The organism is Photobacterium japonica (assembly GCF_050337005.1).
Lineage (GTDB): Bacteria > Pseudomonadota > Gammaproteobacteria > Enterobacterales > Vibrionaceae > Photobacterium > Photobacterium japonica.
In genome coordinates this window covers 1-115,343 of sequence record NZ_JAKJSN010000013.1, presented here as the reverse complement: position 1 = coordinate 115,343, position 115,343 = coordinate 1, and the positions used below count along the sequence as shown (strand labels likewise).

General features: G+C 49.7%; 103 protein-coding genes. 43 read left to right on the top strand and 60 right to left on the bottom strand.

The annotated features are described in order from the left end of the window. Positions 1–71: 71 nt before the first annotated feature. Positions 72–1,226 carry a membrane-bound lytic murein transglycosylase MltC gene (gene mltC, locus L4C36_RS05580; protein ID WP_428476799.1) on the top strand — a complete coding sequence of 385 codons (1,155 nt, stop codon included), beginning with the start codon at positions 72–74 and terminating at the stop codon, positions 1,224–1,226. Positions 1,227–1,343: 117 nt separating this feature from the next. Here mltC and L4C36_RS05575 read toward each other — a convergent pair whose 3' ends face one another. Then, positions 1,344–1,799 carry a DUF6559 family protein gene (locus L4C36_RS05575; protein ID WP_428476798.1) on the bottom strand — a complete coding sequence of 152 codons (456 nt, stop codon included), beginning with the start codon at positions 1,797–1,799 and terminating at the stop codon, positions 1,344–1,346. Positions 1,800–2,046: 247 nt separating this feature from the next. On the opposite strand from L4C36_RS05575, the gene L4C36_RS05570 reads away from it, so the two are divergent. Further along, positions 2,047–2,688 carry a LysE family translocator gene (locus tag L4C36_RS05570; RefSeq protein WP_428476797.1) on the top strand — a complete coding sequence of 214 codons (642 nt, stop codon included), beginning with the start codon at positions 2,047–2,049 and terminating at the stop codon, positions 2,686–2,688. A gap of 112 nt (positions 2,689–2,800) precedes the next feature. Here the strand turns inward: L4C36_RS05570 and L4C36_RS05565 are convergent, their stop codons facing one another. The 4 genes from L4C36_RS05565 to L4C36_RS05550 all read right to left on the bottom strand — a co-directional run bounded on the left by L4C36_RS05565 (position 2,801) and on the right by L4C36_RS05550 (position 6,968). Further along, positions 2,801–3,547, bottom strand: a complete 747-nt coding sequence (locus tag L4C36_RS05565; RefSeq protein ID WP_428476796.1) for a hypothetical protein — start codon at positions 3,545–3,547, stop codon at positions 2,801–2,803. 302 nt (positions 3,548–3,849) lie between these two features. Then, a complete protein-coding gene (gene speG, locus L4C36_RS05560; RefSeq protein WP_428476795.1) occupies positions 3,850–4,380 on the bottom strand; it encodes a spermidine N1-acetyltransferase in 531 nt (176 codons plus the stop codon). 228 nt (positions 4,381–4,608) lie between these two features. Continuing rightward, positions 4,609–5,478 (bottom strand): biotin/lipoyl-containing protein, encoded by an 870-nt coding sequence (locus L4C36_RS05555; protein ID WP_428476794.1) that lies wholly within the window; start codon positions 5,476–5,478, stop codon positions 4,609–4,611. Positions 5,479–5,552: 74 nt separating this feature from the next. Then, positions 5,553–6,968, bottom strand: coding sequence for a hypothetical protein (locus L4C36_RS05550; protein WP_428476793.1), 1,416 nt, complete (start codon positions 6,966–6,968; stop codon positions 5,553–5,555). A 552-nt stretch (positions 6,969–7,520) separates the two neighbouring features. Between L4C36_RS05550 and L4C36_RS05545 the strand changes: the two genes are divergently transcribed. Further along, positions 7,521–8,696 (top strand): Card1-like endonuclease domain-containing protein, encoded by a 1,176-nt coding sequence (locus L4C36_RS05545; protein WP_428476792.1) that lies wholly within the window; start codon positions 7,521–7,523, stop codon positions 8,694–8,696. Positions 8,697–8,819: 123 nt separating this feature from the next. Here L4C36_RS05545 and udp read toward each other — a convergent pair whose 3' ends face one another. Further along, positions 8,820–9,581: a uridine phosphorylase gene (udp, locus tag L4C36_RS05540; RefSeq protein WP_428476791.1), complete on the bottom strand. Its 762-nt coding sequence runs from the start codon at positions 9,579–9,581 to the stop codon at positions 8,820–8,822. A 360-nt stretch (positions 9,582–9,941) separates the two neighbouring features. Here udp and L4C36_RS05535 point away from each other — a divergent pair, with 360 nt between their 5' ends. The 7 genes from L4C36_RS05535 (at position 9,942) to L4C36_RS05505 (ending at position 16,656) form a co-directional block, all read left to right on the top strand. After that, positions 9,942–10,562: a LysE family translocator gene (locus L4C36_RS05535; protein WP_428476829.1), complete on the top strand. Its 621-nt coding sequence runs from the start codon at positions 9,942–9,944 to the stop codon at positions 10,560–10,562. Between the two features lie 358 nt (positions 10,563–10,920). Continuing rightward, a complete protein-coding gene (locus L4C36_RS05530) occupies positions 10,921–12,468 on the top strand; it encodes a 4Fe-4S dicluster domain-containing protein (RefSeq protein ID WP_428476790.1) in 1,548 nt (515 codons plus the stop codon). After that, on the top strand, positions 12,468–12,788 hold the full coding sequence (locus tag L4C36_RS05525; RefSeq protein ID WP_428476789.1) for a hypothetical protein: 321 nt from the start codon (positions 12,468–12,470) through the stop codon (positions 12,786–12,788). The genes L4C36_RS05530 and L4C36_RS05525 overlap by 1 nt, the downstream gene beginning before the upstream one ends. Positions 12,789–12,877: 89 nt before the next feature. Continuing rightward, complete coding sequence (locus L4C36_RS05520) at positions 12,878–14,155, top strand: tetratricopeptide repeat protein (protein ID WP_428476788.1); 1,278 nt, start codon at positions 12,878–12,880, stop codon at positions 14,153–14,155. Beyond that, positions 14,146–15,378: a 4Fe-4S binding protein gene (locus L4C36_RS05515; RefSeq protein ID WP_428476787.1), complete on the top strand. Its 1,233-nt coding sequence runs from the start codon at positions 14,146–14,148 to the stop codon at positions 15,376–15,378. The genes L4C36_RS05520 and L4C36_RS05515 overlap by 10 nt, the downstream gene beginning before the upstream one ends. Then, on the top strand, positions 15,368–15,592 hold the full coding sequence (locus L4C36_RS05510) for a hypothetical protein (protein WP_428476786.1): 225 nt from the start codon (positions 15,368–15,370) through the stop codon (positions 15,590–15,592). The genes L4C36_RS05515 and L4C36_RS05510 overlap by 11 nt, the downstream gene beginning before the upstream one ends. Before the next feature lie 167 nt (positions 15,593–15,759). Beyond that, positions 15,760–16,656 carry an AraC family transcriptional regulator gene (locus L4C36_RS05505; RefSeq protein WP_428476785.1) on the top strand — a complete coding sequence of 299 codons (897 nt, stop codon included), beginning with the start codon at positions 15,760–15,762 and terminating at the stop codon, positions 16,654–16,656. A 24-nt stretch (positions 16,657–16,680) separates the two neighbouring features. On the opposite strand, the gene L4C36_RS05500 is transcribed toward L4C36_RS05505, so the two are convergent. The 4 genes from L4C36_RS05500 to L4C36_RS05485 all read right to left on the bottom strand — a co-directional run bounded on the left by L4C36_RS05500 (position 16,681) and on the right by L4C36_RS05485 (position 20,623). Then, entirely contained in the window at positions 16,681–17,025 is a 345-nt protein-coding gene (locus L4C36_RS05500) for a hypothetical protein (RefSeq protein WP_428476784.1), read from the bottom strand. A gap of 109 nt (positions 17,026–17,134) precedes the next feature. After that, positions 17,135–17,461, bottom strand: a complete 327-nt coding sequence (locus L4C36_RS05495; RefSeq protein ID WP_428476783.1) for a heavy metal-binding domain-containing protein — start codon at positions 17,459–17,461, stop codon at positions 17,135–17,137. Between the two features lie 272 nt (positions 17,462–17,733). Further along, positions 17,734–20,175, bottom strand: coding sequence for a zinc/cadmium/mercury/lead-transporting ATPase (locus L4C36_RS05490; protein ID WP_428476782.1), 2,442 nt, complete (start codon positions 20,173–20,175; stop codon positions 17,734–17,736). A 109-nt stretch (positions 20,176–20,284) separates the two neighbouring features. Continuing rightward, the gene (locus L4C36_RS05485) at positions 20,285–20,623 is read right to left on the bottom strand and encodes a hypothetical protein (RefSeq protein WP_428476781.1); all 339 of its coding nucleotides are present in this window, start codon (positions 20,621–20,623) and stop codon (positions 20,285–20,287) included. Between the two features lie 158 nt (positions 20,624–20,781). Between L4C36_RS05485 and L4C36_RS05480 the strand changes: the two genes are divergently transcribed. Beyond that, positions 20,782–21,396 (top strand): hypothetical protein, encoded by a 615-nt coding sequence (locus tag L4C36_RS05480; protein ID WP_428476780.1) that lies wholly within the window; start codon positions 20,782–20,784, stop codon positions 21,394–21,396. Positions 21,397–21,488: 92 nt separating this feature from the next. Here the strand turns inward: L4C36_RS05480 and L4C36_RS05475 are convergent, their stop codons facing one another. After that, positions 21,489–22,298 carry a hypothetical protein gene (locus L4C36_RS05475; protein ID WP_428476779.1) on the bottom strand — a complete coding sequence of 270 codons (810 nt, stop codon included), beginning with the start codon at positions 22,296–22,298 and terminating at the stop codon, positions 21,489–21,491. Positions 22,299–22,591: 293 nt separating this feature from the next. Between L4C36_RS05475 and L4C36_RS05470 the strand changes: the two genes are divergently transcribed. Then, the gene (locus L4C36_RS05470) at positions 22,592–22,873 is read left to right on the top strand and encodes a hypothetical protein (RefSeq protein WP_428476778.1); all 282 of its coding nucleotides are present in this window, start codon (positions 22,592–22,594) and stop codon (positions 22,871–22,873) included. Between the two features lie 94 nt (positions 22,874–22,967). Here the strand turns inward: L4C36_RS05470 and L4C36_RS05465 are convergent, their stop codons facing one another. The 5 genes from L4C36_RS05465 to L4C36_RS05445 all read right to left on the bottom strand — a co-directional run bounded on the left by L4C36_RS05465 (position 22,968) and on the right by L4C36_RS05445 (position 28,555). After that, positions 22,968–23,441, bottom strand: a complete 474-nt coding sequence (locus L4C36_RS05465) for a response regulator (protein WP_428476777.1) — start codon at positions 23,439–23,441, stop codon at positions 22,968–22,970. Positions 23,442–23,455: 14 nt separating this feature from the next. After that, the gene (locus L4C36_RS05460; RefSeq protein ID WP_428476776.1) at positions 23,456–24,784 is read right to left on the bottom strand and encodes an ATP-binding protein; all 1,329 of its coding nucleotides are present in this window, start codon (positions 24,782–24,784) and stop codon (positions 23,456–23,458) included. Positions 24,785–24,794: 10 nt separating this feature from the next. After that, on the bottom strand, positions 24,795–26,210 hold the full coding sequence (locus tag L4C36_RS05455) for an SLC13 family permease (RefSeq protein ID WP_428476775.1): 1,416 nt from the start codon (positions 26,208–26,210) through the stop codon (positions 24,795–24,797). 275 nt (positions 26,211–26,485) lie between these two features. Continuing rightward, positions 26,486–27,910 carry an MATE family efflux transporter gene (locus L4C36_RS05450; protein WP_428476828.1) on the bottom strand — a complete coding sequence of 475 codons (1,425 nt, stop codon included), beginning with the start codon at positions 27,908–27,910 and terminating at the stop codon, positions 26,486–26,488. A 228-nt stretch (positions 27,911–28,138) separates the two neighbouring features. Beyond that, positions 28,139–28,555, bottom strand: a complete 417-nt coding sequence (locus tag L4C36_RS05445) for a CBS domain-containing protein (RefSeq protein ID WP_428476774.1) — start codon at positions 28,553–28,555, stop codon at positions 28,139–28,141. Positions 28,556–28,916: 361 nt separating this feature from the next. Here L4C36_RS05445 and L4C36_RS05440 point away from each other — a divergent pair, with 361 nt between their 5' ends. Together L4C36_RS05440 and L4C36_RS05435 are read left to right on the top strand one after the other, a co-directional pair. Then, positions 28,917–29,564, top strand: coding sequence for an AcfA family outer membrane beta-barrel protein (locus L4C36_RS05440; protein ID WP_428476773.1), 648 nt, complete (start codon positions 28,917–28,919; stop codon positions 29,562–29,564). Between the two features lie 18 nt (positions 29,565–29,582). Further along, positions 29,583–29,921, top strand: coding sequence for a YgiW/YdeI family stress tolerance OB fold protein (locus tag L4C36_RS05435; protein ID WP_428476772.1), 339 nt, complete (start codon positions 29,583–29,585; stop codon positions 29,919–29,921). 96 nt (positions 29,922–30,017) lie between these two features. On the opposite strand, the gene L4C36_RS05430 is transcribed toward L4C36_RS05435, so the two are convergent. Next, complete coding sequence (locus L4C36_RS05430) at positions 30,018–31,319, bottom strand: DUF945 family protein (protein ID WP_428476771.1); 1,302 nt, start codon at positions 31,317–31,319, stop codon at positions 30,018–30,020. 218 nt (positions 31,320–31,537) lie between these two features. On the opposite strand from L4C36_RS05430, the gene L4C36_RS05425 reads away from it, so the two are divergent. The 4 genes from L4C36_RS05425 to L4C36_RS05410 all read left to right on the top strand — a co-directional run bounded on the left by L4C36_RS05425 (position 31,538) and on the right by L4C36_RS05410 (position 35,860). Further along, a complete protein-coding gene (locus tag L4C36_RS05425) occupies positions 31,538–33,478 on the top strand; it encodes an ATP-binding protein (RefSeq protein ID WP_428476770.1) in 1,941 nt (646 codons plus the stop codon). A gap of 10 nt (positions 33,479–33,488) precedes the next feature. Continuing rightward, a complete protein-coding gene (locus tag L4C36_RS05420) occupies positions 33,489–33,989 on the top strand; it encodes a response regulator (RefSeq protein WP_428476769.1) in 501 nt (166 codons plus the stop codon). 145 nt (positions 33,990–34,134) lie between these two features. After that, a complete protein-coding gene (locus L4C36_RS05415; RefSeq protein ID WP_428476768.1) occupies positions 34,135–35,127 on the top strand; it encodes a 2-hydroxyacid dehydrogenase in 993 nt (330 codons plus the stop codon). Positions 35,128–35,317: 190 nt separating this feature from the next. Further along, positions 35,318–35,860, top strand: a complete 543-nt coding sequence (locus L4C36_RS05410) for a hypothetical protein (RefSeq protein ID WP_428476767.1) — start codon at positions 35,318–35,320, stop codon at positions 35,858–35,860. A 119-nt stretch (positions 35,861–35,979) separates the two neighbouring features. On the opposite strand, the gene dsdC is transcribed toward L4C36_RS05410, so the two are convergent. Together dsdC and L4C36_RS05400 are read right to left on the bottom strand one after the other, a co-directional pair. Continuing rightward, complete coding sequence (gene dsdC, locus L4C36_RS05405) at positions 35,980–36,882, bottom strand: DNA-binding transcriptional regulator DsdC (protein WP_428476766.1); 903 nt, start codon at positions 36,880–36,882, stop codon at positions 35,980–35,982. A 96-nt stretch (positions 36,883–36,978) separates the two neighbouring features. Next, the gene (locus L4C36_RS05400; RefSeq protein ID WP_428476765.1) at positions 36,979–37,566 is read right to left on the bottom strand and encodes a TfoX/Sxy family DNA transformation protein; all 588 of its coding nucleotides are present in this window, start codon (positions 37,564–37,566) and stop codon (positions 36,979–36,981) included. Between the two features lie 292 nt (positions 37,567–37,858). Here L4C36_RS05400 and L4C36_RS05395 point away from each other — a divergent pair, with 292 nt between their 5' ends. The 3 genes from L4C36_RS05395 to L4C36_RS05385 all read left to right on the top strand — a co-directional run bounded on the left by L4C36_RS05395 (position 37,859) and on the right by L4C36_RS05385 (position 40,503). Beyond that, positions 37,859–38,434 (top strand): LON peptidase substrate-binding domain-containing protein, encoded by a 576-nt coding sequence (locus L4C36_RS05395; RefSeq protein ID WP_428476764.1) that lies wholly within the window; start codon positions 37,859–37,861, stop codon positions 38,432–38,434. Positions 38,435–38,539: 105 nt separating this feature from the next. Then, on the top strand, positions 38,540–39,463 hold the full coding sequence (locus L4C36_RS05390) for an HDOD domain-containing protein (RefSeq protein ID WP_428476763.1): 924 nt from the start codon (positions 38,540–38,542) through the stop codon (positions 39,461–39,463). A gap of 140 nt (positions 39,464–39,603) precedes the next feature. Continuing rightward, positions 39,604–40,503, top strand: a complete 900-nt coding sequence (locus L4C36_RS05385; RefSeq protein ID WP_428476762.1) for a LysO family transporter — start codon at positions 39,604–39,606, stop codon at positions 40,501–40,503. A gap of 85 nt (positions 40,504–40,588) precedes the next feature. Here the strand turns inward: L4C36_RS05385 and L4C36_RS05380 are convergent, their stop codons facing one another. The 17 genes from L4C36_RS05380 to yceD all read right to left on the bottom strand — a co-directional run bounded on the left by L4C36_RS05380 (position 40,589) and on the right by yceD (position 56,998). Then, on the bottom strand, positions 40,589–41,206 hold the full coding sequence (locus tag L4C36_RS05380) for a LysE family translocator (RefSeq protein WP_428476761.1): 618 nt from the start codon (positions 41,204–41,206) through the stop codon (positions 40,589–40,591). Positions 41,207–41,391: 185 nt separating this feature from the next. Next, entirely contained in the window at positions 41,392–43,248 is a 1,857-nt protein-coding gene (locus L4C36_RS05375) for a hypothetical protein (protein WP_428476760.1), read from the bottom strand. Between the two features lie 186 nt (positions 43,249–43,434). After that, positions 43,435–44,124 carry a pseudouridine synthase gene (locus tag L4C36_RS05370; RefSeq protein ID WP_428476759.1) on the bottom strand — a complete coding sequence of 230 codons (690 nt, stop codon included), beginning with the start codon at positions 44,122–44,124 and terminating at the stop codon, positions 43,435–43,437. A 231-nt stretch (positions 44,125–44,355) separates the two neighbouring features. Further along, positions 44,356–45,786, bottom strand: coding sequence for a PTS glucose transporter subunit IIBC (gene ptsG / locus L4C36_RS05365; RefSeq protein WP_428476758.1), 1,431 nt, complete (start codon positions 45,784–45,786; stop codon positions 44,356–44,358). Between the two features lie 453 nt (positions 45,787–46,239). Then, a complete protein-coding gene (locus L4C36_RS05360) occupies positions 46,240–47,019 on the bottom strand; it encodes a TatD family hydrolase (RefSeq protein WP_428476757.1) in 780 nt (259 codons plus the stop codon). A 93-nt stretch (positions 47,020–47,112) separates the two neighbouring features. Next, positions 47,113–48,081 carry a DNA polymerase III subunit delta' gene (holB, locus tag L4C36_RS05355; protein ID WP_428476756.1) on the bottom strand — a complete coding sequence of 323 codons (969 nt, stop codon included), beginning with the start codon at positions 48,079–48,081 and terminating at the stop codon, positions 47,113–47,115. A gap of 1 nt (position 48,082) precedes the next feature. Beyond that, entirely contained in the window at positions 48,083–48,712 is a 630-nt protein-coding gene (gene tmk / locus L4C36_RS05350) for a dTMP kinase (protein ID WP_428476755.1), read from the bottom strand. Beyond that, positions 48,712–49,725 carry an endolytic transglycosylase MltG gene (mltG, locus tag L4C36_RS05345; RefSeq protein WP_428476754.1) on the bottom strand — a complete coding sequence of 338 codons (1,014 nt, stop codon included), beginning with the start codon at positions 49,723–49,725 and terminating at the stop codon, positions 48,712–48,714. The genes tmk and mltG overlap by 1 nt, the downstream gene beginning before the upstream one ends. Next, the gene (gene pabC, locus L4C36_RS05340; RefSeq protein ID WP_428476753.1) at positions 49,719–50,558 is read right to left on the bottom strand and encodes an aminodeoxychorismate lyase; all 840 of its coding nucleotides are present in this window, start codon (positions 50,556–50,558) and stop codon (positions 49,719–49,721) included. The genes mltG and pabC overlap by 7 nt, the downstream gene beginning before the upstream one ends. A 164-nt stretch (positions 50,559–50,722) precedes the next feature. Then, positions 50,723–51,961, bottom strand: a complete 1,239-nt coding sequence (gene fabF / locus L4C36_RS05335; protein WP_428476752.1) for a beta-ketoacyl-ACP synthase II — start codon at positions 51,959–51,961, stop codon at positions 50,723–50,725. 97 nt (positions 51,962–52,058) lie between these two features. Beyond that, the gene (gene acpP / locus L4C36_RS05330) at positions 52,059–52,295 is read right to left on the bottom strand and encodes an acyl carrier protein (RefSeq protein ID WP_016961388.1); all 237 of its coding nucleotides are present in this window, start codon (positions 52,293–52,295) and stop codon (positions 52,059–52,061) included. A gap of 157 nt (positions 52,296–52,452) precedes the next feature. After that, a complete protein-coding gene (gene fabG / locus L4C36_RS05325) occupies positions 52,453–53,187 on the bottom strand; it encodes a 3-oxoacyl-ACP reductase FabG (protein WP_428476751.1) in 735 nt (244 codons plus the stop codon). A gap of 30 nt (positions 53,188–53,217) precedes the next feature. Beyond that, the gene (gene fabD / locus L4C36_RS05320; RefSeq protein WP_428476750.1) at positions 53,218–54,141 is read right to left on the bottom strand and encodes an ACP S-malonyltransferase; all 924 of its coding nucleotides are present in this window, start codon (positions 54,139–54,141) and stop codon (positions 53,218–53,220) included. Positions 54,142–54,293: 152 nt separating this feature from the next. After that, complete coding sequence (locus L4C36_RS05315) at positions 54,294–55,250, bottom strand: beta-ketoacyl-ACP synthase III (RefSeq protein ID WP_428476749.1); 957 nt, start codon at positions 55,248–55,250, stop codon at positions 54,294–54,296. A gap of 5 nt (positions 55,251–55,255) precedes the next feature. Further along, a complete protein-coding gene (plsX, locus tag L4C36_RS05310; RefSeq protein ID WP_428476748.1) occupies positions 55,256–56,281 on the bottom strand; it encodes a phosphate acyltransferase PlsX in 1,026 nt (341 codons plus the stop codon). A gap of 9 nt (positions 56,282–56,290) precedes the next feature. Further along, complete coding sequence (gene rpmF / locus L4C36_RS05305) at positions 56,291–56,461, bottom strand: 50S ribosomal protein L32 (RefSeq protein ID WP_428476747.1); 171 nt, start codon at positions 56,459–56,461, stop codon at positions 56,291–56,293. A gap of 24 nt (positions 56,462–56,485) precedes the next feature. Further along, entirely contained in the window at positions 56,486–56,998 is a 513-nt protein-coding gene (gene yceD, locus L4C36_RS05300; RefSeq protein ID WP_428476746.1) for a 23S rRNA accumulation protein YceD, read from the bottom strand. Positions 56,999–57,322: 324 nt separating this feature from the next. Between yceD and L4C36_RS05295 the strand changes: the two genes are divergently transcribed. After that, complete coding sequence (locus L4C36_RS05295) at positions 57,323–57,904, top strand: Maf family protein (RefSeq protein WP_428476745.1); 582 nt, start codon at positions 57,323–57,325, stop codon at positions 57,902–57,904. Between the two features lie 195 nt (positions 57,905–58,099). On the opposite strand, the gene rluC is transcribed toward L4C36_RS05295, so the two are convergent. Next, positions 58,100–59,044, bottom strand: a complete 945-nt coding sequence (gene rluC / locus L4C36_RS05290; protein ID WP_428476744.1) for a 23S rRNA pseudouridine(955/2504/2580) synthase RluC — start codon at positions 59,042–59,044, stop codon at positions 58,100–58,102. Positions 59,045–59,490: 446 nt separating this feature from the next. On the opposite strand from rluC, the gene rne reads away from it, so the two are divergent. Then, entirely contained in the window at positions 59,491–62,817 is a 3,327-nt protein-coding gene (gene rne, locus L4C36_RS05285) for a ribonuclease E (RefSeq protein ID WP_428476827.1), read from the top strand. A gap of 334 nt (positions 62,818–63,151) precedes the next feature. Beyond that, positions 63,152–64,711: a SulP family inorganic anion transporter gene (locus tag L4C36_RS05280; protein ID WP_428476743.1), complete on the top strand. Its 1,560-nt coding sequence runs from the start codon at positions 63,152–63,154 to the stop codon at positions 64,709–64,711. 132 nt (positions 64,712–64,843) lie between these two features. On the opposite strand, the gene L4C36_RS05275 is transcribed toward L4C36_RS05280, so the two are convergent. Beyond that, complete coding sequence (locus tag L4C36_RS05275; protein ID WP_428476742.1) at positions 64,844–65,335, bottom strand: low molecular weight protein-tyrosine-phosphatase; 492 nt, start codon at positions 65,333–65,335, stop codon at positions 64,844–64,846. Positions 65,336–65,372: 37 nt separating this feature from the next. Beyond that, complete coding sequence (locus tag L4C36_RS05270) at positions 65,373–66,068, bottom strand: SDR family oxidoreductase (protein ID WP_428476741.1); 696 nt, start codon at positions 66,066–66,068, stop codon at positions 65,373–65,375. Positions 66,069–66,198: 130 nt separating this feature from the next. Between L4C36_RS05270 and L4C36_RS05265 the strand changes: the two genes are divergently transcribed. Continuing rightward, on the top strand, positions 66,199–66,921 hold the full coding sequence (locus L4C36_RS05265) for an SDR family NAD(P)-dependent oxidoreductase (RefSeq protein ID WP_428476740.1): 723 nt from the start codon (positions 66,199–66,201) through the stop codon (positions 66,919–66,921). A gap of 52 nt (positions 66,922–66,973) precedes the next feature. Here L4C36_RS05265 and L4C36_RS05260 read toward each other — a convergent pair whose 3' ends face one another. Beyond that, the gene (locus tag L4C36_RS05260; RefSeq protein ID WP_428476739.1) at positions 66,974–67,678 is read right to left on the bottom strand and encodes a DUF3313 domain-containing protein; all 705 of its coding nucleotides are present in this window, start codon (positions 67,676–67,678) and stop codon (positions 66,974–66,976) included. A 209-nt stretch (positions 67,679–67,887) separates the two neighbouring features. Here L4C36_RS05260 and L4C36_RS05255 point away from each other — a divergent pair, with 209 nt between their 5' ends. The 3 genes from L4C36_RS05255 (at position 67,888) to L4C36_RS05245 (ending at position 70,023) form a co-directional block, all read left to right on the top strand. After that, on the top strand, positions 67,888–68,655 hold the full coding sequence (locus tag L4C36_RS05255; protein WP_428476738.1) for an adenosylcobinamide-GDP ribazoletransferase: 768 nt from the start codon (positions 67,888–67,890) through the stop codon (positions 68,653–68,655). Between the two features lie 38 nt (positions 68,656–68,693). Beyond that, entirely contained in the window at positions 68,694–69,341 is a 648-nt protein-coding gene (gene cobO / locus L4C36_RS05250; protein WP_428476826.1) for a cob(I)yrinic acid a,c-diamide adenosyltransferase, read from the top strand. 247 nt (positions 69,342–69,588) lie between these two features. Beyond that, positions 69,589–70,023, top strand: coding sequence for a phosphate-starvation-inducible protein PsiE (locus L4C36_RS05245; RefSeq protein ID WP_428476737.1), 435 nt, complete (start codon positions 69,589–69,591; stop codon positions 70,021–70,023). Positions 70,024–70,480: 457 nt separating this feature from the next. On the opposite strand, the gene L4C36_RS05240 is transcribed toward L4C36_RS05245, so the two are convergent. Further along, positions 70,481–71,497, bottom strand: coding sequence for a metal-dependent hydrolase (locus L4C36_RS05240; RefSeq protein ID WP_428476736.1), 1,017 nt, complete (start codon positions 71,495–71,497; stop codon positions 70,481–70,483). Positions 71,498–71,753: 256 nt separating this feature from the next. Between L4C36_RS05240 and L4C36_RS05235 the strand changes: the two genes are divergently transcribed. Next, the gene (locus L4C36_RS05235; protein WP_428476735.1) at positions 71,754–72,209 is read left to right on the top strand and encodes a CBS domain-containing protein; all 456 of its coding nucleotides are present in this window, start codon (positions 71,754–71,756) and stop codon (positions 72,207–72,209) included. Between the two features lie 124 nt (positions 72,210–72,333). Here the strand turns inward: L4C36_RS05235 and L4C36_RS05230 are convergent, their stop codons facing one another. The 3 genes from L4C36_RS05230 to apbC form a co-directional block, all read right to left on the bottom strand. Next, entirely contained in the window at positions 72,334–74,463 is a 2,130-nt protein-coding gene (locus L4C36_RS05230) for an AsmA family protein (protein ID WP_428476734.1), read from the bottom strand. Between the two features lie 219 nt (positions 74,464–74,682). Next, complete coding sequence (udk, locus tag L4C36_RS05225) at positions 74,683–75,327, bottom strand: uridine kinase (protein WP_428476733.1); 645 nt, start codon at positions 75,325–75,327, stop codon at positions 74,683–74,685. Positions 75,328–75,531: 204 nt separating this feature from the next. Beyond that, positions 75,532–76,623: an iron-sulfur cluster carrier protein ApbC gene (gene apbC, locus L4C36_RS05220; RefSeq protein ID WP_428476732.1), complete on the bottom strand. Its 1,092-nt coding sequence runs from the start codon at positions 76,621–76,623 to the stop codon at positions 75,532–75,534. 167 nt (positions 76,624–76,790) lie between these two features. Between apbC and metG the strand changes: the two genes are divergently transcribed. Next, positions 76,791–78,842: a methionine--tRNA ligase gene (gene metG, locus L4C36_RS05215; protein ID WP_428476731.1), complete on the top strand. Its 2,052-nt coding sequence runs from the start codon at positions 76,791–76,793 to the stop codon at positions 78,840–78,842. Positions 78,843–79,212: 370 nt separating this feature from the next. Here the strand turns inward: metG and L4C36_RS05210 are convergent, their stop codons facing one another. The 6 genes from L4C36_RS05210 to lrp all read right to left on the bottom strand — a co-directional run bounded on the left by L4C36_RS05210 (position 79,213) and on the right by lrp (position 88,957). After that, entirely contained in the window at positions 79,213–80,586 is a 1,374-nt protein-coding gene (locus L4C36_RS05210) for a YjiH family protein (protein WP_428476730.1), read from the bottom strand. A 397-nt stretch (positions 80,587–80,983) separates the two neighbouring features. Beyond that, entirely contained in the window at positions 80,984–82,291 is a 1,308-nt protein-coding gene (gene serS, locus L4C36_RS05205) for a serine--tRNA ligase (RefSeq protein WP_428476729.1), read from the bottom strand. A gap of 127 nt (positions 82,292–82,418) precedes the next feature. Then, entirely contained in the window at positions 82,419–83,759 is a 1,341-nt protein-coding gene (locus tag L4C36_RS05200) for a replication-associated recombination protein A (RefSeq protein ID WP_428476728.1), read from the bottom strand. Positions 83,760–83,839: 80 nt separating this feature from the next. Beyond that, the gene (gene lolA / locus L4C36_RS05195; protein WP_428476825.1) at positions 83,840–84,454 is read right to left on the bottom strand and encodes an outer membrane lipoprotein periplasmic chaperone LolA; all 615 of its coding nucleotides are present in this window, start codon (positions 84,452–84,454) and stop codon (positions 83,840–83,842) included. 116 nt (positions 84,455–84,570) lie between these two features. Beyond that, complete coding sequence (locus tag L4C36_RS05190; RefSeq protein WP_428476727.1) at positions 84,571–88,176, bottom strand: DNA translocase FtsK 4TM domain-containing protein; 3,606 nt, start codon at positions 88,174–88,176, stop codon at positions 84,571–84,573. Between the two features lie 286 nt (positions 88,177–88,462). Then, the gene (gene lrp / locus L4C36_RS05185; RefSeq protein ID WP_036832575.1) at positions 88,463–88,957 is read right to left on the bottom strand and encodes a leucine-responsive transcriptional regulator Lrp; all 495 of its coding nucleotides are present in this window, start codon (positions 88,955–88,957) and stop codon (positions 88,463–88,465) included. A 155-nt stretch (positions 88,958–89,112) separates the two neighbouring features. Here lrp and ald point away from each other — a divergent pair, with 155 nt between their 5' ends. The 4 genes from ald to cydC all read left to right on the top strand — a co-directional run bounded on the left by ald (position 89,113) and on the right by cydC (position 94,977). Beyond that, positions 89,113–90,234: an alanine dehydrogenase gene (ald, locus tag L4C36_RS05180; RefSeq protein ID WP_428476726.1), complete on the top strand. Its 1,122-nt coding sequence runs from the start codon at positions 89,113–89,115 to the stop codon at positions 90,232–90,234. 209 nt (positions 90,235–90,443) lie between these two features. Then, entirely contained in the window at positions 90,444–91,406 is a 963-nt protein-coding gene (gene trxB, locus L4C36_RS05175; RefSeq protein WP_428476725.1) for a thioredoxin-disulfide reductase, read from the top strand. Positions 91,407–91,490: 84 nt separating this feature from the next. Next, positions 91,491–93,263: a heme ABC transporter permease/ATP-binding protein CydD gene (gene cydD / locus L4C36_RS05170; RefSeq protein ID WP_428476724.1), complete on the top strand. Its 1,773-nt coding sequence runs from the start codon at positions 91,491–91,493 to the stop codon at positions 93,261–93,263. After that, positions 93,256–94,977 carry a heme ABC transporter ATP-binding protein/permease CydC gene (gene cydC, locus L4C36_RS05165; protein WP_428476723.1) on the top strand — a complete coding sequence of 574 codons (1,722 nt, stop codon included), beginning with the start codon at positions 93,256–93,258 and terminating at the stop codon, positions 94,975–94,977. The genes cydD and cydC overlap by 8 nt, the downstream gene beginning before the upstream one ends. A 134-nt stretch (positions 94,978–95,111) precedes the next feature. Here the strand turns inward: cydC and rimJ are convergent, their stop codons facing one another. After that, positions 95,112–95,696 (bottom strand): ribosomal protein S5-alanine N-acetyltransferase, encoded by a 585-nt coding sequence (gene rimJ / locus L4C36_RS05160; RefSeq protein ID WP_428476824.1) that lies wholly within the window; start codon positions 95,694–95,696, stop codon positions 95,112–95,114. A gap of 160 nt (positions 95,697–95,856) precedes the next feature. Between rimJ and L4C36_RS05155 the strand changes: the two genes are divergently transcribed. Continuing rightward, positions 95,857–96,333 carry a methylated-DNA--[protein]-cysteine S-methyltransferase gene (locus L4C36_RS05155; RefSeq protein WP_428476722.1) on the top strand — a complete coding sequence of 159 codons (477 nt, stop codon included), beginning with the start codon at positions 95,857–95,859 and terminating at the stop codon, positions 96,331–96,333. A gap of 70 nt (positions 96,334–96,403) precedes the next feature. Here L4C36_RS05155 and tyrR read toward each other — a convergent pair whose 3' ends face one another. The 7 genes from tyrR to pspA form a co-directional block, all read right to left on the bottom strand. Further along, positions 96,404–97,939, bottom strand: a complete 1,536-nt coding sequence (tyrR, locus tag L4C36_RS05150) for a transcriptional regulator TyrR (protein ID WP_428476721.1) — start codon at positions 97,937–97,939, stop codon at positions 96,404–96,406. Positions 97,940–98,087: 148 nt separating this feature from the next. Then, entirely contained in the window at positions 98,088–99,641 is a 1,554-nt protein-coding gene (locus tag L4C36_RS05145) for a DUF1254 domain-containing protein (protein ID WP_428476720.1), read from the bottom strand. Positions 99,642–99,838: 197 nt separating this feature from the next. After that, a complete protein-coding gene (locus L4C36_RS05140) occupies positions 99,839–100,870 on the bottom strand; it encodes a YcjF family protein (protein WP_428476719.1) in 1,032 nt (343 codons plus the stop codon). Next, a complete protein-coding gene (locus L4C36_RS05135; RefSeq protein ID WP_428476718.1) occupies positions 100,867–102,264 on the bottom strand; it encodes a YcjX family GTP-binding protein in 1,398 nt (465 codons plus the stop codon). Before L4C36_RS05135 ends, L4C36_RS05140 begins: the two co-directional genes overlap by 4 nt. Before the next feature lie 202 nt (positions 102,265–102,466). Beyond that, positions 102,467–102,853, bottom strand: coding sequence for an envelope stress response membrane protein PspC (gene pspC / locus L4C36_RS05130; protein ID WP_428476717.1), 387 nt, complete (start codon positions 102,851–102,853; stop codon positions 102,467–102,469). Further along, positions 102,850–103,080: an envelope stress response membrane protein PspB gene (gene pspB, locus L4C36_RS05125; RefSeq protein ID WP_428476716.1), complete on the bottom strand. Its 231-nt coding sequence runs from the start codon at positions 103,078–103,080 to the stop codon at positions 102,850–102,852. The genes pspC and pspB overlap by 4 nt, the downstream gene beginning before the upstream one ends. Before the next feature lie 77 nt (positions 103,081–103,157). Beyond that, a complete protein-coding gene (gene pspA / locus L4C36_RS05120; protein ID WP_428476715.1) occupies positions 103,158–103,823 on the bottom strand; it encodes a phage shock protein PspA in 666 nt (221 codons plus the stop codon). A 195-nt stretch (positions 103,824–104,018) separates the two neighbouring features. Between pspA and pspF the strand changes: the two genes are divergently transcribed. From pspF to L4C36_RS05090, 6 genes are all read left to right on the top strand, one after another. Next, entirely contained in the window at positions 104,019–105,089 is a 1,071-nt protein-coding gene (gene pspF / locus L4C36_RS05115) for a phage shock protein operon transcriptional activator (RefSeq protein WP_428476714.1), read from the top strand. Between the two features lie 140 nt (positions 105,090–105,229). Continuing rightward, positions 105,230–106,852, top strand: coding sequence for an ABC transporter substrate-binding protein SapA (gene sapA / locus L4C36_RS05110; RefSeq protein WP_428476713.1), 1,623 nt, complete (start codon positions 105,230–105,232; stop codon positions 106,850–106,852). 1 nt (position 106,853) lies between these two features. Next, the gene (locus L4C36_RS05105) at positions 106,854–107,816 is read left to right on the top strand and encodes an ABC transporter permease (protein ID WP_428476712.1); all 963 of its coding nucleotides are present in this window, start codon (positions 106,854–106,856) and stop codon (positions 107,814–107,816) included. Continuing rightward, positions 107,803–108,690: a putrescine export ABC transporter permease SapC gene (gene sapC, locus L4C36_RS05100; RefSeq protein ID WP_428476711.1), complete on the top strand. Its 888-nt coding sequence runs from the start codon at positions 107,803–107,805 to the stop codon at positions 108,688–108,690. Before L4C36_RS05105 ends, sapC begins: the two co-directional genes overlap by 14 nt. Beyond that, the gene (locus L4C36_RS05095; RefSeq protein ID WP_428476710.1) at positions 108,690–109,691 is read left to right on the top strand and encodes a peptide ABC transporter ATP-binding protein; all 1,002 of its coding nucleotides are present in this window, start codon (positions 108,690–108,692) and stop codon (positions 109,689–109,691) included. The genes sapC and L4C36_RS05095 overlap by 1 nt, the downstream gene beginning before the upstream one ends. Then, the gene (locus L4C36_RS05090; RefSeq protein ID WP_428476709.1) at positions 109,688–110,512 is read left to right on the top strand and encodes a peptide ABC transporter ATP-binding protein; all 825 of its coding nucleotides are present in this window, start codon (positions 109,688–109,690) and stop codon (positions 110,510–110,512) included. Before L4C36_RS05095 ends, L4C36_RS05090 begins: the two co-directional genes overlap by 4 nt. A 155-nt stretch (positions 110,513–110,667) precedes the next feature. On the opposite strand, the gene L4C36_RS05085 is transcribed toward L4C36_RS05090, so the two are convergent. Further along, positions 110,668–111,666, bottom strand: a complete 999-nt coding sequence (locus L4C36_RS05085) for a DMT family transporter (protein WP_428476708.1) — start codon at positions 111,664–111,666, stop codon at positions 110,668–110,670. Between the two features lie 87 nt (positions 111,667–111,753). On the opposite strand from L4C36_RS05085, the gene L4C36_RS05080 reads away from it, so the two are divergent. Next, entirely contained in the window at positions 111,754–112,710 is a 957-nt protein-coding gene (locus tag L4C36_RS05080) for a LysR family transcriptional regulator (protein WP_428476823.1), read from the top strand. Between the two features lie 94 nt (positions 112,711–112,804). Further along, positions 112,805–113,407: a nitroreductase family protein gene (locus tag L4C36_RS05075; protein ID WP_428476707.1), complete on the top strand. Its 603-nt coding sequence runs from the start codon at positions 112,805–112,807 to the stop codon at positions 113,405–113,407. 46 nt (positions 113,408–113,453) lie between these two features. On the opposite strand, the gene L4C36_RS05070 is transcribed toward L4C36_RS05075, so the two are convergent. Further along, on the bottom strand, positions 113,454–114,761 hold the full coding sequence (locus L4C36_RS05070) for an MgtC/SapB family protein (RefSeq protein ID WP_428476706.1): 1,308 nt from the start codon (positions 114,759–114,761) through the stop codon (positions 113,454–113,456). Positions 114,762–115,343 lie beyond the last annotated feature (582 nt).

The following is a 115,343-nucleotide window of genomic DNA, read 5'->3' as shown; positions in this document are numbered from 1 at the left end:
TAGCCTGTTTATGCCATCACTTATGATGCCTTTTCCTGTCAATCTTCTTGGCAATTCATCTTTCCGGCGATATGAAAAAATTAACCCTATTACTGTCCACCTTGCTGTTGTCCGCGTGTGTTCAACAACCGCCGCAACCTACCGCGCCACCGTGTGTTTGTGCAGAACCCCCGGTGTATGAAAAGCCCTATGAGCCTACCGTGCCGACTGAACCCGAGACCGATAAACCGTCGGTGGATCAGCAAGCAATGGAAAAACTGTTCGCCTATTTGGCGCTACAGGTGAAAAAGCAATGGGGGGATGATGAGTACCTCGAAGCCGGTAAACACCGTTATGTAAAATACATTGATGGTTACCGCACCCGCGCACACATCGATTTTGAAGCCGGAAAAATCTACGTTTCGACCATTTCCCAACAACAGCCGATGGAAAAGCTACAAAAAGCCATTGTCCAAACGTTGTTAATGCCGGCGGATCCCAAACACGCGGAGCTATTTACCGATAAAGATGTCACTTTAACCGGCAAGCCTTTCTTGCTTGGGCAAGTTGTCGACCAAGATGGTAAACCGATTGAATGGCAATGGCGCGCCAGCCGTTTTTCTGACTATTTGCTGGAAAATAAATTGCAGCAAAAAACCATTAAACACGGTAAAGCCTATTACGTTGAAATTGATATGGTCGATGACCACCTTAGTCAGCGTGAATACCAATATGCCCATTTCATTCGTGATGCCGCTAAGCGTTATGGTTTGACGGAAGATCTGATCTATTCCGTGATCAAAACCGAAAGTAGCTTTAACCCGTACGCTGTGAGCCACGCTGGCGCGTATGGTTTAATGCAGGTGATCCCGAAAACTGCAGGTGCTGACGTGTTTAACCTGGTGAAGAAAAAACCGGGCATTCCGACCAAGGAATACCTGTTTGACCCAGCCAATAATATTGATACCGGTGCGGCGTATTTCTATATCCTGAAAACCCGCTATTTGCGTGATGTGAAGAACCCGACCTCTCGCCATTTCAGTATGATTTCGGCGTACAACGGCGGCACAGGCGGTGTACTGGCGACCTTCGATAAAGACCGTAAGGTAGCGATGAACAAGCTCAACAGTTTGCAGCCCAAACAGGTCTATAACGCACTGACGACGCAACACCCGAAAGGCGAAGCCCGCCGCTACGTGCAGAAAGTGTTGTATTTCCAGAAAGATTTCAACGAAGGCAAGCTGTAAGTCCTCTCTTTAATAAACTGATGTTTATTTCGTCTGAAAACACAACGCCCCGGCCAATTTAGCCGGGGCGTTTTTTATCTGTATGCGTCAATAGTGATGATAACGATGAGCGACAGACTAATCTCCGCCGCCACCACCTCCACCGCCATCAGAACCGCCGCCGTCACTGTCGCTCCCGCCCCAAAAACTCTCACTGCGTCCAAGGGACGACGAGGAAGACGACGATGACGACGACGGCGAAGCATAATTCGTTAACGTGGCGGTAGTAAAATCTTGCTGACCATCAAGCACACACTCAGCAATATCAACCCGCATGCGATCATAGTTGCAGGCATCACACGTACCCTTGGCATGAATACGATCAAACTCGTTGGGCGAGCAGTACATCGCATAGGCATAATGATCCCGCACCATTGGCGATGCATCGGTTTTCACGAGACGCGTTTTCTTTAACGCCGCATCCACCTGTGCTTGGGTGTAATACTTACGGTATCCCACCGTTTGTTTGAGCTCTACCGTGAGCAATTTTGCATAACGACGAAGTTTCCTTTTTTTCAGATACGCACTTAGCATATTGTCTCCTTTTCGATTCGCCTTGCTGCTGCTCACGTTAGCCTAAGCCCCTCCCTATTGGCGCTATGCCTTTGCGCAGCTTTCGAGGCACCTCACACAAACAACACGCAACCACAGAAAAGATACATTCACTTAGGTTTGTTTACATTGCAGGTATATATACCAGCCAAAACCACAAAACAGTTTAATTCAGCCACATCAGCCGCTAGAATCCAGCACCTTATTCATCCACCAGCCAAGTTTTAGCATGATCGATCTCTCCATTTTACCTGTTTACCTGACGGCCGTTTTTGCCCTGCTATTAATCCCTGGGCCAGATATGTTGCTTATCGCCAGCTCAAGTTTGAGCTATGGCAAAAAAGTCGGCGTGTTTGCCAGCTTAGGCAATGCTACGTCAGGCTTGATCTTAACGCTATTGGCGGCAATGGGTGTCTCTGCCCTGATCGCGATGAACCCGATTGCGCTGCAAGTGTTGCGCGTACTGGGTGGCGCATACCTGCTAAAAATGGGCTGGGATTGCATGCGCACGAACCCGTCTGACGCACCAGAACTTGAGCAAAGCAACAGCCTTGCCACGACCTTGTACCGTCGCGCGGTGATCAGCAACTTGCTGAACCCGAAAGCGTTGATTTTCTTTGTGCTGTTCTTGCCACAGTTTGTATCAACGCAAGTAACCGCCACCTCTGGCGAGCAAATGCTGGTACTTGGCTTGCTACTGAACGTATTGGGCCTGCTCTTTAACCTGTTCTTGGTGACCATGGTGGGCAGCTTGGGCCAACCGTTGCTAAAAAACGAGAAATTCCGTACCAATCAGCACAAGTTCATGGGTTTGATTTTCTTTGTGCTCGCCATTTGGCTGTTGGCATCACAAGTGCCAAGCGTCGCTTAACGGCTTGATGCTTAATGCGGGATTTGCGATACGCAGATTGATGTGAATGAACGCAGAAAAAAGCGCGCCCTGAAGTGATTATCAGGGCGCGCTTTTTTAAAATAAACGGTGCTTAAATCGCATTACCGTTAATGGTGGCAGACACAAGTTCTTCCGATAAAGTAATGGCTTCTCCGGTACTCAATGTGCTCACCACGGTTTCTTTGATGATAAGCGAGTTACCCACGCCAAAGTGTTGTGTGAAAACAGCCTCGGCGGTCGTACCGTCGGCATTAACGACATCCATCGTCAGCGAAAACAGGCACGTGTCAAAGGTACCGGCAGGCACCGTAACGGTTTCATTCTTCAAATAAGTCATCGACGCCTCGATTGTGCCGACATCCACCCCATCTTCTAGCACCGTCACGGGTGAGTACTCACGCGTTTCACCCATATCAAGGTTGTACTCTAGCAATAGCCCACTCGGTTTATATTTGATATCAACGCCTTCAGCTGTCAATGAACCCAGCGTGCGAATTGATTTCGCCGCATCATCAACGACAACAAAGGCACTCCCGCTGCCATCAAGACTATCGCTGTTTTCGATTTCTAGCACATTGTTATAACCTTCATAACTCAGTGTTCTCGCAACAACTTCGCGCGAGGTATACGTCCCGATATCAATACCATTGGTCATCAATGCATATTCTTCGACCACTTCCGTACCGATTTGGTACACATCCGAATTGAAACACGCTGATGAGTTTTCGCCAGTGGTCGGGGTCGTCGTCCCTGAACCATTCGCGCTGCTATCACCATCTCCGCCGCCGCATCCGAGTAAAAATAACGTCGACACTAATCCTATTGAATATGCTTTCATTTGTTCTCTTTCATCCTTGTGATCATTTCATCGCTATTGGATTCACTGTTCTCGTTTTATAAATCCAACATGGCACCCATGCCATCAAGGAGACTACACAACTCCCCCATCACTATCGAAAAAGAAGGATGCAAACATGAATCTGCTCGCAATTGCTGCAAATAGAGTGTGCCACAAGATACAAACTTGTCCGGAACGCGGCGCTCTCGCATGACAATAATAAAAAAGCGCGCTCTGAGGGTAGCCTCAGGGCGCGCTTTTTTGTGTCTGTACTTTAGCTTAACGAATGGGAACCGTTAATCTCACTGTGCTTTCTTGCGAGACGCTAAATAGTCTTCTTGCAGAATGTACATACGCTTGATGTCGCAATATTCGCCGTTAACGAAGATCTCTTTCACCAAATGGCCTTCTTCAATAAAGCCACAGTCTTCATACAAATGAACGGCTTTTTCATTACTTACCGTCACGTGCAAGTACACCTTGTGCAGGTTCAAGATAGTAAAGGCATAGTTCAACGCTTTGTTGATCAACACACGCGCATAGCCGCAACCTTGGTAGTCAGGGGCGATGATGATTTGGAATTCCGCATTGCGGTGAATCGTATTGATTTCTACCAATTCCACCAAACCAATCGGCTGGTTGTCGATATTTTCTGCAATAAATCGGCGCTCATTGCTATCGTGAATGTGCTTGCGGAACAACTCTTCCAGTTCATAGAAGGATTCATACGGCTCTTCAAACCAGTAGGCCATGATCGAACGGTTGTTGTTCAGCTGGTGAATAAAACGAAGGTCAGTTTGCTCAAGCGCACGTAGTCGGATTGCATTATCCATGTTACTTTCCATTAACAAATAAAAATAATGTAAACAGCATAAAATTCAGCCCCTTATGCTGCGATTGAGAAGATATCACCATTGCGTGTAGTGAGAAACATTTATTTTACGTAAACGTCACAATAATCGACCACAGTTAATACGATTGGTTTCAGAGAGCATGCAAAAGCGTACCTTGATGTACGCTTTTGTGTTTAGCTCTTTATTTATAAACGACAATTTCACGCTTTATCCCAATGAATACAGCAACGCGTTATCTTCGATTTCATCCCCTACATTCACAAAAATTTTGCCTATCAATCCTGACTGTTGAGCTTTGATTTCAAACTCTACCGCCACTTTATTTGTCTCTATATCCATAATCATGATGACGTCGTTGACATTGACTCTAGAGTGACTTTTTTTAACAACCTCAGAGACTGTACACGTGAGGATTTGATCTACATGCAAGTTGGACTCTTTTTTCAGAGATGCTTGATCGAAAAACACCTCTTTTACCGCTGGCTTCACATCAACTAATTTTAAAAGATGCTCACTCTTCCCATTTACAAAATCAGACAGTGCTACCCACGGAACATCAGGCTGACTCAATAATGTCTGCTTTAGCTGATTAAGAATTTCTAACCTTAACACTTTTTCTTCTCGTGCTAATACCAACCTAACTCTCTCTGAATCGGCACTCAGCGTCAGAGCAACCAAACAGATTGAACTCGATTGTATCCAAGGCAAAAACCATTGCTGTTTTTTTTCATTCAATCTCGTCAGCGCATACTTGGATAATGGCAACAAGCTGGCTAATGTTGTTTCAATAAGCGCTTTATTTTCTAGCTCAATGGCTAATTTCATCACTTCGATGGTTGAACTGATTCTTTCTAATTGTTCAACTTCAATTTTATCAATAACCCTATCGGTTTGGCCTTCTATATGCTCAACTAAGAGCGCTGAAGACGTTTTAATTGCAGTGATGAGATTCGCCTGTGCCATCATGGCATCTTCATGATGGCGTTCATTGATCTCTCTGTTCTTGTCATCACTTTCACGCATATACGAAAGTATATCTGAAGCTAAATCCAACCCTTTTGTTATCGTATCTAACAATGTCTTTCTCTCTATATTTCGATGTTCTATACCCAAGTTCTCTGACTCGCCCCTGCACAACATTAATGCGCAAATTACCCTTTTTCAGGGTACGTCTGCAGCATCATCACACTCAATTGGTCGGTTTTCTTTTGCGTCTGTTCACCGTTTTCGAGGTTCAGGTAATACTCGGTAAATTGCCCGTTTTCATCACGCATAGAATAGAACATCACTTCGTGATCACTCACCACGACAAAACGCTCGGTGGCATCTAACGTGGTGCCTGCGTCTGCGGTGACTGGACTATCAAACTGCTTGGTTTCGGTATCAAAACGGAAAATTTGAGGATGTGCTTCCGGATCATTTCCTGCGTAAGCGGAGTTAATACAAAATAGGGCGTTTTCCCCCGCCATCACTGAAAAAGCATGATCGACACGGTGCTCCTTCACTACCTCTTCAAATTCTTTGGCTTCATTATTGAATGCCGTAACCTGACAATAGCTGTTCATGGTGTAGTTATCACGCTTAACCGCCCAGCCGTTAATGTCTGGCATAAACTCTGTACCCGCAGTATCTTTCCATGCGGATTCCGTTAACGTAACGTTGCCATCTACCAGCGTGACGACAAAGGTTTTGCCATGGTTGATCTGTTTAATAAAAAACGTATCTTGATGTTCAAACAGCGTGGTGAATGCCCACTCGCCACCTTCCAGAGGCAACACAGACTGCTGCTGCGTAGTTTTATCCACCCAGACCAAACGCGGATTAATAATACTGCCCCCTGTGCCAATATCATCACGCAGAGCCAAAATATCCCCGTGGCTGTTTGCCATGCTGTAACCCGAATCCCCCTCTAAGGTGATACCGCGCAATACCATCGCATCGCCTTCTACCTCTGCGGTCAGCAATTGATACGGTGAACCATGTTTAGGTTTCAAGTAAATACGTTCGGGATCCGCAGCCATCGCGGTGTGGGAAGTATGGGTGTACCACACTTCTTTTTCTGCTTGCATATCAACGTAGGTCGGTTTGCCGTTTTCAAGCAGCGAATACAAAGTTCCAGTGCGTTTATCTAGGATCAGGGTGTATTTCCCTGTTGCGGTGGCATCACCATACGCCACGCTGACTTGATCAAAGTTAATGGCAGAAAAGTTAGGATTGATATCGACAATGCGTTCAATCATCAAGGTTGGCATGGTCACGACATCATCGGTACTCGCCTCTTCCCCCGTGAAATGCACCGATCCCACTTCATTCGTCGTTGCATTACGGTAGACGTAGCGGCTGGCCTGATCATCCGGCAATACTGCACTGTTCGCGCTCATGGCACGGCTTGCCACTGAATGCGAGCGATCTTGCAGGGTCTGAAACCCCGCGACGGGAACCGTCATGGATTTCACAGTAACAGCCCCTGTGGCTGACGAATCATTACCGCCACCGCCGCACCCCGTCAATCCCATCACACTGATTACCCCCAAAGAGACGGACAATGCCAATGCAGACTTTTTCATCAAACAACCTTCTTCATTTTATCGCTACCACTGATTAAGGTTGCTTAATAACGGAATTTTGCCGCGACAACATAGAGGGATATCAAATTATTGATTACTCAATGAAATGAATAAAACCATATTGATACCTTTATCACATTAACCACAATGCAAACGACCTGTTAACCTGAAAATCAATACACAATCTCCACCCTGATACCCCGCCCACTTTTTCACCATTCTGACCCACTTCTGCCGCCTATCTGGCTCTCAACGGTGATTTCCACCAAGAAAATTGAACTAAATCACAGTTTGGGTTACTCATTGATATACGGTGCATTTTACACAAGCGGATTTCAACGTGTTCGATGCACAAGCCTGACATGCGGCAGACATTCAGCGCATAAAAATCAATTACATTGAAGACGTGCTTGAAAACTGGACATGCAATCCATATATATTAATGAAGATGAATAATAGCGAACATTGCCGCCCTACGTGCACGCGCCCCCAACTTTATATACCATCCTATTGAGAGCCGGCACGCGTTGCATTGAACGCTGAAGGATAATTATGATTACTCACGTTGGCATTATCGATCAGGATCCTGTAAGACTGATCACCCCCCTTCTTGATCACGGCATTCCTGCCGACAAGATGATTTTCATTGGTACGGAATCACAACGCGATCAATACGAACGCTTAGCCTCCATTCTGACACCACGTAACATCGCGGCAGAATTTTGCATTATTCCTGACTCTATCAACATTACCGGCATCCGCGCTCGCATTGTCGAACTCGCTGAAACCTTAAAAGCTGAAGGCACCGAAGTATGGTTTAACGCCAGTTGCGGCCTGCGTCACCGTCTGCTTTCTGCCTATGAAGTGTTCCGCACCTATCACTGGCCTATTTATGTCATTGAACCTTTCAGTGATGAGATGTGCTGGTTATACCCTGCTGGTCGCCCACAACAGCAAGTGGAAGATCGCATTCAATTGACCGACTACCTGACCATTTTTGGGGCCCGCAGCGAGCTACCTGAAAACTTGGTCCCTGAAGCCCTCAATGATCAACTGTGGGAACTGGGCCAACGCTGGGCGGGTTCCGCATTAGAGCTAGGCCCTGGCCTTGCCACCTTAAACTATCTGGCAACCACCTGTCGTAAAGAGCAGCGTTTGGATGTCGAGCTAAGTGAAAAGCAGCAAGGCTATAAAGAGCTGAACACCCTGCTGACTGATTTGGAAGAAACCGGTCTGGCGACCTACCACGATGGCATTTTGACCTTTAAGCATGAAGAAGCGCGCCGTTTTGCCAACGGGGAATGGTTAGAGAACTTAGTACACAGTACGGTGCGTGCGATTCAGAACGATTTACCGACCATTCAAGACCACTCACTGGGCGTGCAGGTTTACCGTAAAATTGGTGAGCGTGAAGTGCGTAACGAGCTGGATGTGGCAACCGTGGTGAATAACAAGCTGCACATCATTGAATGTAAGACCAAAGGCATGCGTGATGACGGCGATGACACGCTGTACAAGCTGGAATCACTGCGCGATCTATTGGGTGGCCTGCAAGCCCGTGCGATGCTGGTGAGCTTCCGTCCGTTGCGTCATCATGATTTGGTGCGTGCACAAGATTTGGGCTTGGCGATCATCGGTCCTGAGCAATTAGGTGATTTGCAAACACACCTGCACAGCTGGTTCAAAGATGCAGGCGGCCAAGCGCACAAAATCATGAGTGATTGCTAGTCGTCAGTAACCTGACGCATTCATCTAGTAGACATACAAAAGCAGTAAAAACACAAAAGCCAGCGTATTTACGCTGGCTTTTTTATCATTCATTCACATCACACGGATGTGCTAAGTGTTCATTTATACGAGGCGACGTGCCGCTTCAACAACAATCTTGATTGAGCGGGTTTCCGCTTGCTTCAATGTCTCGTGATCTGGGGTTTCTTTTTGCGTACGGTTGATGATCACACCCGCCACACAACCCGCGCGCAAACCTGAGCTTGCACACATGGTCAACAAGGTCGCTGATTCCATTTCAAAGTTCAGTACGCCCATGTCCTGCCACTCTTTCATCGAGCCTTGGAAGCGGCGAACCACACGGCCAGAGAATGTGTCGTAACGCTCTTGACCTGGGTAGAAGGTGTCGCTTGATGCCGTTACACCTGTGTGTACGGTCGCGCCTTCTGCATCACACGCAGCTTTCATCGCAGTGGCAACGGTAAAGTCAGCCACGGCTGGGAATTCCATTGGGGCAAAGTGCAAGCTAGCACCGTCAAGGCGCACAGAACCCGTGGTCACAATCATTTCACCCACATTGATATTTGGCTGAATCGCGCCTGTGGTACCAACACGCAAGAAAGTATGTACGCCTAACTGTGCTAATTCTTCTACCGCGATAGACGTTGATGGGCCACCGATACCGGTTGAACACACAACCACAGATTTCCCATCCAGTTTGGCACGATAAACGGTGTACTCTCGTGAGCTCGAAAGGAACTCAGGGTTATCCATCAAGTTCGCGATTTTCTCTACGCGAGCGGGATCGCCCGGAATAATCGCTAATTCAGCACCATTCAGATCAGCTTTATTTACGCCAAGGTGGAAAACTGCGTTGTCAGACATACTGGTATCCTTTTTCTTATTATTGCCGTCAATAGGGTGAATGAGGGTAACGGCTTCACAAAATCTCCCGATAACGATAGCCCATCACGCGCCCCCTTTGAGTGATTGTGATCACAGTTAGTGAAAATCATTGATTTTCATTTTTCATAATTAAGTGATTTACATCACAGCAAATCGATTGCTCTTGCCCTTTATCACAGATTTTTCGCCATTTTGATGATTTTTCACCCAGCAGCAAGAGGCCTTAATATCGGGTTTCTTATGCGCCACAATTGCCACATTTTTCTTGACTCCAACGCTATTCTCGCCAATTCTTCCGGCTCTTTTCTTCCTCTTCTTTTGGAGTGTGTACCCAACATGTTGGATTTTGCCTTACTGGCCGTTTTTATTCCGACCTTCTTCTTTGTTTCCGTCACACCAGGCATGTGTATGACCTTGGCGATGACCCTCGGCATGACCATTGGGGTACGACGTAGCTTACCGATGATGTGGGGTGAGTTGATTGGGGTGGGATTGGTCGCCATTTCCGCCGTGATTGGCGTAGCCGCTATCATGCTGAACTACCCTGCTATCTTCTTCTTCCTGAAATATGCAGGTGGCGCATACTTGTTCTGGCTGGGCATTCAAATGTGGCGCTCGCGCGGTAAACTGGCTATTCCCGATGACTTGGATGCCGAAGTCGACACCGCGCCAAGTGCATTAGCACTGCAGGGCTTTGTCACGGCGATTGCCAACCCGAAAGGCTGGGCGTTTATGATCTCGCTGCTGCCGCCTTTCATTAATACCCAAAAAGACATGGCCCCGCAGTTGGCGGTATTGGTGTCGATCATTTTGGTGACCGAGTTCCTTTGTTTGATCCTGTACGCCAGCGGTGGTCGCACCCTGCGTAAGTTTTTGCAGCAACGTGGCAATGTACAGCTACTGAACCGCATTGCGGGCTCCATGATGATGGGTGTGGGCGTATGGTTGGCGGCAGGTTAATCTTCTAACCACGCCAAATCGCCTCTCTGAGCTTTTTACGCTTAATTAAAAACATATATGGCCCTCTCGTTTGATTGGGCCATATTTCCCTCTCGTTTATTCCTCTCTCTGCTCTTCTTTTGGTTCTTCTTTCCTTTTTCTCCATGTCGCCCTCTCCACTAATCTCCCTAAAAAACCGTCCATCGACAGACCGTTCGTCTACAAAACCAGCAATAAGTAACATTCGCTCAACAAAAATGGCTTTTTTTATCGCTTTAAGGCGGAAATCTACCTTTTGACCACTAGGCGCATCGTTGACAATTTACTCATCACTGATTTTTGCTCTGTCCGAGCATAATGTTAACCATGGATGAGCGTGATGACCCACGAAAAACATGCGGCAACGCAAGACGTTGCAAATCCGTCACGACGGAATTTCCTGAAAATTGGCGGCGCGACCGCAGTGGCGGCGTCTGTTGCCGGTGCCATTGGTGCAGGCTTCCAACTAGGCCGCGATCCTGACAGCTATGTAGGCTGGGGACGCACCGAAGAAGGCAAAGACATGTTCTTTGACCGTGATTCGTTCCGCGTCGATTACCCGCCAACATTCCGTAAGGTGGCCGAGATTGAACGTCCAGAATGGGCGTCTCACTTGTTTAACCGTACCGGTAGCTTCCGTAATGCGTTTAACGAAGGTTGGACGCCGGACATGGGGCTAGAAACCTTCCCTGACGAACGTATCCGCGTTTACTACCGGGATATGCCGGATCGCTTCGAAGAGATGCTACGTGCCTTCCGTGAAAACGAATCCCGTAAAGCCAATATTGAACGTTTACGCGATCAGTTCGCCATTGGTTGGGCATACGACTGCGCCCACGAAAAAGCGGCGTACGGCACTCACGACCACCCGATTAAATTCCCTAAGCCACCAGAAGGGCCGCCGGAAGTCGCTGACTACTATTTTGTCGATCCAACGCGTAAAAAACTGGACTTCAAATCGCCACAGCATGCGTCTGAATTAGTGAAAACCATGGCGCACCAATTTGGCGCGAGCTTGGTGGGCATTACCGGCATACACAAAGAGTTCATCTTTAAAAACATGATGCGCGGTGTTGAGAGTTGGGGCGACGAAGTGCCAGCACACTGGAAATCAATCATCGTGATCGGCATTCCAATGAACTGGGACCCGATGTATTCAGCGATCGGCTATTCCACCTCGTACGATGCGTACCACAAGTGCCGTTTAGCGATCGGTAAGCTGCAAATCTTCCTTGGTGAACTGGGTTACGGCTCTCGCTGTCAGGTACCGGGCAACGATTATGAAATGACAATTCCGCCATTAGGCGTACTGGCCGGTTTAGGTGAAGCCAGCCGTAACGGTACGCTGATGACGCCGGAATTGGGCACCAATATTCGTTTGGCGGCATTGGTGACAGACATCGATCTTGAGCATGACAAGCCGGTTGATCTGGGCATGCAGCACTTCTGTCAGGACTGTAAGATCTGTGCGACTAGCTGCCCGTCAGGCTCTATCTCTCTGTCTGACAAGCCAGATACCGTGATCCGTGGTTTCAAGCGTTACGACTTCAACCAAGATAGCTGCTACCGCATGTGGCAGAGTGGCCCAACGGCCATGGGGATGGGCTGTCGCGCCTGTATTGCGGTGTGTCCTTACACCCGTAAGAACAACTGGATCCACACCATTGTGCGTGAAGCCGATCCGCGCGATAAAACGGGCTTAACCCGCACCGCGCTGTTAGCGATGCAGCACAACATGTTCTATTACCCAGAAGCAGAAGCCTACCACGGCGATTGGAACGGCGGCCACATGGCGGGCTACCACCAACCACCGGAATGGATGCGTACGGAAAACTTCTTCAACGTGGATAAAACCTGGCACTACGACGGTAACTGGGAGGGGATCTAATGTTTCCACAAGCAACTTTGCTCGACCCGCTATTTTGGATGGTCATGGGCGCAATGCAGCTTTATTTGTTTCAGAACGCACGCTACTGGGCGGCAGAATTCAAACTTAACATGAACCCGGCCAAGTGGGTATTGGTTGGCGGTTGGTGGGCTTCATTTCTACTCACGATTGCCGGTGCCTTTACCTTACTCGGGGAAAATGAAGGGAATGCCGGTTGGTACTTCCTTGGCGTCGTCGGCACGGCGTTAGTCATTGCCGGCTTTGGTATTGCGCGTCTACTGGTTTGGCTGCGCGATCGCCACGCGGCTTCAGCGTCCTGATCTACCGCTTTGAACCACTGTTGACCCTGCGCTTGCGTAGGGTCACACCCTGAGACGATCACCAAGAAACTCCACCAAGAGACATCACCATGTTATCGCAACACACGCTCGATCAAATTACTGCCCTTTCCTCACTGTGCATGCATACGCTTGAGTCTGAACTCGATATTGATGCCATTACATTGGCCGTGAGTGAGCAAGCTAAATCCCTGCTCAGTCAGCGCGTCAACAGCCTGAATGGTGATGAACCGGCGGCCTTGTATGGTTGGATTGAACACCAAGCCCTGCAAACGGAAATCAACCTTTGGCTGGCACAATTAGGGTTTGATGGGCTGGGCAGCAACGGCATCGGCGCCGAACACCAGCAGCATTTTCTCGCCGGTTTAATTCAGTTAGGGCTACCCGAATCGGCACTGACCTGCATTGGCCGAGGCCAACAGCGTGAACAACAACACGACTCGTCGCACCACGTAGATCCAACGGCAGCCACAACCACAACCACAACCACGCACAGTGCATTAGAATTACTGCGCGGCAAAGCCTTGTCTGCTTTGGGGCAACCTGAGGCGGCAATTTCGTGTTATTTAGCGATGTCATTGCAGCAACCGGACAACTACGCACCGTATTTCCACCTCGCAGGCGAGTACTTACGCCTAGGGCGCCATGCCGATGCGCTGCACGCATTTGATCAAGTGATTGAACGTCATCCCACCCTGCCGGGGCCGTGGCACAACAAAGGCGTGTGCTTGTACCAACTGGAAGATTTTGAGCAGGCCATTCCCTGCTTTGAGCAAGCGAGTGCCTTATCCCCAGACTTTGCCGGATCATGGATCGCGTTGGGCAAATGCCATTTATCACTCGACAATACCGACGCGGCTTGGCACACCTTGCAGCATGCGCTCACCTTGGGTGATGCCCATCCTGAATTACACAAAACCCTCGGGCTGACCGCCAAAGCCATGGGGCAGCAAGATACCGCCGCCGACTACCTTAACCTCGCGCTGGAAAGCATGCCAGACGAAGTGGGCCTTTACCTTGCCCGTGCAGAATGCTTGGTCAGTACCGAGCAATATCAAACGGCGCTGAACGACCTGATGCGCCTGAAAGTGATTGAACCGTACAATGTACGCAGTGCCGCGCTGGAATTTGAATGCTTGTTTGCATTGCAACGGTACCCCGAAGCAGAGCGTTGCTATTACTTTTTACAGGGCATGCATCCACAAGCCACCGCACCGTATGCCGATGCCATCGCGACGATTCGCCAACAAGTCACGATCATGACGCAACCTGTTAAGACAGTGGCTGTCGCGCCTGAAGCGATGACCACGACGGCCCACGATAACAAGGAGGATCATGCATGCGCTTAAAACGCGACCAACAAGAAAAAATCGCCATTGTCGCAACACTCGTGATCTTATTGCTTGCGTGGTTTTTTGGGGGATTACGCCAAGATGCCAGCGTGCAACAAACCTTATCACAAGCCACGTCAAGCGGTCTGGTGTACACCGCAGCGGGTGAAAACCTGTGGCAGGCACGTGCGCGAGATAACGGCCTTGACGTCAACCACACTCAGAAAGCCCCGATCGCATGGCTTTCCCGTGCCACCGCCATCGGCTATGGCGGTCCGTTAGATATCGTTACCGCGATCGATAACACCGGCAAACTCAGTGGTATTGCGATTACGGCCAGTGCAGAAACCGAATCTTATCTGCGCCAAGTCACTGACAGCGGTTTTGTGGATGCCTTTTTAGATCAAAACGCGCAATCTTTGACCACCACCTTGGCGGTTGTCGATGGCATATCGGGGGCAACCCTGACCAGCAAGGCGATTCAACACGCCATACTGACCAGCAGCCAGCACAGTGCGCGCGACGGATTACAACAAGCGATCCCGCTTGCCTCAACGTCAGCATTAACCTTGCCCAATTGGATGGACGGATTGGCCCTTGTGCTGTTTGTCGCCGCCATGGTGATCAACCAAGCGGGTTTTAAATGGAAAGTGGCGGGTCGTCGCACCATTATGGGCGTATCACTGATCATGCTGGGGTTCTATGCCGCTGCACCTTTTGGTTTGGGCACCGTCGGCTATGTGCTGAATGGTTTCTGGATGGGGGGCGTGGCCAGTTACACCTCGCTGATGCTGCTATTGCTTACCGTCGGTTATTTGCTGTTTTCGAACAAAAACATCTATTGCAATACGGTATGTCCGTTCGGGGCTGCGCAAGAATGTGTCGGCAAACTCAACAAGGCCAAAGCGTGTAAATCCAATCACCCTGTGATGTTGTGGCTCCCCCGCGTACTGGTCACGTTCACCTTGGCATTGGGGTTGTATTTCCGCAGCCCGTCGTCGTTCAGTTTCGAGCCGTTCGGCATGGCGTTTAACATGATTGGTGGGCCACTGTTGTTTGCCTTAGCCATCCTTGTGGTGCTGACGTCGTTGTTTGTCCACAAACCATGGTGCCAAAGCTTATGTCCGATCACCCAGACCATGGCCTTCCTGCGTGCTGTGAAGCAATGGGGGAAATCACTGACCAAGAAGAAGCGTCCTGCTCGTCCGACAAAGCCACAGGAGAAACCACATGCGCGATAAACTCTCTGTCATCTTTTTTATCGTTGCTACCGGACTGATCTTGGCTCACGTCGTGCAAACGGCGATGAACTTACAGGCCCATTCGCAACAGCAAAGTGCGATTTACCGCGTGTTGCGTACCGAAGCCAAAGCGCCCGTGACCGCCCCAGCGAAGATTGACTACAAACGCCTTGCCGAGTTGAATGCAGAGACCTCTAAAGCAGAAGGTTGGTAAACAAAACGGGCTAATCGACTCATGCAGTGATAGACCCTGCGCACATTCACACTTCTATCAATAAAGGGCGATATCACCTATCGCCCTGCCTAAAACCGAATGTAAATCAAAGACAAATCGCTCACAGTTCATAAAGTAACCGCGAGATTGTAAAGAGCGTTATCCCTATGCCACCACATGCCCTAGAACACTATTCCATCCAACGCATTGCATTCAATAACCAAGATTGCAATCCTGTTGAAATGACATTGCGCCCGCTGCGTGCCCTGTTTGCAGAAAAAGACCGTTATCCGCTCACCACGCCGCACAGGTTGGATTTCTACTCACTGATCTATATTCATCAGGGCGAAGGGCAACACATGATCGACACAAAGCCATTTCGCTATCGGCCTGGCAGCCTCTTTTTGATCGCTCGCCATCAAATCCACCACTTTATCCTTAATGATCACTCCGATGGCTATGTCATGACATTCACCGACAACATGCTGTTTGGCGGTACCGATGACACCTTCAAGCCGGATGTGATCGCCCTGTTTGAGCAGACCAACCATTACCACGCGCCGGATTTAGCCGCCTCTTTTGCTGAGCTCTATGCGGAATTTCAGAGCAGCCAGCCTCACCGCAATAACATGCTGCACTGTCTGTTGCGCAGTTTAATTCACCGTATTTACCGTGCCAATCTCAAGTCAGCACCGGTCACGCAATTACACCCGACGGGGTTATTTGATCGTTTTCGCGCGGCAGTAGAGCAACACTTTCCCCTGCATCACCACGTGGCGGATTACGCCAACCTGTTGGGGTGCTCAAGCAAAAAATTGTGCAGTGTGTGCAAGCAACAAACAGGGAGCAGTGCCAAAAGCCTGATCGATGATAGGTTATTACTGGAAGCCAAGCGTCTACTGGCCTACAGCGCCTTGTCGATTGGGGAGATTGCTATTCAGTTAGGGTTTGAAGAAGCGACCAACCTCGCGAAGTTTTTCCGTCGCCATACGGAACTGTCACCCCGCGACTTTCGCTCAATCAGCCGCCTTAACCACCAGCAAAATGGCCAGATGGGATGGTAAAAAGACGTAACGTAACCTGCTCCGTTATAGTTCCGTACCACACGTTTTATTGATGACTTGCCTCGCTATGTGCGTGATCCCCTCAGGAACCGCTGAACCATATTGTCGGTAATACGGTTTTACTTCATCACATTGATCGCCAATAACCAACGCCAGCCTCAAAAACGCCAGTGAATCACTGGGATCCATCTCCAACTGTTGAAGCGCAGCAGCACGCGCTACTGCATCATCATCGGTGGCGTAAGCCTGCTCGAACATCATCGTCAACGCATGGTAGTCTTTTGACGAATCAGCCCAAGACCACGTAGGTAGACATACTAAACAAAGCACACAGCTATACAAAATGAGACGCTCAATATTAATGAACATGGTTCCGCCACCGTAATAAAAACAAAACGTATTAAAAACAAAAAAAGAGGAAAAGTTCAGGCACTCTCGTCCCCTCACTTATTCCTCTCATTTCAACGACAATGAATAATTATCGTTTTTTGAAGCGTACGGCAGTACCACTCACACTGACCATCATCATGCTGCCACCTTGACCGACGACTTCATAATCAATATCAACACCAATAATACCATCAGCCCCTAATGCTCGCGCATGAGACTCCATCTCAGCCAGCGCGATAGTACGTGCATTGCCCATTTCTTCTTCATAAGCACCTGAACGGCCACCGATGACATCTCGAATTGAGCCCAAAATATCTTTAAAGATATTGGCACCTAAAATCGCTTCGCCAACCACGATATCCAGATACGCTTCAACTTCCTTGCCATCAACCGTTGACGTCGTCGTCTTTAACATAAAATCTCCATTTAGTCTGTTACTCGGAATAAATCATTGTTTACTAAAAATTCGCCCGAGTGATAACCGATGCAGATTCGCGATTAACTATCCGAATTTCGCCCTCTGTTGATGCGTTTCATCCTACTAAAGCCACCAATATGCAACAACGTGAATTTTAATGACTCATGCGCATGTTGCGACGCGGTTCACTCCCGCTTGCTTGAATATGCTTAAATATAACAAGCGCACCCTAAGGTGCTCGTGTTATGACCGATGTTGACCTCAAACAATCACTCTTTGTAGTTGAACTTGAGTAACCGTAAGGCATTAAGGGTCACTAGCGCGGTGGCACCACTGTCAGCCAGTACCGCTACCCACAGGCCAGTCATGCCTAACAAGGTCGTGACCAAGAACAAACCTTTCAAGCCCAGCGCTAACGCCACGTTTTGGCGAATATTGGCCAAAGTTGCTTTCGACAGCGCGATCATCATCGGCAGTTCAGACACACGGTTATGCGTTAACGCAGCATCGGCGGTTTCCAGTGCGACATCGGTCCCCCCTCCCATCGCGATACCGATAGACGCCGTTTTCATGGCTGGCGCATCATTAATGCCGTCACCAACCATGGCCACGTTGCGAGTCTGGTTGGCCAATTCCACCTGCTGCACTTTGTCTTCCGGTAGCAAACCCGCTTTAAAATCAATACCGATTTCACGGGCAATCGCGGCGGCAGCACGTGGGTTGTCGCCAGTTAGCATGACCGTCTGGATCCCCATCGTATTCAACGCTTTGATCGCTTTGGCACTGTCTGGGCGTAAATTATCACGCCATGCAATCAAGCCAACCGGCTGCGCATTACGCAGCGCCACAACCAAGGTTTTACCTTCACCTTCTAAATCGAACGCTTGCGCCGATTGCGCGTCGGTCAATTCAATCCCTTGTGGCAGACGATCAGCGGCCACTAGCATCACAGTGTCACCGTCAATCACCCCTTGAATACCACGACCTGCCAGTGCTTGACGCTCAGCCGCTTCGATCACGCTCAATCCACGCGCCTGAGCGGCATTCACCACCGCTTGTGCCAGCGGGTGTGCCGAGCCCATTTCCACGGCCGCAGCCTGACGCAGCAGACGATCATCATCACCGTCCCAGCTGATCAAATCCGTCATTGCTGGCTTACCTTCAGTCAGCGTACCTGTTTTATCAAATGCCACGGTTTCAATATGGCCCAGTTGTTCCAATGCGGCGCCGCCTTTGATCAGCGCACCACGGCGCGTTGCGGCTGCCAAGCCAGACGTAATGGCCGCCGGAATGGAAATTACCAAGGCACACGGACAAGCAATCAACAACAAGGTTAAGCCTTTGTACAACCATTCATCCCACGATTGGGCGAAAAACAGCGGTGGCACCACCACCACCAGCGCCGCCAACACAATCATCGCGGGGGTGTACCAACGGCTAAAGCGATCCACAAAACGTTCTAACGGGGCTTTGCGCGATTCAGCGTCTTCAATCAAGTGCAAAATGCGATCAATGGCGTTATCCCCTTGCTCAGACACAATGCGCAAGCGCACTACTTTGTCTGCCACCAAGGCACCCGCCATCACTTGTTCGCCTTTTAAACGCTCGACCGGTACGGATTCACCGGTTAACGCACTTTCATCAAAGCTGGCGTTACCCTCAAGCAATTCAACATCAGCCGGTAAACGGCCGCCGGGGGCGACTTCTATCACATCGCCCGGTTGTAGCTCACTGGCCGCGACTGTTTTTTGGCTACCGTCCGGCAAGATCACCTTGGCATCTTCCGGCACCAGTGCCATCAGGGCTTTTACCCCACTGCGCGCCTTGGCCGAGGCATAACCTTCAAGCTGTTCACCAATCAAGAATAACAACAACACCATGGCAGCTTCTGCGGTTTCCCCCAAATACAGCGCACCAATCGCGGCTACACTCATCAAGGTTTCAATCGAGAACGGTGAGCCGTTTTTCGCCATCACAATGGCTTTTCGTACAATCGGGAATAACCCTAACAAGGTGGTGGCCGTAAAGGCCATCAAGCCCCACTCAGCAGAGTATTGATTGAGCAACGCGGAAAGCGCCATCATCACCGCGATCACAATGACCGCGAGATTCGCTTGTAAGAATGACGGCGCAGGGGCATCAGCATCACGCTGTGTGGTGATCAGACGGAAACCCGTTTGCTGGGTTTTATCAATAATGGCGTCCGATTGTGTCGCTGATTGACAGTGGACAATCAGTTTTTCCGTGGCAAACATCACTTTCGCCGACACAACACCGTCTAAGGTCATGATGGCTTTTTCCAGTTTTCGCGCACAACTTGGGCAGTCCATCCCTGCGACTTTCCAGCTTAATGTGGCGTTGTAACTACTGGGCGAGAGCGCTTCTGTGGGGGCATCCGTTGGCGCATCAGTGACTGTCTCATGTGTATGACAGTCACTCGACGATGAGCAGCATGATGAAGAAGAAGGTACATCGGCGGAAGTGATTTTATTAACGTGAAAACCGTGTACCGGAGAGGAAGCAGGATCGTCGTCGCCCGAGAGCTCACCGTCAGTAGTGACATTATGATCCGTGGTTGACGCGGACGCCGTTTGGCAATGGCCAGACGCGCAACAAGGCTCTGTATGACTGTTATTTTCAACGACGACTGACGCCGTATTGGCCGCAGCCGCATGAACATGAAATTTCTTATTATTGCATTGTGCACACATGGGCACGCTCCTTGTAATGAATGATCACCAACCTATTGGCGACTCTTCAAACTATAAACCTTGGAGCTAGGTCTAAGGTCAAGGAGATTTCGTGTTTTAATCCTGAAAATTAAAAAGAGGGCCAGTACGAAAATTTAAAGTACAGCAGCAATGCGATGGCAGACACCAACCCTAGCGCACCCAATACACCTCCTACCCACTGCCCCTCTTGACTGGCATCCATATCCCCTGCCCATAACAACAGCCCAAAAGCCCCGAGCGGAAGCCCATAAAACACCGCGCCCATGTTTGACCCTCTATATGCTAACCCCATCGGAGGCCAGAAATACACGACACAATAAGCCGCCATCAGAGTCACTGCAAACAAGCACGCTCGATTCAGCCCCGCCGTGCCATTGAAGTAGAAATAAAACCCGAGCAATGCCAGCGCGGGAAGCAGTAGTAGCATGTGTTCATCCTTTTATGTTGCATCAGCATCACCGAACGTCTCTCCACTCAGCGACGTTATTGACATTTTTCCCATAAAAAATAGCGTGCTACAGTCATACCTTTAGCCCATAAGGTAGGGTGTATAAGACGTCCACACAGTAGACACGGAGGTGACGGATGAAAATGATCTTTGTCGATGCAGAAAATATTGGCTTAAAAGCATTGGAAAAAATTGAAGCATCAGTGGTGGACAAAGTGTTTGTTTTTTCCAAAGATGACACAGTAAAGCGCGCCTGTGATAGTGCGTTATTTTTGTGCCTGTCAGATTATCCCACGGGTGCCAATCAGGCCGATTTCTATCTCATCGCTTATCTGGCTCGCGTATTGAGTACGCTGCCTTGCCCTATTTTGCGTGAATGTACACTGGCACTTTATACCAACGACGAAAACTTGATCAGTGCATTTGAATTACAATGCGCGTTATTCGGCAGTAAATGCAAGATTGTCCGCACAAAAAAAGACACGGTCGTGTCATTAACGCCGCGGATTGAGCCTCAAAAGCTCATCAATAAGCCCACTAACAAACCTGACAATACACAGCCACTAAAGCACACCGACCGGCTCTTTAATGCGTTAACATCACCGCGCGCCTTCAACACGAAACTGCAAAAAGAACTGGGGCTTACCCAACCAGAATTTACCCGGGCGATTCAACAATTACGCGAAAAGAATAAAATTCAACGCTCACCGCAAAGTAAAAAACAATGGATACAGTGTAAGAAAGCGTCTTAGATACAAGCCTCTTCGCCACTTACCACAGTCATAAACACAATCAGCCGCACGAGGCGGCTGATGAAAGGCTCACGTTACTGATCTCAAACAAGTTAGAACAGTGCAACCTCATGTTGGCGAGGGCTCGATGAGCGAATTAACAACTCACGGGGGGGGGTCTCCGGTGACGTCAAAGCATGCGTACTCGTCACATACATCGACATGTTGCAAGCGGTATAGTCCTGCTGTAACGCATCAATTGACACCCCATAATCTTCCACCAGTGAAATTTCAAACGGTGAATTAGCAGGATTAATATTTTCCGATGTCAAAGCTTCAATATACGTCACCGTGCCATCCGCTTTATCACAAGCGAGGCTGTACAAATCCACATCAAAGGTGTGATCACTCTCTTCAACCCACTCGACCACCACAGTGTCAGATCCATCATGTTGCCCTGCCGATGCAATGAATACCGGTGTCGCCAAGTGCTCAATCGCCTTACTTGCAATTAAATCACCACCACGGTACCACTCAATGTCATACACCGGTGCACCATAAGGCACATCCGGAAAGACCGTCATGTCTTGGGTCGCATTGAGGATGTCAGCGTCATAGTCTTGTCCATCAGCACGAATAATGAGCTTTTCATCACTGCTGGGATATAACGCGCCTGCCGCCGAGGCAAATAATGCGCGTGGTTGTAGTTTATAATCCGGTGAAACAGTGAGGTGTACATTTACCGTAATGTCATCGGTATTATACGCACAGGTAAAATCCGTTCCTGTACAGGTCGCTTCTCCACCACTTCCGCCCCCTGTATTGCCTTCCCCAGCTGAATCACCGCCGCCTCCGCCGCCACAGGCCGAAAGCAGCATTGCCATTGTTGCCACACGGGTTAATCGCCATCCTTGCTTCATCATGGTTTTCCTTATAGATGACACAATTAAGATAAGTAAACCCCATGCTACACAAGTTACCACTTTGTTAATAACACTCAACCATGACATGCCCCGCAAAAATGATGCGCAAGTGACTGTTTAATTTATAATTAAATTGCATATCTAAGCCTATTTATAAAAACAAATACGCACTCACCGCGCCGAATATCTCTACCACGAAAAAGCCCGCGCATTACCCATGTATCTCTCGCCGCCTTGCCGTTATAATCGTCGACCCTTTCCACCCAATGCAGATGAATAGTCTGAGACAAGCCATGAGCCGTAAACCTGATCGATCCACAGCGATGATACAAATCATCGAACAAGTGAAAGACGAACTGCCGCTGTATGATGAAGAGACGTTTAAATGCGGACCGGACAATAGCTGTATCGGTTGTCCGAAAAAATTGATGGAGTTGGTTGAAACGGAAGTCTCATATTGGGAGCATGCGATTCATCGCGGTGATGTGCCGACGTTTGATGAAATCAATCGCTTCGGTAAGCTGTGCAAAAACATCCGACGCGGCTTGGTGCGCAACAATATTATTGCGGCCTAACCCCCACGGCGACGTATATGATGCATAAAGAAAAAGCAGGCCATCGCCTGCTTTTTTTATGTGCGGTGTCGGTTACGGCACCAAAGTAAACCAATTAGCTTAGACGGCGTAACACCACGCTGTTATCGAGGATGTCCATCCACGGTTGATAATCCAACCCCATGTCGAACACATACTCGGTGATCAAGCTACGGGCGGTCATCAGTAACGTATCCGCTTTCCAAGGCTTTTCAAAATAGCTTTCAATGCGAGCACGGTTGATGGCTGCAATCGTATCTTGGTGGGTCGCCTGTCCGGTCAGCAGCACCTTTTTGGTGTTCGCAAAACGGGTATCCAGTGAGATCTCAGTCAGTAGCTCCACGCCTGTTTTGCCCGGCATGACATGATCAGAAATCACCAATGCCACGAATTCGCCTTCCGCATCCAACTCATCCATTAATTCCAATGCTTCGTCTGCGGATTCGCAGTCTTCAACATGGAAAAAATCATTCAGCGGCGACAGATCTTTCAATACGGCGCTCAGCACTTCCCTCTGGTCATCTACACAGATGATATTTAATTTGTCCATCACTTAACCATCCCTTACGCGATTGGCAATTTAATACGAAATTTGGTTTTCTCTGGGTCGCTCTTCAGTGCAATCGTGCCACCGTAACTGTGGACAATGCGCTGCACGATAGACAACCCTAAGCCTAAGCCGAACGATAGCCCCCCTTTCTTGGTAGTAAAGTTCGGTTGAAACACTTTGCGGCGCGTGGCCTCATCAATCATGGGTCCGTTATTGCTGATCGTGATCAGCAAGCGATTCTTTGAATGACGGGTGATGATTTCAATCTGCGGCTGCTCTGTCTCTTCCATTGCATCACACGCATTTTTGATGATGTTGACCCACACCTGCACCAACTCGGTCGTACTGGCCGTGATCGATGGTAACACCGCCGGACGCAATACCACGTTCACCCGGCGCAAATTACTTTGCAGCAGTGACAATGACTTATGAATGGTATCGTTCACATCGACATCCGGTTGGCGAGCGGTATCCGTGCCCCCCAACTGCTTCACTGAACGCACAATACTGGTGGCATGTTTTGCCGCTAAGCGCATATCGTGCAGATCCCGTCCCATGTCCCAGTATTGCAGGGCATCGTCGACGTTCTCTAACCAGTAATCCGGTACTTCCCCTTCGGGTAAGGCCCGCGCCAACTGCCGCGCCTGATCACGGCCGAGGCCGAGATCCTGCTGTAACTGTTTGGCCCGCTGTCGCACTTCAGCCGACGTGGCGGATTGACCCTCGCAGATCCCAAGATCCAAAAACGGGCTCACATGCGGTTTGCTCTCGTCTAAAATCCGACAGATTCCATTTTGTAAGCCTTCCGTTTTACTGCTGATCACCCCAACGGCGTTATTCAACTCGTGGGCAATACCTGCCGCTAACTGCCCTAAAGTGGTCATTTGCTCGGCGGCATACAACTGTTGCAGGGCCTTTTCTTTTTCAATCGCCTGCAAACCTGTCAGCATTTGGCGGCGTGCCAGTTCATGCACCATGACGGGCATAAACTGCTCACTGAGCGAACCGTAATTTTCCGGTTCAACCGCTTGGGTATTCAGATCAATCCATGATAGCTCACTGTCTTTCTCGGCAATCACCGTGGTGGAAGCCATCAATGTTTGCGCAAAAAAACTGTGAACGCCAAAGAACATTCCCTGCTCAACCCGAAACACTTTGGCGGTCATCTCACTGTCGTCTTCGCTATTGAGATAACCGGACAGCTCACCTTTTTTCACCCAATACAGCTTATCGTTATAGCCGTCTTGCGTAAGGACATGTGTGCCGGCCTTCACCGCCGTGGTGCGGACAGGATCGCGGAAGTACACGTCCACAATGCGCTGCATGGCTTTTGGTTGATGCATGCTGGTTCTCTTAAATATGGTCAATCAAGTGAAGTAGCCAGATCATAGCAAAGCTTAATGCCACACCGACCACACCCACAATCACACCCACACGGGCCATTTGGTTACTTTCCACGTGACCCGTCGCATGCGCAAGGGCATTCGGTGGCGTACTGATCGGCAACGACATACCCAGTGATGCCGCGAACGTCACCACCAAAATCAAGGTAATTTCGCCGCCCAACGGCACGAGCGAGGTCATCGACATGCCCAACGCCGCCATAATAGGCATCAGCAAGTTCGCGGTTGCGGTGTGTGACATAAAGTTTGCCATCACCAAACACAACAACGCAGCGCCACCCAGTACGACATACGGAGAGAAATCATCAAACGGAATGCTGTGTACCACCAACTTCGCAAGGCCGGTTTTATCCAGCGCCAAGCCCAGTGCGATACCGCCCGACACCAACCACAACACATCCCAAGAAATCTTTTTCAAATCTTCTTTGTTGATGATCCCCGTCAGCGAGAATACCGCCACCGGAATCAAGGCAACCGTGTAGGAGTTCATGCCGTGTGTCGAACCCATCAACCACAAAATCACCGTCAGGGCGAACGTGATATACACGGTAATGGCCTTCGGTGTTTTCAGGAACTTACCTTTGATGGTCAGTTCGATTTTCTCTTGTTTTGCTGGGTACATGGCATTGATCAAGAACCACGCGAACACCAGCATGACCGCCACAAACGGCACACCAAAGAACATCCACTCACCAAAGGTGATCATATTTTCTGCACTCAGGTATTTCAGGGCAATAGCATTGGGCGGGGTGCCGATAGGGGTACCGATACCTCCAATGTTCGCCGCCACAGGAATACACAAGGCAAACGCAATTTTACCGGGATCTTTCTGTCCAAAAAGGGCAATAACAGGGGCAAGAATAGACAGCATCATCGCCGTGGTGGCGGTGTTTGACATGAACATCGAGAAAATTGCGGTGATCAGCATCAAACCAAACATCACGTATTTCGGCTGGTTACCAAACGGGCGTAACAAAACACGTGCTAAGTTGACGTCCAAGCGGTATTTGGTCGCGGCCATCGCCAGAAAGAACCCGCCGAGAAACAACATAATAATCGGACTGGCAAAGGTCGCCATGATGTCGTTATAGGCTAAGAGTTCACCAAAGTGAGGTTGGCCTTCTTCACTGCGGAATAAGTACAAGCCCTTATTGGAGAGCAGCAATAATTCCAACACAATGATCACCACAGACGTGGCATAGATAGGGATCGGTTCCATGACCCAACACAGAGCCGCAAGAAGGAAGATGGCGATTACCCGTTGCTGTACGACAGTCAGACCTTCAACGGGAAACGCGGAAGCCGGTAACAGTAAAACAATGAGTGGAATGAGGATTGGTACGATGTACCGCAGATATTGGCGCATGGTGGCATTATTCCCTTAAAACACAAAAAAAGGTGCCTGACGCTGACTTCGTCCTTTGGTATGCCATCAATAGGGGAAAAATCAGAGCGGCTAGACGTTCTACCGACACCGTTCCAAGGTATCAGCAGAGCAAAATTAGATTGCCATTCTGCGCCGCTTACCGGTGAATTTCTCCGAGTTAGATCAATAAATTAGTAATCTTGCCAAGTTACCGCCAGATACGAATATTCATGATAATGCAGTGCTTTCTCATCCCGTGATAATGGGATAAAAAATTACGATGCCGATTTATTCGGCGCCACAAAAGGCTCGTCCACGGCGTCTTCTTGGCCCATGTAAGTTCGCGATGAACAGAACGGTGTCAGCGGCACGCTCGGTGCCAGAATATCTTGCTGCTCACGCTGTTCATGCGCCCTCGCCATGCACAACACTTGGCGACGTACAAGCCACACGGCCAGACAACCAAACACCATGCCGCCAATAGCTTGCCCAATCAATACCCCGCTGGCGCCCCCCCATAGACCGCCTATCCATACAAATGGAATGGTCCCTAGGGTCGCTTTCCCCATGTTCAAGGCCGTTGACCAGGTCGGGCGGTTCAGGTTGTTAAACGCAGCATTGGCGACAAACAAGGCACCATTAAAAATGAAGGTGATCGCCACATAACTGCAGAATACAGACAGCAACGTCGCGGCGTCTCCCTGCAAACTGAAGATCGCAATCAAACTGTCTTGTGCCATCCACAATAGCGCCGAAACCAACACGCAATACAGCGAGACAAAAATCAGCGCATCCGTCAGCGACCGGATAATCCGATCCCAGCGTGCCGCACCAAAGTTCTGTCCGATGATCGGGCCTATCGCGCCTGACAATGAAAAGACCAAGGCAAACGTGACGGGCATAATCCGTCCGATAACCGCGTAACCGGCGACAAAACTTTCACCGAACTGGGCAATTTGACTGGTCACGATAGCGTTACCAATAGGCGTGGCGGTATTCGTTAAAATGGCTGGAAAAGCGATGGCAGAAATAGGCGGCAGCGCACGAATAAACGCCCCTAACTGCGGCCGCGCCACCAGCCGATGATGCACAATCACAGCATGCAGGGAATACACCATGACCGCTAAACGGGCAAACACCGAGGCAATCGCCGCCCCTTCCATCCCCATCGACAAGCCGAAGATAAATAACGGGTCCAGCACCGCATTGACGCCACCGCCAATCAATGTGGCAATCATTGAACGACGCGCATCACCAATGCCACGCAACGCGGCTCCGGCAGACATAGAAATCGCAATAAACGGCGCACTGGGCAGCAAAATCACCAGATAATCAGTCGCCGCCGCCGCGACGTTGCCTTTTGCCCCGATCAGGGCGAGCAACTGCGGCAATTGCCACAGCATAAGGCTGACCATTACCGTACAAATGATCACGGCAAAAATCATGACGTTGACGGTCAATTGTCGGGCTTTTTCTGCCTCGTTCGCGCCAAGCGCGCGCGACACCAAGGCCCCCATCGCAATCGAAGTCCCAATCGAGACAGAGGTCGAAAAAAAGATCAGCGTGCCGGCAAAACCGATGGCCGCCGCTAATTCAATTTCCCCCAATAAACTGATGAAGAACATGTCGAGTAAATCGACCAAAAACAGCGCCATCAAACCCACAGCGCCCGTGCCGGACATCACCATGATGTGCTTCATGGGTGAGCCGGTTACAAACTTCGCCTGTTCGGATGCCGCTTTAGAGGACGATGGCACTGGTGGTGAACCTGGCTGGGGTGGCAAGTTGGATGATGGCGTTTTCGGCGTGGTCACTCAGCGTCCCTCTTTCTGTCTGGTCGTGTACATGCACTACATGGAAAAAACAAACAGAAAAGGCGCTTAACGCGCCTTTTCTGTTCGTCATACCACACAGCATAACAGATAGGATTACACAGGGTGTTTGAAGCAATCACCAATTTGATCACTGATCGCCGTCAGCACATCGCGGCGGGTGATAACGCCAACTAAACGCTCATTTTCGATCACTGGATAAATTTTCGGTTTCTGACCCGCCATGGTATCAGCCAATTCAATGATAGAGTCATTCGGTGACACGGTCAGCACATCGACGCGCATGCACTCACCCACGTTGTGGGTATCCTGACAGTGATAACCCACTTTCAACAACTTGTGGATCATATCCTGCTCAGAAATGAAGCCCACAACGTGATGCAAATCATCAACCACAGGGCCACCAATTTGCTTTGATGAAAGTAGCTTATCCAGTGCTTGAGACAACGACATTGCGGACTCAAATGTCACTGGGCGCACATTCATGTAATCTTTAACCTTTAACGATTCCATGCATCCCCCTAATTCACTCTGTGACCCGGCAAGTAGAACAATGTGTGATTCACACTTCAGGCGGGCAACCGTATTGACACGTGGCCACCTTCGTTCTGTGGCCTCCTTTTGATTAAGTGTCGCCTATTTCCTTGAAATTACTAAATTGAATTTGGCAATTTCATCAATAGACAATAGCTATCATGTGCCATTACGTGAGGGCATCTACCACGGTTCTCACTGTTCATGCCTGCTTTGACGGGCTTAACCGCAGATCTCAAAAAAAAGCAACGCATGACAATTTTTTCACGATTACTTCACGCGCCATCACACATAATCGTTGCCAGACACGTTACGTCAACATAACTAAAAAGAAAAAATCATGAAAAAAACGCTCATCACACTCCTTCTTGCAACATCTTTCTCTGCCACCGCGGCGCCGTATGCAGGTCTTGAATACGGTATAGGTAGCGCCAGCCACGATGCTAACAACACATTTAGCGCTCAGGGCGTAAACCTTCAACCCTCGCTGGACGATGGCGTACTTGGCGGCTTTATCGGCTATGCCTTCAATGACGCATGGGCGCTTGAGCTGGGCTACAGCCAGTTTGAGCTAAGCGATGGCCGCTCTGATTACTTGGGCCAGAAAACCCTCGACGGTCAAGCTTACCACCATGAAATGGACTGGGATGCGTCGGTGAAGGCCAAGCAAATTTCATTGGCACCGGTGTTTACGTACACCTTCAATGACCAGTGGCGCGCCAAAGTGAAAGCTGGCCTGACTTACACTCAATACGATGCAAGCCAGAGCCAATCTGAAGAGTTTGAGTTGATTTCAAACGATGACATCGAAAAAGAAAACCAACTGGCACATGCGGCACAAAGCCACAACGAAATCGGTGGGCTCGTGTCTATCGGGGCGGAATACGCGGTGATGCCACAACTGACTATCGGTGCGAATGTGAAATACCAAGCCGACAGCTACGTAAGCATGACCTCGTTCAACGTCGCCACCACGTACTATTTCTAATTGAGAGATAAACGGATCATGAAAAAGACACTGCTTGCCTTGTCGCTGCTTGTAGCCGCCACTGCAGCCAATGCCGCCTTTATCGGCCCTGGCGCATCAACCATTCAAACCGTGAGTCATGCCATGATGGCCAGCGATGACAGCGTGGTGGAATTAACGGGCCAGATCAGCCAATCTCTTGGTAATGAGCAATACTTATTCAAAGACAATACGGGTGAAATGCAGATCGAGATCGAGCATGATGATTGGCACGGACTGACCGTTAACCCGCAACATACCGTGATTATTCGTGGTGAAGTGGACAACGAGTGGGGCTCGACACAAATTGATGTCGACAGTATTCGTCTACAACCCTGATCAAGACGACATACCGATAAATAACCGCTCTACATAACACATTAAAACGGCGCGCTTTGCCTTTAGCTAAAGCGCGCCGTTGTTTGTTTTTAACCTTTACATGAACAGCATCAGCAACATCGCAATGGGCAATTGATCACCGTTAGACAGGATCAGCTTATCGCCTTCAATCGACATTTTCGCCACGTAATCGGTCGCCGTACGTTCGATGATACCGTTCTCTTCCAGCGTGACTGCGCGCTCGCTCAATGCCGGATCGGCATCCACCAGCGTAACTGGCAGACTCAGGAATAAATCCCCATCGATACTTTCTGAAATCTTCGCCAAGTTTTGCGAAGCGTCGGTTAACCCTGGCTTCACTTGCAGCGTCAAACGGCTTTTTACATCGCCCTGTGGCGTCACAACACTTAAATCGCTAATGGCAAATTTCAGCCCTTTCGCTACCAATTGATCCAGCGCGTTAGACATCGCTTCCACTTGCGCATCCGTCATGGTGGAGTCCATCACATCAGAGAATTCACCGAGCTGATGAATCGACGGGTAATCCAAATCCGAGAACGCCATTTGGAAGTTGAAGTTACTGAACTCCTCGCCTTCTAACGAACGCAGCTTGCCCACCTTGATCTGATTGCTGTTGGTCAACAATGGCGAAGCATTTTTTCCGTCGGGCGTAGAGAGCACGTTATTCATGCTCACCGCCAGCTTTTCCATCCCAACATGCTGATCACTGGATAAATCATTAAAGCTCACGCTTTCCAGCGACAGATGCTGATCCCCAATCCAGAACTGGCCATCCAGTCGACCTTTACCGCCACCTGTCAGGCTCGTCAGGCGCATTTCTTCATTGGCTTCCGTGATCAGGCTGGCTGATGGCCACAAGTATTGGAACTCACCCGCGCCCTTGGCATCCACCCAACCGGTCATATCAAACGCAGCAAATTCTGCACGCGTACCGGTCGCTTCACCCGCTTTGAGCGAATTCACCTTTAAGGTAAAGTCTGTTGTGCGCGTCAGAGCCGTGTCCGTTTCTAACGTGAACGGCGGTACACCTTGGCCCCACAGTTTTTCAATCGTCGGTTTTAGCGCCGCATCCACCATCAACTCACTGGTGGTGCTCACGCCAAACACACCATGCGTCACATGGTGATGAATGCGCCAAACCGTTGGCAGCCCTTCATCTTCAAAAACCGTTTTCAATTCCCCTTTGAAGGCCACCTGCGACACTGCATCGGCACTCAAATAACCACGGTCATAGCTGTCGTTAGACACCGTCAGGTAAGGGTTGGCATATTGGCCGATCGTATCTAAGTAGATCCGCTCACCGATCTGCCCCGTGGCAAACGGCCAACAGAGTACCAGGGCAACTGCACCGCCAACCGCACCAATTTTTTTCAACATTGTCCATAAATCCCAGTTTTGAAGATGAACATTCAGTCTATCACAGCTAAGAGAACATGCTATTTATCAATGACTCATCACATCAACCTCAAAATGACTTTGCTATCTGCCTCTCAGTCTGCATAAACGCTTTCTTATACACTGACAAGAATCAGGATGCGACCAGCGATACCCTGCACGTCTGTGATAGCACGCTGGCACCACATAAGGATGGATTGGTGAATAATTTTGCAATTGTCTGCCTGGATGATGACCCGGACATCGTCGAGCAACTTAATGCTGCCCTTGCCCCGTTTGCTGGGCTGTTTGATATTTGCAATGCTTACAGTATTGACCAAGCCAATGCCGTATTAACACGCATCGCCCAACAAGGCCAACGTGTGGCAATGGTCATTTGTGATAATGATTTGGGCAGTGACAATGGCGTGGATTTTCTTATCTCACTGGACCAGTATCCGGCCAGTCAGCAAGCGCGCTCTATCTTGATCAATGACACCCCGCAGCTGGATGCCATCATGCAAGCGGTGAATGAAGGCCGCCTGCATTACTGCCTGACCAAACCGTGGGATCAAGACGCGTTGCAATCAGTACTGATCAAAGAACTGACCAGCTTTATCCTCAAGCACACCGATGAAGATTGGCTGCGCTATAGCCAAGTGTTGGATCACCGCCGCATTCTCAATGCCCACATCGACCATCAGATGTCACGTTTCCGATCCGGCTTTATTCAAGATACCCACACTCTCGATGACGCCACACTGGCCAAGCAAGTGACGGATGCGTTGTATGAGTTTTTTGCTGGCAACGATGAAAACCGCGCCTGTCGCAACTACCGTGCCAACCATATTCTGACCCACGAAGGCGCATCGAATAACATTCTGTGGTTCATCACACAGGGGGAAGTGGCGCTATATAAGAAAGATGAATACGGCCGACGCCATGAAGTGGTACGCGCCGGTCCGGGCCATTTGGTCGGCGGCATGTCGTTTATTTCTGGCGAACCCTCGTTTTCCACCGGTGTCACCCTGTGCCCCACCGATGTGATCAAGCTGGACCGGAAACTGTTCAATAAGGTCATGAACTCACGTACTGAGTTACTGCCCTTGTTTACCAATTTGTTGCTGCGTAACTTTAACCGTCGCTTGAAAGGCAGCATTAAAACCGAGTTGTGTTTACAGCAAACCCTGAAATCCCTTGATGATGCCCATCACCAGTTAGTGGAAAAAGAGAAAATGGCCATGCTGGGCCAGTTAGTCGCCGGCGTCGCCCATGAACTGAATAATCCGGTCTCCGCCATACTGCGCGGCAGTGATACGTTGAAACACACCATCAGCAATATCACAGAAACCACACTTGACCCAGAGAACCAATCTCGTGGTCACACCATCATGCAGCAGGCCATGCAATCCCGACCGCTCTCCACCGCTGAAACACGCCAACGGGCAAAACACCTCACCAGTGTGATTGGCGATCGACATTTGGCGAGAAAAATCGTGCAGATGGGCATTGATGATCCCGACCTGTTGCACAACTGGTTGCTGCCACAAAAAAGCCAACTGCCGACCTTACTGGCTGAGTGGGAACACTATTACCAGATGGGTAACTTCCTACGCTCCATTAATGTGTGTGCTCAGCGCATTGCGGACTTGGTCAAAAGCCTGAAAAGCTATGCCCGCCAAGACGATGAAACCACCCATTGCGTCGACCTGCACGAAGGGCTGGAAGATACCTTGGTGATCTTTGAGAATAAGCTCAAGCGCCATCGTGTGATCAAAGATTATCACCCTCTCCCACCACTGCAATGCCAACCCATTGCGCTGCAACAGGTGTGGACCAACTTGATTTCTAATGCGCTGGATGCCGTGGATGAACCAGGGGAAATTCGCGTGACCACCCGCCTGACTGAACCCGATCCCCACGGCAAACAAGCCATTCAAGTGATTGTGGCTGACAATGGCAAAGGGATCCCCCCCGCTCAGCAGGCCAAGATCTTTGAACTGAATTTTACCACCAAGCGTGAAGGCGACTTCGGGCTTGGGATTGGATTGTCTGTCTGTCAGCAGATCATCCACCAACACAATGGCACCATCACGGTAGACTCCGAGCCCGGCCAATTTACCCAAATGATTGTGACGTTACCCTTGGATAATGCCCAATAAAGGAGGCCCCATGAAAAAGTATCTGATTCTGTGCGTTGATGACGAACGCGAAGTACTCGACAGCGTGATCAATGATTTACGTGAACTTGAAAGCCATTTCGTGATTGAAGCAGCGGAGTCCGTGAGTGAAGCCAGAGACGTGGTCGCCGAGGCCATTGCCGATGACATGCCGCTGGCGTTGATTTTGTGTGACCACATCATGCCAGGCGAAACGGGCATTGAGTATTTAATCGAGCTGAAACAACACGCCGAGACCCAAGCAACCCGTAAAGTGCTGTTAACGGGTCAAGCTGGACTGGAAGAAACGGTGCAGGCCGTCAACAACGCCAGTCTGGATTATTACATTGCTAAACCCTGGGACGGCGACCAACTGAAACACGTGGCGATTGAACAACTCACCACCTACATGATCGACAATACATCGGAATTGATGCCGTGGATTCAAGTACTGGATACCACCCGTATCATGGAAGCCCTAAGCGACCGTCGCCTTAGCCTGTCGGATATTTAATCTGTCAGCATCAGCAGCATTAATTTGTCATACAAACCTTTTCGGGACGCGACAATAGTGTTATCTTGATCACATAATTAATACCCGATCAATGACACTCATCCACAGCAAGATGCTACGGATAGTCAACCCGAAAAGGTGATCTATGAAAGTTGCAGTTTTCAGTACTAAAAAATACGACCAACACTCTTTTACCGCCGTGAATACGCAGTATCAGCACCAGCTTGATTTCTTTGATTTTCGCCTCACGGAACAAACCGCGAGAATGGCTCATGGCTACGATGCCGTCTGCGCGTTTGTGAACGATGATCTTAGCCGTCCGGTCCTTGAGTCTTTAGCTGAAAGCGGCGTCAAACTGATCGCCATGCGCTGCGCGGGGTTTGATAAAGTCGACCTTGAGGCCGCCAAAGCCCTGAATATTCAAGTGGTGCGCGTACCGGCCTACTCCCCTGAAGCGATTGCGGAACACACCCTTGGCCTGATGCTGAGCCTGAACCGCCGTATCCACCGTGCTTACCAACGTACCCGTGATGCCAACTTCTCGCTAGAAGGCCTGACAGGCTTTAACTTCCACGGTAAAACCGTTGGCGTGATCGGCACCGGCAAAATCGGTATTGCCACCATCCGCATTCTGAAAGGCTTAGGCATGAATGTGCTGGCATACGACCCCTTCGAGAACCCAATTGCGCTTGAACTGGGTGTGCGTTACACCACGCTGGATGAGATTTACGAGAAATCGAACGTGATCACCCTGCACTGCCCAATGACAGAAGAAAACTACCACATGCTCAACGCTGACGCGTTTGCCAAAATGCGTGACGGCGTGATGATCATCAACACCAGCCGTGGTGAATTACTCAACTCTAAAGACGCCATCGAAGCGCTGAAAAACAGCAAGATAGGCTCATTGGGGATTGATGTGTATGAGAATGAAAAAGATCTATTCTTTGAAGATAAGTCGAATGATGTGATCACCGATGATGTGTTCCGTCGCTTGTCATCTTGTCACAACGTGTTGTTCACCGGTCACCAAGCCTTCTTAACCGAGGAAGCCTTGGCCAATATCGCGGATACCACACTCAATAACGCGGCGCTCTTTGAGAAAAACACCCGCTCTGGCAATGAGTTAATCGGATAACGTCGAATTATCCAGCATTAGTTATCGATAAGATTAATATCTCAGGTAAAGATCACAATTTTTTGTGATCTTTACTTTATCTGTCAGCACGAACGAGATAAAAGACAACAAAGTCCGGTAAAAATCTATGATTCAGCCATTTTGTCCATTAAAATGAGCGCATATTTTTAAGCCTTCCGGACACATTGTCATGCGTAAAACACTTCTTGCTACAGGCTTGATCCTGGCATCAATTCCTGCAGCACATGCTGAATCCACCATGAGCAACTTCAGCTACGACTACGCTGAAGCGCGTATCGGTATCAGCCCACTGACCTACGGTGCAGGCTTCAGCAAATCTATCCACCCTAATGCACACATCATCGCGAGCATCGACACTGAATTTGATAGTGATTGGGATGCGGCAATCGGTGTGGGTTTCCACGCGCCAGTGAACAACTGGGCCGATATTACCGGTGAACTGAAAGCCCGTAACGTGAAAGACCGTGGCTGCTTTGATAGCTCAGCGGGTAAATTGGGCATGGAAGTGAACTTGGGTATCCGTCAGTGGTTAGGTCCACAATTTGAAGTGGGCGGTCAAATTGGCCACCTGAACATTGACGATCATGAAAAGACCATCGGTAACGTCTACGGCCGTTTCCACGCGACAGAGTTGTTCTCTATCGGTGTTGCAGGTCGTTTCAATGATATCTACGGCGATCAAATGATGATCACCACGCGTTTCAAGTTCTAACATTGCGTTCAAGGCCAAACATGATGGCCTTGCTCTCTCAGGTTAGTGACTCACGCTAGCGCGATAATGCCCTCACTTGGTTGAGGGCATTTTTTGTCTCGATATTCGTGCCATTTTGCTTACTGATTTTCCACCAGCCAATCAATAAAGGCTTTAATGCGTGGCGACGCGGCCATGTCTTTACGGCACACCAAATAATAATGCTGTGGTGACGGTACAGAAAGCGGAAACGGTGTCACCAGCCTCCCTGAGGCAATTTGCTCAGCAATGAACGACGCGCGACCTATCGCCACCCCAATCCCACGTTCTGCGGCTTGCAAGGCCAAGTCTGCGCGATCAAACGTACAGCCAGCCTCGGGTAATATCACGCCGTTTTGTTGCGCCCAATATTGCCACTCATCATTACGCCCTGCTCGCGCCCATGGCGCAGCATCATGTAACAACATACACGATACTAACTTATGGGGATTCCCGTATAAATCATGCGCCAAGGCATACTCATGGCTACACACAGGTACCATGCATTCATCCATCAGCCTGACCACGTGCAGCCCGTTGTATTTCCCGTCCCCAAAGTAGATGGCACAGTCAAATGATTCCGTCTGAAAATCCACCAGCTCGTTACGGGTACGCAAATGAAAGCGCAGCGCTGGGTATTTATCAATGAACCCTTTCAACCGTGGCATTAACCACCGCTGGGCAAACGTCGGAGGGACCGATACGTTCAATTCACCGCTCAACTCCAGCGTTTTCAAATCACGCAGTTCATTGGCAATGTCACCAAAATTATGCGCGACCACTTCTTTTAAACGCTTACCTTCATCGGTCAATACCAACTTACGGGGCTGACGAATGAACAACTTGACCCCTAACGCTGCCTCAAGATTTTTGATCTTATGGCTGACGGCACTTTGGGTTAAGCACAGCATTTCAGCGGCGCGGGTAAAGCTCATTTGATCAGCGGCAATCAGGAAGCAATGAAGGCCAGACAAAACAGAACCGGTTAGGCGTGGTAGTCGCATACGTCGCACAATGTTGTAAATGATAGGGTTATCATACAATAAAAAAGCCACCGCGTAGACGGTGGCTTTTTTGCATCTAAAAATATGTGTTACCTTTTAGTCGATAGCTTGCAACAACGACTGCTTTTGGTCATCTTTCAGCAGTGTCCAGTGGCAACCATCAATCGCACCGGCAAACATCCACAGTAATTTCACGTCAAGATCTTTACCCTGACTCTGGCGTACTTTACGGTACACTTCGACCGCACCCAGCGAAATGAAACTGGTCACATCTGGAATGCCGGCTTTCTTCACCATGCGCTCCAGCGTCAGGCGCATGTTAGGTAAATCTCTGATTCTTTTGCTTTTGTCTGATGATTTATACGCTTTTTCTGTAATCGACAATGCAATAGATTCTTTCACTAATACAGAGCATTGCTCAATATTGTTGTGGTAGATATCGGTAATATCGTAGTAGTTTACCACGGCGGTTGTGCTGCGCTTGATGTGTCTAAACTTCTCACACCCTAGCGTAACGAGTTGCTCGTCCAAGACATCTCCACCACGTAGGTAAAGGGCTTTATCAGTAATAATGGCGTACATTGCAGAGTTAATGAAAATCCCTGTACCGCCAAACATTGAACGTTTTTCAAAACCACCGAAGTCTTGAAGATAATTTAAAAGTTCTTCCTTGAAATTTCGCACAACATCTCTCCCGTTAAACGTTAATGGTTGTTTTTCTCCAGTAACGCCAAACAAATAAGCGTCAACAAATTGACAATGACACAGCCCTCGTCGAAATTCCACATATGAAACAGTGAACACTTCAAAGTGAGAATCCAGACATATTATGATTCAAAAAATAAGCACTATGTGACAAAAGCGACCTTATTTAGTCAGGGCCAATTTGGGGAGAATCTCCCAAAAAATGCGCCAACACACTATCTTTATTCTTATCAATAACCATTTTTTTCACGTGAGGAGGGCTGACAATAAGATGACAGATATAGCACTCTTTCCTACCACCTCACACTTATTGCCTGACGGTAATGTCGAGTTACTTATTTGTGAGGAGCGACATCTCAGAATGCTGAAGCAATCCCTCAGTGGAGACAGGGGCTTTGCCGTCTGCATGCTCAATGAAGATGAAGTCAATAGCGAGCTTAAAAAAATTCCCGCAATTGCGACTCAATGCGAAGTGGTGAATTTTGACGCTTTAGAGGGCGGACTCCTCTCTATCAAGGTAAAAGGCCGCCAAAAAGTCCGATTACTGAGTGTTTCCGTCGAACACGACGATCTCTTGTGTGCTCAATTTACGCCATATACCAATTGGTCCCCTTGCCCGCTAAAAGCCAACGACAAAGAATTGGCGGACAAACTGGTGCTGTATTTTCAGTCCATGCCAGAAATTGGGGCCTTATACACACACCACGAACTGGACGATCTCACGTGGGTCTGCCAACGCTGGATTGAGGTGCTCCCTTTGGAAGTCCACTATAAACAGCTACTGATCACCCAAACGGGGCCTAAACTGACCGCACGTTTTTTGCATAAGCTTTTTCTGGCTGATTAAAGAGTGCGCAATCAATAATCTGGCCTACTTTTTCGGCCTTTCTTGCTATCGTTGAAGAACAACTCCCGATACACTATTCACCTCATATGTAGGTAGTAAGAATCTATGGCTCACGTATCCTTTTTCTGGCTCAAACCTGAAAATGACAAAATCATTAAAGGGTTAGAATCTGAGTTTTACTCTCGCGTCAAAGTTGCCATACAAAAAAATCGGTTGGCACTTCCCCCTATTCCAGCAGTACTGGTCAAGCTACAGGCGCTGTGCAATTGCGACAGCACCACCATCAATGATGTGGCTGAGTTGCTACTGGACGATCCCGGTCTCACGGCGCATATCGTGTCGATCTCGAACACCATGTTGTTCAACCGCCGCAATGTTATCTGTCACGATGTATTTACGTCGGTCAGTCGCTTAGGGATCTATCGTGTGCGCGATATTGTGACCGCGAAAGCCATTGAGGATTTGAAGAAACGCCACCTGTTCAGCCAAGAGTGTAATCAGTTACTGACGCACAGCGCCATGCGATCACGTCAGTTGGCGGCAACGATGGCGTTAGTCGCGCACGGTCTGGCGAACCATGACGAATTTCCGAAAAAAATCGAGTCCGACAAAGCCCTGTTAGCCGGCTTGTTTGCTGACATCGGCTTGTTCAGTTTGATCCACGAGTACCAAGCCTATTTAGATAGCGGTAACTATTTAGATCTCGACATCGCTAAACACATCTTCGAGCACAGCTGTCAGGAAGTCAGCCTGCTGATCCTCAAACATTGGGGGTTTGATACCGATTACCTGGAAGTGGCCTCTAACAGCCGCTCTCCTTTCCGAAAAGACACGGCGCCGTCTTACTATTTAGACGTGGCACGCATGGCTAACCATTTACTGTTGTTTAAAACCAATGATGATGCCATTGACGATCACCATGTAGAGATGGATTTAGCCGACGCTGAGGTAATGTACGAGTTAACCAACCTGTCGAATGCCGAGTTTGCCCACCGCCTTAAAATCGTCATGCAAAATAGCGGCATGTAACCGCGTTACCAACACCTCCCTACCTGTGAACAACATTGTCTCTCGCCCGCTGAGAAAGGAGATTGACCCTTTCTCAGCCTTGCTGATAAGCTGCCGTTTTCTCCCCCACACAGACGCAGAGCGACACACTAAGGATTAACATGTTTTCAGGGATGCTGTTTATTTTCCTGCCTTTGGTTATTGGCTACCTCATTCCGGTACACCGCGCCTCGGTACTGACGTTCATTAATACCCAAACTAGTCGTATGGTGCTGGTGATCCTTACCTTAATGGGTTTGAGCTTGGCCGGGCTGGATAACCTCAGTCAGAACCTCAATCAAATCCTCACCTATACGGTGGTCTTTTTCGTTCTGATCAGCGGCTCGAATATGCTGGTATTACCGTTGATTGACCGTTTGTTTCCTATTCCAACTGAACACGAACACCAACGCGTGCCCTTTCGTGAAATGATGATGGAATCGGTCAAACTGATTTTTGCTGTGGCGGGCGGCCTGATCGTCGGTTTGGTGGCAGGAATTGACTTAAGCTGGGTGGATCAAGCCAGTGAAATCATTCTACTGATCCTGCTGTTTTTAATTGGCATTCAGCTACGTAACAGTGGCATGACGCTTAAGCAAATCATATTGAACAAAAAAGGCGTGTTGATCGCGCTGGCGATTATCGGTACGTCGTTACCGGCTGGGTTACTTGGCGCGTGGATTTTAGACTTGCCGCTAAACCAAGGACTGGCGATGGCGTCTGGCTTCGGTTGGTACTCACTGGCGGGTATTTTGATCGGCGATCACTTAGGGCCGGTGATGGGGGGCGTGGCGTTTTTGAATGAACTGTTACGCGAACTGGTAGCACTGACGCTGATCCCACTCATTATTCAGCGCTATCCCAATACCGCCGTAGGCTATGCGGGCGCAACCGCCATGGACTTTACCCTGCCGGTCATCCAAACCTGTGGTGGGATCCGCTGTGTGCCCATCGCGATTGTAAGCGGGTTCATTTTAAGTTTATTGGTACCGGTACTGATTCTATTTTTCTTATCACTGTAAGCCTCGGGGCGCGCGCTCTGTGCCCCTCTCCAGCTTTCGTTTCACGCTCTAGAAACAAGCTACCGCCCTCACGGATGATGGGCGGTTACGACGAGCGGCTGAGCAATAAATTCCCGCCTGACAACGCAAGAAAAAGCGCACACGCTTTATTGAAACGCTTCGCCATGCGCGGTTGTGAAAACCACTGTCTCAGGTACAAGCCGAATGCTGCGTAGAGTGAAATCGCCCCCACCTCTAACACTAAGAACGTACTGCCCAGCAGAAAAAATTGCTCGGCAACATTGCCGTCAACATTCACAAACTGCGGTAAAAACGCCGTGAAAATCAAAATGGCCTTCGGATTACCTGCCGCCAGCACGCATTCCTGTCTGGCCAATTGAAAACGTGTTTTATTGGGTTTAATGGCCGATACCGGACTCGCGGCGGAATGCCACAATGTGTACGCAATCCAAAGTAAATACCCCGCCCCGACCACTTTTATGATCATAAAAAGGATCTCTGAGGTGTATAACACCACGGCCAATCCAGAAGCCGCCAACGCAATCATACCCACAAAGGCCAGAATGCGTCCAATCCCCGCTACCAACGCTGTCGTAAACCCGTAGCAACGGGCATTATTCATCGCCAATAAGTTATTGGGGCCGGGTGTCATATTTAATGCAAAACAAGCCGGTATAAATAACAGCCAGGCTAACAGTGTCATGACTCTTCCCTTTCTTCATTACGATCCATGTTGTGGCTATCCTATCAACATCCATGCTGCATCACAAAAACCCGTCTCCACGCCACACAAACCGCAGCAGCCAATAAGCTTGGCAGAAAGTCGTTATTTTGGATAATGGCCAGCACGGCAAGACAATGCCTTACCGCGCTTTAGATCAGCAGGCATTAACGCTTAAAACGTCGGGATGGGCTGGTTCGCATGCAAGACAGAAGCAACAAAATAACAATACTCCAGTAATGGAGGCTCCCGCCAGAGTTGCTGCTTGACGTGATCGTTTCTTCAACCAGTGGGGTTTCTTCGGTTGGAGTCTCTGACTGTGGTGTCTCTGGTTGTGGCACGACTAACGTTTGCAGCGCGATGCCCTCAAGGGTGCTTTCAACAACGTGCCATTGTTCTGAACCAATGATGGGCTGAATAAAGCCACTGGCCAGTAGAAGATCATAACGTTCAAAATCTTGGGTCTTAAACAGCACATACCCCCCGTTGTGGGTGGCCGGTGCCGAATACGTGGTTCCGATATATTCACCGTTTACATACTCAATCGTATCAATGCGCGCGCTTTGATACACCGCTGAGCTTTCATCATCATTCAATACACTTGTCGGCTGTACTTTGGGTTCCCACGTCAAACCGCCATCGTGACTGACGACCAAGGCTTGACTCGTGCTATAAAGCAGCGTGTTTTCGCCAACAAACGTTAACGTGAGATCAGAGCCGACATCGTCATATACACCGACGGTTTTCCATGTCCAATCGAGACCATCATCAGACATGCCGAATAAAATATTTTCATTCGTGAATGTATCATTACTGGTGTCAGCATCGCCTTTATCATCCCAATACCAGCGTAAGCCGGTGGTATAGAATCGATCATCTTTCATCACCAATTCATGTACATTAAAACGTACGGCACCCGATAGTGTTTGCTCAACGTCAGGCATCTCCAGGACCGTCCACGAATCACTGACACTGTCGCGCAACCAGTAGGGTTGAGTCGGATCGTTGCTGTCTAATACCGCGACCCCATGGCTCAAAAAGGCCACTTGCGGTGATTGACGATCAATCCATTGCACTTCAGACCATGTGCTTAAATCAACAGAGGTATAGGTCTTATGATCCAACGGTGCAAAGTAATCGTGCGAGAGCGCGATATATTGCTCATCTCGGGGATCCCATTGAACCTGTTGAATTTTAGGTAACGTTGCAGCCTCTGACCAATCAATGAGATCCGTCGAAAAACGAATATTCGTCCAGTCTTGGCTATTACCATTAATCTCCGCTGAATAATCCAATTGGTGGATATAGACGCCATTAACAGAATAAATCACGCCATCTTTCGGTTTCTCATACGTTTGACTCACCCCATCGACATTAATGTGGAAAGCCATATCCATCACTTCTGTCGGCAACGGAGCATCATTGACCGCATAAATAAGCAGGCCATCATTCAACGTCAGGCTTTCCCAATATGAAAATGAAGGGGTGACTTCACTTTTTCGCCAATACGGCGCCGTGGTATCACTAGCAAGTAGTTGATGCGAAGCTAAACGGCCATAAAAGTATTCTGTTCGGCGGGTATCGCTGATCACCCCCATCGTGGTGAAAATAGTGGCATCATCGCTTTCAGGAGATAGGTGATAAGTGATACTTCCACTATCAATATCACCCGCATAATCACGCTCAATATCGGTATAACATGCCCACTGATAGTCAGGTAGCGCATAAAGGTCGGCGATCTGCTCGCTTCCTGCTTCAAACAGCGTAGGCACGGCGTTAAAGCTAACACGCTCTCCGTTAACTTGGTGCGTGCCTGTTGCACTGACACTAATCGCATTACGCTCCCAGTGCGCGGGAATCGCAATACATGCCCCGACGGTCCAAAGGCCGCTCTCTTCGCTCACCATTTCTCGCGTGATGGTCACGCTATCTTCATCATCCCAAAAAAGACTACGTTCACCATTGCCATAATTACAGCCAGATAACGCGCTCATCATCGTTATCAACAATACTTTCTTTTTCATGCTTGCTTCCTTGCATCATAAATTTCACTGGCACCCCACAAGACACCAGCCGTGTTTATACTAACGCAAATGTTACAAAGTTGCTAACCAGCTGATAAATCGATTAACACACCTGTGTATATAGCAAGAAATGAAAAGGAAATAGGTTTATTGCCTGAATAATACGGCAGTATGGATGCATGGTCGTTAACGCGTGAACGACTGTATTTCATCTTGGGTTAAGTAACGCCATTTCCCCACCTCGACATCCAGGCGAATCTCACCAATTTGTTCACGATGAAGCGCAACAACCCGGTTGCCTACCGCCGCAAACATACGCTTTACCTGATGAAACTTTCCCTCTGTGATGGTTAACAGCACCTCTCTGGCACTGATAACTTCCAAGGTCGCCGGTAAGGTTAATTGCTGCTCGCCTTGCAATTGTATGCCTTGTTTAAATTTCGCTGCGACATGATCGGCAATGTCATGGGATAGCGTGACACGGTACACTTTTCCACAGGCTTTCGTTGGCACCGTAATATTGAATGACCACCGTCCATCATCCGTAATCAGTACTAACCCCGTTGTATCCGCATCCAAACGCCCAGCAATGTGCAGCTCTGCGATATTCTCGACATCAAGGTAATTAAATAATGAGGGGTACACTTCATCAATGTTTGAACAAATCGTACCGGCGGGTTTATGCATGAGCATATAGCGAAAGGCACGGGCTTTCAGCCGAGTACCACACAACAGAATAGTATTATTTTCATGCACCTGTACCGCTTCGTTTATCACAACGTCACCATTGACGCTTACCGCGCCTGCATGAATTTTTTCGATCGCTTCACTTTTTGTCAGCTCAGTACTTTTACAAACAAATTTATCAAGGCGCATAGTGGCTACATTCAGAAGTGAACAGAGCCGCACATTATCCCTGCTGACCGAGAATGATCAACGGATCATAAAGAATAAACGGCACAAGTAAGCAAGAGCGAACCCGAGAGGAGAGATAGTTGATAATAGATAGTCGAGAAGAGAGAAGAAAAAGGAAACGAAAAAGAAAAAGAAAAAGAAAAAGGGAAGCCGAAGCTTCCCTTTTAGATGGATAAAGTGAGGGGGATGTAATTAGTTATTACGGATCCACTCATCCATGTCAGATTTCAGGTTGTCAGATTTAGTACCGAAGATAGCCTGTACACCACCACCTGCGATAACCACACCAGCAGCGCCTAGTTTCTTCAGTTTATCTTGATCAACGTTTTCAACGCTTGCAACAGCGACACGTAGACGCGTGATACATGCATCAAGACCTGTGATGTTATCTTTACCACCAAAGGCTGCAACCAGTTCACCCGCCAGCTCAGAACCCGTTACTGCAGCGCCTTTGCTGTCTTCGTCGTCTTCACGGCCCGGTGTTTTCAGGTCAAACTTCGTGATCATGAAGCGGAATACGGTGTAGTAAATCACTGCGTATACTAGACCTACAGCAATCATCAGACCCATCTTCTGCGCATGGCCAGATAGAACTAGGAAGTCAATCAAACCGTGAGAGAAAGACGTACCGTGTACGAAACCAAGCATGTTAGCAACTACGTACGCAGAGCCCGCTAGTAGCGCGTGGATACCGTACAGAATTGGAGCAACGAACATGAATGAGAATTCGATTGGTTCGGTGATACCTGTTAGGAAAGAAGTCAGTGCAGCTGACGCCATGATACCCATTACTTTCGCACGGTTTTCAGGCTTCGCACAGTGAGCGATAGCAATCGCTGCGGCTGGTAGACCGAACATCTTGAACATGTAACCGCCCGCTAGCTGACCGAAGCCATTACCCGCTGCGCGAGACACTTCGTCTGCCACTAGGTAACAAGTCAGTACGCCGTTCTGCGTTACGCCGTTTGCGTCAACACACGTACCGGCTTCAAAGAAGAATGGTACGTTCCAAACGTGGTGTAGACCAAATGGGATAAGAGAACGTTCAATAACACCGTAGATACCAAATGCTAGGGTTGGGTTCTGGTGTGCAGCCCAATCAGAGAACGCACCGATAGCCGCACCGATTGGTGGCCATACAATAGACAGGATGATACCCAGTGCAATCGCAGAGAAACCTGTGATGATTGGCACTGCACGTTTACCTGCGAAGAAACCCAAATATTCAGGAAGCTGAATACGGAAGAAACGGTTGAATGCCCATGCCGCAACACCACCGATAAGGATACCACCCAGTACACCTGTATCGATTTTTTCAACGCCCATTACGGTCGCCATTACGCCAAGCGTCGCCGTCATGATGCCGTAACCAACGATAGCCGCTAAACCTGCTACACCGTCGTTATTGGTAAAGCCAAGTGCAACACCTACTGCGAACAGTAGTGCCATTTGACCGAATACAGAACCACCCGCTTGTTCCATCAAGTTAGACACGATGTCTGGAAGGAAGCTTAAGTTGGCAGCACCGACACCCAGTAGGATACCAGCAACCGGTAACACAGATACTGGAAGCATCAGTGCCTTACCGACTTTTTGCAGGTTTGCAAAAAGGTTCTTAAACATAATCAGCTCCTGAATAAGAGTTTTTAATTAGATTTCAATTCAGTACCAGCGACCTACCCCCGTAGCCCTCTTGCTGACACTGTTCTTTATATACAGCATAAGTATAAGRTGCGGCGGTWAATATAACTTGATGACTATCAAAATTACTAACCCAGAGTGAAATTTTATTTCAAAACTCAAGCTTGATCACAATAGAAAAACCGTTAACAACCAAAACAAAACAACTTAATCGTTTGATTTTTAAATAAAAAACAAAGTATAAGTGCACTTTCACCGATATGTTCTTTTCTTTCAATACTGTAAGCAACGTTACTTAACGTTACGAAAATAGAATTAAGTAACATTAGGAAATAAGCGTGCGTTTCTGTGGGACATAATGCGCAAAATGTAAGTAAAATGTTTACAACGTTAACGACAGGCATAAAAAAAGGAGCTTTCGCTCCTTTTTTTGGCTTATCTTAGCTCGGCTCGCGAAAAAAGTGTAAAGAAGTTTTCCGTCGTTACCGCTTCGACTTCTTCTACTGAAACACCCTTCAATAAGGCAATATGTTCAGCAACTTCGCGCACATACGCGGGCTGATTTTGTTTACCACGATGCGGGATCGGCGCCAGATACGGTGAATCGGTTTCAACCAGCAATCGCTCTAACGGCAACTGGCTCACCACATGTTTCAGTTCGCTGGCTTTATTGAAGGTAACAATACCTGAAATAGAGATATAGAAACCCAATTCAATCGCCGCTAATGCCATCTCAAGGCTTTCGGTGAAGCAATGCAGTACACCACCACATTTTTCCGCCCCTTCTTCGCGTAAGATCTGAAGGGTATCTTCACGCGCCATGCGAGTATGGATGATCAGCGGCTTATTCAACTCAACCGCTAAACGCACGTGCTGACGGAAAATGTCTTTTTGCGCATCGGCCAATTCAGGTTGATAGTGATAGTCTAAGCCCGTTTCACCGATGGCAATCACACGTTCGTGAGAGGCATATTCTTTAAGCTTGTCAAAATCGAAACCGGCTTCAATGTCCAGTGGATGCACCCCACAAGACGCAAACACGTGCTCATGCGGTTCAATCAGCGCCATCATGTTAGGGAAACTGTCTAACGTCACCCCAACAGACAGAAAGTACTCGACCCCGCGGGCTTTGGCTTTCGCCAACACATCATCAATCCCTGTATGAAGCTGCTCGTAATCCAATTTATCCAGGTGACAATGCGAATCAACTAGCACAATGTATTCCTCTTATTACGTTGTTTATTTCTCAGCCCCATCATAACAAACGCCACTGCGTTGCGCTGATGAGGTGAAATGCGTTGGGCCAACCTAAATCGGTTGAGCCATAAACCCGGTCAGCCAATCGACCATCAACAATTCGGTATTCAGACCTGAATGCTGATCCAATTGCTGATAAAGCGCATTGGCTTGTTTAATCTGACTGATCAATAGCATCGGGCTGATGGATGCAGCGGCTTGTTGCACCAATGGCAACGATTCACAATGGATCAGGTGTTGCGTCACGCCTTGCTGCACTTTCATGCAGTCCACCATGAAATAGCTTAGCCATTTCAAACTGTGATGGCTTTCTGCCGCACACTGCGCGGCCACATCGTACAAACCAATAAAGGGCGGCTGCAAGAAAGTGGCAAAGGCCGTTAGCAAGTTGCCGTAGCGAATATCTTGCCCTTGCTCAATAAACTGCAAAGTCGCGAGCGGCGCACGCCCATTCAACCGCACCGTTTCTCGCTTAATGCCTTGCATCAACTTATTTTCCACCCATTTTTGGGTCGTCACTTCGTCTGGCATCGGCAAGCGCCATTTATTACAACGGCTATTGATGGTCGGTAACAAGTTATCCAATGATGCCGCCAACAAGATGAATTGGCAGCCCGATGGCGGCTCTTCCAAGGTTTTCAGCAAGGCATTCGCGGCCGCTTCACCCATGGCATCCGCATAATCGATTAAAATGATACGATTGCCGCCTAGCTGTGAGGTTTCTACCGCCCAACGGTTACATTGGCGCACCGCATCAACCCCGATAGACTTGCCTTCCTGCAAAGGAGCAAGTGCATGAAAATCGGGATGTGTACCGGCAGCAAACAATCGACAGCTATGGCACATGCCACACGGCTCCGTCACACCATTTTGACACAGTACAGTTTGTGCTAGCTGTTTCGCCAGCACATCACGTCCGCTGCCCAGTGGTGCCACCAGCAAAATCGCATGGTGTAAACGCCCTTGCTCTAGCAGCTGCTGCCAGTTCTGCCATACCCCTTCTTGCCACGGATATAACATGTTACTGCTGCTCCAACCATTGTGTTAACGCGGCAACAATGTCTTGCGTGACCTTTTCCAACGTCTGGCTGGCATCAATGATCACCACACGCGGGTCGTTTTCAGAAAGTTCAAGAAAACGCGCACGGGCACGGTGGAAGAAGTCGACATTCATTTGTTCAATACGGTCCAACTCGCCACGGCCACGAGCACGCGCTAACCCCAATACCGGATCGATATCCATGTAAATCGTGAAATCTGGGCGGAAATTCCCCAGCACAGTATCACGCAAGCGCTCCATCACTTCGCGGTCAAACCCACGCCCACCGCCTTGGTAAGCCTGAGAAGACATGTCATGGCGATCACCCACCACCCAGTCACCTTTTGCCAGCGCCGGTTTAATCACGTTTTCAACCAACTGTGAACGCGCTGCATACAGCAGCAAGAGTTCGGCCATATCGGTCAAAGGCTCATCTGGGTGACCTTCTTTTACCAATGTACGCATCTGTTCGGCCAATGGCGTACCACCGGGCTCACGGGTTGAGGTAATGTGTTCAACACCGTGATTAGACAGTGCCTGCATCACTTGCTGAATGGCTGTGCTTTTACCCGCGCCTTCCAGCCCTTCAATTACAATAAATTTACCCATCATTATTTATTTCTTAGTGCTCTTAAATATGCGCGTACAGCACGGTTATGCTCTGACAATGTCTTGGAGAATTTGTGGCCACCTTTACCGTCGGCAACAAAATAATAATAACCGCTTTCCTCTGGCTTCATGGCCGCGAGTACTGAGGCTTTACTTGGCATTGCAATCGGTGTCGGCGGCAAACCAAAAATGGTGTACGTGTTGTACGCGGTTGGTGTGCGAAGATCTCGCTTGCGAATGTTACCGTCATATTTATCCCCCATGCCGTAAATCACAGTAGGATCAGTCTGCAAACGCATGCCTTTGTGCAAACGGTTCATGAACACGGAAGAGACCACACCACGCTCGCCATCAACGGCGGTTTCTTTCTCAATGATGGACGCCATGATCAAGGCTTCGTACGGCGTTTTCAGCGGAATCGTGGCATCACGTGTTTCCCACGCACCGCTCAGTAACGTATTCATGTCACGGTAAGCACGACGCAGCAGATCCAAATCAGACGTGCCCGCGGTGTAGTGATACGTTTCCGGCAATAAATAGCCTTCCAACTTCGAGACATTCGCGCCTAAGGCTTTGGCGATGTCCGCTTCACTCATGCCCTCTGTCGTATGTACGATGTGAGGCGCGTCTTTTAATTGCGCCAGCCAATCGACAAAGCGATCCCCTTCCACTAGCGTAATGGCAAACTGGTGCTCACGGCCAGACGTTATCAAAGCCAGTACGTCGCGCAGGCTGCCACCCGGTGTCACTAAATAGCTCCCGGTTTTCACGTTCGCCCATTGCGGCTCTAAACGGGGAATAAAACGCGTCCACGGCGATGCCGCTATCACATTCTCTCGCACCAATTGATTTAACAGACCACGGTACGACGTTCCCGCCTTCACTGTGACCAATACGTCCTCTTGATTCAGTACAGATTGATCAAGCGATGATTTAACCTGCTGATAAGACCAACCCAATCCGCCAGCAGCGATCAAGCCGAGCAGGCATACTACTATCACCAACTTCTTTAGCACGTATACAACCTCTTATTCAGTTCACTGACGGTTTGGCGTTCAGTAAACATAACTCCATGAATTTCATTAATCGGTACTAACGCCATCAGGGCATTTGTTATAAATACTTCATCGGCAGCCAATACACTGTCAATGGGCGCTTTAACCAACCGCGTATGATACCCCATTGCCTTCAGCAATTCGATAACATGGCGGCGCATTACCCCGGCAACGCCTGACAGTTCAAGATCAGGGGTGTAAACCTGATCGCCCCGACGCCAAAAAAGGTTAGACGCCACGGTTTCCACCACATTGCCGTCAATGTCCAAGGCGATCGCATCGACCCCCCCTTGTTGTTCCACCTCTCGCTTCAACATGACCTGCTCAAGTCGGTTCAGGTGTTTCAATCCGGCAAGCATCGGCGCGTGTGCCAATCGCTGCTGACAGATCCCCAACGTAATACCGTCTTGCTGCCACTGGCTGTAGTGTTCCGGCCAGCCAAACGTCGATATCACCACTTGGGTATCATGGCACCCCGTCGGGCTATAACCGCGTCCCCCGCTTCCTCGGCTGATCAATATTTTAATGCCAGCTTTATCAGCAAGAGCTGACGCCACCGTTTCTTGCGCACACAACGTAGGAGCAAGTGCGTGCACCGTGTCCGTCACGGCTTGCCAATCCGGCGGGGTGATCGCCAGCACGTCTACCGTTTGTTGCAAACGCGCCAAATGGTACGGCCATAACCGGATCTGCCCACCGTCCACCAACATCGTAGTGAAACACCCGTCACCGTATTGCATTGCCCTGTCCGTCACCGCGACCGATGACGTATTCACACCATTGATTAGGATCATCCACCACCCAATACTGAAATGCCCTCGTGACTTCAAATTAAACGACATTAAACGTGACAGTCACAAGTAAAAGATACCGATAAAAAAACGGCCCAGCGCGATACGCTGGGCCGTTCTATCATAACAGGTCACATAATAGATTTATTATGACAACCGGTTATCCATTAGATTTTCTTGAACAGTAGAGAACCGTTCGTGCCGCCGAAGCCAAACGAGTTACACAGTGCGTACTCGATGTTTACCTGACGCGCTTCACCTGGAACGTAGTCCAAGTCACAACCTTCATCAGGGTTGTCTAGGTTGATTGTTGGCGGAACCGCCTGATCAACAAGGGACATCACACTGATGATAGATTCTACAGAACCTGCCGCACCCAATAGGTGGCCAGTCATAGATTTGGTTGAAGATACCATCACTTTATTTGCTGCTGCACCCATTGCACGCTTGATGCCAAGGGTTTCAGCCACGTCACCCGCAGGGGTCGACGTACCGTGGGCGTTGATGTAACCGATTTGATCGGTGCTGATACCCGCATCACGGATCGCAGCTTCCATCGCCAATGCACCGCCTGAACCGTCAGCAGAAGGAGAAGTCATGTGGTAAGCATCACCGCTCATACCAAAACCAACGAGTTCTGCGTAGATTTTCGCACCACGTGCTTTCGCGTGTTCGTATTCTTCCAGCATCATCATACCGGCGCCGTCACCTAGAACGAAACCGTCACGATCTTTGTCCCATGGACGTGATGCTGCTTGTGGATCATCGTTACGTGTAGACAGGGCTTTCGCTGCTGCAAAGCCACCCATGCCTAGTGGTGTTGATGCTTTTTCAGCACCACCCGCTAGCATAGCGTCTGCATCGCCGTATGCGATCATGCGTGCGGCATGGCCAATGTTATGAAGGCCAGTTGTACACGCGGTAGAGATAGCGATGTTTGGACCACGTAGACCGTGCATGATAGACAGGTGACCCGCAATCATGTTCACGATAGTAGAAGGCACGAAGAAAGGACTGATTTTACGCGGACCTTTTGCCAGTAGGGCTTCGTGGTTTGTTTCGATAAGGCCAAGGCCACCGATACCAGAACCAATAGCAACACCTACGCGGCTCGCGTTTTCTTCTGTGATGTCAATGCCAGAGTCTTTTAATGCTTGCACGCCTGCTGCGATACCGTACTGGATAAACAAATCCATTTTACGTGCATCTTTCTTAGACATGTAGTCTTCGCAGTTGAAGTCATTGATCAAACCTGCGAAACGGGTAGCAAAAGCGCTAGCATCAAAATGTTCAATAGTGCGGATACCGCTCGTCCCGGCTAAAAGGGCTTTCCAAGATGATTCAACAGAATTACCTACCGGTGATAGCATACCCATGCCAGTAACAACTACGCGACGCTTAGACACGATTAATTTCTCCGGGAATTGAGGGATAAAACAAAAACAAGGGATATAAAATAAAATCAGGCGGTCATGGTGACCGCCTGGGGGGAGTTCTTTTTAATTACTCAGATGCGCCGACAACGTAGTCGATCGCAGCTTGAACTGTAGTAATTTTTTCAGCTTCTTCGTCAGGAATCTCAGTGTCGAATTCTTCTTCAAGAGCCATTACTAGTTCAACAGTATCTAGAGAGTCAGCGCCTAGATCGTCAACAAAAGAAGCTTCGTTCTTCACTTCAGCTTCGTCTACGCCTAGTTGCTCAATAATGATTTTTTTTACGCGTTCTTCGATGTTGCTCATTAATCTATTTCCTTAAAACAAGAATTCGCTAATGCGATTTGCTGTAGTTTATTCAATACTGCAAAAGTTGCAATACTCAACACGCTGGTCAAACCACGATTTTCAGTGAAAACAAGTTGAGTTTGACTTGCATCATCAAGTTATGCAACATTTTTGATTAAATCATGTACATGCCGCCGTTGACGTGCAATGTTTCACCGGTCACATAACCTGCATCGTCAGAGGCTAAAAATGCAACAGCTGCTGCAATTTCACGCGGGTCACCAAGACGACCGGCAGGAACATTTGCTAATGTCGCCGCGCGCTGATCGTCATTCAGTGCTTTGGTCATGTCCGTTTCAATGAAACCTGGGGCAACCGCATTCACCGTAATACCACGCGATGCCACTTCACGTGCCATCGATTTGGTAAAGCCTAATAGGCCCGCTTTCGCTGCCGCATAGTTCGTTTGACCGGCATTCCCCATGGAACCTACCACAGAGCCAATGCTGATAATACGGCCGTGACGTTTCTTCATCATGGCACGCAATACGGCTTTAGATAGACGGAAAATAGACGTCAGGTTCGTGTCCATGATGTCCTGCCACTCTTCGTCTTTCATGCGCATCAATAGATTGTCACGCGTGATACCCGCATTGTTCACCAGGATATCAACGTCACCAAATTCCTCTTTGATCTGCTTCAATACCGCTTCAATGGACTCCGGTGATGTCACGTTCAGTGCAAAACCTTTACCCTTGTCGCCCAAGTATGCGCTGATCGCGTCTGCGCCGCTTTCAGACGTTGCCGTACCGATAACCGTTGCACCGCGCTCAACCAAAATCTCTGCAATTGCACGGCCGATACCACGGCTAGCACCCGTTACTAGGGCAATTTTACCTTCCAGGCTCATTGTTATTCCTCGTTGAATATATATTCAGGCTTACTTCGCCGCTTCAAAGCTAGCGATGTCGTTCACTGCAGAACCACCCAGAGAACGCTCGATACGCTTGGTCAGACCCGTTAGCACTTTACCTGGGCCAAACTCAAGAAGTGATTCAATGCCTTCAGCCGCCATACGTTCTACAGACTCAGTCCAACGCACTGGGTTGTATAGCTGCTTAACCAATGCCGCTTTGATCGCGGCTGGATCGGTTTCCGTTGCGACGTCTGCGTTGTTGATCACAGGGATCGCTGGCGCTGCAAACTCAAGCGCGTCCAATGCAACCGCTAGCTTATCAGCCGCTGGCTTCATCAGTGCACAATGTGAAGGCACAGACACAGGCAATGGCAAGGCACGCTTCGCACCCGCCTCTTTACACAATACGTTCGCACGCTCAACCGCTTCTTTATTACCCGCGATCACAACCTGACCTGGCGAGTTAAAGTTTACCGGTGAACACACTTGATCTTGTGCCGCTTCTGCACACGCTTTCGCGATCGCATCGTTATCAAGGCCAATAATGGCAGACATTGCGCCCACGCCTGCAGGCACGGCTTCTTGCATCAACTGACCACGTAGCTCAACCAATTTCACAGCCGCTTTAAAGTCAATCACACCGGCACACACCAATGCAGAGTATTCACCCAAGCTGTGGCCCGCGAGCAACGTTGGCTGTGCGCCACCCTGCTCTTGCCATACACGCCAAATAGCCACAGAAGATGTCAATAGCGCAGGCTGTGTACGGTGTGTCTGGTTAAGATCTTCAACCGGGCCGTTTTGTACCAACGCCCATAGATCGTAACCTAGCGCATCAGACGCTTCAGCGAACGTTTGCTTAACCACATCAAACTGCTCAGCCAATTGCGCCAACATACCAACAGTTTGAGAACCCTGACCTGGGAATACAATCGCGAACTTAGACATTCGAGAATCCTTATAATTGTGACTACGCATGTTACGCAGTGTCATAAAGGCACTGCCCTTACGCTGTGGTCACTGTGTGTTCACACAATGACGCACAACGTAACCGGGTCAGGCCATAGTAAATTCAATTAAATACGATGATTAACGCAGCATTAGAACTTAACGAGTGCAGAGCCCCACGTGAAGCCTCCACCAAATGCTTCTAGCAGCAACGTTTGACCGCGTTGAATACGGCCATCACGAACAGCTTCATCCAATGCAGTTGGAACAGTTGCTGCAGACGTATTACCGTGGCGATCTAACGTCACGACAACTTGGTCCATCGACATCGACAATTTTTTCGCCGTGGCTTTAATAATGCGCATATTCGCTTGGTGCGGAACCAGCCAGTCAAGTTCTGACTTGTCCATGTTATTGGCACTTAACGTGTCTTTCACCAAGTTAGACAGCTGTGTCACTGCCACTTTGAATACTTCATTACCGGCCATGTACAGCCACTTGTCAGCCTCGAACGCTTTACCGTGCTCTGGCACAGCCAAGCTCAGCAAACCACCGAAATGGCCATCAGCATGCAAATGCGTTGAAATGATACCCGGCTCTTCGCTGGCACCAATCACCACAGCACCGGCGGCATCGCCGAACAGAATGATCGTAGAGCGATCTTCAGGATCACATTTATGCGATAATGCATCAGCACCAATCACCAACACATTTTTCGCCATACCGGTTTTAATGTGCTGATCTGCCACACTTAATGCGTAAACAAAACCTGAACACGCCGCCGCCAAATCAAATGCCGGGCAACCTTTAATATCCAGCATGCCTTGTACCTGACAGGCCGCCGACGGGAAGCCGTGGCTTGCACTGGTGGTCGCGACGATGATCAGATCAATGTCTTCTTTCTGAATGCCCGCCATATCGATGGCGTTTAACGCGGCTTGATAGCCCATTACGGCTACCGTTTCATCGGCAGAAGCAATACGGCGCTCACGAATACCGGTACGAGCGACAATCCACTCGTCATTGGTTTCAACCATTTGTTCTAAGTCGGCATTAGAACGGACTTGTTCCGGCAGGTAGCTGCCGGTACCTAAAATTTTGCTATACATGAAGACTAATAATGCCTCTCGAGTAAGACTTCTTCCAAACGGTCACTGATTTTGGTCGGTATCTGCCGTTTGACCTCGTGTACCGCCTCACCAATCGCATTGGCAAAGGCAGTTGTATCAGCACTTCCATGGCTTTTCACCACAATACCGCGCAATCCTAACAGACTCGCGCCATTATACTGGTCGGGGTTCAGCTGCTTTAGGCTATCGAATAGGTCACGAAACAGCCATTTAGCAATCAATCGTTTCAATGGGTTCTCAGAAATCGCTTTCTTGATGTTCCCGATGAATAAATTGGCCACCCCTTCACTGGTCTTCAGGCTGACATTCCCGACAAAACCATCACACACAATCACATCCGCTTTACCACTGTATAGCTGATCCCCTTCCAGGTAGCCGATGTAGTGGATGTCTGGTGAGGCCGTCAGCATTTCTGCGCAGCGCTTAACCAGATCATTACCTTTAATTTCTTCTTCACCAATGTTCAGCAAGGCCACACGAGGTGGCGTGCCACCGGCTTGTTCCGCCAAGACAGAGCCCATCACGGCAAATTGAAATAAGGTATCTGCATCGCACGACACGTTCGCGCCAAGATCAAGCAACCAGGTTTTTTTATTGGTTTGCGTAGGCACAGCCGAGACAAGCGCAGGCCTATCGACACCAGGCAATTGCTTAATAATATAGCGGGATAATGCCATTAACGCGCCAGTGTTCCCCGCACTGACACAAGCATCAGCTTGGCCTTGGGCAACGGCTTCGATAGCGGCACGCATTGAGGATCCTTGACTACGACGTAACGCCTGAGAAGGACGGGTATCGTTTGCAATAACATGATCGCAATGGACAATGCGGATACGGGAGTGATGCGATTGATTCAGGAGAGATAATTGAGCAGTGATCGCACTTTGATCACCGAAATATATGATTTTGAGCTCAGGGAATTGCAACAGTGCCTGCACGGAGGCAGGCACTGTTACTTGGGGACCGAAATCCCCGCCCATTGCATCAAGTGCAACGGTTAGACCAATCAAGGCTCAACCTTACTTGTTGATAACCTTGCGGCCACGGTAGAAACCGTCAGCTGTCACGTTGTGACGTAGGTGAGTTTCACCACTTGTAGCATCTACAGATACAGCTGCAGTTGTTAGTGCATCGTGTGAACGACGCATACCACGTGCTGAACGTGATTTTTTGCTCTTTTGTACGGCCATTAACCCTACTCCTGTTAAAATTACTTACTTTAGATTTTTCAATACAGCAAACGGGTTCGGACGCTCATCAGCAACGGGGATCTCACCAAAAGTCATGTTTCCGCTGGCTTTACAGTCAGTTTCATCATGCATAGCGACTTGAGGTAGCTCCAAAATCAATTCGTCTTCGACGAGTTGAATCAGATTAATCTCACCGTTTTCATCGACTTCAGCCGGCTCATAAGCTTCCGGGAAATCATCCGCTTCCTCAGGTTTGAGGAGAGGACTATAACAAAAATCAACACGGTATTCGTGCTGATAATCTTCCCGGCATCGCTGACAGGTCATAGTCACTTCGACATCAGCGTGTCCACGCATAAATGCGAGGTGACGTTGGTCAAAGTCAAATGATAAAGTGACGTTTGCATCACGTGTTACGCTCTGCGTTGATTCGGCTAAGCGCTCTAAAAGTTCGGCCTTGATGATGCCATCGTAATCGAGTCTTTTTTGAGCTGCGCGAACCGGATCAACCGTACGCGGCAATTTTACCTTTTGCATAGGGCGCGAATATTAGCCTTCTAATCTGTTTGAGTCAAAGGAAATGTGCGTGAATTAATACCATTCAATCAATTCACAAACACCGTGTTGGCGACAACGCGCGCAACTCGGCCACTTCCACCTTTTTGTCTGTTATCTGCCTGTCTCGTAACAGAATCGAACGTTATAAAACAATGCTCAAATAACACACAAAAGATGATGAAAACCTCGCCGCACAGGCGCAGAATGTCGCAATTCATACGCAACCACTCTACTCATTATAACGTAGCGATCTTCTCATCGGGCGCGTAGACTACCATAACCTTGTTCAACCCGGTATATTTCATGACTCAATCGCTTCTCCTGGCATCCACCTCCCCTTTTCGCCAATCGCTACTCGAAAAACTGCAACTGCCTTTTTCTACCGCAAAACCGGATACCGATGAAACCCCGTTACCCGGCGAGCAAGCCGAACACCTGGTCATGCGTTTGGCGGAAAGCAAAGCGCGCGCCTGCGCCAGCGCATATCCCGAGCATCTGATTATTGGATCCGATCAAGTCTGTGTGATTAACGGCAATATTGTCGGAAAACCCCATACAGTCGACAATGCCTGCCGCCAATTAGAGGCAGCGAGTGGTCAAGTCGTGACCTTTTATACCGGTTTATGCCTGTATAACGCCAAAACGGATACCGCCGAGGTGATATGCGAACCGTTCCACGTTCACTTTCGTACACTGACACCAGACGCCATCCGCAACTATGTAGAGCGTGAGCAACCACTGGGTTGCGCCGGCAGCTTTATGTGTGAAGGATTGGGTATCGCGCTCTTTGACCGGCTTGAAGGCCGCGATCCAAATACCTTAATCGGCCTGCCACTCATTGCACTGCGGGAAATGATCGAAAAGCAGGGCTGTCACGTTTTGTAACAAATTAAAGAAAAATAAAAGCCACTGTTTTTTACGCATACAAAAACGGCAGGAACACTAAGGTGACTCATACACCCTCGCGTTCCTGCCGTTTTCATCGTTAATGCTAATTAAAGGCGTGTTTTTACGTGCATAACTGTTATTACATGGCAAATATCATCGACATGAAAAAAATGTCAGGCCAACATGAACACCTTAGCCCTTGCGCAGTTTCGTCACTGCATTTTGCAGTTTTGACTCCATTGGCGCGCTAATATCCATCGCTTCGTCTGTGCCTGGGTGGGTGAACTTAATGTTCGCCGCATGCAAGAAAAGACGATCAAGACCGACTTTCTTGGTAAAGGCATCAAAACGTGGATCGCCGTAGCGGTCATCCCAAGCGATGGGGTGGCCAACGTACTGGCAATGGACACGGATCTGGTGCGTACGACCGGTCACCGGGCTCGCTTGAATCAACGTCGCTTGGTCTAAACGCTCAAGCACCTTGAAACGTGTATCCGACGCTTTACCGTTCGGGTTCACACGCACAATGCTGTTCACTTCGTTTTTCAACAACGGCGCTGTCACTTGCTTACAGCTCGCTTTCCACTCGCCCATGACCAATGCAAAATAATATTTTTGCACGGTTTTGTTACGGAACTGCTCTTGCAGTTTACGCAAGGCTGAACGCTTCTTCGCGATCAATAGAATGCCAGAGGTATCACGGTCAATGCGGTGCACCAACTCAAGGAAGCGGGCATCAGGACGTAATGCTCGCAACGCTTCAATCGCGCCAAATTTCAACCCACTGCCACCATGTACCGCTGTGCCCGAGGGCTTGTTCAGAATCAGCATGTGATCGTCTTCATAAATAATGCAAGACTCTAATGCCGCGACTTTATCAAGCTTGGTACTGATCGGTGCCTGTTCTTCTTTTTCCGGTACTGTTACCGGAGGAACCCGAACAAGATCACCGTCCTGTAATTTGTATTCTGGTTTAATTCGTTTCTTATTTACACGTACTTCGCCTTTACGCAAAATACGGTAAACGAGGCTTTTTGGTACATTTTTTAGCCTATTGCGAAGAAAGTTATCAATTCGCTGGCCTGCAACGTCATCATTAATTTCGATGAATTGCACTTTTGGTTTATCATCTTTCATGGGTTTCATTCTAACATGCATGCAAAGCAGATTGCCGCAAAAAAGTCACCCTGCTATGATTGGCATGCAAAGGTAGGAAAAAACGCCTACTTTGCTATCAGGGTGAACAGAATAACACCCATTTGACTACTTAATATACCGCTCTGACGAATAACGCAGCATGTGGCGTAAGACGTTAAATTCTTCGGAGTGTTTTTTTAGTGCATTTTAGTGACATTTTTTATTGGTGTGACAGATACCGCCGCGATAATCGGTGAACCAGCTGTACAGTTTCAGATCTAATCATCTTGGTACAGTTGGGTAATACGTGTTGCCATAAGCACCCCTGAATTCCAGCCGTGAGGTTGCATTGACAGATCAGACTTGGGGTCCGGCACCATCAATAACAAACTCGTCCCTTAGTGCACTAGCACATGAAAAAAAACGAGTACAATATAATGAAAAGAATGTTGATTAACGCAACTCAAAAGGAAGAGTTGCGCGTCGCATTAGTTGATGGGCAGAAGCTCTTCGATCTAGATATCGAAAGCCCTGGCCACGAATCTAAAAAATCAAATATCTACAAAGGTCGCATCACCCGTATCGAACCAAGTCTGGAAGCAGCGTTCGTTGACTATGGTGCTGAACGTCACGGTTTCCTTCCTCTTAAAGAAATCGCCCGCGATTATTTCCCGAATGATTATTCTTACCAAGGTCGTCCTAATATCAAGGAAGTCCTAAAAGAAGGTCAGGAAGTCATTGTACAGGTCGACAAAGAAGAGCGAGGCAACAAAGGCGCAGCCCTGACGACTTTCATTTCTCTTGCTGGTAGCTACTTAGTTCTGATGCCAAATAACCCTCGTGCTGGCGGTATTTCTCGTCGCATCGAAGGTGAAGAACGCACACAACTTAAAGCAGCACTAAGCACACTTGAACTGCCACAAGGTATGGGCCTTATCGTTCGTACGGCAGGTGTTGGCAAGTCTGGCGAAGATTTAGAATACGATCTTAACTACCTATTGAACCATTGGGAACGTGTAAAAGGTGCTGCTGATTCTGCGTCTGCTCCGTTCTTAATTCACCAAGAAAGTAACGTTATTGCTCGTGCCATCCGTGACTATCTACGTCGTGATATCGGCGAAATCGTTATCGATAGCAAGAAAATCTTTGACCGTGCACGTGATCATATCCAGCAAGTTCGCCCTGATTTCCTCAGCCGCGTAAAACTGTATGAAAACAGCGACACACCGTTGTTCAACCACTACCAGATCGAAAACCAAATTGAATCCGCCTTCCAGCGTGAAGTTCGTTTGCCTTCTGGTGGCTCAATCGTTATTGACCCAACCGAAGCACTAACGTCAATCGATATTAACTCTGCCCGTGCAACAAAGGGTGGCGATATCGAAGAAACCGCACTGCAAACTAACCTTGAAGCGGCAGATGAAATTGCACGTCAATTGCGTCTACGTGACTTGGGCGGCTTGGTGGTTATCGACTTTATCGATATGACCCCTGTACGCCACCAGCGTGAAGTTGAAAACCGTCTACGTGAAGCCGTTCGTATGGACCGCGCCCGCGTACAGATCGGCCGTATTTCTCGCTTTGGTCTATTGGAAATGTCACGTCAGCGTTTGAGCCCGTCTTTGGCGGAAGCAAGCCACCACGTGTGTCCTCGTTGTACCGGTACGGGTGTGATTCGTGACAGTGAATCTTTGTCGCTTTCTATCCTTCGTCTGATCGAAGAAGAAGCGCTTAAAGACAACACATCACAAGTATTGGCTATTGTGCCTGTGGCTATTGCCTCTTACTTGTTGAACGAAAAACGTCGTTCTGTTCAGTACATTGAAAAATCACACGATGTTCGCGTGATCATCGTACCGAACGCCGATATGGAAACGCCTCACTTTGAAGTGATCCGTGTCCGTTCAGGTGATGAGCACGATGCACTGTCTTACAACTTGCCTCGCACTATCGAAGCCCTGCGTGATGCAGAAGCGTCAGATTCTGCACCGCAAGAGCGTGTCGCGAAGAAACGTGAAGAGCCCGTACTTCAAGGCTTCACCGCGCCGCCAGCACAACAGCCAGCAGCAGCAAGCGCACCCGCGCCGAAGCCACAACCAGCAGCAAAAGCCGCTGAAGCGAAGCCTGGTTTCTTTAGCCGAATCATTGCTGCGATTACTAGCTTCTTTGCCGGTTCTAACAACGAACCGCAAAAAGAAGAAAAGAAAGACAACGCAAACCGCAATAACCGTCGCGATCGTAAAGACACGCGCCGCAATCAAGACAGCCGTCGTGGCGAACGCCAAGAAGGCCGTCAAGAAGGTCGCCGTGGTGATCGTCAGCAAGACAACCGTCGCGGTAACAAAGACACACGTCGTGGCCGTCCTGAACGCCAAGAGCGTCAAGATCGCCAAGAGTCTGACAACAAGCAACAGCAAGTCGCAGAGCAACGTGAACAACGTCAGTCTCGTCGTCGCAATGAAAAAGCAAAAGACAAGCCTGAAGTTCAAGCTGACAAGGCTGCTCAACCTCGTAAAGAGAAAGAGCAAAAGCCACGTCAACCACGTCGTGATGATGCACAAGTGCAGAAGCAACGTCGTCAAGCAACAGAAGAGCAGCAATCAGCGAAAGTTGAAATGCCTGTTGTAGAAGCACTACCGGTACAAGAACAAGAACAAGAGAAAGTGGCGAAAGTGAAACAACGCCGTCAGCGTCGTGAACTGCGCAAAGCGATTCGTATCACAGACTCTCTTGAGCAAGCACCTGTAGCTACAATCGTAGAGCCTGAAGCTGAGTCAGAGCAAAACACTGAACTACAGATGATGGGCACCGCCATGGCGAAAGAAGCGAAAGCAACTGAGCAAGGCGAAACTAACGAGCTGAAAGCAGAGAAAGGCAACGAGCAGGAAAATGGTCAGCGTCGTAACCGTCGTTCACCACGTCACCTGCGCGCAAGTGGTCAGCGCCGTCGCCGCATCCGTGATACACGTGAAAATGACGAGATGGATCACGCGGTAACTGACGGACACGCGTTAGATAACCAAAACGATGTACTAAACGACATCGAAAATGCGGTCACTATCGTTGAGAAGCCAAAAGCAACGCGCCCACAAACCGGTGTTGCCTCGCCAGAAATGGCCATGGGCAAAGTTTGGCCGCGTGCTGCGAAGCCCTCTGTTGAAGCACTTGAAGCGCCAGCTGTTGAAGTTGAAGCTCCTGTTGTTGCCCCTGCTGCACAGCTAAGCGGTGTTGCGATGCCAGAAGTGGCGATGGGTAAAGTGTTCTCACAACAGCACGCTGAAGCGACTACCGTGGAAACCGCCGAGGTTGAAGACGAAGTAAGCGCAGAAGACGTGATCATCGTTGACAACGCAGTGGAAGAAGCAGCGGTTGTTACTGAGCCTGCTGCACCGGTTGACGCTATCGTTGCTGAACCTGCTGTTGAAGCAGTGGCAGAACCTGTTGTTCAAAACGTGACTGAGCAAGCTGTGGTAGAAGAAACCACAACAGAAGCACAACCTGCAGAAGAAGCGGTTGTTGTCGCGGCACCTGTTGTAGCACCCGTTGCTACTGCGGTTGTTGCAGCTGTAAATGCTAAGCAAGTGACAGCAACGTCACCACGTGGCTTCCATGCTGTCGCACCGATGGCAAAAGCACCCGCTCCTACGAGCCCTGCTGATGCCGTTGTTGTAGCCATTGCCCCACTGCGTGAATCTCGTTTGAGTGCACGTCAGGCCGGTAGCCAAACAGCGACCAGCACAGCAACAGCACCAATGAGCAAACCTGTGATGTAAGGTGTTGCCTTGTTAATCAAAAAGCCATGCGAAAGCATGGCTTTTTTGTTTCTGCTATTTTATGGCCAATCACTTACTGTAATGGGTGTTACTTACCCGCTCCCCATCCTGCCGCTTTCCCCTCTCTCAATCTCTCACACTCACCCACTTTTTACCCCACTTGAAACTGTGTTACTTTTTCAACTTTTATGTAATTAAGCTCAAACTTTCTTACACTCGTTAACGAAAAGTAAAAAAAACACCGAGCAAAAGTTGAACCAAATCACATATTTCTGTACGATCCCCCGTTTTGTACGAGCCCTCAACCTACACTACTGGAACTAAGCGGAACCCCATGTTTGAATTCCCCCAATTTTCGCGCCAATCCGTCAAAAATGACGTCCTTTCGGGGCTCACTGTAGCTCTTGCCCTTATCCCTGAAGCGGTCGCGTTTGCGTTCGTTGCTGGTGTTGACCCAATGGTGGGCTTGTACGCGGCGTTCATCGTCGGTTTCGTCACTGCAGTATTGGGTGGCCGACCAGGCATGATCTCCGGTGCAACCGGTGCTATGGCTGTCGTTATGGTCAGCCTTGTTGCTGAACATGGTATTGAATACCTGTTTGCCGCCGTCATGCTTGCAGGGGTACTGCAAATTTTAGCGGGCGTCTTTAAGCTGGGTAAATTTATCCGCATGGTGCCGCACCCGGTGATGATCGGTTTCGTGAATGGCTTGGCCATCGTGATCTTTTTGGCACAGCTTGGCCAATTCAAGGTTGCCGGTGCTAACGGTGCACTGGAATGGATGCAAGGTCCGCAGCTTTACATCATGCTTGGGTTAGTGGCGTTGACCATGTTCATCATCCATTTTTTGCCAAAACTCACCAAAGCGGTGCCTTCTTCATTGGTTGCCATCATTACTGTCACCGCATTGGTACACGGCCTGGGTCTCGACACACGCACGGTCATCGATTTTGTTCGTACGATGAGTGGCGATGTTAACGCTACTTTAGCTGGCTCTCTGCCTACCTTTGCGCTACCAGACGTAGGTTTCAACCTCGAAACCTTAAAAATCATTCTGCCGTATTCCGTGATCCTTGCTGCTGTAGGCTTGATTGAATCACTGCTTACGTTGACCGTGATTGACGAAATGACCGGCACCCGTGGTCAAGGTAACCGCGAATGTATGGGCCAAGGCCTTGCGAACGTCACCTGTTCAGTGTTTGGTGCAATGGGTGGTTGTGCCATGATCGGCCAGTCCATGATCAACATTAATTCCGGTGGCCGCGGTCGCCTGTCGGGCATTACCGGTGCGGTCGGCCTATTACTGTTTATTCTCTTTGGTTCAGCCCTGATTGAGATGATCCCACTGGCAGCACTTGTCGGTGTCATGTTCATGGTCGTCATAGGCACCTTCGAGTGGGCCAGCTTCAAAATGGCACGTAAAGTACCAAAGCATGACTTCTTTGCCATCATCCTGGTTACCGCAGTGACCGTTGCGTTTGACCTTGCTCTGGCAGTGATTGTCGGTGTGATTTACTCTGCCTTGGTGTTTGCATGGAACCACGCAAAGCATATTTACGCCTCAAGCTACCAAGATGAGAAAGGCTCTAAAGTCTACAAAGTGAATGGTCCCTTGTTCTTTGGTTCTGTGTCACACTTCCTTGAGCTGTTTGACGCGAAGAATGATCCTGCAGATGTGATCATTGATTTTGCTCAGTCACGCGTTGCGGACCACTCTGCAGTAGAAGCGATTGATACCATTGCTGAGCGTTACGCAAATCAAGGGAAAACCTTGCATATTCGCCACCTCAGCCCAGAGTGTCGTTCACTACTGAAAAAAGCCGGTAATCTGGTTGAAGTGAATATGATTGAAGACCCAACCTACAAAGTGGCAACTGATACCTTGGGTGGTTAATACCCTCGCTATCTGATACCGTCACAATGCAAAACGCCCACTATGCAGTGGGCGTTTTTGTTTGTGTCTTTAGTCATGATTGCTCAGCGCTTTCAAGCCATGGCACAATCAGGATAGCAATGAGTTCTCGTACTAACGTGAAAGGTGCATCAACAGACCATCGGCGGCTTGTTCTACCAAATCAAGTACATGATCAAAGCCACGTTGACCGCCATAATACGGATCGGGAATTTCTTCTATCAGGCTTTCACCATACTGCAAAAACAACCCCAGTTTGTGTTGGTATTCAGCCGGACACAGAGCGGTTAAAACACGTAAGTTGTCGCGATCAGCGGCTAAAATCAGGTCAAACTGACTAAAATCGTCATCTGTTACCTTTCTCGCCTTCACTCCCTTAAAGCGGTAACCTCTCGCTTCACCCGCCGCTTGTGAGCGCGGATCGGGCCGCTCACCACGGTGATACCCTTGTGTCCCCGCCGAGTCGACGATAACCGGAATATTTTGCTCTTTGGCTTTTGTGCGTAATACCACTTCTGCCGTCGGTGAACGGCAAATGTTGCCCATACACACCACCAGCACTTTCTTTTCCACCATAATGCCGCTTTCTCCCTTTGCTATGCCCATCGTCGTCATTTGCCGTATGCATTAATAGACAACCGTGCTACCAAGCCCGTTCTTCGCCTTCCCATGTCAAAAACTGCCCAGTATTGGCTATCGTCAGCCTTTGTACCACGTCGATAATCCCTGCTGCGCACACATCCACTGAAATATCGGCTTCATCACCGCCCATGTCGGTTTTCACCCAACCCGGATCAATCGGACACACAATAATGCCACGCGCTTTTTGTTCCATCGACAACACTTGCATTACTTTATTCAACGCCGTTTTGGAACTGCGGTAAGCATACATACCCAAGCCTGTACCAACCAGCGAAGACATCTGACTAGAAATACTCACTAAACGCGGACGAGGGGCGGTATCCATCAAAGGAAGCAAGGCACGGCTGACGAGCAAAGGGGCAATGGTATTCACCGCGAAGGTCTGCTGCCACGCCTGTGGGTCCAGGGTGTCAAACGCTTGATCATCCGGACCAATCACGCCAGCATTGTTAATGAGAATATCAAGGGGGCGACCGGCCAGTGCGTGCGTCACGCCGTCAGCAAAGGTGGCCACAGCAGCGCTGTCTGTCACGTCGAGAGCCAACAGCGTCAATGGTTTCGCCGCCGCCAACGCTAATTGAGCCGCAGAAGGCGTACCACGATACGAGGCTATCACCCGATACCCTAACGCCAAAAATTGCTGGATCAAGGCCAGCCCTATCCCTCGTGATGCACCAGTAATAACGACCGTTTCCATGCCTTCTCCTTATCGGTGTGCGCCGATTTTTCACCGGCGCAGTGTTAATGATCCGTAACACTGCACTTTTACGTCGATGTTATCGTATGAATCCATACAGCAGACAAACGGACATGAGGGACATCACACAGTGAACATTCTGATCATTGGAGGCTCAGGCGGCATCGGCCAGGCACTCATCGCACACTTTAGCCATGCCTATCCTGACGCCAATATATATGCAACGTATCACACCACCTCTCCGATTAACATCCCCCACACAGGCAACACATCCGGTGTCGTCTGGTTGCAAGCCGATATCACGCAGGAAGGCGATATCACACACCTTGCGCAAGTCATACCGCCGCTGACCTTACTCATTAATGCAGCAGGACTGCTCCACCAACCGGATCAGGGTCCAGAAAAGTCGATTGCGCATGTCGACGGTGATTTTTTTATGACGAATCTGAGTACCAATGTGTTACCTACCGTACTCTTGGCGAAACACTTCGCCCCCCACTTAAAAGCCAGCCCGCGCAGCCATTTCATTGCGTTGTCAGCCCGTGTCGGCAGCATTGAAGATAACCGCGCGGGAGGCTGGATCAGCTATCGGTGCGCGAAAGCTGCGCTCAATATGGCCCTGAAAACCATCAGTATTGAATGGCACTACAAACTGCCACGCTGCTGTGTGTTTGCGTTCCATCCAGGTACCACCGATACCGCACTGTCTCAGCCTTTTCAGAGAAACGTGCCGACAGGCAAGCTGTTCTCGCCGGAGTTCGTTGCCCACGGTTTAGCACAGTTGATCCACACCACAGGGCCAAAAGATTCCGGTCAGTTTTTCAGCTACGACGGCCAAGTGATCCCTTGGTGATCAGAATGTGCCCCCTGTGGCAACAAGGCACCCCAGCAGTGCTGCTCGGCCATCAGCTATTTTGCTTCGCTTCATAGGCTGTAATGCGAATGAAATCGACAATGTCTTGAGTGAATTTATCGACGGCGGCTTTGATCTGTTCATAACGCAAGGTTTCAGCGTCATTTTCCAAAATGTCTTCGGCCAACAACACACTGACACGTTCTGCCAGTACCTCACCGGAAACGCTGTCCAGCAGTTGTGACTCAACCAAGATGCGCACATTCCTATCACGGGTGCCCAGCAAGGCTTTCGCCCCGCCGATCAGCGCCCCATAGGGCAAAACTTCGGTAATTTGCAACTCTTCCATCTCGGTGCTGGCACGGGTGATATCGATTTTCAGGGTCGCGGTATGAGGGTTGGCCACCTCAACAATCGGCGTGCCCACCGATAATTGCTGGCTCACGCGCTGCGTCAACCGTTGTGACACTTTTTCGAGTACCGATGTCGGTATTTGATCTACATTTTGCGCCAGTGGGTGCAGGGCTACAGGCTCGACAATCAACGCGGTATAACGGGTCACATCCAGTGACGGAGACACCCATTGCAGGCCCGTTGTCTCCTCAATATAGCGTACTTCCGTTAAGGGTTGATTCGTTTTAAGGGTCACCGCCGCTTGTTCTTCCGACGTGGGTAAACGACTGGTACACCCGATGGTACTAGCCACTCCCGCTACCATCACCACGATCATTCCCCACTTTTTAATGCTACGGCGCATGCGTTCTCCCCTTTTTTGCTTGGCTATTATTTACTCAATACCTTGCCATTATACAGAATGATAGACTGTTTAAAACCGGCGACCGATAAGTCGGAAAAGAACAGGTATTCACACTGTGAGATCACCTTTCACTGGTATCTCCTACTGGTTTACAGTAACGTATCTGTCTCTTTTATCGCTCATTTTCTCAACACAGACGACCGTTCATCATGAAGCAGCAATGGCACATTTTTCTGATCGCACTCGCTTTTTTTACCCGTATTCCTATTCCTGCCGATACGCCCTATTCCACCGAGCGACTCAATCAAGCTAACCGGTATTTTGCCGCTGTCGGGATCATCGTCGGGCTGATCAGTGCAGGCACCTTTTGGCTGGCCCATTACCTGTTTCCGAGTGCCATTGCGGTATTGATCGCCATGATCGCCAGTTTATTGATCACAGGGGCTTTCCATGAAGATGGCCTTGCCGATGTGTTTGATGGGTTTGGGGGCGGCTGGGAGCCCGAACAAAAACTCAACATCATGAAAGACTCCCGCTTGGGCACCTATGGCGCAGCCGCCTTATTCTGCGCACTCGCACTGAAATGGGCCACCCTGACCGCACTGGCTGATGTCTCCGCCCTGTATGTCGTTATTGCGTTGATCAGCCTGCATGGCTTGAGCCGGGCGATATCTGCCAGTTTAATTTTCAGCTATCCCTACGTGCAGCTGGATACACAAAGTAAAGTGAAACCGCTCGCCAATCAGCAAAGTCCGCAAGATTTGTGGGTTTTAATTTTCACCAGTTTGATTATATTACTGTTTTTACCGCTTTCTCTGGCCGTTGCCCTGACCCTTGTACTGCTATTCGTGCGTACCTTATGCGGTCAATGGTTCCAACGCCAGCTGGGCGGGTACACCGGTGATTGTTTGGGCGCCGCCCAGCAGTTGGCTGAAATCAGTGGCTACCTTGTGTTACTTGCCATGGTGGCGGGCTAACCGGCCTCTTCTTCAATAGGATAAGGATAATAATGACGATGACGACTTCCTCGCACCCTGACGCATCTGACGAGAATGGCCAAACGGGCAATGTAGATAAGAACGCACGATACAAAGCCCGTCAGCAAAAAGTCAAAGCGGAGATCGATGCCCGTGTGGATGCCGCACAAGAAGAAAAAGGCCTCTTTCTGATCATTACCGGTAACGGTAAAGGTAAATCCACCTCCGGATTTGGCACTGTCGCGCGCGCGGTCGGCCACGGGCAGACGTGTGGTGTGGGGCAATTTATTAAAGGCACCTGGGATTGTGGCGAACGCGCTTTACTGGAACAGCATGGGGTGAAGTTTGCTGTGATGGCGACGGGCTTCACCTGGGACACCCAGAACAAAGACGCCGATACCCAAGCCGCGCAGGAAACGTGGGCAGAATGCAAACAAATGCTAGCCGATGCCCGCTACGATGTGGTGCTGCTGGATGAGCTGACCTACATGGTGACCTATGGGTACGTGGAATTAGACGAAGTGGTTGAGGCCATCACGCAACGTCCCGCCTCACAGTCGGTAATCGTGACGGGACGTGCTGCACACCGCACCTTAATTGAACTGGCAGATACCGTTTCGGAAGTGCGCAATGTGAAACATGCGTTTGAAAGCGGCGTAAAAGCCCGCAAAGGTGTCGACTGGTAATCACTCTTCCCCGAGGATGACTCCTGTTCATGGCGTCACGCTAATGTGCGACTGGTATGCATTGGACGTGCAATCGGCGTGCAGTGGGTATTTCCCCATTGTACGCCTATCATCTATACATCCATCACCAGTACATCTCCCGCGCTGACCGTTTTTTCATCACCCATACGTTTTTCGGCAAGTTCCGTTATCGCCCACCCCTTTCATCTCATATACTAAGGCAAAATAATTCTTATAAGGATTTGTCATGCCTTCTCATTTACCAAAAAGCTTTAGTCGTCCCTTTCTGAAGCTATTTCACGTGCTTGAAGCGATTTTGCTTGTTGCGATCACCTTGGCGACCGTCACCGCCATGCTCAATGAATTTGTCCATGTTTATGTCAACCGACAAATTTTGCTGACCGATATACTGTTGATGTTTATCTATTTGGAAGTGCTGGCCATGGTTCAGCAGTTTGTGACCAACGGTAAAATTCCGGTTCGCTATCCAATCTATATTGCCATCATGGCGATAGCCCGTTACATCACGCTCGGGATGAAAGAGTTGGACGGTATCTATGTCGTGTGGCTGGCAACAGCAGCGTTTATTCTGGCGGCGGCGACATTACTGATCCGCCTCGGCCACCATTACTGGCCGTATGAGGAAGTGTCTGACCCAACCAAACGTCAATCTGATGATTGATATAAGATAATGGGTTCAAGAGGATTGGTTAGAACCGCCAAGGCTAATGCGTCAGAAATGAAAAAAGGAGCGTGATTCACGCTCCTTTTACTTTGTGTTTGCGACTCTATACAGAGTACAACTTATAACAAGATGATTAACTCAAGACTCAAGCTTGGTTAAACGTGCTTTTTGATGTTTTTTCTTGTAATAAGCAACGGCTTTGTTCACCGCTTTTTCATGCATCCTTGCCCTAAGCGTATCCAAATCAAGCTTTTTCATCGCTCACCTCTGTTACTGACACTTAAAGGACTTACGGCTAATCATACAACTTTTGTGACTTTTGTGCATAATTTTATACCACGAAAGAATAACACTATGATTGCATAAACAAATCGAATGAAAAGCAATCACAGTTTGCCAAAAAATTGTCTCTATGATCGTGTCGCGTATTTTCCTCACTCTTCTTTCAGACTCGTTACGCACACTCTGAGGCATGACAAAGGTTGGCATCAATATCCTGATTCCCCAGCAACCTTAACCACAGCGCAGGCAAGTGCTTGGGTTTTACCGCAGGGCTGTCTAATTGCACCGGCGCAATAAGCTGCCATGCCTCCCCTTGCCAACGGGCCAAAGCAAATTGAAATGGCATATAATCTACCAATCCCAAACGCAAATCGGTCACGACCAGTTGATCATCGCGCTGTTCATATTTCACAAAACCACCGGAAAACGCTTCAAGATCGTTCAAATGTGATGAGGCCAACTGCGGCGGCTTCTGACCGCGATCTTTACGTATGAACACCACCTTTTTCTCATTATCGAGTAAGGAGGTTAACCCTTCCCAATACGACTCCTCATCGTTAATCACCACTCGCCACAGCACCGTATTGAGCGGCGTAGGGGCAAAGAAGCGGGGCTTATCCGCCAATGGCGTGCCAGCGAGCTGAGCCTCAACCCTATTTTCCACCATATTCAATGCCAACCACGACCAGCCTAAATACAGCGATGAAATCACTAACCCTATCCCACACAATTTAGCCATTTTTTCCCGCCACAACAGACTGGCCAATAACGTGATCACCAGCGGGATGGTATAGAACGGATCAATAATAAACATACTGGAGACCGCATACGGCGTGGTGATCGGCCACAACAACTGCGTACCGTAAGTGGTAAAGGCATCCAACAATGGGTGGGTGATCAAACTCGCTGCCACCAACAACCACAAACGCGCAAAAGAGAAACGGGTCGGTCGAACACGTTGCCACAGCATCGCCAGTAACCATGAAAACGGCAACAGCACAAACAGCGAATGGCTGAATCCGCGGTGCTTAACCATGTCGGAGATCGGATCGCCGTAACTGATCAATACATCGAGATCCGGTATCGTCCCTAATGCCGCACCGGCTAATAATACTTTGGGCGAACACTGGCGACCGGCAACCACACCGGCCACTGCCGCCCCAAGCGCAATTTGTGTTACTGAATCCACATGGACTCCTTCGTTATCTTATTGGTGTTCAACGATATTTATAGTTTTATCATCCTACACAGTACCAGAAAGCACAGGGCGCTGAATACGAAAATCACCACTTTTCACCCCCAATTAACAACCATTAGTGCAACATAACGAACAAAAAGCCCCACAAGCGATCAGGAAAACTCTGGGATAGGTCGCAAAACCGTGGCGTAAAATTCGCTAGGGTAAATCAGGCAACGTCCATTCACTCTGACAAAGGGAATATGCAATGCCAACAAAAGTGTCTGAATACATGACGCAGAAAGTCATCACCATTGAGCCGAATGCCGGGATCAGAGAAGCGTTTTTCTTAATGAAAGATGAAGCTATTCGCCATTTGCCTGTCGTCGATCCCAAGGGCGAATTGGTTGGGATCGTCAGTGACCGAGAACTGCGCCGCCCAGGCTGGGTCGATGAGTCCCCCGATATTGGCCACGACTACCATTTAACTGATGATCTCCATATTCAAGACGTGATGTGCAAAGACATCATCCATGTCAGAACCTACGATACCCTCACCAAAGCCATTGGCACTATTCTTGACCACCATGTCGGCGCCGCGCCTGTGCTCAATAAAGCCGGTGATTTGGTCGGTATGCTCTCTGCCGTTGATTTACTCAAAGCCTTTCAGAACAGCTTAGAAAGTCAGAAATCAATGAAGAAAAACCGCACTGCCCGCGCTTAACCGCGAGGCTATCCATCGCTAACACCAAACACGTTTCAGGGCGAGACGCACCACACATAAAAAAGGGCTTACCGCAGTAAGCCCTTTTTTCTTATAACTAACACGTTGTCAGTTTAAATAACCATCAGTTAAACAGCCCTTTCAGCAACTTGTCAGCCGCATTTTTAAGGTCTTCATCTTTGGCTTTATCACCGAAGAGTTTCTCTAAACCGCGTTCCACTTCTTTTTTGGCCTTCTTCTCAAGCTCATTGTTCTGCTTGAGCAGTTGCGCCACATTCAACGAGAAGCTCGGCTGAGTCCAGTCACCTTTCACATCAATCGGCACAGTCAAATCGGCCACGTGATCAATGTCTTTACCGCCTTGGCCTTTGCTGGTCGCAACGACCGAAGTGTTAATGGTGAAATCAATGGCTTCAGACACCAGATTCGTTTCCCCTTCACCGGCAATACGCAGCAAAGGCGATTCCACCGCCATATCACGGGTGCTTGCCACACCATTACCTAACGTGAAAGTCGCTTTCATTGCCGAAAAGTCCGTTTTCTTCTCTTCTTTCACATACTCAGCTTTCTTGCCTTTCAAGGTCGCACGCGCCTCACGGATCATCTCTGGCACGTTCACGCCATAAATCGCCCCATCAGCAAAGTGGATAGCGACCGTACCGGCAATGTTGCTGCGTAATCGTGCTTCTGACAGGCCTTTACCGTGTACGTTCACGGTAATATCACCTTCACCGGCCAGCACATCGTTATTCGCAACATCCTTCAAAAGCGGCTGTATTTGTACGCCCTTGATGTTTTTCGTCACTTGATACGTCGGTAAGGTTGGATTGGCATCAATCTTCGCCGTGGCGTGAATGGACCCTTGGTACAATTTCGCATCCAGTGCTTTCAGGCGTAATACCCCACGCTTGATCTGCACATCCATCGCCACATCATTGAGTTTGGCATTGTTCACTTTGAACTGGCCAATCTTCACGTTACCGGCCAAATCGACGGTTTTCAGCGCAGACAGATCCGGCTCTTTGTTTTTATCCGCCGCCTTTTCAGGCGTCGACATTTGCTCTGACGCGTTAGTCGCCGATGGCGTCGCGGCTTTATCTTGCTTGATACCTAAGAAGGCGTCCAAATCGATCGTGTCTGATGACAAATCAAAACGGATCACGGGAATATCCGCCGCTTTGAAAGACGCATTGCCTTTCACCGCCAATTCATCCAACTTAACCGCCACCTGAGATAACACCGCTTGTTGTTTATCCATCACATACTGCGCGTCAGCATCAAGGTTCAGAGTCATCGCTGGACGCGGTAACATCTTCCCTTTCAGTGCGGTATTCAGAGACAGCCCTTCTAGTGACACGGTGTTCATGGCTTCATCAAGCTGCAAACGGGTTTGACCGTTCGCATCAAAGGCTAAATCCGGCACTTGCCCTTTCGCGGTGAAATCAATGGTCGCCCACTCACCCAACTGGAAGTGATCCACGTTCAGTGTGACCGACTCAATCTTGTTCTTCGCATCTTGTGCCGAGACGTTCAGTGCCAGTGCTTTCACCTGCGCGCTGTCTAAGCCTTTGGCAATCAGCAACGCGGTTTCACCGTTGGCACTAAAGCTCAGGTCGTTGTTTTTACCGGTTACATCAAACGTCGCGGTCGTCCATTCGCCCGGCGCAAAACGGCTCAACGAGAAATTCAACGCACTGATGGTGGTTAGGGTATCTTTTTGATCATCACGTACCGTCGCGCTGGCATCCACCACCTCGATACCTTGTAACGTCAGTGTCCATGGCTTTTTGTCACCAGACGGTTGTGATTCAGACGTGGAGGAAGGCTCGGTAGCGGCCTTGGGTTCAGCGACGGTATCTGCTTGCTTGCCGATACCGTCGAGGTTACTGACCCCTGACGCCAAGGTTTGAATGAAAACATGCCCGCCGTGTAAGCTGACATTGCCAATCTCCAATTGTTGGGAGAACAACGGCATCACGGATACGGATAACGCGGCGCTGTCAAACTGGACAAGGTTCGGTTCAGCAAACCCTTCTGGGTTACGGAAGGCGGTTTGGCCGATATCAAAACCAATGCTCGGGAAAAATCGCCAATGAATATCGCCGTCAATCACCAGTTCACGCCCGGTGTTCTTTTTCACTTGCTCGGCAATCATTGGCTTAAACTGGTTCGGATCCACTAGCGCCAATAACGCGGCAATACCGATCACAATGACCACAAGGATGGCCAGCAACGCAAAAACTATCTTTTTCATTCTATCCCCACTTGTTTCATGCGCCTATGCACCACGCCAACATTGCACACCCTCGCGCAACCTTGGTCAGTACAAGGCTCCTTTTTATTCATCTACCCTGATAGGTCACTTGGGTATAACAATATTGTCTACCATTAATTACAAAAAAAATAGGCAGCCTTTCGGCTGCCTGACAAATTTGTGATACAAAAAAGGCTGACACTGTCAGCCTTTTTAATCTTAACTGCGTAGCAGTTTGGCGATGTGCGCTTTTAGCACATCAATCGCGATACGGTTTTTACCGCCGCGAGGCACGATAATGTCCGCGTACTGCTTAGACGGTTCAATGAACTGCATGAACATTGGACGCACGGTTTTCTGGTACTGTTTCAGTACAGATTCCATGGTACGGCCACGTTCAGCCACATCACGCTGTAGACGACGCAGTAGACAGATGTCTAGCGGCGTATCCATGAACACACTTGCATGCATCAAATCGCGTAGACGCGGATCCGTTAGCAATAGGATACCTTCCAAAATGATCACTTTTTTCGGTGTCATTGTGGTGGTTTCTGTCATGCGCGTGTGTTCGCCGTAGCTGTACTGCGGCACTTCAACCGCTTTACCCTGCATCAGCATTTCAAGGTGGTCACACAACAGATCATGATCCAATGCATTTGGGTGATCGTAGTTGGTCTTTACCCGGTCTTCCATGCTCAGGTGACTTTGATCATTGTAGTAACAATCTTCTGTGATAACACCGATCTGATGATCGCCAACTTTCTCTTTTAATTCTTTATATACAGTACTGGCAATCAAACTTTTACCGGAAGCAGAAGCTCCTGCAATACCGATAATAACGTATTGGTGTGAGTTTTCAGACATATCAGAAAGCACCTGTAAAACAACGTGGCTGGGTGGAAATACCGATTAAACCGATTAACTGTCAGGATGAACCATCACAGACAATTATACGAATGGGTGTAAATAAACCGGATGATTATAGGCAGATGTATCAGTAGATGCCAACAAAAATGAGACATCCGCCACGCTTGGTCATAAACGCATCAGTCAGCCTAAGGCAAAGGTTTACATTGTACGAATTGTGATCTGTTCCGCAACAGGCACCCCCTGCCAATACAGGCGACTGGCGACAGAACCCGCCAATTGAATGTAACTTTGTGCCTGTTCAGACTCAGGGGAAGCAACCACGGTCGGCTTACCGTTATCAATATCTTCACGGATTTTAATGTGCAGTGGCAACTGCGCAAGCAACGGCACGGCATAGTCTTCAGCCATACGCGCCGCCCCACCAGTACCAAATATCGGCTCATGGTGACCACACTGGCTACAAATATGATGGCTCATGTTTTCCACAATTCCCAACACTGGCACATCCACTTTATTGAACATGCTGACCCCTTTAATGGCATCAGCCAACGCTAAGTCTTGCGGCGTGGTCACGACAACAGCGCCTGTCACCGGGATCTGCTGGGCCAACGTCAATTGAATATCACCGGTACCCGGTGGCATGTCGATCACTAAATAGTCCAGATCAGGCCACCAGGTTTCAGTAATAATTTGTGACAACGCTTTCGATGCCATTGGTCCACGCCAAATGGTGGCACTGTCAGCCGGCACTAAGTACCCCACTGAATTGGTATAAAGACCATGCGCTTCAATCGGCATCATCATTTTGCCGTCTGCCGACAGCGGTTTTTCATCGACGGTACCCAGCATCATCGGCACCGATGGCCCATAGATATCTGCATCCAGCAGACCCACTTTGGCCCCTTGTGCCTGCAAGCCCAAGGCCAGATTCACCGACGTGGTGGATTTACCCACGCCGCCTTTGGCCGAACTCACGACCACAATGTTTTTCACCCCTTTCAGCGGCGATTTGTCACCTGCCGCTAACGGAGCCACTCGGCTCGATACCGCCACCTGCAAATCAGCAGCCACCTGCTGTTCTTGCTTTTGCGCCGTCACCCACTGTGCGAGTTGGTCAATCACCGACTCTGCGGCAAACGGCAACACAATCGATAACAGGCCATCGGCCGACATAGAAACAACTTGTGGCGTATCCGCCCATTCAGGGTGTAGCCATGGGTGTTCAAATTGATTGAGCCAATGGGTGATATCGGCCATGGATGAAAAACGCGGGGTTGAGTCACTACGCATGGTTTTAGCGCTCCATTTTTGTACTTTCTTTTCATCCTATCACCAATGCACCGTTATCGCTTTCTATTTACCGTGATTATCCACATAACCATCTAGGCAATAAGCTGTCCATCAGGTAGTATTTGCAGCTACGTTTTTATTACCCATCATGAGCGAAACAAGACATTATGGCTGCAAATCCAAGAAAAATTCTGGTGACCTGCGCCCTACCGTACGCTAACGGTTCTATCCACTTGGGCCACATGCTTGAGCATGTGCAAGCGGATATTTGGGTGCGCTACCAACGCCTTCGCGGCAACGAAGTTCATTTCATTTGTGCAGATGATGCACACGGTACGCCAATCATGCTTAAGGCCCAGCAGATGGGTATGGATCCTGAGCAAATGATTGCTGAGGTGAGCAAAGAGCATCAAGCTGACTTTGCGGGTTTTGATATCAGCTTTGATAACTACCACAGCACGCATTCTGATGAAAACCGTGAACTGGCATCGTTTGTCTACACCCAGCTAAAAAACAACGGCTATATTACTAACCGTACGATTTCTCAGCTGTTTGATCCTGAAAAAGAAATGTTCCTGCCGGACCGTTTCGTGAAAGGGACGTGTCCGAAGTGTAAAGCAGAAGACCAGTACGGTGACAACTGTGACAACTGTGGTGAAACCTACAGCCCAACAGATTTGATCAACCCGAAATCTGCCGTTTCAGGTGCAACTCCTGTTATGAAAGATTCTGAGCACTTCTTCTTTGATCTTCCTCAGTTTGAAGAGATGCTAAAAGCATGGACTCGATCTGGCGCCCTTCAAGACGAAACCGCGAACAAGATGCAAGAGTGGTTCGAGTCAGGCCTGCAACAGTGGGATATCTCCCGTGATGCACCTTACTTCGGCTTTGAGATCCCGGGTGAAACCAACAAATTCTTCTACGTATGGTTGGATGCACCGATCGGCTACATGGGTTCATTCAAGAACCTGTGTGACAAGCGCGATGACCTGAACTTTGACGAGTTCTGGAACAAAGACAGCAGCACTGAGCTTTACCACTTCATCGGTAAAGACATCGTGTACTTCCACAGCCTATTCTGGCCAGCCATGCTGGAAGGTTCTGGCTTCCGTAAGCCAAGCAACGTTTTCGTTCACGGTTACGTGACCGTAAACGGTGCGAAGATGTCAAAATCGAAAGGCACCTTCGTGAAAGCCGGTACGTACCTGCAGCACCTGGATCCAGAGTGCCTACGTTACTACTACGCTGCGAAGCTAAACAGCCGCATTGATGACCTTGATCTGAACCTTGAAGATTTCACACAACGTGTGAACAGCGACATCGTGAACAAGATCGTTAACCTTGCATCGCGTAACGCTGGCTTCATCGCTAAGCGTTTTGACGGCAAGCTGTCTGCACAGTGTGCAGAGCCAGAGCTATACGCAGAGTTCGTAGCAGCGGCAGACCGTATCGGTGCCCTTTACGAAGCGCGCGAGTTTGGTCGTGCTATCCGTGAAATCACGGCACTGGCAGACAAAGCGAACCAGTACGTTGACGAAAAGGCCCCTTGGGTTGTCGCGAAAACAGAAGGTAAAGACCAAGAGCTACAAGAAATTTGCTCAATGGGTATTAACCTATTCCGCGTGCTAATGGCTTACCTGAAACCGGTTATGCCTAACCTGACTGAGCGTACAGAAGCGTTCTTGAATGAAACACTGACATGGGAAAGCATTGCACAGCCTTTGACTGACCATAACGTGACAACGTTCAAAGCCCTGTTTAACCGTATTGATCCTAAGCATGTAGAAGCGATGGTTGAAGCGTCTAAAGAAGATGCAGCAGCCGAAGTGGCTGCGAAAGAGCAAGCAGAAGCGGCCAAAAACGTGACTGAGCTGAGCAAAGAGCCAATCGAAGCGGAAATCGAGTTTGATGATTTTGCTAAGGTTGACATGCGTATCGCGAAAATCGTGTCTTGTGAAGCCGTACCTAAAGCAGACAAACTACTAAAATTCCAATTGGATATCGGTGGTGAAATGCGTCAGGTATTCTCTGGCATCAAGTCAGCTTACACCCCTGAAGAATTGGTGGGTAAGCACACGGTAATGGTCGCAAACCTGAAGCCGCGTAAGATGAAATTCGGCATGTCTGAAGGCATGATCCTAGCTGCTGGCCCGGGTGGCAAAGAGCTTTGGATCCTTGAACCGCACGAAGGCGCACAGCCTGGTATGCGTGTGATGTAATACCGCTTACGTTGACCCTTTATGGGCGAGCATAAGCTGACAAAAGGACTCTTCGGAGTCCTTTTTTGTATCTGTGATTTAACCCTGTAATATATCAATTGTGATTTTGGCGAACAGCCAAAGCAGACTCAATCCCATTCCAGCCCCACTCTGTCATTACACCACCGCCCCTCCTTAACCATGTTCGAGAAGCCTGTCGCATCACTCGCCACAGACTTCATCACCGAATTGAGTACCCCAGCAGCCGTAACGAAAAAAACCATTAAAAACCACACATAAAAAAGGCCACCCAAATGGGTGGCCAGCAGGAAGCGAAACGTTGTTATTGTTAGTATTTGGATACTGTCGGTCGACTCTCTCAGCGGCCGAATCAGAAAATCAAATGCGCGACCATCACGATGATTGGCAAAGTGATCAACGTACGTAGTAAGAAAATCGCCACCAGTTCAAAGAAGTTCACCGGTACTTTACTGCTCAAAATCACTGAGCCGGTTTCTGACATGAAAATGAGCTGTGTTACAGACAGTGCTGCCACCACAAATTTTGTCATCTCGGTATCAATGGTGGACGCTGCAATGATGGATGGCACATACATATCTGTAAAGCCGACCAAGATGGTTTGTGCCGCCGCCTGTGCTTCTGCCACGTGTAGCAACTCAAGCAGTGGAACGAACGGGGCACCTAGCAGTGAGAATAACGGTGTGGTTTCAGCGACCACCAAACCCAGCGTACCAATCGCCATAACCACTGGCAGCACACCCAACACCATATCCAATGAGTTATGGAAGCCTTCTTTCGCCACTGCGCTCAGGCTGTTAACACCACTCGCACGCTTTAGGGCTAGGTGCATACCAAACTGCATCGCGGTCTGCCCCTCTGGTACCAACTCTTCATCACGGTTCGGCGCCGTGCCGTCAATGTAAAGGTCTTTCTTGTAGCTCAGTGGTGGCAAGTACTGAATAATCACGGCTGCCGCCACACCAGACAGACAAATCGATAAATAGAAAGGCACAAAGTAATTCGCCAAGCCCACCTGCGTCAGTACTACCAGTGAAAACGAGATCCCGACTGGCGAGAACATGGTCGCCACAACGGCCGCTTCACGGGCGGTGTATTTCTTTTGTTCGTACTGCTTGCTGGTCAGGATCACCCCTACCGTACCATCCCCTAGCCATGATGAAATACAGTCAATGGCGGCACGGCCTGGTAGACGAAATACCGGACGCATGAACTTACTCATCAAGGTACCTAAAAGTTCCAGCAAGCCAAAATTAAGCAATAGAGGGAGAAGCAGGCCAGCAAAGAAAAAGGTCACAAACAGCGATGGCAGCAAATCATTCAGAACCAAGCCACCGGTATTACCATTCCAGATCACTTCCGGACCGACCTGATAGAGTGCAAGTACTGTAAAGACAGCACCCAGGCCACGAATCACCAACCATGTTGGCGTCAGTACAAACAAACGGGTCAGCAGCGATGAGTCCATCACAAAACGCGGCTTAACGACGCTTGCGGCCAATGACAAAACCGCAGAAAGACAAATCACAGCAGCGACAGTGGGTAGCAAGGCTTCTCCCATCAGGCTTTTGAAGCTTTTCGCCATGAGAGCCAGAGGAAAGGTAAAGTCACCGTTCACGCTCAGCGGGGCAAGGAAAAAGAACAGACCCAGCATCGATGGAATCGCGAACATCAGCATGTTCCGGCTGGTCTTATGGGTTTCTTGGGCAAGTACAGTATCCGTCATCCTACTTCTCTCTGAATGATTAAACCTAACGTGACTAAAACTTCGGAAAAAGTGCATAATTCCTTATTGAGCTCATTATATCGACAATCCTATCGCGCGCAATACATAACGAAAAAATAATCACAAAAAACGAATATCAATTCACAAAAGATCGAACCAATCATAACTATTCAATAAGATATGGTAAAAGCATGCCATAACAACCCATTTATTCTGATGCAAAATTACCCCTACATTTGCTCAGAGAGAGGCAAGTAACACAACCTGACATGAACAACGTGCCATAACCATTCAATACGCACTCCGCATATATCTCTTCATAAACACAGCATGAACAAGAATTGCAGGCATAAAAAAACCCAGCCAAAAGGCTGGGTTTTCAGTGTTAATGCAGCGATTAACCGATGTGTGTCGCGTTACCCATGTACTGACGCAGTACTTCAGGGATACGGATACGGCCATCTGCTTCTTGGTTGTTCTCAAGAATAGCAACCATGGTACGGCCTACAGCCAAACCAGAACCGTTTAGTGTGTGCACCAATTCAGGCTTCTTCTCACCTTTACGGCGGAAACGTGCTTGCATACGACGCGCCTGGAAGTCCCACATGTTTGAACATGAAGAGATTTCACGGTATGTCTCTTGTGCAGGTACCCACACTTCAAGGTCGTATGTCTTCGCAGAGCCGAAGCCCATGTCGCCAGTACATAGCACAACCTTACGGTATGGCAGTTCTAGCAACTGAAGCACTTTCTCAGCGTGACCGGTTAGCTCTTCTAGCGCAGCCATTGAGTCTTCAGGACGCGTGATCTGAACCAATTCCACTTTGTCGAACTGGTGCATACGGATCAAACCGCGTGTATCACGGCCGTAAGAGCCCGCTTCAGAACGGAAACACGGTGTGTGTGCCGTCATCTTGATTGGCAACTCAGCTTCTTCAGAAATCGTGTCACGCAACAGGTTTGTTACTGGCACTTCTGCTGTTGGGATAAGAGACAACGTACGTGGCTCTTCATCGTTCACTTTTTCAGTCAGTGGCTGGGTGTGGAACAGATCACCACCAAACTTAGGTAGCTGACCTGTACCGAACAAGCTGTCTGAGTTTACAAGGTACGGTACATACAGTTCTGTGTAGCCGTGCTCGTCCGTGTGTAGATCAAGCATGAACTGTGCAATCGCACGGTGTAGACGCGCAAACTGGCCTTTCATCACGATGAAACGTGCGCCTGTGATTTTCACAGCACTTGCAAAGTCTAGGCCGCCCGCTAGCTCACCCAGATCAACGTGATCTTTCACGTCAAAATCGTAAGCTTTTGGTGTACCCCAACGCAGTACTTCTACGTTGTCGTCTTCATCTTTACCCATTGGCACAGATTCATCTGGCAGGTTAGGCAACGTTTGCGTGATGGCATCTAGCTCAGACTGCAGAGCAGCCAGCGCTTTTTTCGCGTCATCGAGTTCAGAACCCAGGTTACCCACTTCAGCAAGGATACGCTCAGCTTCTTCGTGATCGCCCTTCGCTTTTGCTTGACCGATGGACTTCGATCGCGAGTTACGCAGTGCCTGAAGGTCTTCAGTTTTAACCTGAAGGCCCTTACGCTTTTCTTCTAGGGAACGTAGTAACTCTACATCGAGAGTGAAACCACGGCGCGCTAATTTTTCGGCTGTTGCGTCCAGCTCAGTACGAAGTAATTTAGAATCTAGCATGCTAATCCTGTGCTCAAAATGTTCTAAAATGCACACTATTTAACCAAACCGATGGCTAAATAATTTTTAATTCAGAAGGCGTTAGGTAACCCAACGCTTATGGGTCAACAATACCCAAAAAGCCCAATTATTGATAGCGCTTTAAAGTGCTTTTTGCATCTAAAGAAGCAAGATAATCTAACTTTTCGGTAATTTTAGTTTCCAATCCACGGTTTGTCGGCTGGTAGTAGCGTGTCCCGGCCAATTCCGGTGGGAAGTAACACTCTCCCGCTGCATACGCCCCCGGCTCGTCGTGGGCATAACGGTACCCTTGCCCGTAGCCCAGCTCCTTCATCAGTTTAGTCGGCGCATTACGCAGATGGTGTGGCACCTCATAATCGGGATGATTAGCCGCATCCATTTTTGCCTGACTGAACGCGGTATACACCGCATTACTCTTAGGCGCACTGGCCAAATATACAATAGCCTGAGCAATCGCACGTTCGCCTTCATACGCGCCCACACGGGTAAAACAATCCCATGCCGACACCGCAACCTGCATCGCACGAGGATCGGCATTACCGATGTCTTCAGACGCTATGGCAAGCAAACGGCGTGCAACGTACAAAGGGTCACACCCGGCTTGCAGCATACGGGCAAACCAATACAGGGCACCATCAGGGCTGGAACCTCGGATCGACTTATGCACGGCAGAAATCATGTCGTACCATAAATCGCCTTTGTTATCGAAACGGCCAATCTTCTCGCCGGCCACTTCCGCCAACAAGGCCAGCGTGATCACCTTGTTGCCTTGGTCATCTTCTTCTGCCATGTCGATCAACTGCTCAAGGTAGTTCAGTGACATACGCGCATCCCCGTTGACCAGCTCGGCCAAACGGTTTTTCACCTCATCGACAAACAGCAGATTATGTTCTGTCACGCCACGCACCGGATCCGCCAATGCTTGGTCAATCACCGCCAACACTTCGTCATTGTCTAAAGACTTGAGCTTGTACACCCGCGCGCGGGATAACAGTGCGTTATTGAGCTCAAATGATGGGTTCTCTGTGGTTGCGCCAATGAAGGTCACCGTGCCGTCTTCAATGTGTGGTAAGAAAGCATCTTGCTGACTTTTATTGAAGCGATGCACCTCATCCACAAACAAGATGGTACGGCGCCCTGCCATTTTGTTATCGCGGGCTTTATCAATTGCCGCTCGGATGTCTTTCACCCCAGAGGTGACGGCGGAGACTCGTTCAACCTCAGCGTTCGCATAATGCGCAGCCACTTCCGCCAACGTGGTTTTCCCTGTACCCGGTGGCCCCCACAAAATCATGGAATGCAGGTGCCCGGCCTCTAAGGCACGGCGCAGCGGTTTGCCTTCGGCCAAAATGTGTTGCTGGCCAATATACTCTTCAATGGTACGCGGGCGCATACGGGCCGCCAGCGGACGAAAATCCGATGAAAAATCGAGGCTGAAGTTATTCAAAATAACCACTCCTTAAACGAAAATAGGTGGCATCACGAGATGCCACCTAGTAATTCAGGTAAGAGACAAGCAGAGCGCCGTTATTGGCGCTGATCGTCCAATTCCACCCCTTTAGGCGGGACAAAAGAAAACTGGCTGGCTGCCGGGATCTGCTTGCTAAATTTAGTGAACGTAAAGTTGCTGCGCTGGCCATCTTGCTCAACCACGCTGAAACCACGCACATCGCCGCTCTTCGCTACCGTCACGACAAATTTACCCATCGAAGACGCGCCGCTTTTCGGCGTCAGTGTAAACGTGTCCGCCGTTTGCGCGACATTGTATTGTTGCCAATCCGTCGCACTGTTGCGGGTCAACAAAACAAACGGGGTTTGTTCCGTGGCATCTTTCAGCCACATTGCCGTCACTTGTTCAATGAACGGGCTGTAGTACCACAAGGTTTTGCCGTCTGAAATCAACACGTTCTCATCCGGTGTTTCGGTGTTCCAGCGGAACAGATTCGGGCGCTTAATCGACACATCGCCGTCCCCTTTCACCAATACATCCCCATCAGGGCTGATCACCGTTTGTTTGAAGTCGGCACTGAATGCATTCACTTTGCCTAAACGGGTGCTGAGTTCTTGCTGCGGATTGGCCCACGCTTGGCTCGCTAACAACATCGGCGCTGCCACTAACACGCTCATTACCACTTTTTTCATCATTGCTATAAACCTTCTGGTTGAAGGCCAGTGCGTGCTCCGCACTGGCGCGTCCTATCTTGTCAGCCACATAGTGACCGTTCTCACCCTGTTACAGTGTGCTTAATACCGTACGATTAATCACGCCCTGCTGGGGGTGGTGCCAATACTTCACGGTTACCGTTATGGCCCGGAGAGCTGACAATGCCATGCGCTTCTAATTGCTCAACAATGCGCGCGGCGCGGTTGTAACCAATCTTAAATTTACGCTGCACCCCTGACACAGACCCTCGGCGAGTTTCTGCCACAAAAGCCGCGACTTCATCAAACAGTTGATCGAGGTCATCATCACTGGCCACCGGCGTTTCACCCGGTAACAAGCCATCTGAGCCCTGATCTTCTTCCAAAATGCCTTCAATATATTGTGGCTTACCACGCGCTTTCCAATCGTTAACGACATTATGTACGTCATCATCCGAGGCAAATGCCCCGTGAACGCGGATTGGATGGTTCTGCCCCGCAGGTAAGTACAGCATGTCACCCATGCCCAGCAAGGATTCCGCGCCACCTTGGTCCAAAATAGTACGGGAGTCCGTCTTGGTTGAGACGGTAAACGCCATACGGCTTGGAATGTTCGCCTTGATCAAACCGGTGATCACATCCACCGACGGACGCTGTGTCGCCAGCACCAAGTGAATACCCGCCGCACGCGCTTTCTGTGCCAAACGGGCGATCAATTCTTCTACTTTCTTACCCACCACCATCATCATGTCGGCAAATTCATCGACGATGACCACAATGCTTGGCATTTTTTCAAGTAATGGCGCGAACTCATCCATGCTGTCGCCCGGCTTCCACAATGGATCGTGGATCGGATACCCGGCGGCGGCCGCTTCTTCCAGCTTGGCATTAAAGCCCGCCAAATTACGTACCCCGACGGCAGCCATCAACTTGTAACGGCGTTCCATTTCACCCACACACCAACGCAAGGCATTGCTGGCATCTTTCATGTCAGTAACGACTTCGGTCAACAGGTGTGGAATGCCTTCATAAATCGACAGTTCCAACATTTTCGGGTCAATCATGATAAAGCGACAATCTTCCGGCTTACATTTGTACAGCAAGCTCAAGATCATCACGTTCACACCCACCGATTTACCCGAACCGGTAGTACCCGCCACCAACAAGTGTGGCATTTTACTCAAGTCAGCCACCACCGCTTCACCAGCAATGTCATAACCCAATACAATCGGCAACGCACTGTTCTTATGTTGGAAATTATCGCTACCCACCACCTGAGACATGTAGACCGTCTCACGGTTCACATTAGGCAATTCCAGACCAACGTACGGCTTACCTGGGATCACTTCTACGACACGCACGGCAGACGCCGACAGAGCACGCGCCAAGTCTTTCGCCAACCCAGAAATACGGCTGACTTTCACCCCTGGTGCCAAGTCCAATTCATAACGGGTGATCACCGGGCCTGGGTACACGCCCACCACTTTGGCTTTGATTTTGTAATCTGCCAGTTTTGATTCCACCAGCATCGCGGTACGCTTGAGCTCTTCCTCACTGGCCGGCTCAACGTTCTGCTTCGCAGGAGCCAACAAATCAAGGGTTGGCATTGGCGTCGTCGGTGCCGGTAAATCTTCATCTTTACGCATTAAGAACGGGTTATCTAACCCCGCTGCGTGCGCTTGCGCTTTCTGTGCATCCCGGATTTTCTTCAGGAACGCCTCTTCATCAGTGAGTTCGCTGTCATCACTAGGCTGGCCATACTCGGCGCGCTCTAGCTCTGACATGCCGTCTTGTACGCCAATTTCTATCGCGTGTTCTATCGCGTGTTCTATCGCGTGAGGTTCGCTGGCCTGCGCATTCATCGCGCTGTAAGTGGCGTCGTCATCCCCATATGCAGTGTGTGCCGCAACGGGTGCCGCTTGTGCTGTCGCAACGTCAGTAAAGGCCGTTGTAACAGGCGTGGTATGAACAGAAGATGAATCCTCTTCGTCAGGTTCAAAGACCGGCTCGACCTCTTCCCAATCATCATAACGGGCTGTCGTTGGCGCGTGATAAGGCGCAGGTTCAGGCGTCACGTCGCTCACAGGGGCTGCCATTGACGGTGTCATTGCCGCAGTGGAAGTCACAGGAGCAGCTGCCTGATAAGCCGTCGTGCCTGTTTCTGCCGCCGTTGTTTCTGTGACAGGCATTACTGCTGAAGTAAAGACAGGCGGCGTATCAGATGCAGCAACGGTTTGTGTCGCCGCATACGCTGCTGCTTCCTCGTCACGCATTGCATCGACGGTGAAATCTTCATCCAGCTCTAACGCACGCTCTAGCTCTTCAATCGACATGCCCTGCGCTTGACGTGGCAAAGTATCGACCACCATACGGTTCGATTCTGTAGCCATCGCCGTGTCAGTCACATCGGTGACGTCAGTTTCCATAGCAACCGATGCGGCTACCGTGACAGGCGCGGCCTGTGCAGGTACTGACGACGACGCCGCAGCCAATGCGGCCGTTGTGGCCGTTGTGGCCGTTGTGGCGACGTCATGTGCTAACGGTGTCATCGACGGCGCGGGTTGAACCGGTTGTGACACCGGCGCAACGTGAGGCTGCGGTGCCGACACTGGCGCGGCGGTCTGAGGCATCGGTTGCGCTGGTGCTGTTGTTTGAACGGGTGCTGTTGTTTGTATTGCCGCAGCCGTTTGTACTGGCGTGGTGGCTTGTACTGGCTGCGCTACCGGCGCTTGTGGCTGTATTTGCGCTTGAACTTGCGCATGTGCCGCTTCGGCTTGGCGCTGACGTTCAGCACGCACAATGATCGGTTCAACACGCGTTTCTTCTACGGGCTCACTGGTGACAACAGGTGCCGCTGCGGGAGTCATCACGGATGCCGCCACTGCTGGGGCTGCCTGAAATTGCGGCTCTTGGCGCGCAAACGCATCACGGCTTTGCGCAGGGCGAACGATTTCAATGCGGCTGCTGGATGCTAACAACACATCATCGGCATCAGGCTCCGTCGCCATTTGTTGCTGGCCCATTTGCTGGACCAGCTGCTGACCGAAGGCGGTTTGTTCTTCACCTGGAATATCGGCAGCAAACGGCGTCAACGTTTCTGACTTATCAGAACGCACTTTATTGAGTAGCCATGCCGAGCCGCCTAAGAATGACTCGCCCAGTGAATCCACAATGGTCAACCATGAAATACCCGTAAACAGGGTGAAACCGACCGCCCACACAAACATCAGCACCAAGGTGGCGCCGAGCAAGTTAAACAACGGCAAGGCCATGTTCGCGACCACATCACCAATCACCCCACCCGATGAGAAATACCAAATATCATCGAAGTTCAAATCGGCCAAACCGCAACTGGTCACGAACAAGACCAGCAACCCCAACAAACGGGTGCCGTAAATCATGTAATCCAGTTTAAGCGGTTGAGAACGTCGACGGAATAACACCCACGTCGTCACGACCATCACCATGGGTAACAAGTAGGCTAATGAACCCAGGGTAAAGAATAATGTATCGGCGACTAAGGCACCCAGTGATCCTGCTTTATTTTGTACTGGCCCTTCCCATGCCGTTTGTGACCAAGACGGGTCGGCAGGATCAAAGCTCAACAATGCAACCATGATAAAGATCGCGGCCAGCACACCGAAAATCAAAAAGCTTTCCAGTAAACGCTGTCCGCCAGAAAGGCGTGATTGGGGCTGCTTCTTGCCCTTAACTGTCCTCAAAAAACACTCCGATGTAACTAATAGATGAACGTCTAACGGCGTTTTAGCGCAGCATGATTGTTCGTGATAAAACCATCAACATTGCCCGTATGCCAGTACGAATAGATAAACTGAACCGATGCCTTATCTTATACTAAATACAGCCAATTTTTGCCATGATGCGGCGACAGGAAGGTAAAGAGTTGGTGAAATTTTAAGAGATTGAGGTGATTTTCTAAGCAGTAAAAACAAATCAAGCGGCTTACTGCTGGCCGCTTGATCTATCGCTTCATGTTGTGATGAAGCATTAACGGGTCTTGATGACCAGATTATTCGTCTGTTTCACTTCTTCCATGACAACATACGTACGCGTGTCATTCACGCCCGGCAAACGCAGTAAGGTCTCCCCCAATAGCTTACGGTAAGCGGACATATCAGATACACGGGTTTTCAATAGGTAGTCGAAATCACCAGAAACAAGGTGACATTCTTGAATGTCTTCTAGTTCTTGCACCGACTTATTGAATTGCTCAAACACATCAGGCGCACCACGGTTTAGGGTAATTTCAACAAAAACCAGTAGCGATGCATCGAGATATTGTGGGTTCAATAGCGCCGTATAGCCGCTAATGTAACCCTGACGCTCGAGTCGACGAACACGTTCTAGACACGGTGTTGGCGACAGGCCAACGCGTTTAGACAGCTCAACGTTTGAAATTCGACCATCTTTTTGGAGTTCATTCAGTATGTTGCGGTCAATACGATCCAATTCCTTGGAGGGTTTTTTCTTGGTATCTACCATTTTTTATTCCACCTTCTTACTTCCTTGCAAAAAAATATACTACAACTTTTTAATTTTTAGAATCAAATACTCTTGTAGTCAAACTATACTGCCAGTAGATCTGCATTTACATCCTTGTCAATTGACAATCGTACCCGGTGCCAAGGGGGAGCAGGATGATCATTGGTGTACCCAAAGAAATCAAAGCTCACGAAGACCGAGTAGGATTAACGCCCCACAGTGTCCGCGAACTCACGCTGCTCGGCCATCAGGTACTGATTGAGACCCAAGCGGGTGAAGCCATTGGGTTATCTAATGCTGACTATGAAAACGCTGGCGCGGTAATTATTTCTAACGCTAAAGAAGTTTTTACCAGATCGGAGATGATTGTCAAAGTAAAAGAGCCCCAAGCAGAAGAAAGAATTATGCTCGCTAACGGGCAGATATTATTCAGCTATCTCCATCTTGCACCGGATTTTACCCACACAAAAGCCCTCATCGACAGCAAAGCTATCTGTATTGCCTACGAGACCATCACTGATTCCTTAGGCAAATTCCCTCTTTTAGCGCCCATGTCAGCGGTAGCCGGCAGAATGTCTGTCCAAGCAGGGGTACAAAGTCTAGAGAATTCTCGGGGTGGCAGCGGATTATTAGTCTGCGGCACTCCAGGGGTTGAAGCCGCGCATATCGTGATATTAGGCGGCGGCGTGGTCGGGGCGAATGCCGCTCGAATGGCGGTGGGGTGGCGTGCCAATGTGACCCTTTTAGACACCAACATGCAGACATTACAAGCATTAGATAGCGAGTTTCAAGGCCGTGTCACACTCCTTTACTCAACCCATGAAACCATTGATAAACTGGTCTCTAGCGCTGATATCATCATCGGTGCCGCACGGGTCCCCGGGGCACTGCCGCCTCGCCTGTTAACGGCTGGGCAGGTGAAAACCATGAAACCCGGGGCGGTGCTGGTGGATGTGGCTATCGATCAAGGCGGTTGCTTCGAGACCTCCCGCCCGACAACCCACACCCAGCCAACGTACATCGTGGATAATGTGGTGCATTATTGCGTCACGAATATGCCCAGCGCAGTGGCTCGCACCGCCACCTTTGCACTCAACAGCGCCATCTTGCCTTACGTGAAATCACTTGCCAATAAAGGATACAAACACGCCCTACACGATGACGAGGGATTCCTTGCGGGTATGCACCTAATCCATGGAAAAATCACCAACAAGGCCATTGCCACGACATTTGGCCTGCATTACACCAATCCCACCGTCGCCCTGAGCATGTACTAACCATCGCTCAATATATAACCAAAAATCATTACTTATAATAAATAAAGATAATAAAGGTAAAGTTTTATTGTCTTCGATCGCCCTATTCGTCCACCGTATTGTGTCAGGTCTGGCACAGACCCGGCGATCAAATCTCCTTTCAATAGTGACCCAATTTTTCTACAATCCCCCCCTACATGATAACAATCTCATTTCAGCCTGGAGAAGTAATGAGTAACGTAAGACACTGTAAACTGCTCATCCTTGGTTCTGGTCCTGCTGGTTACACAGCGGCAGTGTATGCGGCACGAGCTAACCTTCAACCGGTGATGATCACTGGCATGCAACAAGGCGGCCAGCTGACAACAACAACCGAAGTGGAAAACTGGCCAGGCGACGCCGAAGGCCTGACCGGTCCAGGCTTAATGGAGCGCATGAAAGAACATGCCGAGCGCTTTGAAACTGAAATCATTTTTGACCACATCAGCGAAACAGACTTCACACAGCGTCCTTTCCGTCTAAAAGGCGACAGCGGCGAATACACCTGTGATGCTTTAATTCTCGCCACAGGCGCGTCAGCCAAATACTTGGGCCTTGAGTCTGAAGAACTGTTTAAAGGCCGTGGCGTGTCTGCCTGTGCAACGTGTGACGGCTTCTTCTACCGTAATCAAAAAGTTGCGGTTGTCGGCGGCGGTAACACCGCTGTAGAAGAAGCCCTGTACCTGTCAAACATAGCCGCTGAGGTCCACTTGATTCACCGTCGTGAGACCTTCCGTTCAGAGAAAATTCTGATCAAACGTCTGATGGACAAAGTGGAAAACGGCAACATCATTTTGCACACCAACCGTACCTTGGATGAAGTGCTGGGTGATGACATGGGCGTGACCGCGGTGCGCATCAAAGATACCCAATCAGACGCGACCGAAACCTTGGAGGTGATGGGCGCATTCATTGCCATCGGCCACCAGCCAAACACCACTATCTTCGAAGGTCAGCTGGACATGCACAACGGCTATATCAAAGTACAATCAGGCACCAACGGTAATGCCACCCAAACCAGCATCGAAGGTATCTTCGCAGCCGGTGATGTGATGGACCATACTTACCGTCAAGCGATCACCTCTGCCGGTACCGGCTGTATGGCCGCCTTGGACGCAGAACGTTACCTTGATGCGCTTGCAGAACAACAATAATCACAAATGGCCACTCCTTTGAGTGGCCATTTTGTCGCCTTCATTCTCCCGCTATAAGAAGCTCTATGCAGCGCAAGTTTTAATATGGATAAACAACAACAACGTGATTTAACCCGTTGGTTAAAATCACAGAGCACACTGGCCAAGCGCTGGTTGATGCTCAGTGTCGGACTGGGATTCCTCTCAGGGGTGCTGCTCGTGGGGCAAGCGGCTTTGCTTGCTCACATTTTGCATCAACTGATCATTGAACAAACCGATAAATACCAGCTCGTCAGCAGCTTTATCGGCCTGTTCGTCATTGTGGGCTTACGTGCCCTGTGCAGTTGGGGACGCGAAATCTTTGGCTACCGCTGCGGAGAGCAGATCCGTCTGCACATTCGTCAGCTCATCTTGCAGCGCTTGCAACAGTTAGGCCCGGCCTACATCAAAGGCAAACCCGCTGGTGTGTGGGGCAGTTTGGTGCTGGAACAAGTCGAAGAAATGCAAGATTTCTTTGCCCGTTACCTCCCACAAATGTCGATTGCCGTGTTAGTCCCGGTCGTTATTTTGGTCGCCGTCTTCCCACTCAACTGGGCCGCAGGCCTGATTTTCCTCATTACCGCGCCCTTGGTGCCAGTGTTCATGGCCTTAGTCGGTTTGGGAGCAGCAGACGCCAACCGCCGTAACTTCAAAGCGCTACAGCGCTTATCTGGCCATTTTTATGATCGCCTACAAGGCCTAAGTACACTGCGCTTGTTCAACCGCGCAGAGGCCGAAGCCGAGAACCTGCATGCCGCCTCTGAAGTGTTGCGTAAACGCACCATGGAAGTACTGCGCATGGCCTTCTTGTCTTCTGCTGTATTGGAGTTTTTCTCCTCTATTTCCGTGGCGATCGTCGCCGTTTACTTCGGTTTCGCGTTTATTGGTGAATTGAACTTCGGCCACTATGGCGTACCTATCAGCCTGTTTACCGGCTTGTTTGTCTTGGTACTGGCTCCAGAGTTTTATCAACCGCTGCGTGATTTGGGCACCTTCTACCATGCTAAGGCGCAAGCCATTGGTGCCGCTGAATCCATTGTCGAATTCCTCAATACAGAGGCTGATACGATGGATCAAGGCGATAAAAATTTGGACTCACCAGAAACCATCACCATTGGTGTCGAGCAATTAGAAGTCCTCAGCCCAGAAGGCCATGTGCTGGCGGGCCCATTAACCTTCTCGATTGCCGCCCATGAACAAGTGGCCCTGATTGGCCCAAGCGGCGCCGGTAAAACCAGCTTGCTCAATGCGCTACTCGGCTTTTTACCGTACCGCGGCAGCCTGAAAATTAACGGCGTTGAATTGCGCGAACTGGATCATAGCCAGTGGCGTCAAGCCATCAGTTGGGTGGGACAAAACCCACTGCTGCTGCACGGTAGCGTGCGTGACAACATCACACTGGGTAATCCACTTGCCACTGACGAACACGTGCAGCAAGTGGCCAAACAAGCCTATGCCGATGAGTTTATCCAGCGTTTGGATAACGGCTATCAGCACCGCGTGGGCGATCGCGCCAGCGGCCTGTCTGTCGGCCAAGCTCAGCGTATTGCCGTGGCCCGTGCCATGTTGCAAAACGGGGCATTCTGGCTACTGGATGAACCCACCGCCAGCTTGGATGCCGCCAGTGAGCACTTGGTGCTCGACAGCCTGAAACATGCTGTTGATGGCCAAACGACCCTGATGGTGAGCCACCGTCTGGATCAATTAGCCAACATGGACCGCGTGTTAGTCCTTGAACACGGTCAGTTAGTGCAAAACGGCCATTTTGAACACATTCGCCACCACGGCCTGCTGGCCGATATGCTGGCTCATACTGATAAGAGGGATCTCGATGCGTGATTTAATCCCTTACCTCAAACTGTACCGAAAGCACTGGTTTGGTTTAACACTGGGCATGCTTTTGGGACTGGCGACCTTGCTGGCCGCCATGAGCTTGCTGACGCTGTCAGGCTGGTTCATTGCCGCGTCTGCCGTTGCTGGCTTAACCATTGCCCGCGAAACCTTCAACTACATGTTGCCAGGTGCCGGCGTGCGTGGCTTCTCGATGGCCCGTACCGCAGGGCGTTGGGGCGAGCGCGTGGTCAGCCACAATGCGACCTTCAAATTACTGGCCGATTTGCGTTTGTTCTTCTTCCGCAAGCTGACGCCGTTGATCCCAGGTCGACAAGCCAACTTGCGCGATGCTGATCTACTGAACCGTTTAGTGGCCGATGTGGATGCGATGGATCATGTCTATCTGCGTCTTGTCAGCCCACTGATCATCGGTGTGATTGGCCTTATCGCCATCACGGCATTTTTGGCCTACTTCGATCTCACCATTGGCTTAACGCTGGGTGCGGTTCTACTGGCCTTAATGCTCAGCTTGCCGGTTATTTTCTACCACCTCGGCAAGCGCCACGGTGCGGCACTGACCATGGCAAAAGCCAACTACCGCATCAAGCTATTGGACTGGCTCCAAGGCCATGCGGAACTGCTGTTGTTCAATGCTGAAGATCGCTACTACCAAGATGCATTAAGCGAGCAAGAAAGCCTGCTAGTGGCCCAACGTAACATGGCCAATCTGACCGGTTTAGCTAACGCCATCCTGATGGCCGCAACAGGTTGGACATTGGTATTGATCACCTGGATCGCGGCAGATGGCCTAAACGGTCAGGCGCCCGACCCGTTCGTGGCAATGGTTGCGTTTGCCACCATGGCGAGCTTTGAATTGATGATGCCCGTTGCAGGTGCTTTCCAGTACTTGGGACAAACCCTGACTTCGGCCCGTCGTTTAAATGAGATCATTGAAGCCACGCCCGATACCCCGTTTGATCCGGAAGGTCATCATCAAACGGCTGTCGGCAACCTGACTATCGAGAACCTGCACTACACCTATTACGGCAGTGATAAACCGGTGCTGAGCGATGTCTCGCTGTCAATTAAAGCCGGTGAAAAAGTCGCCCTACTAGGGCGTACCGGTTGCGGTAAGTCCACCTTGCTTCAGCTGTTGACCCGCAACTGGGATCCCCAGCAAGGGCATATCCAGTTAGACGGTATAGCACTGCCTCAATGGCAGGAGTCGGCACTGCGCGCCGCCATTACCGTGGTCAGTCAGCGCGTCGATATGTTCAATGGTTCATTGCGTGAAAACCTCGTGCTGGCGAAGCCACATGGCACCGACGACGAATTTACCTCCGTGCTGGAAAAAGTGGGGCTAACCACCCTACTTGAAGGCCAAGGATTGGATACGTGGCTCGGTGAAGGGGGGCGTCAAATCTCTGGGGGGGAACGCCGCCGTATCGGGATTGCCCGTGCCTTGTTACATGATGCGCCTATCTTGCTGATGGATGAGCCTACTGAAGGGTTGGATCGCCGTACTGAACAGCAAATCATGAGCTTGCTGTTGGATCACGCGAAAGACAAGACGGTGCTGTTTATCACCCACCGCTTGGTTGGCTTGGAACACATGGATCAGATTTGCCTGATGGATGAAGGCAAAATCATTGAGCATGGCCAACACGCCAGTCTGCTGGCACAAGGTGGCCGTTACGCGGAGCTGTGGCAGCGTATCTAGCGAGTTAGCGAGTTAGCGAGTTAGCGAGTTAGCGAGTTAGCGAAGCCTGTCGGATCCCGACATTGCAACAAACAAAAACGAGCGCCGAGGCGCTCGTTTTTTTCATCATGAGAATCTGCTTGGCAACATGCGGACTAATCCAACGGCGGTTGCCATGACGCATTCAAACGCGCGGTCAGGATATGATCTTCCCAGCGACCGTTAATCAACAAATAGTCTTTGGCGGTGCCTTCTACCTCAAAGCCGCATTTACGCAGCACGGCCGCACTCTTTTCATTGCGCGGCATGTACGCCGCAATAATTCGGTGAAAAGACTGATCTTCAAACATCCAACGGTTACCAGCGTCTAATGCCCGCCCCATGATCCCTAACCCTTGATAATGTTCGTCAATCGAGTAGCCCACATGGCAGGCATGGAACGGGTGACGGACCAAATTACTGTAATTCACCACCCCACAGATATCGTCACTGCCTTTTGGTTGGATAACGAAGTAATAGGCCAGCTTATGCTTGTGCAGCTTCATCAGCTGATCCAAGCGTTGCTGCCAGCCAAACTCAGTGAAAAAGCCTTCATCACGCAAGGGCTCCCACGGCTGCAAATAATCGCGATTACGTTGGTAATAGGCCGTAATGGCCGCCACATCTTTTTCCGTGATCAAACGCAGATGGCAATCTCCGATGTCGATCGTGGTGGCACGGCGAATAATGGAATGAAACAGCACGTTGTGTTCCTATGGCTATCCTTGATAAAAAGACGTTAGCACAGCTCCCCCCTATTGACTATAAACATATGGCTGGTCAATATTTACGCATAGAGATCCACGATGATTGGTATACTCTAGCTACCACCCCGTCTCCCTTTAAACGACAGTGATAACTATGCACTATGACTCTCTTGATTCTGTCTTAGGTAAAATTTACCTGCTTGCCGATACGCAAGGATTACGCCAACTGCTGATTGCCAGCCCCGGGTTCGCCCCCGATAGCCAATGGCAGCATGATCCCCAATTTATGTCACCCTATATCACCCAACTGGCTGAATACCTTGCAGGGAAACGCAAAATCTTCACCGTCCCCCTCGCCCCCAACGGCACCGACTTTCAACGCCAAGTGTGGCACGCACTGACCGAAATCCCTTATAACAGTCACCGCTCTTACCAACAAATCGCAGAACACATTACCCACCCTTGTGCGGTACGTGCCGTCAGTATGGCGAAAAACGTCAACCCTATCCCCTTATTCATTCCTTGCCACCGCGTAGCGTCCGAGTCAGAAGCGCAATCCAGTTGCCGCTATGGTCACACCGTGATCCAGCAGCTCCATGCCTTGGAGAACAGCGAACTCACCCTTCGCTAACGTAAACGCGAGGCATAAAAAAAGGAAGGCCGTTTCAGCCTTCCTTTTTACATCCGGATTTACTGCGTACTCAGTGTTTGTTAATCCCGTATTCACGCAGTTTATTCGCGACGGCAGTGTGAGACACGCCTAAACGCTTCGCCAACTTGCGGGTCGAGGGATAACTGCGATAAAGATTGCTCAAAATGCCGGACTCATAACGTTTCATGATGTCATCCAGTGACCCGTCCAGAATCTCTTCGGTAATCACCGTGGAGGACTCATTTTCGGGTAACTGTACGTCATCCACCCGGATCTCCGCCCCTTCCAGCTGTGTCATCGCACGGAACAACACATTACGCAGCTGGCGAATATTCCCCGGCCACGCATACTGGCTCAGGTATTGTGCCACCTCTGGCGTCAACTGCGGCTTAGGCTGTTGCAGCTCTTGGGCGAACTGGGACAAGAACAAATCGGCCAACGGCACGATGTCTGCCGTACGTTCACGCAATGGCGGAACCACCAGCGACAACACATTCAAGCGGTAATACAGATCCTCTCGGAACTGGTTAGACGCCACGAGATCAGGCAGTTTTTTCTGTGTCGAGCAGATCACTCGCACATTCACCTTCATTTCACGCTCTTCCCCCACACGACGGAACGTGCCATCTTGCAAGAAACGCAGCAATTTGATCTGCAAGTGTTCCGACATTTCGCCAACTTCATACAAGAAGACGGTGCCTTCATCGGCCTGCTCAAAAATGCCTTTCTTGCCCGGTTCAGTTGCCGTTGCCGCCATCCCGAACAACTCGGTTTCCGCCGCATTGTCGGGCATCGACATGCAGTTCACCAGCAGAAACGGCTTCTCACGACGTAGCGAACGCTGATGACACGCGCGCGCCAGCATTTCTTTACCGGTGCCGGTTTCACCTTGCACCAGCAATGGCGCATCCAGCATCGACAACTTTTTCGCTTGCGAGACTAACTGCTTAAAGCGAGAAGATTGACCAACAAGATGCTCAAACCCGTTATCGCCGCTAAGCTTACGCATGGCGATCGGCATTTTCGCTTCCGACAGAGACTTCAACAGGATCACGGCACTGGCCAACACCTGCTCTTCACTTTCATCGGTCACATACACGGGCATGACTTCCATCATGTAATCCAAGCCCGATAACACCACCAACTCACTGCGGGTGGTCGCCTTGTCTTTTTCCAACCATTGATGGGTATTGAAGCCCACCAAGGTCTGAATATTTTCGCCCAGAATGTCGCTACGCACTTTACCTAACAAGGTTTCGGCCGCGTCATTGGCTAAATCCACTTTGCCTTGCAAGTTGATAGAGAAAAACGGATCGGGTAAGGCCTCTAACAAGGCTTTGAGTTCTTTATGTTCACGCTCGCTCGGCATGAATTGAATCTTGCGCACATCGGTCACGCCATCCAACTGGCGGATTTGTGACATCAACTGACTAAATGATTCAAATTCCACTTCAGGACAATTGAGATAAATAATCCCCACTCGGTCTATTTCAATCCCACGCAGATCAATTTCACGGCTCGCCAAAATATCTAGCAGTTCGCGGGCGATACCCAATCGGTCTTCACAGAAGACTTGTAGTCTCATAAGCTTCTCTTCCAAGGTGTCAGGAATTGTTGACAGTGGAAGTGTGCGCTTTCCCCGGATGTGAGTCAAGCCATTGCCACACGAAACGAAAAAGCACCTAAAAGGTGCTTTTTCATCATGTTGCCTCGGCGTTCATACCCCATGTAGGTTAATGTGATGAGGTCATCGGCTCCATATCGCCCGGTTGCCAACTGTCGTCATACCAGGCTTCCAGCGGCCCATAGAGGCGCAATATCGTAAACCACCCTTTACCCGGTATGGTTTGAATCCAATTCGCTTCTTTGCCTTCTGGCGCTTCAGGGCCAAAGTACACATCCACCGAACCGTCCTTATTCACCAACAGCGCATCACGCGTATTATTTTTGCTAGGGAACGGCTGGCTCGTCTGCAATTCAGAACGGGTCTGGGTGTCATAAACCACGATTGACCAAAAGTTCTTCGCCGGTACATTGGCCGGTAGCGTCAGCTTATAATGCTGGCTCCCCGCTAACGATTGACCGTCTTTTGCCTGATCAAGCAACGCATACTGTGACCCTTTTCCGATCAATTTCAAGGCCATCGCAGGGGTATTGACCGTCGCGACGTAAAAGAAATAACTGCGAGCATCAAGGTTACGCCCCCCTTCACCGTCATCAATTAACCAGCGGTAATCCCCACCAATAAAGGCTTTTTTCCATAACCGCCCCGGATAACGGTAAATGTCGTCCTGACGCGGATTGAAAAAGAAAGAACGTGCAGCCGCATTACCTATCGCCACGCCCTCTGTCAGGTGCTGAAGCATGTGCTCATCAGGCTGAAAAGGCTGATCTTTCTGTAACCCTAAGCTTGCCATCATGCCGCGTAATTCAGGAGTGATGAACCCAATCGGCTCCTTATCAAGTACGGGCTTCAGTTCATGATAAAAATGGACATCATTGGCGTGAATCGTATTGAATACCTTACCACTGCCAGAGGTAAATGCCATTTTTGGCGGGGTCGCTTTTTTCGCTAATGGGTAGATTTTCAAATGCTGCTTGAATGCGTCGGTGGCGGCAGTGGGTTTACCGTCCTGCAAAAAGCCGCGCGCGATAAACCAGTTGGTGAAACTCGTCGATTGGGCGACGAAATAGCCGTCGGGCACCTCGCCTTTATAGTCTGGCGGTAAAATCAGGTACTTCCCCCCTTTCCCTTTATCTGGCCCCACAATTCCCAAATCCGTCACGAAACGGAAAAAAGCATCATTGACCGTGGTCGGCCCCATACCTGGTGGCACTTCAATCACCGTCGGGCCATCGCGTTCTAAATCTAAAAATGCGGACGCATAAACGGTATCGGTATTCCCTGTCAGAAACAGAGGATTGGAATCCATCAATTTATCAAACAGTAGCACTTGATTCGATTGTGTGATCCCTAACGTTGCGTGACCCAGTCTGAGTGCTTCCAGTGACGCCATTGGAATCGCTTGGAGAAACACTTCAGCCGCACGGGACGTATCAAGAAAGTCGTACACTTTCTGGCTGGTTTGTTGTGAGGGGATACCGTCATTAAATGACAATGTCCCTAGGCGGGTTTCCACCGTATTGGGGGTAAGAATTTCAGCGGGAATGGGCGTATTATAGTGTTCGGGCACCGCCTCAGCCTGCACCGGCGACGTGAACATCACGCTGGCTATCGCCAAGCCCAGCAGCACGCGCCCTGTCGCGTTTTTTTTATGCTCTTCCATTATCTACTCCTGAATAGGTCGTATCGCTATCCTGTCGTTGTCATTCCTCAGATAAAACCGCGCTGGCCAGCGAACACGTAGGCTCAGCCGACAATGACACAATAATGAAAGCGTAGCCGTTTACTCAGGATTGTGAGTCCACAATCAAGGCAGACAAAAAAGGCGCCACATCCTAGGGCGCCTTTCTCTTAATGCACTTAGTCTTTTTTAGGGGAAAGCTGACTTAACAGATCCCGTCGGATTTCACTCAGCTTCGGCTGTTGCTCGGGTTGCCAAGGCAAAGGACGCATCAGGCTGATCGCTTTCAAACCTAAACGGCCGGTCAGCAAACCCACCCCGACACCTTGTGCCACACGGGTCGACATGCGTCCCGCCAAATCCATCGACAGCATATCCATACCACTGTCTGCAATCAGCTCACTCGCACCGGCCACAGCCATGTTAGCCAGTACCAGTTTCACCAGACGGATCCGCGACCAATAGCCCAGTTCAACGCCGTATACCGCCGAAATTTGCTCGATCAAGCGGAAATTACGCCACGCCACCAGCAGCATGTCGGCCACCGCCAACGGGCTGACCGCCACCATAATGGCCGCTTCACTGGCGTACTTAGCCACCAATTTACGCGCCCGTTTATCCTGATGCCCCAGCACCATTTGATCATACAGTTGGATCACTTCACGATCGTTATGGGTCGCGGCCAACGCATGCTGCCAGCGATCGTATCCGGCATTTTCTTCCGGCACTCTCCCCTGACGGGCTAGGCGGGTACAAAACGCGCGAGCGGCACCAATGCCGTCAGCGTCGAGCAAGGCTTGCGCTTGTTCGCGTTCACTTTGGCGATGCTTCAACCGACGCAAACTCATCCATTCACGTCCTAGTGCTGTGATCCCGGCCGTGGCCAAGCCAGCCACAATGACGCTCCAGCCCATCGCAAGCCAGTCACCGCCCTGATACGCGGTCACCACATAATCTACCGTCTGCCAGCCGGCCATTAACGTACCGCCCAGTAGCAAGCCTTTTAGCCAGCCTGCACCACGCTTCGGTTTCGCCGCCAACGTGTCCGTCAGGCCGTCTTCTACCTCGGTGTCACCGTGGGTTTCCGGTAAGAACGTCGCTTTTTGCGCAAACTGCTGCTGTGCGGTTAATTCCGGTTGTGCGTGTGTCGTCGCGCCATCACGTTGCGGCGCTTCATCAAATTCAATTTTGCTTTTGTACTGTTCATTCATCGTAATTTATCTCCCAGCAGGTATTCCAACGCTTYATCCATACGGATATGCGGCAGCGGCTCATCACTCTGTAGCCCCAATGGGCGGAAATTCACAAAGTCAAAGCCCGATTGCTGCCAAAACGCCTCACTCGGTAAACGCTTAGGCACATCGCCGGGAAACAAGGTTTTAGCCTCACCCGACATATCATAACCCCGTAATGCAGGCACTTGTTTGCCTTGATAATCGACAAAACCCGGCTCAGTGGCCTGAATCGACGACAGGCTGACACAATCCATGGTGATCCCTTCAAACGAGGCGGTTTGCCACGCTTCATTCACCAATTGCTGTAACAAGTTAACCAAGTTCGGGTGCTGCTCGGGCGTAACATGGTCCGCCTTGGTGGCGGCAAACAACACCTTATCAATACGCGGTGAAAACAAACGGCGCAACAACGAGCTACGGCCATAACGGAAACTTTGCATCAATTGATCCAGCGCTTGGCGCATGTCATTGAACGATTCCGGTCCCGCATTCAGCGGCTGTAAACAGTCCACTAAAATAATTTGGCGATCAAACGTCGAGAAATGCTCTTTGTAAAAGGCTTTCACTACGTGTTGCTGGTAATAACGGTAGCGGCTTTTCAGCATGCCGAGGTTAGTCTCCTCACTGGCATCCGCCCATTGCTGCTCCGTCACACCGTCCATCCATACCACAGGGAAGAACTGCAATACCGGCGCCCCCGCCAGTTCGCCCGGCAACACAAAGCGCCCCGGCTGCACCCAATGTAAGCCACCTTCAGCTTTACACTTATAAAGGTATTCGGTGAAGTAACCGGAGATCTTTTCAATCAAGACTTCATCGGCGGGTGCAAACGGGTCAAAGCTTTCGCCCATCGCCAGCCAGTCGGCCGCCAAGGCTTCACGCTTGCCTTTCAGCACGTGAGACTGTTGTTTCGACCACGCGTAGAAGTCTAAATCCAATAAGGGTAAATCCAGTAACCACTCCCCCGGATAATCAACAATATCGAGGTACAAGGTCGCGGTGTCTTGTAATAATTTAAGCGGCCCGCGCTGTGGCTTATAACGCAACGCTAAACGGGTTTGGCTCACATCACGGGTGGGTGACGGCCAAGTAGGCGGGCTGGAGAGTAACGACTGCATGCCTTCTTCATAACCGAATCGCGGTACATGCATATCAATTTGCGGGACGCGTTTGGCCCCCAGCAAATGGCCGTCTCGCACGGCCGTAAACAACGGCAAACGCGGGTTGGTGCTGACATGCATCAATTGATTGACCAGTGACGTAATAAACGCCGTTTTACCGGCGCGAGATAAACCGGTCACGGCCAAGCGCACATGGCGGTCTAAACTCCGGTTCACTAGCTTATTCAACTCATTACCAATTCGGTTCATAGTCTTTCCTGAATCATTCTCGCACGCGGGCCATACCTGCCCGGTGTCCGTTATTAGCGAAGAATATAAGGGGTGGAAGATTAACCTATGATGAACCGCTTATTCAGCATTGGCCACCCTCTTTCATCATAAGTCCTTGTTCACTCAAGGTACAAAAAAGAAAAGCAGGCGATAGCCTGCTTTTCTGGGTGATGCAGCAACCTTAAAGATTGCGGAATTCGCGGTTCACTTTGTAGGCGGACGACGTGACATAGGCTTCCATCTTTCGCAAATCTTGCTCAATGTGCTCAAACTCACGCTCAACATTTTGCAAAATGTCTTTTGCGGGTTTGCCCGCCTGCCACGGTTTTTGCTTAACGTGGTGCTCACGAAACAGCGATTGCTGCTGCATGCGCGCTTCCGGCATCTTCTCGAGGATTAACCACGCCGCGATGTACGCCAAGGTGGCAAAGAACCCCACCCCCAGCAAAAATGCCGACACTGCCAAGATGCGAACCAGCCAGATTTCCATGCCAAAATACTCGGCAATACCGGCACACACACCGCCTAACTTGCCGTTTTTCGGATCACGATAGAGGGTCTTATTCATGACTTATTCCTCCATTGTGGTGCTTCTGCATCCAAAATACGCTCCAGTGTTACGATCCGCTCTTGCATTTGCTCTGCGCGTGCGACCAGAGCTTGCAATTTGTCATGATCGTCCCCTGATAACCCTTCACTGCTGTGTTTCTTAGAACGGTAGTGAAGCAGCAGCCACAATGGGGCAACGAAAATCATAAAAACAATCAGCGGCCCAACAATAAACCCCATAGACATTACATTCTCCTTAATACGCGCAGATTCATTAATTTATCACCTTGGTCCTTATCGCTATCGCGATCTGTTCCGTTTGATCACGCTTTGCCTTTGATGTCGGCTTTCATGCGCTCAAGTTCTTTTTCGATAGCATCTTGTGCTTGCAGGTCCGCAAATTCATCCTGCAAGTTTTTACCACGGCCTAGGCTGTAGCTGTCCGCTTCGGCTTCCATCTCATCGATGCGACGCTCATACTGCTCAAACTTGTTCAGTGCTTCGTCCACTTTGCCAGTATCAAGCTGACGGAGAACATCACGGCGTGTGCCTGCGGCTTTGTGGCGCATCACCAACGCTTGCTGGCGGGCACGGGTTTCTTGCAGCTTACGCTCAAGCTCTGCCACTTCACCAGCCAATTTTTCGATGGTTTCTTCCACCAGCTTAAATTCTTCGTTCAGCGTTAACGCCACGTCATTCAGTTTTTGTTTTTCAATCAATGCAGCACGCGCCAAATCTTCGCGGCCTTTTTGTAGTGCAAGGCTCGCTTTTTGCTGCCAATCATCCCCTTGAGATTCGATGGCGTGAATACGACGCTGCAATTCTTTTTTATCTGCCAACGCACGGGCCGATGAAGTACGCACTTCCACCAAGGTGTCTTCCATTTCTTGAATGATCAGGCGGATCATTTTTTGTGGATCCTCGGCTTTATCAAGCAGCGCGTTCACATTAGCATTAACGATGTCAGCAAAGCGTGAAAAGATACCCATAATTACATCTCCAATATTACGTTCTTGATTAATCGGTCTGCATACTGTTGTAGCTAGCACGACGACAACTATGATGACTATTACAACAACCGTGCCAACTTTTTTGTTCATTAAATATCAACAACTTGGCTTTACACCACACCTACACCCCTGTTACGGTATGACCAAATACGCCAACAGTTAGCGAGATTAACCATGCGCAAGCCTGATAATTTAATCGGTGAGTCCGAAGCCTTTCTTACCGTCCTCGATCATACGTCCCGCCTTGCCGCGCTCAACCGACCAATCCTTATTTTGGGAGAACGCGGGACAGGTAAAGAATTAATCGCTCAACGTATGCATTATTTGTCACGCCGCTGGGATCAACCGCTCATTTCCCTCAATTGTGCTGCGCTCAGTGAAGGGGTGATTGACTCCGAACTGTTTGGTCATGAAGCCGGCGCCTTTACTGGCGCCAAAGGACGTCATCAAGGCCGTTTTGAACGTGCCGAGAACGGCACCCTGTTTCTGGATGAGTTAGGCACCGCCCCCCTTGGCGTACAAGAAAAATTGCTTCGGGTGATTGAATACGGGGAATATGAACGGGTCGGGGGCAGTAAAACCTGCCGCGCCAATGTGCGTTTAATTTGCGCCACCAATGAAGACTTGCCGCAGCTGGCGGCTGACGGCAAATTTCGCGCCGATCTGCTTGACCGCCTCGCCTTTGACATCATCCACCTGCCGCCCCTGCGCGAACGCCAAGAAGATATTCTGCCGCTGGCCGACTATTACGCCGTGAAAATGTGCCGTGAACTGGGCTTCCGTTATTTCTCCGGCTTCACCCCAGAAGCGACCGAGCACCTGCTGACCTATCGCTGGCCGGGGAATGTGCGTGAGCTAAAAAATGTCATCGAACGCTCCATTTTCCGCCACGGATTGGAAGATGAGCCTGTCGATGAGATCATCCTTGACCCGTTCCGCGCCCCGTGGCACGACAAAAACAGCCTGAGTGCTCTTGCAGCCAGCCATACCCATCCTTCCTCCGTCAGCGCAACACCCTCAAATGCCGCCACCGTCGCATCGCCTTCCATCGGTACGGCACTGCCCGTGACCTTTCCGGTGGATTTTCGTCAATGGCAGCAGGATCAGGAAATGGAACTCATTCAACAAGCCCTTGAAGAAGCACAGTTTAATCAGCGTAAAGCGGCTGAGCTGCTATGCTTGAGCTATCATCAACTGCGTGGGCTGCTTCGTAAATACCAGTTAGTTGGCGGTCAGGAAGGCTGATCGCCCACCGTCTCATACGCGTCAGGCATGAATACCTGATAGAAAATAGGGATAAAAAACAGGTATTTTAAGGAGATGACTTGGTCACTCAGTAGGATAATGGTAAATTTGTCATCTTGTTTTCAATAAAATTTTATCTTATGAGCGCCTATATTCGTCTTCTGCTTGCGTGTGTAAGCCTTGCTAGCCTTTGGGGCTGCAGCGAGCCACAGCAGGATAGCAATATTCGCAGCCGTGGCTTCGTCTATTGTGGGCAAGATACGCCTGCCACCTTCAACCCGCAGTTAACCGACGGCGGACTCACGGCGGATACACTGGCTGCGCAAATCTTTGACCGCCTTTTATTGCTCGACCCCGTGACACACCGCCCTTTGCCTTCTCTCGCCAGCAGCTGGACAATCAGTGATGATGGCCTGACTTACACGTTTTCCCTGCGCAAAGGCATCGAATTTCAGTCAACGGACTGGTTTAAACCTACACGTCAATTCAATGCACAAGATGTGGTGTTTAGTTTTAAACGAGTCATTGACCCAACGCACCCTTTCCATGCGGTGTCTGGCGGACGTTATCCGTGGTTTGAAAGCCAAGGTTTTGCCAATTTGGTGGAAGACATCACCATTATCGATCCTTACACGGTGCAATTTAGCTTAACGCGCCCAGATAACGCGTTTTTGGCCAATCTTGCCACCACGTATGCCGTGATCCACTCGCAAGAATATGCCAACAACGTACTGCGTGCCGGTAAGCCGGATCAATTGGATAACCTGCCTATCGGGACGGGGCCGTTCTTCTTAGAGCAGTATTTACCCAACGACTTGGTGCGCCTGAATCGCCACCCTGGTTATTGGCAAGGTGCGGCTAAAATGGAACAAGTGGTGTTTGATATCGCCTCACGTGGCACCGGCAGTTTAGCCAAATTGCTCAGCAAAGAGTGTGATGTGCTGTCATCACCCGTCGCCAGCCAGTTGCCGATCATCAACGACAAAGAAGACTTCTCACTCAGTGCACAAACTGGGATGAACGTGGCCTACCTTGCCATTGATACCAGCAAACCCGCATTAAAAGATGTGCGCGTGCGTGAAGCCATCAACCATGCGATTAACCGCGATAACCTGCTCAGCTCCGTGTATTACGGCACCGGGACAGAAGCGCACAGCATTTTGCCGCCGATGTCGTGGGCCTATAGCCACAGCAGCAATGCCTTAGGTTATAATCCAGAAAAATCCCAAGCCTTGCTCAAAGACGCCGGTTTCGATAAAAACCTGCGCCTGAGTTTATGGGTGCCGATCGAACCGCGCCCTTACAACCCGAGTCCGCGTAAAACCGCCGAGCTGATCCAAGCGGATTTGAACGCGGTGGGTGTGCAGGTCGACATCATCATGCAGGACTCCATCAATCGCTTTAGCAACATTGATAAGTTCAACAGTGATTTGATCTTAACCGGCTGGATTGCCGACAATGGCGACCCGGATAACTTCCTGCGTCCGCTGTTATCGTGTGATGCCAAAACCGCCGGTCTAAATGACGCCAACTGGTGTAATTTAGATTTTGATAACTTGCTGGAATTAGCGTCTCGCACCAGCCAGTTGAATCAGCGTTTGAATTATTATCAACACGCCCAAAACATTATCGACCAGCAAGTGCCGATTGTGCCGTTGGCGCACGGCGTGCATTTCCAAATTCATCACAACTCACTAAAAGGCTTACAAATGAGCCCGTTTGGTACCCGTTCGTTCTCTACGGTGTACCGGAGCGAAAAATAATATGTTTATCTATACCATGCGACGGCTCAATCTGTTCGTGATCACCTTGCTGATCCTGACCATGATTGGCTACAGTATTCTTCGCCTTGATCCTGAATCATTGTGGACCAGTCAGCCGTTCTGGGCGGGCTGGGTCGCTTACCTGCAAACCCTGTTCACCGGCCACCTTGGCCTGAACCAACAGGGTATGCCGATTTGGTACGAAGTGGCGGCGGCGTTCCCTGCCACCTTGGAACTGTGTTTCTTTGCCTTTGCGTTATCACTGCTGATCGGGATCCCGCTTGGCACCTTGGCTGGCATCAAACGCGGCCAGTTCATTGATACCGCTATTTCATCTGTCACACTGGTGGGCTATTCGATCCCGCTGTTTTGGTTAGCGATACTGCTGATCATGGTGTTTTCATTGGAGTTAGGCTGGTTGCCTGTTTCGGGCCGTTACAGCCTGTTATATGAAATTGACCAGCAAACCGGCGTGGCACTGATTGATGTGATGTTGTCTGACAAGCCATACCGTGCCGAAGCCCTGATGGACGTGATCCGCCATTTGGCGTTGCCGACCTTTGTGCTGGCGATGGCGCCAACCACCGAAGTGATCCGCCTGACGCGCTCGTCCGTGTCGGATGTGATGAACCAAAACTTCATCAAAGTGGCACAAACCAAAGGCTTGTCGATGTTTGAAATTATTTCACGCCACATTCTGCGCAATGCTATTCCCCCGATCATTCCTAAGCTGGGGATGCAGTTTTCGACCATGATGACCTTTGCCATGCTGACCGAGTCCATTTTTAACTGGCCAGGCATTGGCCGCTGGCTGTTGGACGCCATTTCTGCACAAAACTATGTCGCGATTCAGGCGGGCGTGATCACCGTCGGCAGCTTCATTTTGATCGCCAATATCTTGTCCGATCTGACCGGTGCCTTTGTTAATCCGCTTGTGCGCAAGGAATGGTATGCTATCAAATAACATCTACCAAGAGACCAAGATCCCGACCCAATGGGAACGGGCTTGGCAGAATTTCCGCGCTAACTCGCTCGCCATTTTTGGCTTTTGGTGTTTATTACTCCTTATCTGCCTGACGCTAGTGGCCCCGTGGCTTGCGCCGTATAACGCGGTCAGCCAAGTGGGTGAACTGCTGATGCCACCGTCGTGGGATCCCGCTGGGCACGTGGAATTTTTCTTTGGTACTGACGACCTCGGCCGTGACATTCTTAGCCGCTTGTTGATGGGCACACGCCTGACCTTTGGTTATGCCATTTTGATTGCGCTGTGTTCCGGCGTGATCGGAATTGCTATCGGCGTACTGGCGGGGATGACCCGAGGTCTGAAATCGAGCTTCCTTAACCACGTACTCGATACCGTGCTGTCTATCCCTTCCCTGCTGCTGGCGATCATTGTGGTCGCTTACATGGGGCCGGGCGAATACAGTATTTTACTGGCGATTTGGTTGGCGTTGATCCCACGTTTTATTCGTGCGATTTACACCGCCGTACACAATGAAGTCGAAAAAGACTACATCATCGCTGCGCGTTTGGATGGCGCGAACGATTTCTACCTGCTGTACAACTCGATTCTGCCGAATATCTTGACCGTTGTGACCAACGAATTCACCCGCGCAATTTCCATCGCGATGTTAGACATTGCGGCGCTGGGTTTCCTTGGCTTAGGGGCGCAAGCACCGTTGCCTGAATGGGGTGCCATGGTCGGTGACTCCATTGAACTGGTGTACCTTGCCCCTTGGACCGTCACACTGCCCGGTCTTGCCATTACTTTTAGCGTATTGGTTGTAAACTTAGTAGGAGAAGGCCTCCGCCAAGCAATCAATGCGGGGATTGACTGATGCCACTGTTAGATATTCGCAACCTCACCATTGAAATTGATACCCCTCAGGGGATGGTGAAAGCCGTTGATCGCATGAGTTTGACGATCAACGAAGGGGAAATTCGCGGTTTAGTGGGTGAATCGGGCTCGGGTAAGAGCTTGGTCGCCAAAGCCATCGCGGGTGTCACCAAAGACAACTGGCGCGTCAGCGCAGACCGCTTACGCCTTGGCGATGTGGATTTGCTGGCGCTGTCACCGCGTGAACGCCGCAAAATCGTCGGCCGTGAAGTGGCGATGATTTTCCAAGAGCCATCATCGTGTTTAGACCCGTCTGAACGCGTAGGTGCACAGTTGGAAGAAGCGATCCCGTCCAGTTCATTCAGCGGCCGTATTTGGCAGCGTTTTCATTGGCGCCAGAAACAAGCCATTGCCTTGCTGCACAAAGTCGGCATCAAAGATCACAAGCGCGTGATGCGCAGTTATCCGTATGAACTGACCGACGGGGAATGCCAAAAGGTCATGATTGCCATGGCGATTGCGAACCGCCCTCGCCTATTGATTGCCGATGAGCCCACCAACGACTTGGATCCGATCACGCAGGCGCAAATTTTCCGTCTGCTGAGCCGCATGAACCAGTTGGGTAACACCACCATTTTGTTGGTCAGCCACGATCTGACCACCGTCACCCAGTGGGCAGACCGCATTACCGTGATGTACTGCGGCCAGTCAGTGGAATCGGCCAGCCGTCAGCAATTGTTAGAATCCCCACACCATCCGTACACTGTGGCCTTGCTGCGTGCGATGCCAGATTTCAATATGGATGAACTGCCACACAAAAGTAAATTGGCGACCTTGCCGGGCTCTATCCCGCCCTTACAGCATTTGCCGATTGGTTGCCGATTAGGCCCCCGTTGCCCGCATGCGCAACGTAAATGTGTGGAAGTCCCAGAGCGCCAGAAAATCAAGACACATAAATTCAGCTGCCATTTCCCGCTGAATATGGAGGAGAACGCGAAGTGAGTGCGTTACTTGAAGTCGAAAACCTGAAAAAAGACTATCACTACCGTTCTGGGCTCTTTCGTCGCCGTACTATTGAAGCGGTAAAACCCGTGTCATTCAGCCTTGAAGCCGGTGAAACCATCGCATTCATGGGCGAGAATGGGTCGGGCAAATCGACCCTTGCCCGTATGCTGGCAGGCGTGGTTGAGCCGACAGAAGGGATCATCCGTGTGAACGGTGAGCCGTTGGCGTACCGAGACTACCAGACCCGCTGTAAGCTGATCCGCATGATCTTCCAAGATCCGAACACCTCGCTGAATCCACGCATTCAGATCGGCAAGATCTTGGAAGGCCCGCTCAAGCGAAATACGGACATGACGCCACAGGCGCGTGAACGCCGCATCATGGAAACCTTGAAGCGCGTTGGCTTGTTGCCTGAGCATGCGTACTTCTATCCGCAGATGCTAGCAACCGGTCAGAAACAGCGTGTCTCGCTGGCTCGTGCTCTGATTTTGCAGCCGTGTATCATCGTCGCCGATGAAGCGTTAAACGGTCTGGACATGTCAATGCGCTCGCAGATCATCAACTTGTTGTTAGAGTTGCAAGAAGAAATGGGCTTGTCCTATATCTACGTGTCGCAGCACATGGGCGTGATCAAGCACTTCACGGACAAAGTGATGGTGATGCAAGACGGCGAAGTGGTTGAACAAGGCCCTACTGCGGACGTGTTTGCTAACCCACAACATGCCTTAACGCAAAAGTTACTGGATAGTCACTTCTCTGCGCCCTCGCATGATCGTACTAACCGTATCAGCAGTGCCACACCCAAAATAGAGTGTTGATCCGCGAACAATAAGTTCACACAGATATACCAACAAAAACGGGCTTCGGCCCGTTTTTTTATGTATTTCCTTTTCCTTTTCCTTTTCCTTTTCCTTTTTTAGCGTCCACCAATGCGAGAGAAAGCACAACGACATGACATATCCAATATCTGTCATTAACGCTCACGTTGAATAAAAATCAACCCCATCACAACCAACAGAATACCGGGTAACACTATCCAGCTAAAAGCGTGTGGCTCCAGAAAAAAGCTCATCCCCATCACAAACACAGGGGTCAGCAAACTGTAGGCTGCACTGCGGGCGGCACCTAACGTTAAAGCCCCCAACTGTTGTAAAAAGAAACTGAGTAACGTTGTGAACACAACCAGGTATAACAATCCCCAATAGACGGTGGCAGGCAGTTGCTGCCAGTCAGGCCAAAATGCGAGAGCAGTACCACTGGCGGTCGCGGTGAACACAACAAATATCAGCAACAATACGCTCGCCATCATCAGCACCCAAAAAGTCATGACGGCCACGGGTTCTTGCGTATGCCAGCGTTTAACCAACGGTTGGTAGGCCCCCAAAAATAAGCAGCCAAAAAGAAATATGCCGTCTCCCGGATGCAGCTGTAGCGCTAACAATGCGGATACGTCACCCCGGAAAACAATCCAAATCGCCCCCATGGTACCCAGCAGTAACCCGACGTTACGGCGCGCACTGCTGCGCTCACGATTGATCCATCGCGCGTACAACGCTGAAAACACAGGCACAAGCGTAAAGAGTGCACCGGTATTGAGTACACTCGTGGTTTCAAGGCTGGTGAACATACTACAAAAAAACACCACCAGTGGCACCGCGAGCGCGACGTAAACGCGCAATCGCGCCACCGTGGGTAGCACTAGGCCAAAACGGAAGTAAATATAAGGCGCAAAAATCAGAGCGGCCAAAACAAAGCGTAAGAGCATTAATTGACTGGGCGTCAGTGATTGCCCTGATTGGCTCAGGCTCTGCATCATCATCCCCCCAAGCGGAAAAGAACCGGCGACCAACAAGGTCATCAACACTAACAACGCGTGGACATAACGGTAAGACGGGCGGTTTTCAGGGGTAGGTAGCAGCATCAGGATAACCTTGAACATCAAATCGAATTCAAAGGTTAACCGGTTTCTCATTGATCGATAATCCACACTCAGCGAGAATAACTGTTTACATAATGTAAACAATTACCCGCTCACTTAAGGATAAGTATGAAGGGAAAACTGGAAAGCTTCAGCGCCATGCCCGTTTTTGTTGCTGTGATACAGGCGGGGGGATTTTCGCCAGCAGCCAAACTACTGGGTATTTCTAAATCCGCCGTCAGCAAACGCATTACTCAGCTAGAAGAGCAACTTGGGGTAAAACTCTTGTACCGTACCACACGAAAACTGAGCCTGACAGAAGCCGGTGAGCACTACTTTGAGCATGCCGCACAAGCCTATCAAGCTGCCAGCCATGCCGAAGAGGCGGTACAGCAGTTACAGGGGGAGCCACAAGGCCGATTACGGATCAGCACCCCAATGTCGTTTGGCCGTTTGCATGTCGCGCCGATGATACCTGCGTTTCTTAAACGCTACCCGAAGATCAGTCTCGATATGGTGATGGATGATAAGCGGGTGGATATGGTTGCTGATGGTGTTGACCTTGCTATTCGCACTGGGGATTTAGCCGATTCCAGCCTGATTGCCCGCCATCTTGCCCCCATGCACAGTGTGCTTTGTGCCTCGCCAGCGTACTTGGCTGAGCACGGTATGCCTCGCACACTCATGGAACTGGAAAACCATAATTGCCTGATTTTCAGTTACTCCAATGATGTAAAAGAATGGACGTTTGTTAAGTCCAACCCGCAGGGCGATAGCCAAGAAACGGTGACGGTAGTGGTGAGTGGTAACTATCGCGTCAACAACAGTGAGGCGTTGCACGAGGCCATCTTACACGGCATCGGTATTGGTCGCCTCCCCACCTTCGTCGCTGGCAAAGATATTCAAAATGGCCGCCTCATCCCCTTATTCCCCGAGTATCAGATGGCGAGTATCACGCTCAATGCGGTCTTTTTAGAACGTAAGTACATGCCCGCCAAAGTCAGGGCATTTTTAGACTTTGCCGTTGACTATTTCGGTGGGAGTGTCCCCTATTGGGATCGGCCTTTTGATGAAAAAGTGAGGAAAACTCAACAATGATTTTCCAATTAGTCCGGTTATCACGCAGTCAGAAACGACGTAAGCTGTTTCACATCATCTGAACAGAACGTCACACATAACCTTAGGAAATATAATGGATTTATTTACCGCTATCGAAAGTCGCCGCGCAGTGAAACATTACGCACCTGACGCCACTATGTCTGAAGATGACTTTCAGCAATTAATGACGGCGGTATTGCTCTCCCCCACCAGTTACAACATTCAGCATTGGCGTTTTGTGCGAGTGACTGACCGTCAGCAGCGTGAGCAAATTGAAGTGGCAGCATGGGGGCAAGAGCAGATCACAAAAGCCAGTGAGCTGATCATCTTGTGTGCTGACACTCAAGCTTGGCAAGACCGCCCTGAACGTTATTGGGAAGAGGCACCGCAAGCCGTGCAAGACATGCTGGTGACGATGCTGACGACGTTTTACGATGGCCGAGCGCAGTTGCAGCGGGATGAAGCGATGCGCTCTTGTGGCATGGCAGCACAAACCTTAATGCTCGCCGCCAAAGGCTTGGGGTATGACAGTTGCCCAATGATCGGCTTTGATAGCGATCGCGTTGCTGAGCTAATCAACCTGCCAGAAGACCATGTTATCGGCATGATTATCACCGTTGGTAAGGCAGCAGAACCCGCCAAGGGACGTGGTGGCCAATTACCACTGGACGCCGTGCTCGTCGAAAACCAGTTCTAGAAAAACAGATCTAGAAAACCGGCGCGAGAAAACCAGATGTAACGGCTCAATGTTGGGCGATGGCTTGCAAGGCCAAGCCGCCCAACACCACCGCCAGCATAATCGGCACAATCACAAACTTGCGCATCGCTTTATCACCAATCACACAGGCCATGCCCATTTTGACCACGCTATTGACGGCGGCGGCAATGAAGATCCCCATCGCCGCTAACGCAATACCAACCTGACTTGCACTCTCAGCAATATTCTCCCCTGCGCCGACAGCACTTTGCCGCCCTAATGCCAGTGTGATGGCATCCACATCCGTAATGCCCGACAGCGCCGCCAACATCAACGTACCGGCATTACCAAACCACTGCTGCAACGCACTGGCGAGCACGATGATCACCATCAGGATCACCCCAAACACCAATGCTGACGTGAGTGCCAATGGGTTCTGTTTCATTTCCGGTGTTGTTTGACTGTCTGATTTGTGTTGTCGCCATATCCAGCCCGCGGGCAGGTAGAAACCCAGCATCATCACTAGCATGGGGAGCCACAAACGCTCGAATAAGGCCCAATTTACCACCGAGCAGACAAATAAAATACGCGGAAACATGGTCCCGCAACTGAGCAAAATGCCACTGGCGAGCAAGCCACTGAGCGGCGGTTGTTGCTTGGAGAGGTGCGAGAACTGTAAGGTCAGTGCGGTAGACGAACTCAGCCCCGCAAACAGGCACGTCAGCAAAATGCCCTTTTCCGTGCCGCCAATTTTCATCGCGAAATAGCCGACAAACGAAATGCTGGCGATCAACACCACCATCCACCACACTTCATACGGATTAATGGCATCCCACGGCCCCATCGACTGATTGGGCAACAACGGCAGCATCACCACTGAGATCAACAACAAACGCAGTGCGGCATCCAGTTCGTACTCTTGCAGTTTGCGCAGCGCGCCGTGCAGTTCTTGTTTGTTATCAAGGATAATGGCGGTAATGACCGCACTGGAGGCGGCTAACACGGGATCCCCCACCACTGCCAATGCGCCGAGCAAAAAGGTCAGCAAGGTGCCAACTAAGCCAGTGATACTCAAGTTATTGTGCCACCGTAAACGGCTAACGTAGGCTACCGAGACAATAACAGTTAAGGCAATGAAGGCTAACCCAAGGAAGAGTTCTGAGAAATGATCCGCCAGCAGACCACATAAACCACCAAGCAACCCGACCAAGGAATAGGTACGAATCCCCGCGATGCGACTACCCGCCGCTTCGTTGCGATCCACCCAGCCACGCTGAATACCAATAATGGCGCCGAGCAACAATGCAATGGCTAACCGTATATAGGGCGAGGAAAAATCAAATCCTGAGTCCATGGCAACCTCCACTGGCGAGTGATAGATCCAGTGTAGGGGGTGTAACGGAGAAGGTATGTTGGGTGGGTCACGGAACGATGAAGTCAGCGAGTGTCGAGGGACTAGGATCGAGGAAGAGCGGGGGTTTTGGCATCTATCAACCACTAGGTTGGTGGAGGAATCAGTTGTTTCCGATATCCTGCAATTGACATGGGATATACCGATTGAAGCAAATAGAGTGATTGACCGAGCCATAAAAAAAGTCGAATGTACTCAGTTCAGAATGATAACGTTGTTGCGTATAGAAAAAAGTATAAAAAAGGCAGCGATTTCATCGTATATTTATATCCATAAAAATCAAACTGAACAAACCTGTTATTATTAAATTCCATCGTTCACCATCAGAAATTATAACCTCACCTTAATTTCAATTGGTTAGCAAAAATGCCATGAGAGTCTACAGTCATACATTATTGGAATATCATGAAAAAAACGTTTAAATATTGCCTATTGATCTTATCGACTCTATTAATTTCTTTTTTACTTTTTGTGTTTAATGTGAACTTCCATTCTCATACTGAACTTAGCCCCGACAATCAGTAT

What these genes read in the sequence shown, in the direction of transcription:
- L4C36_RS05075 (WP_428476707.1), top strand. Translation starts at nt 112,805, where the DNA reads ATGGATTTATTTACCGCTATCGAAAGTCGCCGCGCAGTGAAACATTAC.
- L4C36_RS05490 (WP_428476782.1), bottom strand. Translation starts at nt 20,175, where the DNA reads ATGTGTGCACAATGCAATAATAAGAAATTTCATGTTCATGCGGCTGCG.
- pspA (WP_428476715.1), bottom strand. Translation starts at nt 103,823, where the DNA reads ATGGGTATCTTTTCACGCTTTGCTGACATCGTTAATGCTAATGTGAAC.
- ald (WP_428476726.1), top strand. Translation starts at nt 89,113, where the DNA reads ATGATCATTGGTGTACCCAAAGAAATCAAAGCTCACGAAGACCGAGTA.
- lolA (WP_428476825.1), bottom strand. Translation starts at nt 84,454, where the DNA reads ATGAAAAAAGTGGTAATGAGCGTGTTAGTGGCAGCGCCGATGTTGTTA.
- ptsG (WP_428476758.1), bottom strand. Translation starts at nt 45,786, where the DNA reads ATGTTTAAGAACCTTTTTGCAAACCTGCAAAAAGTCGGTAAGGCACTG.
- L4C36_RS05525 (WP_428476789.1), top strand. Translation starts at nt 12,468, where the DNA reads ATGTTTCCACAAGCAACTTTGCTCGACCCGCTATTTTGGATGGTCATG.
- mltC (WP_428476799.1), top strand. Translation starts at nt 72, where the DNA reads ATGAAAAAATTAACCCTATTACTGTCCACCTTGCTGTTGTCCGCGTGT.
- L4C36_RS05280 (WP_428476743.1), top strand. Translation starts at nt 63,152, where the DNA reads ATGTTTGAATTCCCCCAATTTTCGCGCCAATCCGTCAAAAATGACGTC.
- L4C36_RS05270 (WP_428476741.1), bottom strand. Translation starts at nt 66,068, where the DNA reads ATGGAAACGGTCGTTATTACTGGTGCATCACGAGGGATAGGGCTGGCC.
- L4C36_RS05475 (WP_428476779.1), bottom strand. Translation starts at nt 22,298, where the DNA reads ATGATGAAGCAAGGATGGCGATTAACCCGTGTGGCAACAATGGCAATG.
- acpP (WP_016961388.1), bottom strand. Translation starts at nt 52,295, where the DNA reads ATGAGCAACATCGAAGAACGCGTAAAAAAAATCATTATTGAGCAACTA.
- L4C36_RS05245 (WP_428476737.1), top strand. Translation starts at nt 69,589, where the DNA reads ATGCCTTCTCATTTACCAAAAAGCTTTAGTCGTCCCTTTCTGAAGCTA.
- L4C36_RS05410 (WP_428476767.1), top strand. Translation starts at nt 35,318, where the DNA reads ATGCGTAAAACACTTCTTGCTACAGGCTTGATCCTGGCATCAATTCCT.
- L4C36_RS05295 (WP_428476745.1), top strand. Translation starts at nt 57,323, where the DNA reads ATGACTCAATCGCTTCTCCTGGCATCCACCTCCCCTTTTCGCCAATCG.
- fabD (WP_428476750.1), bottom strand. Translation starts at nt 54,141, where the DNA reads ATGTCTAAGTTCGCGATTGTATTCCCAGGTCAGGGTTCTCAAACTGTT.
- L4C36_RS05495 (WP_428476783.1), bottom strand. Translation starts at nt 17,461, where the DNA reads ATGTTAAAGACGACGACGTCAACGGTTGATGGCAAGGAAGTTGAAGCG.
- L4C36_RS05545 (WP_428476792.1), top strand. Translation starts at nt 7,521, where the DNA reads ATGATTACTCACGTTGGCATTATCGATCAGGATCCTGTAAGACTGATC.
- holB (WP_428476756.1), bottom strand. Translation starts at nt 48,081, where the DNA reads ATGTTATATCCGTGGCAAGAAGGGGTATGGCAGAACTGGCAGCAGCTG.
- L4C36_RS05465 (WP_428476777.1), bottom strand. Translation starts at nt 23,441, where the DNA reads ATGGACAAATTAAATATCATCTGTGTAGATGACCAGAGGGAAGTGCTG.
- L4C36_RS05415 (WP_428476768.1), top strand. Translation starts at nt 34,135, where the DNA reads ATGAAAGTTGCAGTTTTCAGTACTAAAAAATACGACCAACACTCTTTT.
- serS (WP_428476729.1), bottom strand. Translation starts at nt 82,291, where the DNA reads ATGCTAGATTCTAAATTACTTCGTACTGAGCTGGACGCAACAGCCGAA.
- L4C36_RS05235 (WP_428476735.1), top strand. Translation starts at nt 71,754, where the DNA reads ATGCCAACAAAAGTGTCTGAATACATGACGCAGAAAGTCATCACCATT.
- speG (WP_428476795.1), bottom strand. Translation starts at nt 4,380, where the DNA reads ATGGATAATGCAATCCGACTACGTGCGCTTGAGCAAACTGACCTTCGT.
- L4C36_RS05430 (WP_428476771.1), bottom strand. Translation starts at nt 31,319, where the DNA reads ATGTTGAAAAAAATTGGTGCGGTTGGCGGTGCAGTTGCCCTGGTACTC.
- L4C36_RS05480 (WP_428476780.1), top strand. Translation starts at nt 20,782, where the DNA reads ATGAAAATGATCTTTGTCGATGCAGAAAATATTGGCTTAAAAGCATTG.
- dsdC (WP_428476766.1), bottom strand. Translation starts at nt 36,882, where the DNA reads ATGCGACTACCACGCCTAACCGGTTCTGTTTTGTCTGGCCTTCATTGC.
- pspC (WP_428476717.1), bottom strand. Translation starts at nt 102,853, where the DNA reads ATGAATAAGACCCTCTATCGTGATCCGAAAAACGGCAAGTTAGGCGGT.
- cydD (WP_428476724.1), top strand. Translation starts at nt 91,491, where the DNA reads ATGGATAAACAACAACAACGTGATTTAACCCGTTGGTTAAAATCACAG.
- pspF (WP_428476714.1), top strand. Translation starts at nt 104,019, where the DNA reads ATGCGCAAGCCTGATAATTTAATCGGTGAGTCCGAAGCCTTTCTTACC.
- lrp (WP_036832575.1), bottom strand. Translation starts at nt 88,957, where the DNA reads ATGGTAGATACCAAGAAAAAACCCTCCAAGGAATTGGATCGTATTGAC.
- udp (WP_428476791.1), bottom strand. Translation starts at nt 9,581, where the DNA reads ATGTCTGACAACGCAGTTTTCCACCTTGGCGTAAATAAAGCTGATCTG.
- L4C36_RS05500 (WP_428476784.1), bottom strand. Translation starts at nt 17,025, where the DNA reads ATGTTCATTAATATTGAGCGTCTCATTTTGTATAGCTGTGTGCTTTGT.
- L4C36_RS05385 (WP_428476762.1), top strand. Translation starts at nt 39,604, where the DNA reads ATGTTTTCAGGGATGCTGTTTATTTTCCTGCCTTTGGTTATTGGCTAC.
- L4C36_RS05460 (WP_428476776.1), bottom strand. Translation starts at nt 24,784, where the DNA reads ATGCATCAACCAAAAGCCATGCAGCGCATTGTGGACGTGTACTTCCGC.
- pabC (WP_428476753.1), bottom strand. Translation starts at nt 50,558, where the DNA reads ATGATCCTAATCAATGGTGTGAATACGTCATCGGTCGCGGTGACGGAC.
- tyrR (WP_428476721.1), bottom strand. Translation starts at nt 97,939, where the DNA reads ATGAGACTACAAGTCTTCTGTGAAGACCGATTGGGTATCGCCCGCGAA.
- metG (WP_428476731.1), top strand. Translation starts at nt 76,791, where the DNA reads ATGGCTGCAAATCCAAGAAAAATTCTGGTGACCTGCGCCCTACCGTAC.
- L4C36_RS05375 (WP_428476760.1), bottom strand. Translation starts at nt 43,248, where the DNA reads ATGAAAAAGAAAGTATTGTTGATAACGATGATGAGCGCGTTATCTGGC.
- rluC (WP_428476744.1), bottom strand. Translation starts at nt 59,044, where the DNA reads ATGAAAGATGATAAACCAAAAGTGCAATTCATCGAAATTAATGATGAC.
- L4C36_RS05550 (WP_428476793.1), bottom strand. Translation starts at nt 6,968, where the DNA reads ATGAAAAAGTCTGCATTGGCATTGTCCGTCTCTTTGGGGGTAATCAGT.
- L4C36_RS05380 (WP_428476761.1), bottom strand. Translation starts at nt 41,206, where the DNA reads ATGACACTGTTAGCCTGGCTGTTATTTATACCGGCTTGTTTTGCATTA.
- yceD (WP_428476746.1), bottom strand. Translation starts at nt 56,998, where the DNA reads ATGCAAAAGGTAAAATTGCCGCGTACGGTTGATCCGGTTCGCGCAGCT.
- L4C36_RS05390 (WP_428476763.1), top strand. Translation starts at nt 38,540, where the DNA reads ATGGCTCACGTATCCTTTTTCTGGCTCAAACCTGAAAATGACAAAATC.
- L4C36_RS05570 (WP_428476797.1), top strand. Translation starts at nt 2,047, where the DNA reads ATGATCGATCTCTCCATTTTACCTGTTTACCTGACGGCCGTTTTTGCC.
- fabG (WP_428476751.1), bottom strand. Translation starts at nt 53,187, where the DNA reads ATGAGCCTGGAAGGTAAAATTGCCCTAGTAACGGGTGCTAGCCGTGGT.
- L4C36_RS05530 (WP_428476790.1), top strand. Translation starts at nt 10,921, where the DNA reads ATGACCCACGAAAAACATGCGGCAACGCAAGACGTTGCAAATCCGTCA.
- L4C36_RS05450 (WP_428476828.1), bottom strand. Translation starts at nt 27,910, where the DNA reads ATGAAGCACATCATGGTGATGTCCGGCACGGGCGCTGTGGGTTTGATG.
- L4C36_RS05515 (WP_428476787.1), top strand. Translation starts at nt 14,146, where the DNA reads ATGCGCTTAAAACGCGACCAACAAGAAAAAATCGCCATTGTCGCAACA.
- cobO (WP_428476826.1), top strand. Translation starts at nt 68,694, where the DNA reads ATGACGACTTCCTCGCACCCTGACGCATCTGACGAGAATGGCCAAACG.
- L4C36_RS05445 (WP_428476774.1), bottom strand. Translation starts at nt 28,555, where the DNA reads ATGGAATCGTTAAAGGTTAAAGATTACATGAATGTGCGCCCAGTGACA.
- rne (WP_428476827.1), top strand. Translation starts at nt 59,491, where the DNA reads ATGTTGATTAACGCAACTCAAAAGGAAGAGTTGCGCGTCGCATTAGTT.
- L4C36_RS05095 (WP_428476710.1), top strand. Translation starts at nt 108,690, where the DNA reads ATGCCACTGTTAGATATTCGCAACCTCACCATTGAAATTGATACCCCT.
- apbC (WP_428476732.1), bottom strand. Translation starts at nt 76,623, where the DNA reads ATGCGTAGTGACTCAACCCCGCGTTTTTCATCCATGGCCGATATCACC.
- L4C36_RS05435 (WP_428476772.1), top strand. Translation starts at nt 29,583, where the DNA reads ATGAAAAAGACACTGCTTGCCTTGTCGCTGCTTGTAGCCGCCACTGCA.
- L4C36_RS05155 (WP_428476722.1), top strand. Translation starts at nt 95,857, where the DNA reads ATGCACTATGACTCTCTTGATTCTGTCTTAGGTAAAATTTACCTGCTT.
- L4C36_RS05105 (WP_428476712.1), top strand. Translation starts at nt 106,854, where the DNA reads ATGTTTATCTATACCATGCGACGGCTCAATCTGTTCGTGATCACCTTG.
- sapC (WP_428476711.1), top strand. Translation starts at nt 107,803, where the DNA reads ATGCTATCAAATAACATCTACCAAGAGACCAAGATCCCGACCCAATGG.
- L4C36_RS05420 (WP_428476769.1), top strand. Translation starts at nt 33,489, where the DNA reads ATGAAAAAGTATCTGATTCTGTGCGTTGATGACGAACGCGAAGTACTC.
- tmk (WP_428476755.1), bottom strand. Translation starts at nt 48,712, where the DNA reads ATGATGGGTAAATTTATTGTAATTGAAGGGCTGGAAGGCGCGGGTAAA.
- L4C36_RS05395 (WP_428476764.1), top strand. Translation starts at nt 37,859, where the DNA reads ATGACAGATATAGCACTCTTTCCTACCACCTCACACTTATTGCCTGAC.
- sapA (WP_428476713.1), top strand. Translation starts at nt 105,230, where the DNA reads ATGAGCGCCTATATTCGTCTTCTGCTTGCGTGTGTAAGCCTTGCTAGC.
- L4C36_RS05210 (WP_428476730.1), bottom strand. Translation starts at nt 80,586, where the DNA reads ATGACGGATACTGTACTTGCCCAAGAAACCCATAAGACCAGCCGGAAC.
- L4C36_RS05510 (WP_428476786.1), top strand. Translation starts at nt 15,368, where the DNA reads ATGCGCGATAAACTCTCTGTCATCTTTTTTATCGTTGCTACCGGACTG.
- udk (WP_428476733.1), bottom strand. Translation starts at nt 75,327, where the DNA reads ATGTCTGAAAACTCACACCAATACGTTATTATCGGTATTGCAGGAGCT.
- rpmF (WP_428476747.1), bottom strand. Translation starts at nt 56,461, where the DNA reads ATGGCCGTACAAAAGAGCAAAAAATCACGTTCAGCACGTGGTATGCGT.
- L4C36_RS05255 (WP_428476738.1), top strand. Translation starts at nt 67,888, where the DNA reads ATGAAGCAGCAATGGCACATTTTTCTGATCGCACTCGCTTTTTTTACC.
- L4C36_RS05520 (WP_428476788.1), top strand. Translation starts at nt 12,878, where the DNA reads ATGTTATCGCAACACACGCTCGATCAAATTACTGCCCTTTCCTCACTG.
- L4C36_RS05485 (WP_428476781.1), bottom strand. Translation starts at nt 20,623, where the DNA reads ATGCTACTACTGCTTCCCGCGCTGGCATTGCTCGGGTTTTATTTCTAC.
- L4C36_RS05275 (WP_428476742.1), bottom strand. Translation starts at nt 65,335, where the DNA reads ATGGGCATAGCAAAGGGAGAAAGCGGCATTATGGTGGAAAAGAAAGTG.
- trxB (WP_428476725.1), top strand. Translation starts at nt 90,444, where the DNA reads ATGAGTAACGTAAGACACTGTAAACTGCTCATCCTTGGTTCTGGTCCT.
- L4C36_RS05085 (WP_428476708.1), bottom strand. Translation starts at nt 111,666, where the DNA reads ATGAGAAACCGGTTAACCTTTGAATTCGATTTGATGTTCAAGGTTATC.
- L4C36_RS05140 (WP_428476719.1), bottom strand. Translation starts at nt 100,870, where the DNA reads ATGAATGAACAGTACAAAAGCAAAATTGAATTTGATGAAGCGCCGCAA.
- L4C36_RS05505 (WP_428476785.1), top strand. Translation starts at nt 15,760, where the DNA reads ATGCCACCACATGCCCTAGAACACTATTCCATCCAACGCATTGCATTC.
- L4C36_RS05070 (WP_428476706.1), bottom strand. Translation starts at nt 114,761, where the DNA reads ATGGACTCAGGATTTGATTTTTCCTCGCCCTATATACGGTTAGCCATT.
- cydC (WP_428476723.1), top strand. Translation starts at nt 93,256, where the DNA reads ATGCGTGATTTAATCCCTTACCTCAAACTGTACCGAAAGCACTGGTTT.
- L4C36_RS05260 (WP_428476739.1), bottom strand. Translation starts at nt 67,678, where the DNA reads ATGCGCCGTAGCATTAAAAAGTGGGGAATGATCGTGGTGATGGTAGCG.
- L4C36_RS05230 (WP_428476734.1), bottom strand. Translation starts at nt 74,463, where the DNA reads ATGAAAAAGATAGTTTTTGCGTTGCTGGCCATCCTTGTGGTCATTGTG.
- L4C36_RS05455 (WP_428476775.1), bottom strand. Translation starts at nt 26,210, where the DNA reads ATGCGCCAATATCTGCGGTACATCGTACCAATCCTCATTCCACTCATT.
- L4C36_RS05315 (WP_428476749.1), bottom strand. Translation starts at nt 55,250, where the DNA reads ATGTATAGCAAAATTTTAGGTACCGGCAGCTACCTGCCGGAACAAGTC.
- L4C36_RS05145 (WP_428476720.1), bottom strand. Translation starts at nt 99,641, where the DNA reads ATGGAAGAGCATAAAAAAAACGCGACAGGGCGCGTGCTGCTGGGCTTG.
- L4C36_RS05565 (WP_428476796.1), bottom strand. Translation starts at nt 3,547, where the DNA reads ATGAAAGCATATTCAATAGGATTAGTGTCGACGTTATTTTTACTCGGA.
- L4C36_RS05370 (WP_428476759.1), bottom strand. Translation starts at nt 44,124, where the DNA reads ATGCGCCTTGATAAATTTGTTTGTAAAAGTACTGAGCTGACAAAAAGT.
- L4C36_RS05440 (WP_428476773.1), top strand. Translation starts at nt 28,917, where the DNA reads ATGAAAAAAACGCTCATCACACTCCTTCTTGCAACATCTTTCTCTGCC.
- pspB (WP_428476716.1), bottom strand. Translation starts at nt 103,080, where the DNA reads ATGTCTATGGGGTTTATTGTTGGGCCGCTGATTGTTTTTATGATTTTC.
- L4C36_RS05575 (WP_428476798.1), bottom strand. Translation starts at nt 1,799, where the DNA reads ATGCTAAGTGCGTATCTGAAAAAAAGGAAACTTCGTCGTTATGCAAAA.
- L4C36_RS05470 (WP_428476778.1), top strand. Translation starts at nt 22,592, where the DNA reads ATGAGCCGTAAACCTGATCGATCCACAGCGATGATACAAATCATCGAA.